Raw genomic sequence first — 110,201 nt, 5'->3', positions numbered from 1 at the left:
AAGGCGGCGGTCCATTTCAGTTGCCCCCAGTTGCCCAGGTTCTGGTCGAAATTGCCCACCAGGTCCAGGCCCTTGGTGCGGGTATTGGCGCCGTTGGTGAAATAGCGCCCGCCAGAGGTGGAATCGATACCGTTGTCCAGCAGCGTCTGGGTCACTTCGTCGCCCAGCAGGGTACCGGTGAGGGTGATGCGGTCGCGCACGTTGATCACGTAAGCATCTGCGGTGAACGACAGCTGCGGTGCAGGCTGGTAGGTCAGGCCCAGGCTGTAGTTGGTCGAGCGCTCGGGCTTGAGTGCGGTGGCGCCCAATGCCTTGGCTGCCGCCGAGTCCACAGGCAGTACGCCGTAGTTGATCGATTGGTACACGCCATTGACCACACCGTAGGTGGTCGAGCGGGCGCTGAACAGGCTGTTGGCCAGCGACGGTGCGCGAAAGCCGTTGCTGACCGTGGCGCGCACGGCCAGCGCGGAGGTGAAGTCATAGCGGGTGGTCAGTTTGCCGCTGCGGGTGGCGCCCACCCCGCGGTTGTAGTGTTCGTAGCGCAGCGCGCTGCCCAGGTACCACTGCGGCAGCGGGTTGAAGCCGACGTCGATGTAGCTGGCCACGCTGTTGCGGCTGGTGCTGGTGGCTTCTTCCGGTGAGATACCGTTGGTGACCTGTGCACCGGAGGCGGCGCAGTCCCCGGGCGCACGGCAGTAGCCGCCGTTGGCCCACGAGGCCCAGTCGCCATCGCGCACCTGGTAGGTGTCACGGCGGTGCTCCAGGCCCCAGGACAGGTCAAGCGGCTTGCCCAGGCCAATGTCGAAGCTGCGCTGCAGGTCCAGGTTGCTGGTCAGCTGTGTGGCGACCCAGGTGCCCGATTCGAAATGGTTGGGCGTGGCCTCGCCCAGCGAGGCGTTCTGGTTGTGCGTGGTGCCTTGCAGCGCCTCGTTGCGCCCGTAGGTGCTGGACAGGTCCCAGGCCCATTCCCCGACATTGCCCTTGGCGCCGAAGGCGCCCTGCACATCCTCTTCCTCGATGTACCAGGTGGGTGTGTAACCGCTGGGGTAACCGTTAGGCCCGGTGGTGATGGTGTTGGTGATGGTCGGCAGGCGGAAGTTCTGCCCCTGCTCGGCCTTGCGGTGTGAATAGGTGGTGAACGAATACAGGGCCAGGTCGTCGCTTAGCGGCAGCTCGGCGTTGTAGCCCAGGGTCAGCAGGTTGATCTTCGGTGTGCCGTAGCCGCCGTAGGTTGACTTGCCAGCCTTGTCGAAGGCTTCGGCATAGCTGTAGCCGTTAGCACTGGCCTTGTTGTCGTCGTTCTGGCTGCGCGCATCCAGGGCCAGCTGCACGATGCCGCTGTCGCCGATCTCGAAGCCCTTGTTCAAGCCTTGCTGCACGGTCTGCTTTTTGCCGTCGTAACCCTGGCCTGCGTTGGTCACCGAGGTGCCGGAAGCGTCGGCCTTGAGGATCACGTTGATCACCCCGGCGATGGCGTCGGAGCCGTACTGGGCAGCCGCGCCATCGCGCAGCACCTCGACGTGGTCGATGAGGCTGATGGGGATCAGGTCAAGGTCGGTGGGCGCAGCGCCCGCATGGATGCCGCTGATGTTCAGGGTGGCGCTGGTATGGCGGCGTTTGCCGTTCACCAGCACCAGCACCTGGGCCGCATTTAACCCGCGCAAGCTGGGCGCACGGGCCATGCCGCTGGCGTCCCAGCCGGTTTTCTCCGGCAGGGTGAAAGACGGCACGCTGGCACTGAGGGCTTCCATCAGGCCGGGTTTACCGGTTTGCTGCAGCTGCTTGGCGCTGATCACATCGATCGGCACCGGGCTTGTGGTGACCGTGCGTTTTTCCGAGCCGCGGTTACCTGTGACGATCACGGTGCCCAGCTGTGCCGGGTCGTTGGCCTGGGCAGTGGTTTCGGCAAATGCAGCAGGCGTGGCCAGGCCGGTGGTGCCAAGGGCCATGGTCAGCAGTGCGGGTTGCAGGCGCGGGCTGGGCAGTTTCAGGGCGTGAAGCATGTTCGCTCTCCATGAGCGCTGTTGAACAGCGGGTGCACAGGGGCCGCCCGCCGGGTGGTCCCGGCAGGCAAGCAATAGGGGTGGGTTAGCGGCGTTTCAGGGCGCTTTTGCAGCGACCGCTTCGATTTCGACCAGGGCGCCCGGCAGGGGCAGGGCCACCACTTGCAAGGCGGTGCGGGTTGGCTTTCTCGGTTGCTCGGCAGTGGCGAAAAACTCGGTGTAGGCGGCTTGCAGCCCGGCAAAATCCAGCTTGCCCTCAGTGGCCGGGTCGCCTACCAGAAACACCCTCAGCTGTACTACGTCACCCAGGCCCAGACCCTGGCTTTGCAGCGCAGCCTGGATCTTGTTCAGCACTGAGCGGGTCTGGGTTTCGGTGTTGCCATAGGCGGCAATGGTCTGTGGTGGTGCCTTGGGGTCGGCAACGTCGGGCAAGGTGCCGCTGACGAAGGTCAGCGAGGTGCCGGCGGGTACGGTGACCAGTTGCGAAATGGGGAACTTCGAGCCTGGCGGGTCGACACGCTTGATGGTGTCGGCCTGGGCGGTCAGTGCGGACAGTGACATGAAGGCTCCAAGCAGCAGGGCAGTTGTGTTCATCAAAGGGCTTCCTTGTTCAGGCGGCGACGCCGCGTTGCTGTTGCAGGGCGTGCCGGGCGATCTGCCCGACCACATGGCGGGCCGAGTCCGCAGCACTGTTCTGCCAGATACCCACCCCGCCATGGGCCAGTGCATCGCTGGCCAGCCAGGTGCGGCCTTGGGGCTGGTTGAGGTGCGAGTAACCGGGCTCGGCAAGCACGTCATGGACAATCCACGGGCTTTCGCTGAACGGTACCTTGGACCAGTTGACCGCCACCCCACGCTGCAACTTGCCGGCGTGGCCCGGGTGCAGCGACTCCACGGCCTGGCGCGACGCTGCCAGTTGCTGCTCTGTCGAGCGCGTGGCAAATGTGCGCGCCACTTCGCCGGTGTTGTAGGTGCCCACCAGGATGCCCTGGGCACTGTTCAGGTGATCGCTGGGGTACCACAGCAGCCGCGCTTCGTGGTTGATATAGGAGAGCCCGCCATAGATCTGGAACTCGCTTTCCCAAAACCGGGGTGCCTGCCAGGCCACCTTGTTGGCCAGGTCCGGCTTGGCCTGGGCGATGGCCGCCTGGGTGGTTTTGCCAAAGTTGTGGTCAACCCGGGCCAGCAGTGGCAGGGGGATGGTGACGATGGCGTAGTCGGCGGTTTCCACTTGGGACTTGCCGCTGCGCCGGTCACGCCAAGTAACCTGGCTACCGTTGTCTCCGGTGCGGATCGCCTGCACTTCGGCATGCAGTTGCACCTTGTCCTGCACCTTGGCGTACAGGGCCTTGGCAATCTGGTCCATGCCGCCGACCGGCTGGAACATGGTGGCGGAAAACTCCGGGATCTCGTCGAACACCAGCGGCAGCATCAGGTTAGGGTTGAGCAGTTGCTTGAGTGCCACTGGCTGGCGCTGGATCGGTGTCTGGTCGCCCGCCCCGGCGAAGCGGGTGTAGCCGGCGCGAACCGAGCCCTTGTAATGACGCTGCTCGTCGAGGTCACCGTATACCTTGAGAAAATCCAGCAAGGCCTTCTGATCGCCCGTGTCCAGCTCCTTGTCCAGCGCTTTGCCGCTGATGCTGCGCGACAGCAGTTCGCTGAGGTGTCCACGGGTGTCATTCACCGCCTGGCGCAGCAGTAACGGTGGCTGCGCAAGGTCCGGTTGGGCGAGGGCGTTGCGGCTGCTGTTGACCAGCACTTCCAGCGGCACGCCCAGCTCGCGGCAGTAGCCGAGGATGGTCAGGTGATGGCTGGGCAGGCGTGCGGGCCCTGCATTGAAATAGTGGCCGTTGTCGAACCGCACCTGCTGGCGGCTACCGTCATTGTGCAGGACCTCGTCACCGTTGCGCAGCGTCCAGGCGCGGCCGCCGATTCGCTCGCGGGCTTCCAGCACGCGCACGTCAAAACCGGCTTTGCCAAGTTCATAGGCTGCCACCAGGCCGCTGATGCCAGCCCCCACCACCAGCACGCGCTTGCCGTTGCCGGACGTGGTCGGCAGGCCCAGCGGCTGGAAGGTGCTGGCCGTGGCTGCTGCGGGCAACAGGCCCAGCGCGGACAGGCTGCCAAGCGCGGCGCCGTAGCTGCCAGCGGCCATCAGGTGGGCAATAAGGTCTCTACGGGTCAAGCCCATGGTGTGTTCTCCTTGCAAGTGGAAAGTGAGTCCGTTCAGCGCGGCGCTACAGCTCGTAGCGCACACTCAGCAGCACGGTGCGTGGGTCGTTGACCGAGTAGTAGGCGGTGCGGCTGGCGGCCGAGTAGGCGATGCTTTGCGGGTAGGCGCGGTCGAGCAGGTTCTTGACCGACAGGGTGGTGGTCCAGTGGCCGTCCGCGCTGGCATAGCTGGTGCTGGCATTCCAGAAGCCCTGGGCAGGTACTTCGTAGATGTCGGCGTTCAGCGGGTTGGCGTAGGAGCGGGTCTGGTACTGGTAGTCGGTGTTGGCCACCAGCTCACCCGGCAGGTTGACGGGCAGCGTCCAGTTCAGGCCAAGGCTGGCGTTCCATTGCGGTGCAAAGATCATTTCCTTGCCGTCGGCACTCACGCCTGGGCCACTGGCGTTCTGGAAGTCGTCGTACTGGCTTTTCAGGTAGCCCAGGTTGGCGGTCAGGCGCAGGTCGCGCGCCAGCAGCACGGTGTTTTCCAGTTCCACGCCGTAGGTGTGGGCACTGCCTACGTTGGTGCGCAGGTTGGCGCTGATGGCTGGGTCCCAGGCATTGGTCTGCAGGTCGTCGTAGTCGTTATAGAAGAAGGCGATGTTGCTGCGCAGGCGGCCATCGGCAAAGTCGCCCTTGAAGCCCACCTCATAGGTGGTGACGTTTTCCGGCTCAAAGCCCTGCTCGGCAGCGGCGCGGGTTGGCGCGCGGTTGTCGAAGCCGCCGGCCTTGAAGCCCCGGGCCACATAGCCGTACTGCACCAGGTTGTCGCTCCAGGCGTACTCCAGGCCGATCTTGGGGCTGAGTGATGCCCAGGAGTCGCTGGTTTCGGCAGCGAAGTTGGTGCCAGTAATTGCTCTGTCGGTGGTGATGGCGTAGTTGGTGTAATCGAAGTGCTTGTGCTCGTGGGTAAAGCGCAGGCCGGTGGTCAGCGACAGGCGTGGGGTGAGCTTGTAATTGCTCTGCCCGTACAGCGCGTAGCTTTCGGTATCGGTGGTGCTGTATTGGCCGCTGGCGTTGACCCGGTTCTGCGCCACCGAAAAGGTCAGGCTGTCGCGCTCGGCGCGGAAGCGCTCCTTGTACAGGTACACGCCGAGGGTGTAGCTGAACCTGTCGTATTCGCCGTTGAGCTGGAATTCCTGGGTGGCGTAGCGCTGCTTGTAGGTGATCAGGTTGTTCTGGATCGGTGACGCGGTGCCGCTGTTGGCCTGGCCGGAGTTGTCGTAGTCCACCGGCTGGTCGAATTCCGACCAGGCCGTGACCGACTTGAAATTCAGGTGGTCATCGATGCTGTAGATCGCGCGCAGCACCGCGCTGCCCTGATCCAGCTGGTTCTTGGGGTCGAGGCTGCTGTAGGTCTTGAATTTGTCGAAATGGCCGTTGGCCGGGTTGAAGGGCGTATAGCTGGTGGTATCGCCACGGTCGAAGGTGCCGGCCAGGGTCAGTTGCACGTCCCAGGGCGAATCCTGCGGGGCCAGGCGCAGCTTGCCGCGGTAGGACTGGATGTCGATGTTGTTGACATCCTTGTCACGGGTGCGGTTGTACACGGTGCCGTCGCGGGTCAGGCGGATCGCTGAAAAGCTGCCGAACAGGGTGTTGTCCACCAATGGCCCGCTGACCAGCAGGCGCCCGTTCTGTGCATTGAAGTTGCCGGCACCCAGCTCGACGAAGGCGCGGGCCTGCTGGGTCGGGTCGCGGGTGATTACCCGTATCGCGCCGGCTGCACTGTTGCGCCCGTACAGGGTGCCTTGTGGGCCGCGCAGCACCTCAACGCGCTCCACGTCGTTGAAGTCCAGCATCGAAGAAATCGCCCGCGGGATGTACAGGTCGTCGGCGTAGACCGCAACAGCCGCTTCCTGGATCGGGTCGGTCTCGCCAATGCCGCGTATGCCGTAGGTTTGTGCGCTGTAGGAAATGGATTGGCGGTTAAGCGTCAGGTTGGGCACCCAGCCAGACAGGTCGCGGATGTTGTTGATCTGCGCGTCCTGCAGGGTGCGCTCGTCGAAGGCGCTGATCGCCAGCGGGGTTTTCTGCAGGTTTTCTTCCCGGTGCTCCGCCGTGACGGTGACGGTTGGCAGCTTGTCGCCAGGCTTTTCGACAGGCTCGGCGAAGGCTGTGGGCGTGAACAGGGCGAACGCAACGGCGGCGGACAGGTGATGGCGAACAGGGTAGGGCAAGGGCTTCATGCTGCAGCTTCCAGATAACCAGCATCGAATGGGATTTCGGATACCTGGATACCGGAGCCGGGTGAGGTGACCTGAGGCTGAAGGAGGTATTAGGTTCCTTTGCCTCCGCCAGTCAGGGGTCGGTCTGGTGAGAACATATCTCTATGAAAAACGCTTTTGAAATACTTTTTCAACCTAAGCTAATATTCTCAAAAATGATTAAATCAAATTTGTAAAATCGAAAAAATGCATTTTTTGTGATGCCCAGGCGGGTGTTCTCCTTACGCCTGGTAGATCTTCGTCAGCAACCGCAACAACTGCCCGCGTTCCTCATCATCCAGCGCCGAGGTCGCCTCGCGGTCGCTGTCATGGGCAATTTGCTTCAGTTCCTTCAACAGCGCTTCACCCGCTTTGCTCAGAAAAATCCCGTAAGAGCGCTTGTCGGGCTTGCACCGCACGCGCACGGCCAGGGCTCGTTCCTCCAGCTTGTTCAGCAGGGGCACCACCTGCGGTGGCTCGATCGCCAGCGACCGCGCCAGGTCCGCCTGCATCAACCCAGGGTTCTGCTCGATCACCGCCAGCGCCGAGAACTGCGCCGGGCGCAGGTCGTGTGCCGAGAGCCGGCCAATAAGGTTCTGAAACAGCTTCAATTGGGCGCGGCGCAGGGCGTAACCGATCAAGTCTTCAAGCACTCCATCCGCAGCTGCAGCGGGCATGGAAGCGGTTTCGGTAGTGCGGGCAGACCTTGCCATGGGGGTACAGGCTCCTGGCTCATGGATAAGAAAGTTACCCAGTCTGCCTGCCTTGGCGTAATCCGGCTAGAGGAGTGTCTGGGAAATAACCGTCCAACAGGCAGTGCAGGAAAGATAATTTTCATAATAGTTAATTGACATAACTAATTAGCTCGCTTAGCTTGGTGTTCACCACCTCGAACAACAAGAGTGCAGAACCATGAGCAAATACGAAGGCCGCTGGGCTACCGTGAAGGTCGAACTGGAGTCGGGCATTGCCTGGGTCACCCTCAACCGCCCGGAAAAGCGCAATGCCATGAGCCCCACGCTGAACCGGGAAATGGTCGACGTGCTGGAAACCCTGGAGCAGGACAGCGACGCCGGGGTGCTGGTGCTGACTGGGGCAGGTGAGTCGTGGACCGCAGGCATGGACCTGAAGGAATACTTCCGTGAAGTGGACGCCGGCCCGGAAATCCTCCAGGAAAAAATCCGCCGCGAAGCCTCGCAATGGCAATGGAAGCTGTTGCGCATGTACGCCAAGCCGACTATCGCCATGGTCAACGGCTGGTGCTTTGGCGGCGGCTTCAGCCCGCTGGTGGCCTGCGACCTGGCCATCTGTGCCGACGAGGCCACCTTTGGCCTGTCGGAAATCAACTGGGGCATCCCGCCGGGCAACCTGGTCAGCAAAGCCATGGCCGATACCGTTGGCCACCGTCAGTCGCTGTACTACATCATGACCGGCAAGACGTTCGGCGGGCCTAAAGCCGCCGAGATGGGGCTGGTTAACGAAAGCGTGCCGCTGGCGCAATTGCGCGACGTCACCCGCGAACTGGCGCTCAACCTGCTGGAAAAGAACCCGGTGGTGCTGCGTGCGGCCAAGCACGGCTTCAAGCGCTGCCGCGAACTGACCTGGGAGCAGAACGAAGACTACCTGTACGCCAAGCTCGACCAGTCCCGCCTGCTGGACACCGAAGGCGGGCGCGAGCAGGGCATGAAGCAGTTCCTGGACGACAAGAGCATCAAGCCAGGCCTGCAGGCCTACAAGCGCTGAGTTCAATCGGGCTGGGCCATTACCGGTCACAGCCTGCAGATATTCCCGACAAGTACAAAAAGAGGAATAAGCATGTTGCAGGTGCCTTTGCTGATCGGCGGGCGGGCGTGCCCCGCCAGTGACGGACGTACTTTCGAACGCTGCAATCCGGTCACCGGCGAAGGGGTGTCGCAAGCCGCCGCCGCCACGCTGGCCGATGCTGATGCCGCGGTAGCCGCTGCCAGTGCTGCGTTCCCGGCCTGGGCCGCCTTGGCGCCCGGCGAGCGCCGCAGCCGGTTGTTGGCCGGTGCAGACTTGCTGCAGGCGCGGGCAAACGAGTTCATCGCGCTGGCGGGTGAAACCGGGGCCATGGCCAACTGGTATGGCTTCAACGTGAAACTGGCCGCCAACATGCTGCGCGAAGCTGCAGCCATGACCACGCAGATAACCGGCGAAGTCATCCCATCGGATGTACCCGGCAGTTTCGCCATGGCCTTGCGCGCACCCTGTGGCGTGGTGCTGGGCATCGCGCCCTGGAACGCGCCGGTCATCCTTGCCACCCGGGCCATCGCCATGCCGCTGGCGTGCGGCAACACGGTGGTGCTCAAGGCATCGGAGCTGAGCCCGGCAGTGCATCGGCTGATCGGCCAGGTGTTGCACGATGCAGGCCTGGGTGACGGCGTTGTCAACGTGATCAGCAATGCCCCGCAAGACGCCCCGGCCATCGTCGAACGGCTGATCGCCAACCCGGCCGTGCGCCGCGTGAATTTTACCGGTTCTACCCACGTCGGGCGCATTGTCGGTGAGCTGGCCGCTCGGCACCTCAAGCCAGCCTTGCTGGAGCTGGGCGGCAAAGCCCCGTTGCTGGTACTGGACGACGCCGACCTGGACGCCACAGTCGAAGCCGCGGCGTTTGGTGCCTACTTCAACCAAGGGCAGATCTGCATGTCCACGGAGCGGCTGGTGGTGGACAGTCGCATCGCCGATGCCTTCGTCGAGAAGCTGGCGGCGAAGGTGACCGGGCTGCGCGCCGGCGACCCGCAGGCCAGTACGTCAGTGCTCGGCTCACTGGTCAGCGGTGCGGCTGGTGAGCGCATCAAGGCCTTGATCGACGATGCCGTGGCCAAGGGCGCACGCCTGGTATGCGGCGGCCAGCTGCAGGGCAGCATCCTGCAGCCGACCCTGCTCGATCACGTCGACAACAGCATGCGCCTGTACCGCGAGGAGTCCTTCGGGCCGGTGGCGGTGGTGTTGCGCGGTGAGGGTGACGAGGCCCTGCTGAAGCTGGCCAACGACTCCGAGTTCGGCCTGTCGTCAGCCATCTTCAGCCGCGACACCAGCCGTGCGCTGGCCTTGGCCCAGCGGGTGGAGTCGGGCATTTGCCACATCAATGGCCCGACCGTGCACGACGAGGCGCAGATGCCGTTTGGCGGGGTCAAGTCGAGTGGCTACGGCAGTTTCGGCAGCCGCACGGCCATCGACCAGTTCACCCAGCTGCGCTGGGTCACCCTGCAGCATGGCCCGCGGCATTATCCCATCTGAGCAACACGCGATTGGCCGCCACCGGCAGCGCCGGGCGGCGGCAGGATGTACAACAAGAACAAGGAGCAACCTGCGTGAATACCGAAGCCCGCTTACGGTCGTCCGACCCTGGCCAATGCACGCCCTACCGGCAGGTGTCCATCGGGCACCCTCAGGTGCAGGTCAGTGAAGCCGACGGCATCCTGCGCATGCAGCCGGTCGAGCCGCTGGCGCCGCTGCCTGCGCGCTTGCTCGACCGGCTGCTGCACTGGGCGCAGATGCGCCCCGATACAGTTTTTATTGCCGCGCGTGAGCCTGACGGCGCCTGGCGCGAGATCACCTATGCGCAAATGCTCAGCCAGGTGCGCACCATCGCCACCCACCTGCTGGGCTTTGGCCTGAGCGCCGAGCGGCCGTTGGCGCTGTTTTCCGGCAATGACATCGAGCATCTGCAGATTGCGCTGGGCGCCATGTATGCCGGCATCCCGTATTGCCCGGTGTCGCCGGCCTATGCGCTGCTGTCGCAGGACTTTGCCAAGCTGCGGCATGTGTGCCAGGTGTTGACCCCCGGCCTGGTGTTCACCACCGATACTCAGCCGTTTTTGCGCGCCTTCGATGCCGTGCTTGATGCGTCGGTACCCGTGGTCAGCATGCGCGGCGAAGCGCCGGGGCGTGGGCACTTGAGCTTCGACAGCCTGCTGCAACCGTGCGACACCGCTGCTGGCGATGCAGCGTTTGCCGCCACCGGGCCCGACACCATCGCCAAGTTCCTCTTCACGTCGGGCTCCACCAAACTGCCCAAGGCAGTGATCACCACCCAGCGCATGCTCTGCGCCAATCAGCAGATGTTGCTGCAGACCTTTCCGGTGTTTGCTGAAGAGCCGCCGGTGCTGGTGGACTGGCTACCCTGGAACCACACCTTTGGCGGCAGCCACAACCTTGGCATCGTGCTGTACAACGGTGGCAGTTTTTACCTGGACGCGGGCAAACCCACCCCGCAAGGCTTCGGCGAAACCTTGCGCAACCTGCGCGAAATCTCGCCAACAGCCTACCTGACCGTACCCAAGGGCTGGGAAGAGCTGGCCAAGGCACTGGAACAGGACGCCCAGTTGCGTGACGTGTTCTTCGCGCGCATCAAGCTGTTCTTCTTCGCCGCCGCGGGCCTGTCGCAAAGCGTATGGGACCGCCTGGACCGCATCGCCGAGCAGCACTGTGGCGAGCGCATCCGCATGATGGCTGGCCTGGGCATGACCGAAGCGGCGCCGTCCTGCACCTTCACCACCGGGCCGTTATCGATGGCCGGTTATGTGGGGCTGCCGGCGCCGGGTTGCGAAGTGAAGCTGGTACCCCAGGCCGACAAGCTGGAGGCGCGCTTCCGTGGCCCGCACATCATGCCGGGGTACTGGCGTTCGCCGCAGCAAACCGCCGAGGCCTTTGACGAGGAGGGCTTCTACTGCTCTGGCGATGCGCTGAAACTGGCCGACCTGCAGCAGCCCGAGCAGGGGCTGATGTTCGATGGCCGTATCGCCGAGGACTTCAAGTTGTCGTCCGGGGTATTCGTCAGTGTCGGCCCGCTGCGTAACCGAGCGGTACTGGAAGGCTCGCCCTATGTGCAGGACATCGTGGTAACCGCGCCGGACCGCGAGTGCCTGGGGTTGCTGGTGTTCCCGCGTTTGCCCGAGTGCCGGGCACTTGCTGGCCTGGCGGCCGATGCCAGTGATGCCGAGGTGCTGGGCTGCGAAACGGTACGCCACTGGTTTGCCGCCTGGCTGGCGCGCCTGAACCGTGACGCCCAGGGCAACGCCAGCCGCATCGAGTGGCTGGCGCTGCTCGAAGAGCCGCCGTCGATCGACGCGGGCGAAATCACCGACAAGGGTTCGATCAACCAGCGTGCGGTGCTGCAGCGGCGGGCCGTGCAGGTAGATGCGTTGTACCGTGGTGAAGGCCCGACCCAGCTGCACGCACAGGGTCGGTCATGAGCAGTGCCGGCCTGTGTACAGCGTTCGATGACGCAGCCATTGTGGGCATGGTGCGTACCCCCTGGGTAGACCTGGGCGGCGCACTGTCCGCTGTGTCGCCCATCGACCTGGGGATCAAGGCCGGGCGTGCGGTGCTGGCTCGGGCAGGTATTGCCCCGCAGGCGGTGGACAGCGTGCTCGCCGGCAGCATGGCCCAGGCCAGTTTCGATGCCTACTTCCTGCCGCGCCATGTGGGCTTGTACTGCGGCGTGCCTCAGGCCGTCCCGGCGCTGGCGGTGCAACGTATCTGCGGCACCGGCCTTGAACTGTTGCGCCAGGCTGGCGAGCAGCTGCGCAGTGGCGCGCAGCAGGTGCTGTGCGTGGGCGCCGAGTCGATGTCGCGCAACCCGGTGGCGGCCTACGAACATCGAAACGGTTTTCGGCTGGGTGCGCCGGTCGGCTTCAAGGACTTCCTCTGGGAAGCGCTGTACGACCCCGCTGCCGGGGTGGATATGATCGGTACTGCTGACAACCTGGCGCGTGAGTACGGCTTGCACCGTGAATGCGTGGATGCCTGGGCCTTGCGCAGCCACCAGCGCGCCTTGCGCGCCCAGCAGCAGGGCTGGTTCGATGAGGAGATCGTCGGTGTTACGGCTGAGGCATTCGATATTGAAGGCTGCTTGCCACGCGGGATCGAGCTGCCCCGTGGGGTAAGCGAAATCAGCCGGGACAGCCACCCACGCACGACGGATGCTGCAGCGTTGGCCCGGCTGCGTGCGGTGCACCGTGACGGCGTACAAACGGCGGGCAACAGTTGTGCAGTAGTCGATGGCGCTGCCGCAGCTGTGGTGGCGCGCTACTCAGCCTGTACCCGGCTGCCGTTGGCGCGCTTGCTGATGGCCACGGCGGTCGGTGTGTCGCCGCACACCATGGGCATCGGGCCTGCCCCAGCCATCGCGCTGCTGCTGGAACGCAGCGGCCTGCGCCTGGCGCAGATCGACCGTTTCGAAATCAACGAGGCCCAGGCTGCCCAGGTGCTGGCCGTGGCCCGGGCGCTGCAACTCGATGTGGAAAAGCTCAACGTTCATGGTGGTGCCATCGCCCTGGGCCACCCTTTGGCCGCCACCGGCCTGCGGCTGGTGCACACCCTGGCTCGGCAACTGCGCCGGGACGGCCTGCGCTACGGGATCGCAGCCGCCTGCATCGGTGGCGGCCAAGGCATGGCGCTGCTGATCGAAAACCCCCAATTCACGGCTTGAACGCGAGGTAGCCCATGCCCTGGAAGGCGCCATTGGCGGACATGCAATTCGTGCTGCAACACTGGCTGCGGGCCGAGCTGGCCTGGCAGGCAATGCCTCCCTATGCAGATATCGATCTCGACCTGGCCACTCAGGTGCTGGAAGAGGCCGCCCGCTTCAGTGAACAGGTGCTGGCCCCGCTGAATGCACCGGGCGATCGCCAAGGCTGCCGCCTGGACGACGGTGATGTACGCACGCCGGAGGGTTTTGCGGCGGCCTATCGAGCCTATGTCGAGGGTGGTTGGCCGGCGCTGGCCTGTGCCCCGGAACTCGGCGGGCAAGGGCTGCCCCAGGTGCTGGATGCTGCCTTGCAGGAGATGCTGTTCGCCAGCAATCACGCCTGGGCCATGTACACCGGCATCGCCCATGGCGCCTACCTGTGCCTGAAAACCCATGCGTCTGACGAACTGCAGGCGCGCTATCTGCCGGGCATCGTCAGCGGCGAGACCCTGCCGACCATGTGCCTGACCGAGCCTCAGGCCGGCAGTGACCTCGGCTTGCTACGTTGTCGCGCTGAACCCATGGGCGACGGCCGCTACGCCGTCACCGGCAACAAGTTGTTCATTTCTGGCGGCGACCACGACCTGACACACGACATCGTGCATCTGGTGCTGGCGCGGCTAACGGATGCGCCAGCGGGCAGCCGTGGTTTGTCGCTGCTGCTGGTGCCGAAATGGCTGGACGATGGCCAGCGCAATGCCGTGTACTGCGATGGCCTTGAGCACAAGCTGGGCATTCGCGGCAGCGCCACCTGCGCGCTGCGTTTCGAAGGGGCCAGCGGCTGGCTGGTGGGGCAGGCGCACGGTGGCCTGGCCGCCATGTTCGTGATGATGAACTCGGCCAGGCTGCATGTCGGCCTGCAGGGGCTGGCGCATGCCCAGGCGGCTTGGCAGTACGCCAGCGCGTACGCCTGGGAGCGCCGGCAGATGAATGCACCGGGGCAGGCCAAGGGCGCTGCCGACCCCATTCACCTGCACCCTGCCATGCGCCGCATCTTGCTGGAGCTGCGTGTGCGCACCGAAGGCATGCGGGCCCTGGGCTACTGGGCCGCGCACTGGCTGGATATTGCCGATGCATCAGCTGACCTCGCACAACGGGCGAAGGCCTCGAAGCTGGCAGCGCTGTTGACGCCCATCATCAAGGCCGTGTTCACCGACCTCGGTTTCAACCTGGCCAGCAAGGCGCTGCAGGTGTTCGGCGGCTATGGCTACACCTGCGAGTTCGCCATCGAGCAAACGCTGCGCGACAGCCGCATTGCGATGATCTACGAAGGCACCAATGAAGTGCAGGCCAACGACTTGCTGCTGCGAAAGGTGCTGGGGGATGGGGGCGAAGGCTTTGCGCTGCTGCTGGTCGAGCTGCGGCAGGAAACGGGTGCGGGCGAGGAGGGCGATGCGTTGCGCAGGGTTTGCGACACGCTGGAGATGGTGCTTGCCAAGGTGCAGCTCAGCGCAGCAAACGACCCCGAGTACCCGTACCGGGCCGCGGGCGACTTTCTGCAACTTTGCGGTACAGCCTTGCAGGCCTATGCCTGGGCCCGCACGTGCCGCTGCATCCAGGCGCTGCCTGTCGACGCGCCGCAGCGCCTGGAAAAGCAGGAAAGTGCCCGTTACTTCTTCGACTACCTGTTGCCCGATTTCGACCGGCAGGTGGCGGCCATCGACGCGGCCGCAGCACCTTTGCCGTTTATTCACCAACCGTTCTGAACCCCACGTGCGAGGTCGCCATGAACACCGGCTGCGGTTGCCGCGCCGAGGGCCGGTAGCGCATGCACCGGTCTGCCGAGCACAGGTGCGAACCGCCCTTGATCACGGCCACTTTCACCCCAGGTTCGGCGGGGTCGAAGCTTTGGTCCAGGGTGGGGCCTGGCGGGTCGAGGGCGGCGTCACGCTGTGGGTCGTGGCCAGGACGATAGCCCGTTCGGGTCAGTTCCCACACATTGCCCCCGGCATCGAACAGGCCAAAGCGGTTGGCCGGAAAGCAGCCCACCGGTGAAGTACCGGTGAAGCCGTCGGCTGCCGCGTTGTGATATGGAAACTGGCCCTGCCAGGTATTGGCCATGATCCGGCCTCTGGGCAGTTCCGTTTTGCCCCAGCTGAAGTCGGCATCCTGCAAGCCTCCGCGCATGGCGTATTCCAGCTGGGCCTCGGTGGGTAGCGTGCGCCCGGCCCAGTGGGCATACGCCTGGGCATCTTCAAGCGCCACCTGCACCACCGGGTGGTTTTCCAGCCCCGCCAAGCTGCTGCCCGGGCCTTGCGGGTGACGCCAGCTCGCCCCAGGCATGAATTGCCAGCCAGGGCTGAGCACGTCCGGCCCTTGCTGGAATACCATCGCGCCAGGCACCCGCAGGTGCTCGGGCAGGGTGGGGTCGTCCTTGAAGCTGATGCCCCGCTCGGCATGGGTGAGGTAACCGGTAGCGGCTACGAAGCGTTCAAACTGGGCGTTGGTGACCGGATGCACATCGATCCAGAAATCCGCCACGCTAGCCGTATGGGGCGGGCCTTCTTCGTCGTAGAAGCGGTCCGAGCCAAAGCTGAACGTGCCGCCTGGCACGCGCACCAGGCCGTCACGCCAGGCGCCCTGGCGTGCTGCGGGCAGGCCACTGTAGCCGTTGCACAGCAGCACCGGCGCCGGGGCTTCTGGCCAGGCGCTGTAGCCCACGGCGAGCAGGCCGGCGGCGACCAGTGCGCAGCCGGCTACTCGGGCAATCATGGCTTGCTGGCCACGGTCGGGGTGGCCGGTTTGGCAGGGCTTGCGGGGTGGCCATCGGCGTCGATAGCGATATTGCTGCGCTGCGCATACGCTTTCCAGTCGCGCAGCATGCTGGCGACCTGCTCGGGGTGATCGGCAGCGATGTCGTGGTGCTCACCGGGGTCTTTGCCCAGGTCGTACAGGTGCCAGGCCGGCTTGCCATCGGTGGCGTCCCACAGCAGTTTCATCGGGCCTTTGCGCAACGAGGCGCTGCCGTTGATTTCCCAGCCCAGGGCTTCGTCCTCGGCATGAATTCGCGCGTCCTGGCCCTGCAGGTAGGCCAACGCCGAGGTGCCTTGCGGCGGCACGATATCGCGTTCCCGGTATTTGATGCCGGGCATGGGCGCACCCGCCAGTTGCAGCAGGGTGGGCATGATGTCCCTGACGCTGGCCAGTTCTTCGCTGCGCCCGGGCTTGATCGTTGCCGGGTAATAGACAAAGGCGGGCACGCGGATGCCGCCTTGGTAGGTCGTCATCTTGTAGCGACGGCTGGGCAGGGCGCTGACCTGGGCCCAGGCCGGGCCGATCATCAGGAACGAGTCAGGTTTGCCGTAGTTGTCCAGGTTGTTGTCAAAATGCTGCTTGATCCAGTTCGGGTCGACGCGGGTAGCGTTTTCCGGCCCGTTGTCGGACATGAACAGGATCAGCGTGTTATCCAGCTCGCCGGCCTTGCGCAGGTGATCTACCAGCCGACCGACTTCGGCATCCAGTGCGGCGACCATGGCCGCGTACACCTCCATGGTGCGCGCTGACTGGCGTTGCTGCTCAACGGTCAGTGATGCCCAGCTCGGCACGCCCTCCAGTTGCGCTTGGCGCGGGAAGTCCGCCGGCACCAGCCCGGCTTTGCGCTGGCGCTCCAGGCGTTCGTGGGCAATGGCCTCGTAACCCTGATCGTAGCGGCCGCGGTACTGCGCCAGGTATTTGTCTGGCGCCTGCAAGGGCCAGTGTGGCGCGGTGTAGGCGGCGAAGGCGAAGAAGGGTTTTTGGCTGGCCTTGCCTGCGTCGATGGCGGAAATCAGGCGGTCAGTGAACCAGGTGCTTGAGTAGAAGTCGTCGGGCAGTTCGATGGGTTTGCCGTTGTGCTGGAACGTTGCGCTGTAGTTCGACTGCAAGTCCATGTTGGCTTGCTTGAAGTGCGCAGCGCCCCCTTCCAGCAGCACGTAGGCCTGGTCGAAACCACGATTTTGCGGCTGCTGAGCGGGCTGCATGCCCAGGTGCCATTTGCCAGATATGTAGGTGCGGTACCCGGCATCGTGCAGCAGTTCGGCCAAGGTGGCGACGTTGGCCCCGAGCACGCCTTCGTAGCCTGCGCGCACTTCGGAACCTGGGGGCAGCCGTTTGCGTGCTTCGGCCATCATGCCCAGCCCGGCAATGTGCGGGTCGTTGCCCGACATCAGCATTGCGCGGGTGGGGGAGCAACTGGGCGCGGCATGAAAGTCCAGCATCAGGCGGCCGTCGGCCAGTAGCTGGTCCAGATGCGGGGTCTGGATTTCGCTTCCAAGCGCAGACAAGTCGGAAAAGCCGAGGTCATCGGCAACAATAAGCAGAATGTTTGGTTGCTTAACGGTTGGCGCAGCCAGGCTTTGGCTTGCGCCAAGCATCAGCAGGCCGAGGGCAGCAAGGGGTTTGAGGCAGTTCATGTAGGTGCTCTTGTTGTTTTAATGAGTGTTTAGACGCGTATGACCGCGTAGCAGACAGCGCGCAAGGCCAATAGTAGCCATCAATGGCGCCATATCGCAGCACCTGCGTGCATAAGCGTTCGATCAGCGAACGCTCAATGCCGCCTGCCTCTTGCGGGCAGTCGATTGGCTATTGACGGCAAGATGATTAACAAAAATAATCGTTAACAGAGTTATCCAATTTTATAAAAACAAGTAAAGGGAAATTCTGATGACGAGGCCGTTGAACCGGGCGTTGGTGCCCGTTGTGCTGCTTTCGCTGTGCCAGTGCGTGCAAGCGGCCAGTCCGCTTGAAGACAGCCGGCCAGGCAGGCCTGGCGCCCCGCGCTGGGTCGAGGACTACCGTTTTCTGGATGACCCCGCCAAGGCCGGCGACCCGTTCGATGGGCTGCGCTACCATCGTTTGTCCGAGTCGGCCTGGCTGCAACTGGGGGCTGAGGCGCGTTATCGCGCCGACGTACTGAACAAGCCCTTCTTCGGCTTGCGTGGTCTGAACGACGATTCCTATTTGTTGCAGCGCTTGCAAGCGCATGCTGACCTGCACCTGTTTGATGACGCCCTGCGCACCTTCGTGCAGGTCGAGAACACCCGTGCATTCGGCAAAGACCTGTACTCACCTAATGACGAAGGTCGAAATGAAATCCGCCAGGCATTCATCGACTTCAATCACGATTTTGCTGCGGGGCGCTATACGACGCGGGTCGGGCGCCAGGAGATGGCCTTCGGCGACCAGGTGTTCGTCACCTACCGTGATGTGCCCAACCTGCGCTTGAGCTTCGATGGCGTGCGTGCCAGCCTCAACCTCAAGGACGGGCGCAAGCTCGATGCCTTTGCCGTCAGGCCGTTGAAAACAGGTGAAGACAGCTGGGACGATGGCAGTAACAACGCGGTGAAGTTTTACGGTCTGTACGGCACCCTGCCGCTGACGGCCGTATGGAACATGGATTTGTTCGCGTTCGGCCTGCAAACCGATGACCGCAGCCTGGCCGGCGAGGCTGGGGACGAACAGCGCTACACCTACGGCACGCGCCTGTTTGGCCGCTATCAGGCCTTGGACTGGAGCTGGAACCTGGCCGGGCAGGGCGGCCACCTGGGCGGCGCCTCGATCCGTGCCTGGGCAGTGTCGAGCGACAGTGGTTACACCTTCGACCACCCCTGGCAGCCGCGCCTGGGCATGCGTGCCGACGCCGCCAGCGGTGATAGCGACCCAGGCGACGGCAAGGTCGGCACCTTCGACCCGCTGTTCCCGCGAAACGGCGTTTACGGTGAGGCCAGCCTGACCACCTTGAGCAACGTGATCGTGGTCGGGCCTACGTTCGGCTTCTCGCCCTGGCGCACGGTGCGCTTCGAACAAGGCGTGCTCGAAGTCTGGAAGCAGCGCGAAGAGGATGGCGTGTACATGCCTGGCATGAGCATGCTGGCCAACACCCGCGGCACCGGCCGGCATGTGGGCACCATCTACCGCGCCAACACCCGATGGCTGGCGACGCCCAACCTCACGCTGGATCTCGACATGAAGTACTACGACGTAGGTTCCGCCATCAAGGAAGCCGGTGGCGAAGACTCGTCGTTCGTTTCCTTGCGTGCCACGTTCAGGCTTTGACTTCCCGACCCATAACAACAAAAGGGGCCATACATGAGTGATTCATCCTCATCTTCAAGCAAGCCGGTGCTTACCATCGGCCTGTGTTTTCTGGTGGCGCTGCTGGAAGGGCTGGACCTTCAGGCCACCGGGGTTGCTGCACCGCACATGGCCAAGGCATTTGCGCTGACGCCCGCCATGCTTGGCTGGGTATTCAGTGCCGGGCTGCTGGGGCTGTTGCCGGGGGCGTTCATTGGCGGCTGGCTGGCCGACCGCCTGGGCCGCAAGGCAATCCTGATCGTGGCGGTGCTGCTGTTCGGCGGCTTCTCGCTGGGTACCGCCCACGCTGATACATACACCTCGTTGCTGATCGCGCGCCTGATGACCGGGTTGGGATTGGGGGCAGCCTTGCCGATCCTGATTGCCCTGGCCAGCGAGGCCGCGCCGCAGCGCCTGCGCAGCACGGCGGTGAGCGTCACCTATTGCGGCGTGCCCTTGGGAGGGGCGATCGCGTCGGTCATCGGCATGGCCGGCCTGGGCGAGGACTGGAGGGCGGTGTTCTACGTGGGCGGTATCGCCCCCATTGCGATTGCCTTTGTGCTGATGGTGTGGCTGAAGGAGTCCCAGGCGTTCCGTGCCCAGCCTGCTGCCAGCACCGGCGGCAACGGCATGCTGGCCCAGCTGTTCGGCCCGGGGCAGGTAAGCCGTACCCTGTTGCTGTGGGTGGCGTGCTTTTTCACGCTAACCGTGCTGTACATGCTGCTCAACTGGTTGCCGTCGCTACTGATCGGGCAGGGCTACAGCCGTCCTCAGGCAGGTGCGGTGCAGATACTGTTCAACCTGGGGGGCGCAGCAGGCTCGTTCCTCACCGGGCGAATGATGGACCGAGGCTTGGCGGGGCGGGCCGTTTTCATTGCGTATGCTGGCATGCTCGCTTCGTTGGCAGGCCTTGGGTTGTCGACCAGCTTCGGCCTGATGCTGCTGGCAGGATTTACCGCAGGCTATTGCGCCATCGGTGGCCAGCTGGTGCTGTATGCACTTGCGCCGACGTTGTATTCGACCCACGTGCGTGCGACCGGCGTGGGGGCTTCGGTGGCTGTAGGGCGCCTGGGTTCGATGGCTGGGCCATTGGCTGCAGGGCAGATTTTGGCGGCCGGGGCCGGTGTAGGTGGTCTGCTGCTGGCAGCGTCACCTGGCCTTGTAGTAGCGGCATTGGCGGCGCGTGCGTTGCTGGGGCAGCGTAGCCGCCCGGCCGTCAATACCCCGGTCGAGGAAGTTGCTCGCTAGACAGGCTGGATGGCACCGGCAACGCCGGTGTCGTCCTGCTCCTGCACAGGCGTGTCGAGCGGGGAGCGCGTCGTTGAACGCTCCCTGTTCGCCACCCCGAACGGCACATGCACCATCGGCAAATCACCTGCCGGCGACTGCAGGTGACTGCGCTGGTCGTCAAAGAAGACATGCGGCTTGAGAATCGACAGCACCCTGGGTTTCTCCATCCCGCCGAGAAAGAAGCACTCATCCGGCGACACCCCCCAATCCTTCAACGTCGTCACCACCCGCTCATGTGAGGGCGCATTGCGCGCCGTCACAATGGCAATCCGCAAGATCCGCTTGTACGCCGGGTCCTCGGCCAGCTTGCGGTCCTCCAGCATGCGTATCAGCGACAGCTTGCGGTACAGGTCCGCCAACGGCCCGGGCGAATGTGGAATGCCCTTGTGCACGCGCTCGTGCTCTTGAAAATCGTCCAGGTTGTCGTTGCGCTTGTACACGCTTTCCGCCTCGTCGTCGGCAATCACACCATCGAAGTCGAAGGCCACCCGCAATTCAGTGTCGATCTCGTCATCGTAGATGCGCGTCGGCAGCACCCGCCCGGCCGGGTAGTTGGCATCGATGGCTTTCTGCACGTCTTCCTCGTTGGCACTGAGAAACAGCGAGGCATTGAATGCCGGGATGTACTCGTAGGGCGAGCGACCCGACATGAACGCTGCGCGAGTGATGTCCAGCTGATAGTGGTTGATCGATCGAAACACCCGCAGGCCGGTTTCCGGGGAATTGCGCGAAAGCAGCACCACTTCTACCGGCAGTTGAGCGGGAAAGGCCTGGTTGATGCTCAGGAAGCGGCGGATGAACGGGAACGCCACACCTTTGGGGAATGGCTCGTCCAGGTTCTTCTGCTGGTGATGGCGGTACGCCTCAACCCCCTGGGTCTTGTAGATGTCGTCCGAGACGGTGAGGTCGAACAGCGCACTCGAGGCAACGCCAATGACCAGTTTCTGTTCGATGGGGTAGGGCATTGAGCAACTCCTGAACCTGTGCTGAAGGGAAGTGTACGCCTGCGCAGCGACGAAAGCCCCCAGGCCTGCGGTGCCCTCGTTACCTGATCAACTGCTCAATTCTCTCGTTGGCCGGTGGATTCAGTGATGCCAATTTGATAGCTTTCCGCCCTTTACCGCTGTATCCGGACAGAAATTGATGAACCAGCCATACGAACCCAAGCAACAGCTCGACGACCTGCCGGCGCCGGCCGAGGGCCATGCCTTCTGCAGGCAAGAGGTGGAGCGCCTTGAAAGTGTGCAGGCCCAGCATGCACTCGAACTGGCTGCGCTGCAGGCCAGTGGCGAGGCGCAGAACCGGAAACTGGTGGCAAGTACCCTGGCCCGCGTGCAGAAGGAAGGGGCGATTCGCAAGAGCCTTGAGCAGTACCAGGAGCAACTGGCCGCGAGCAACCTGGCACGGGACGCGTTGTCCACCACTGTGACTACGGCGTTGAAGCGGCTAGCGCTGGCCACCAGCACCCAGGCTCAGCGCGTTGACAGCGTCGAGGCGCGTCTGGCCAGCCTGGCTGAGCGCCAGCGTGAATGCGAGCTGCAATTGCAGCAGCTGGCCGGCCCTGGCTGGGCGGCGTACCTGGAGCGCAATGCTGTGCCATTGGTAGCGCTGGCGGTGGCCGTTTTTGCGCTGGGGCTGAACCTGTTCGGTTGAACGCAACTTGAAGGCACATGCCCAATGGGCGCGTGCAGTCCATACGTAATGACTGGGGCTGCTATGCGGCCCATCGCGGGCATGCCCGCGCCCACAGGGCTCAGCGCCGAGCCGCCAGCACCTCGGGGTTGGCAACGTTCTTTGGCGTTCCTTCGAAAAACGCCAGCACATTGTCGAAGGCGTCGCCAAAGTACAGCTCGTAACCGTTCTTCTCCACATACCCCAGGTGCGGTGTACTGAGTACACGAGGGTGGCGCAGCAGCGGATGGGCGGGGTCGAGCACCGGCTCCTCTTCGAAAACATCCACTGCCGCGTAACCCGGCCGCCCGGCATCCAGTGCCTGCAGCAATGCCCCTGGGGCAATCAGTTCTGCGCGGCTGACGTTTACCAGCAGGGCATCGGGCTTCATGCTGGACAAGTCGCGGAAGGTGACCCCGTGGCGCGACTGTGCCGACAGGCGCAGGTTCAGGCTGACAATGTCCGCTTCAGCAAAAAATGCCTCACGCGAGGCGGCTGCGCGGTGGCCATCAGCCTGGGCTGCGGCGCGGCTGCTGTCGCTGCCCCACACCAGCACGTGCATGTCGAATGCCTGTGCGTAACGCGCCAGGCGCTGGCCGATCTTGCCGTAACCCCAAATGCCCAGCAGCTGGCCGGCCAGCGCCTGCCCCAGGTTGACCTGCCAATGGCCTTGGCGCAAGGCATCGATGGCCGGTACCAGCTGCCGACGGGCATTCAGGATAAGCGCCCAGGCAAGTTCCGCAGGCGCCACCGGCGAGCCACGCCCCTCGGTTACGGCTATGCCCCGCGCCGTGCACGCTGCCAGGTCCAGGTGGCTGGACACCTTGCCGGTCTGGCTGATCAGCTTGAGGTCAGGCAGGTGGTCGAGCAAGGCGGCGTCGATGCGGGTACGTTCGCGGGTGAGTACCAGTGCGTCGGCGTCGGCAAAGCGTGCTGCAAGTTGCTCTGGCGTGGCGGGTTGGCATTCATGAAGCACGCTGACAGCGTGCCCGCTCAGTTTGGCGAAGCAGTCGAGCGTGCGGATCACATCCTGGTAGTCGTCGGGAATGACAATGCGCATGGTGGTCTGGCCCTGGCCGTACAGTGAAGCGTCGAAGATAACCCAACTGTAGATATCAACGTCAGGTCAGACTGTGGTCGCAGCGCACCACGACCGGCTCATGCACCCTGTCGTGACACCAGGCCGCTCCCAACGCGTAGCCCGGAAGACGTTCTACAAGGGGGTGCGCAGGCCGCCCGGCAAGTGCTCTATCAGAAAATCCACGAACACCCGGACCCGCGCCGGCATGGCCGGCCCGCCAACGAACACCGCATGGATCGGCTCGCGGTCGTCAGGGTTGTACGCCTCCAGCAATGGCACCAGCCGCCCGCTGGCCAAGTCATCGACCACCGTGAAGGTACCGATGCGTGCCACGCCGGCACCAAGCCTGGCCAGTTGCGCCAAGGCTTCGCCGCTGCTGCATTCGATATTCCCCGTCACCTTCAACGAGAACGCCTGCCCGTCGCGGCGGAACGGCCAGTCGGGCTCCGCGCGGCGGAAATTGAAGCGCAGGCAGTTGTGCCGGGCCAAGTCTTCAGGCTCAAGCGGGGTACCGCAGCGTTGCAGGTATTCGGGTGAGGCGACCACCACCTGGCCGGTTTCGCCAATGGCGCGGGCGCTCAACGAGCTGTCCGGCAGGTGCCCGAAGCGTAATGCCACGTCGGCCTGGCCACCGAGAATGTCGGCCACTTCGTCACTGAGGGTAAGGTCAACCAGCACTTGCGGATAGCGGGCGCTGAAGGCCGCCAGCAGCGGCACTACGGTCAACCGGGCGTGGCCCAGTGCGGCGCTCACCCGCAAGCGCCCGCGCGGCACCCCCTGGTCGGTGATGGCTTCTTCCACTTCGAGCATGTCGGCCAGCACCCGCCGTGCACCGCGCAGGTACGCCTCACCCTCGGGAGTGAGGGTGATTGCCCGTGTGGTGCGCAGCAGCAGGCGGGTGCCCAGGCGCTGTTCGGTGCGGGCGAGGATACGGCTGACCGCAGAAGGCGTCAGGTTCAGTGCCCGCGCGGCAGCCGACAAGCTGCCTTCTTGCGCCACCCTGGCAAATATCTCCATCTCGCCGGATCTTCCACTGAAGTCCATTTGTGCCTCGCGCGCAAAGGTGGTTAGCAAAAAAGCAGTCTAGTGCGCTTTTGAAACAGATCGTAGCATTTGCGGCATAGATAAGGAGCTTGCCATGCGTATCAATCCACCTCTTGTCGCACTCGCCATCGGTGCCTTTGGCATCGGTGTCACCGAGTTCGCCCCCATGGGCATGTTGCCCAGTATCGCCACTGACCTTGGCGTTTCCATCCCTGCTGCCGGGCTGCTGGTCAGCGCCTATGCCATCGGCGTGCTGATCGGCGCACCGCTGATGACCCTGGCCACGGTGAAGATCCCGCGGCGTTATCTGCTGATCGGGCTGATGGCCATTTTCACACTGGGCAACCTGATGTCGGCCCTGGCCAGCGACTACGCCAGCCTGTTGGTGGCCCGCGTTGTCACCTCACTGAACCACGGTGCTTTCTTCGGCATCGGCTCGATTGTCGCAGCCAGCGTAGTACCACCCGAGAAGCGTGCCGGGGCGGTGGCGGCGATGTTCATGGGCTTGACCCTGGCCACCATCGGCGGCGTGCCGCTGGCGACCTGGTTCGGTGAAATGCTGGGCTGGCGCACAGCCTTCTGGGGTATCGCCGGGCTTGGCCTGGTGGCGATGACCACCCTCTGGTACGCGCTGCCCAATGTGCCGTCGCCCAAAGGCGACGGGGCCATGGCTGAAATCCGTGTGCTGGGCCGCGGCCCGGTGCTGGCAGCTTTGCTGCTGACGGTGGTGGGTTCCAGTGCGATGTTTACGGTGTTCACCTACATTGCGCCGATCCTGCAGAGTGAGGCGGCCGCATCCACCACGTTCGTGACAGCCATGCTGGTGTTGTTCGGTGTTGGCCTGACCTTGGGCAATGTGTGGGGGGGCAAGGCGGCAGACCGCTCGATCGACCGTACCCTGATCCTGTCGTTGGCGCTGTTGATTGCCGTGCTGCTGGTGTTCCCGCTGGTGCTCGACTGGCCGCTGCCGACAGCCGTGGCGATTCTGCTCTGGGGCGCGGCCAGTTTTGCCTTGGTGCCGCCGTTGCAGATGCGGGTGATGGAGGCAGCCAAGGATGCGCCCAACCTGGCCTCGGCGGTGAACATCGGTGCGTTCAACCTGGGCAATGCGATTGGCGCCGCGCTGGGTGGCGCAGTGATCAACGCAGGGCTGGGCTACCCGGCGATTTCCCTGGCGGGCGCCGCGATGGCGGCACTGGGGTTGGTGATGGTGTTGCTGTTTGCCTGGCGTGGGCGGGTGGTGGCAGCGGGGGGGCAGGTTGCGGTGTAACAAACTGAGATCGCCGGGGGCGCTGTGCGCCCCTTTCGCGACACAAGGCCGCGCCTACAGGGAAAATGGGATCTCTTGTAGGCGCGGCCTTGTGTCGCGATGGGCTGCAAAGCAGCCCCAGAATCCAGCAGTGCCGTTGCCGCCACCACGGTGATGCCGTTTTCGGTCTGCTCGCCGAGGCTGGCAGTGCCGGTCACGTTGGTCGGGTCCAGTGCCACAGCACCCAATGGCAGCGGTTGGCCGGGATCAGGCGGTAACCGCCGTCCTGCGGCATGGCTCGCAGGCCGCAGGACCAGTAACTGCTGCAGGGCTTGCTGGCTGAAGCTGCCACGCAGCCCGGCGCTGTATTTGCCGGCCAGGTCACCCGGGGGTAAAGGACTAGTGGTAATGACTCGCAGTATTACCCAATGCCCGGCAGTGAAACCCGTGTTGTACGTTTACGGTGTACCGTTACGGCCGTGCAGGTGATAGGCCGGGCGTTCGCTGAGGCGTTCGTAATAATCGCGCACCGCTGGCAGTTGCGGGTGTTCGAACGGCGTTTCGAACCAGCGGTTGACCGACAGGCCGATAGGGATATCGGCCAGGGTGAACTGGCTGCCGGCCACATACGCACCGGTGCTGGCCAGTTGGTGGTCGAGGATGTGCATGTAGCGAGACCAGTCCGCGCAACCGGCGGCAAGTGCTTGCGGGTCCTGGTGCGCGGGGGAGTGCCTGACCAGTGACATGAATGCGTAGCTCCACGAGCGGTTCAGGTCTGAGGCCTGCCAGTCGATCCACTGGTCGATCCTGGCCCGCGCCTGGGCATCGTCGGGGTAGAACGCGGTGGCACCATAGCGGTTGGCCAGGTAGCGGATGATGCTGTTGGATTCCCACAAGGTGAAGTCGCCATCCTGGATCACCGGGATCATGGCATTGGGGTTCAACGCCAGGAACTCGGCGCTGTCAGTGGCCTTGAAGCCAGAGCCCCAGTCTTCGCGCTCGAATGCAACCTCGAATTCAGCGCAGGCCCACAGCACTTTTCGCACATTGATGGAGGAGGCTCTGCCGAGTATCCGTAGCATGGTGTTCGTCCTGGGGTGGGGGAGGTTGATCGTCCGACACTGCCAGGTGGCGGTCAAGGGCTGATCGGTGGCGGAGGGCACACTTCATGGAGTGCTTGTAGTCCATTTCCGAAAGTGATTGTTACCACCCTGCTGGTCATTGTGGGGGGCAAAGCAGCGTCCTAGTCTGGGCATGCCCGCAACCGCCCGAGGAATGGACATGGACAACGACAACCCGAAAAGCAGCAAGCTCAATGTTGTGCGTGCAGCGAGCCGGTTTGGCAACGCCGATGCCGAACTGGTGCAGATGAAACCGCAGCTGCCGATGAGGACCGCACTGATGGAGGCATCTAGCATCATGGGCTGCATGACTGAAATCACTCGCAAGGCCATCGACAGGCCTGGTGACCGCAAGGTGATGATGCAGGCCACGGTTTACCTGGCGGGCATGGCCAAAGCACTGATCGATGGCCAGCTGCTGCAGATGCGTCAGGCGCGGGAAGGTGAACGCGAACGCTAGTCAAGCTTGCCTGGGGGGCCTTAACTTGGCACCCTTGGGCGGTTTGAATCGTCTGTATCACCACAAAAGGAAGTTCGCATTGAGCTGGGACAAGGTGGGGAAATTCCTCGTAGCCGTGCTTGCGGGCCTGATGGTCCTTTTGGCCGCCTACGTGTTGCTCAGGGGCAACCCGCGTCTGGAGGCGTCACTGACTTATGCCTACCTCACCTATCCCACCCAGTTCAGCGAGCGCATAAGCAAAGCCAGCGAGCAACTCAAGTATGAGCAGTTGCAGGGGCGCATCAACAGCATTGGCCAAGGCGAGCTAAGCCACGATCAGGTCGAGCGGTTGATAGAAATGGCCCAGGCACCCTATGCCCAGCTGTTCGCCAAGCCTTTCGAGGCCGGGCTGGTCGATCACCGTACTGGCTTGCTCATCGAACTACGCAACAGGGGGGATGCGCCAGTACGGGAGGTCAAGGTCCGTCTGCCAGCCAAGGGCCTGGTGCAGGTGCGTGATGCTGCCGGCAACGACACCCTGCTGGAAACCGCCACCGCGCAGGTGGACATCCCGGCCATCGAGCCGGGTGGCACGTGCAAGGTCTGGGTCTATTTCGATGCAGACTATTTGCAGATCCGCCAAGGCGGGGTCAGCATCAGCCACGCCGACGGCGTGGCCAATGTGCAGGTGTACCACGAAGTCATCGGTTTTCCGGCCATGGTGGCGCGCTACAGCCGCGAGTTGATGGTGTTGCTGAGCGTACTGGCGATCAGTGTGCTGGGCCTGGGTTACGCCTGCCTGGCACGGCGTAGACCGCGGTAAGCGCGTTACTCGAACATAAATACCTGATTGGGCGGGGCCCCTGTGGGAGCGGGCAAGCCCGCGAACACCGGCGCAGCCGGTGCCATGCAGCGCGTCGCACTCTTCGCGGGCGCGCCCGCTCCCACAGGATAAAGCGGCGTTTGCCGAAGCCTTGTTCCACGGGCGACAGCGCAGCATAACGGGCTGGTATGCGTGTTCTGCGATCAAGGGTCATTTGCTTGAAACTCAATACTCCCCCGTTGACGACCCTCTATAGTGCTCGGTATTACAAGACCCATGTCGAGCCTGCCTGATGATCCCTTCCCTGGATTCCATTTTTTCTCGCCTGCGCCTGCGCCAGTTGCGTCTGCTGATTGAGCTGGATCGCTGTGGTTCGCTGCACAAGGCGGCCGAAGCCATGGGCATTTCCCAGCCCGGGGCCACCAAGGCGTTGCGCGAGGTGGAGGAGGTGTTGGGTGTACCCTTGTTCCAGCGCCTGCCCAGCGGCCTGGTAGCCAACGACGTGGGCCGTTGCGTGGTGCGCTACGCGCGGCTGATCCACAGCGACCTGGGGCACTTGCGCGAAGAGGTGCTGGGCATCGTCCAAGGCCAGGGTGGGCGGCTGGCGGTGGGCAGCATCATGGGGGCCATGCCGACCCTAATCAGCGCCCTGGGGCGCTTGCGCCGCAAGCAGCCGCAGCTGGCAGTGGAAATTGCCGAGAATACCAGCGCCAACCTGCTCGCCCAGCTGGACGAGGGGCGCTTGGACCTGGCGATCTGCCGGCCGGGGCTGGGCCGCAACGCCACAGACTATGCCTTTGTCGAACTGGCCCAGGAGCCATTGGTAGTGGTCGCGCACCCGCAACACCCGCTTGCCGGGGCAGCGTCACTGCATATCAGCGACTTGAGCCATTACCGCTGGGTGGTCTACCCGGCGAACATGCCCATGCGCCAGGCGCTGGAGCGCGAGTTGAGCGAGGCAGGGGTGGAGGTGCCCCGTTATCCGCTGGAAACCTTTTCAACCTTCGCTACTTTCATGCTGCTGGAAGATGACCCGACGCTGGTGGCGGTCATTCCCAGTGCTGTGGCGACTTTTGCCGAGCAGCGCGGGTTACTGGTGTCGCTGGCGGTGCAGCTACGGGCCTTGAGCGAGCCGTTCGGCATCGTGCACCGTGTGGCGACGCCGCTAGCGCCAGCGGCGCGGTTGCTGGTAGAGGAATTGACGGCCTATTGAAACTTGTTGACGCCAGCCCTTCAGCCTGTTGCTGGCGGGGATAAATGCCGGTTATTGGTGGATCAGCTCTTTTCATTATCGGCGGCCCTGTCCTGTGCTCTAGATTACCCCCCTGAAACCCTACTGCATCAAGGACCAACACAATGGATCTAGGCATTACCGGCCGCTGGGCCATCGTCTGCGCGGCCAGCCAAGGCCTGGGCAAAGGCTGCGCCGAGGCGCTTGGCAAAGAAGGCGTGAACCTGGTCATCAATGCCCGCACCCAAGCCACCCTGATGCAGACCGCCAGCGAGTTGCGTGCGGCCTGCCCGGGCATCGAGGTGCTTACCGTGGCCGGCGATGTTGCTGATGCCCAGGTGCGCCAGGCGCTGTTGGCGGCCTGCCCGCAGGTCGACATCCTGGTCAACAACGCCGGTGGCCCGCCACCGGGGGACTTCCGTGACTGGGGGCGTGACGACTGGCTGAAGGCGCTGGACGCCAACATGCTCACCCCCATCGAGCTGATCAAGGCAGTTGTCGACGGCATGGCCGAGCGGGGCTTCGGGCGGGTGGTGAATATCACCTCAGGCGCGGTGAAGGCGCCGATCGACATGCTTGGTCTGTCCAACGGCGCCCGCAGTGGCCTGACCGGTTTCATTGCCGGCCTGGCCCGGCAGCAGCGCCTGGCGGGCAGCAATGTGACACTGAACAACCTGCTGCCTGGGGCGTTCGACACCGCGCGCTTGCAAAAAACGTTGCAGGCGGCGGGTGGCGATGTGCAAGCCACTGCCCAGGCCAGGCGCAAGGCCATCCCGGCGGCGCGCTTTGGCGATGCCGGGGAGTTTGGCGCGTACTGTGCGTTCCTGTGCAGTGCGCATGCCGGCTATATCACCGGGCAAAACCTGCTGATCGATGGCGGGGCTTATCCGGGTACCTTCTGAAAGGAGCGGGGGCGCAGTGCCCCCACAACCAAGGGGGCCAGTCAAACTGGCAATGATCCGGTGAATACCGCATACTTGTCGGCAAACGCCGAAACAGGAGTATGCCATGCTTGCCGAAGTGCTTCGTGACAACGGTTACCACGAGTACCGGGCGCGCCTGCAGGCGCTGCTGGAAATACCCGAACTTGCCAGTGACTTCGAAATCCACACCCGGATCACCCACGGTTTTGCCGCTACCTGGCTGGTGAAGCTGACCGAGCGCGGTGTGTTCACGCCGGTGGAGCGGGACCAGATCATTCCCCTGCGCACCCTGAAAACCCGTATCGAGCGTGACCAGCCGCTGACCGTGGAAGAGAGTGATCGGCTGTTCCGTTCGGCCCACATCACCGCCATGGCCGAAGCCGTGTTTGGCGAGGCGGACAAGGCCAAGCGCTGGCTGTCCAAGCCCAAGGAACGTTTTTCGGGGCTGACGCCGATGCAGATGCTCACAACCCAGCAAGGCACCACTCAGGTCGAAGAGATGCTGCTGCAGATTGCCGAGGGTTTTGGCCTGTGATTTTGTGGCGTATCAGCGCCTATGCAGATTTGAGCGGCACTGGGGGGCTGCGTGTTAGCGGACGCTGGCACCAGGCGGGCCGGCCCGTGGTGTATGCCGCCACCAGCCCTTCCGGGGCGATGCTCGAGGTGCTTGTGCACCTGGAGATCGACCCAGAGGATTTTCCTACCACCATGCGCCTGATCCGTATCGAATTGCCTGATACGGTTTCACAGGCGCAGTTGCCCGCCTTGCAGCCCGGCTGGTCCGCTCAGCCTGAGTTGACCCGGGCGCTGGGCAATCGCTTTCTGGATGACTGCTCGGCTTTACTGCTGCCCGTGCCGAGCGCGATCATGCCCAGCACCATCAACTACCTGTTCAACCCACGGCACGCGCAGGCACAGCGTGCGAAAATCCAGGTCGAGGATTTTACCCCGGACAGCCGCTTGTTCTAGCGTGTGTTCACCACAGTGCAGCCGATGCCGTCGTCAGCACCCGGCCAAACACTGCGAGCGCCTGGTCCACTTGCGCCTCGGTCGTGAATCGGCCGATGCTCAAGCGCACACTGTTGCGCGCCTGACGCTCGTCCAGCCCCAGTGCCAGCAGCACATGGGAGGCGGCGTTACTCGCCGAGTTGCAGGCCGAAGTGGTCGACAAGGCCAGCTCGCTGGCCAGGGCCGCGCTGTTGAAGCCCTTGCTGTCGATGCACAGGTTCAGGGTGTGGGGGATGCGTTGGCTGGCGCTGCCGTTGAGGGTGACGCCGGGTAAAGCCAGCAGGCCCTCGCGCAGGCGCGTGGCCAGTTGCTCAAGGCGCTGGTGCTCGCTGTCACCTGGTTCGCCGGCCAAGGCAAAGGCGCTGCCCATGCCCGCGATCTGATGGGTTGCCAGGGTGCCGGAACGCAGGCCCTGCTCATGGCCGCCGCCATGCATCTGCGCGCGCATCAGCGTACGGGCGCGTGGGCCGACATAGAGCGCGCCGATCCCTTTTGGCCCGTAAACCTTGTGCGCCGAAAATGACATCATGTCCACGGCCACCGCCTTCAGGTCGATGGCCAGCTTGCCTACGGCCTGTGCGGCGTCCACGTGCAGGAGGGCACCGTGGTCACGCACCTGTTGGCCGATGGCGGCAAAATCGGTAACCGTGCCCAGCTCGTTGTTGACCGCCATCAGCGACACCAGGCGGGTATCGGCGCGCAACGCTGCCTGCACGCTTGCAGGCTGGATCAGGCCGGCAGCATCCGGCGCCAGGCGGGTGACGGCCCAGCCTTGGCGTTCAAGTTCGGCCGCGGTGTCGAGCACGGCTTTGTGCTCTAGCTGACTGGTGATCAGGTGCCCGGGCTGGTCGATGCCTTGGGCAATGCCTTTGAGTGCCAGGTTGTTGGACTCGGTCGCGCCCGAGGTCCAGACCAGGTTGTCGGCTTGCGCGCCGACGCGCTCGGCCACCTGCTGGCGAGCGTGCTCCACGGCCTGTCGCGCGGCCTGGCCGTAGGCATGGCCACTGGACGCCGGGTTGCCGAAGTTGGCCTCGCTGCCAAGGCAGGCAAGCATGGTTTCGATGACCCGGTCGTCGACGGGGGTGGTGGCGGCGTAATCGAAATAAAGAGGGGCGCTAGGCATTCGGGCGGGTCCATATCTGTCGCCGTGAAATCGGCGATTGTTGGGATAAGCGTACCCGCGATGAAGAAGATAGTTTTCGCTTCCCGCCAATTTTTTTCTGAATCTCTGTAATAAAAATTTCTCCCCTGCGAACTTTTTGGAGAATATTTTTCTACAGTCGAGCAGAGCTGAGGCGCCGCCGCTCGCAGGCGTCTTCAGGCAGGCTGTGGGGTCTTCTCTTCCTCGGCTACCACGCGTTCGCACAATTCGGTGATCTGCTCGCGCATCCAGCGGTTGGCCGGGTCCTGGTCGGTGCTTTCATGCCAGTACAGGTGCGTTTCCAGTGCCGGCACCTCCACTGGCAGTGGCTGGTAACGCAACTGATGGCGACGGGCGAAGCGCTCGGGGACGGTCATCGCCATGTCGGTCTGCTGCAACACCTGCGAGGCCATCAGGTAGTGCTGCGAACGCAGGGCGACCTTGCGTTGTACACCCATCTTGCCCAGCGCCAGGTCGACGTAACCCAGGCCGTTGCGGCGGCTGGAAATATGGATGTGGGTCATGCTCAGGTAGCTGTCGAGGGTCAGCTTGCTGTCAGCCAGCGGGTGGCCTTGGCGCAGGGCGCACACATAGCGGTCTTGCATCAGTTTGATGTGGCGCACCTGCGGGTCGGTGTTCAGGGGCGCGTCAATGGCGAAGTCCAGGCGGCCGGCGGCGAGCTCCTTGGTGGTCTCGCGGCGCTTGCACAGGAAGCTTTCGATCAGCACCGCAGGCGCCAGACGGCGCAGGCGCTGGAACAGCGGCGGCAGGATGACCGCTTCGGTCAGGTCGGTCATGCTGATGCGGAAGGTCTTGTTGGCCTGCTGCGGGTTGAAGATGCGGCTTTCCTGCACCGAGGTACGCAGCAGTGCCAAAGCGTTGCGCACCGGGCCGATGATGTTCTGCGCCATCGGCGTGGGCACCATGCCTTGTGCAGTGCGCACAAACAGCGGGTCGTTGAAGGTTTCGCGCAGCCGCGAAAGGGCATTGGACACCGCTGGCTGGGTAATGCCGACAATCTGCCCGGCGCGGGTCAGGTTGGCTTCGGTGTAGATCGCATCGAACACGATGAACAGGTTGAGGTCGACCTTGCTGAGGTTCATGGGCGCCGCTCTTTGTTGGAATTATTGGCCGATCATATATCGGTTATGAATGTTTATACACGCGGAAAATAGACTAGGTGGATGGGGCTGCGCTGCTCTAGGCTCTGCCCATGTACTCCGAACCGTGAAGGTAGCCCCGATGGATTTCGCCTATTCGCCCAAGGTCCAGGCACTGCGCGAGCGCGTTACTGCGTTCATGGACGCCTACGTGTACCCCGCCGAAGCCGTGTTCGAGCGCCAGGTTGCCGAGGGCGACCGCTGGCAGCCCACGGCAATCATGGAAGAACTCAAGGCCAAGGCCCGCGCCGAAGGGCTGTGGAACCTGTTCTTGCCCGAATCGGAATACGGCGCCGGCCTGAGCAACCTGGAATACGCCCCACTGGCGGAAATCATGGGCCGCTCGCTGCTCGGGCCAGAACCGTTCAACTGCTCGGCGCCGGACACCGGCAACATGGAAGTGCTGGTGCGTTATGGCAGCGAAGCGCAGAAACGCCAGTGGCTGGAGCCGCTGTTACGCGGCGAGATCCGCTCGGCGTTTGCCATGACTGAGCCGGACGTGGCCTCCTCGGACGCGACCAACATGGCCGCCACTGCCGTGCGTGACGGTGACGAATGGGTCATCAATGGCCGCAAGTGGTGGACCTCCGGCGCCTGCGACCCGCGCTGCAAGGTCATGATTTTCATGGGCCTGTCCGACCCTGAAGGGCCACGCCACCAGCAGCATTCGATGGTGCTGGTGCCCACCGATGCGCCGGGCGTGAAGATCGTCCGCCCGTTACCGGTGTTCGGCTATGACGATGCCCCTCACGGCCATGCCGAAGTGCTTTTCGAGAACGTGCGGGTGCCTTATGAAAACGTGCTGCTCGGTGAGGGGCGCGGCTTTGAGATTGCCCAAGGGCGCCTTGGCCCTGGCCGTATCCACCACTGCATGCGCTCGATCGGCATGGCCGAGCGTGCGCTGGAGCTGATGTGTAAACGTTCGGTGGAACGTACTGCATTTGGTCGGCCACTGGCACGGCTGGGCGGCAACGTCGACAAGATCGCCGACTCACGCATGGAAATCGACATGGCCCGGCTGCTGACGCTGAAAGCGGCATACATGATGGACACCGTGGGCAACAAGGTGGCCCGCAGCGAGATCGCGCAGATCAAGGTGGTGGCGCCGAACGTGGCGTTGAAGGTGATCGACCGGGCGATTCAGATTCACGGTGGGGCAGGGGTGAGTGGCGATTTCCCGCTGGCCTACATGTACGCCATGCAGCGCACCCTGCGCCTGGCCGACGGGCCGGATGAAGTGCACCGGGCGGCGATTGGCAAATATGAAATTGGCAAGTATGTGCCGGTGGAGCTGTTGCGTAGCGGGCGCTGAGTCAGCGGCCTGCACCGGCCTCTTCGCGGGTGAACCCGCTCCCACAGTGATCGCGCAAACTCCCGCAATGTGTAGGAAGTATCTGACCATGGGCGTCGGCAAGGACATGCTCGATCAAGGTTTGAAACAGGTCAGTCATACATTGACCAGTATCGAGCAGTTGCACCAGCGAGAGTTCATGCGCCATGGCCACTTGAACAGCCCAGCGTTTTTCGCAGCTTGTAAAAAGGTCAGACTGACCGAGACAGGAGGTTTTGCTGTTGGAACCGCCGGAGCTATGCTTGGCTCCTCAGGAGCAGTCCTCGTATCCGGAACAGTATGTGCCGTTGTTACTATGGGCTCTGCAGGTCTGGCCGGGCCAGTGTGCGGCATAGTGCTGGTGGGTGCCAGCGGTATGGCTGGGGGAGTGCTGGGCGGCAAGCTCGGTGAGTCGGTAGGCGAGGTTATCTACGAGGCGACCAGTGATTGATATTACTGGCTGGCAACCACTTGCCAAATTGGTAATTCTACTAAGTCCTTTTGTTATCGGTATACCTGGGCTAGCCCTTAGTGTTGTCGCGACGTTGACGAAAGATTATGGCGTCGCCTGCTCGGCCATCACGAGCAATCCCTACTTCGAAAGCATTAAGCGTGTATGGGGTTCTGGATCATTTGAGTGGCGCTGGCTGACCCTTTGTACGGTAAGTGGACTAGTTGCATTTCCGTGGTTAGCGCTGCGTATGGGGCAACTGGATGCTGGCGAGTTGAATGCCTTTCCGCAGAAGCTGAAGCGTAAGTTGAAGGTTGCTGCGTGGCTAAGCATGACTGGATTCATCTGGATGGTAGTTGTATGGGCATTATTTAAAATCAAGTAGCCGTATCAGATCCGCATCTGCGGGTCTTCGTCTTTTGGGCTGACTGGACAATCGGCATTTGAAGACTGCTCAGGCGAATGATCCGCGATCGCCGGGTTCTCCCCCCGCGTCTTGACCAACGAAACCACCACCCCACCCAGCAACAACCCGAACGTCACCCCCAACGACAGCAGTGCCGGCACCTTGCCCACCATGCCGTGATAGAAAATCTTGCAACCAATAAAGATAAGCACCAGCGCCAACGCATACTTGAGGTATACAAACCGGTGCATCAACGCCGACAGCGCGAAGTACAACGATCGCAGCCCAAGAATGGCGAAGATGTTCGAGGTGTAGACAATGAATGGATCCTGGGTGATGGCGAAAATCGCGGGCACGCTGTCGACTGCAAACACCAGGTCGGCCAGTTCGATCAGCACCAGCGCCAGAAACAACGGGGTGGCGTAGCGCAGCGCCTTGCTGTGCCCGGGCGGGGTCTGGCGCACGAAGAAGTGCGAGCCGTGGATCTGGTCGGTGACCCGCATGTGCCTGCGCACGAACTTGAGTATCGGGTTGTTGGCCAGGTCAGGGTGGCTGTCTTCTTTCGAAAGCGCCATCTTCACCCCGGTAAACAACAGGAAAGCACCGAAGAGATACAGCACCCAGGCAAAGTTCTGCACCAGCGCGGCGCCTACACCAATCATGATCGCCCGCAGGAATACCACCCCCAGGATGCCCCAGAACAGCACGCGATGCTGGTAACGGCGGGGAATGGCGAAGTAGCTGAAAATCATCGCCATGACAAAGACATTGTCCATCGACAGCGATTGCTCGACCAGGAAACCGGTGTAGAACTCCAGCGCCGATTGCGCGCCCAGCTGGTACCAGACCCCGACGCCGAACAAGACGCCAACGCTGAAGTAGCCCGAGTACAGCAGCAGGCTTTCGCGCATTTCGATTTCCCGGTCGTGGCGGTGCAGCACGCCCAGGTCGAGCACCAGCAAACCGATGACGATGGCAATGAACACCAGCCACAACCAGGTGCTGGTACCGAGTACGGGGGTGGTGAGGAATGCTTGCAGAGCTGTCATGAGCCCCTCCTTGAATGTCGACGTTGCATGGCAACAGTGATCCGACATGGCGGCTTGGCAGCCGTCAGAGGGGCCCGGTATCACATGACTTTGAGCCTAGACCCGATTGCAGGAGATACCGAATGGGGAGCTGTTACATTTCTTTGCCAGGGCCCCTGCATCAATTCAGTACACCCACACCTCAACCCGCCGATTGCGCAGTCGCCCTTGCTCCAGCTCATTGCCGGCCACCGGCAGTTCATCGCCCATGCCCGTCACCTCCAGCAACTCCACGCCATCGCGCGCCAGCTCCCGGCGCACTGCCTGGGCCCGAAGGCGCGAGAGCAGGGCGGCGCGGCCAGGCGTTTCCTTGGGGTCGCCAAACCCTACCAGCACCGCTTTGCTCTGCAGCTTGCCAGCCTGGCGCAGGTACTCGGCCACCCGCTGCACATCACGCAGGGCCTTGTTATCGAGGCTGGCGCTGCCTTCCTGAAAGCGGAAGTTCACACTCAGCCGCTGCGCCTGTTGGGCCAAGGTACGGTAGCGCGGCGGCATGTCTGCCTGGGGCACGACTGGCTGGGCCTTGATCTGCTGCGAAACAAAGCCCTGCTGGGCGACGATGGCCTGGCCGGCCGGGCTCTGGGCAAAGTCGGCCAGGGCTCTGGCCTGTGGCTTGGGGTTGGCCGGCAGGTAGAAGTACAGGCGCCGTGACAGCGGGTAATCTTCGCTGGCCACCAGGGCGCGCTCCGGCAGCATGGCCGGTGCGTCGCCTTCGGCTACCGCCAGCACCTTGGCCCCGTGCACCGCAGCCAGGCTGCTGAAGCCGATGGCCTGGCGGTCGGTGGCCACCTGCGCGGCCAGTTCGTCACTGGACTCGTAACGCAGAGCCTTGGCTGACAGCTCGTTGTGATGGGGCTCCAGCACCAGCGCCTTGAACGTCTCGAAGGTGCCGGAGCGGTCGTCGCGGGCGTACAGGTGAATAGCGCCGCCAGGAATGCCCAATTGCTCCCAGCGTTGGATCTGCCCAGAGAAAATCTGCGCCAGCTGCTGCGTGTTCAATTGTGGTAGCGGGTTGTCGGGGTGGACGATGACCGCGACACCGTCCAGGCCGATCACTTGTTCGGCGCTGGCAGTGCGCAGGTCGCCAAGGGCCCGTAGTAGGCGCACTTCACTGTCGTTGATCGGCCGCGAGGCAGCTGCCAGGTCGGCATCGCCACGGCCGAGGGCGGCGAAGCCGGTGCTGGACCCATGAGCGGCGATGTCGATGCGCACGGTTTGCCCCTGTGCGTCGCGCGCGGTTATCACCAACTCGTTGGCGACCTTGCCCGGCTGCTGCTCGACGACTGTGGCCTGCTGCGCGCGCAGTTGCCCTTTTACCAGGGCAGGGAGCAGCGCTGCGCCGATGGTGTTGGAGCCTTGAACGCGCAGGTGCACAGGCTCGGCCAGGGTGGCCAGCGGTAGCAAAGTGAGCAGCAAGACAAACAGGCGGGGCATGCCGGGTGGCCTATGGCATAGAGATGGCCGGCAGATTACGACAGTGGCGTGATGATAATGTGACAGCCGCTCGGGGAGGGCCTTGCCCTCCCTGTGCGGCGAGTGATGAACTCAATGCGCCCCGGCGGATTTGCTCAGGTCACTCTCGGCCCACTCGGTATAGATGCACGCATCGGCTACCGCCCAACGCACCTTCACGCTGTCACCCGGCTGCATCGGCATGCCCGCAGCCGACAGTGCTTTCACCGTCAGCTCGGTGCCCCCTGCAGTCACCACATGGCAGGTCTGGCTTTCACCCAGGAACAGCACTTCGCCAACCTTGGCACTCACCTCGTTCCAGCCCGCCGGCAGTGGTTCGCGGGCGGCCTGTTCGACGGTCAGGGCCAGGGCTTTTTCCGGGCGCACCATGATCAGCGCATCCTGCGCAGCGGCCAGGCCCGGGGTCAGGCGGATGGCCACCGGCTGGCCTTCGAAGCTGCCTGCGCCGTTGCTGCTGGCTTTGATGCGCAAGAAGTTGGAGTTGCCCAGGAACGAGGCGACAAAGGCATTCGGCGGGTTTTGGTACAGGTCGTAACCGGTGCCCAGGCCGACGATCTTGCCATGGCTGAAGATGGCGATGCGCTGGGACAGGCGCATGGCTTCCTCTTGGTCATGGGTGACGTAGACGATGGTGATACCCAGCCGACGGTGCAACTGGCGCAGCTCGTCCTGCAGGTCTTCGCGCAGCTTCTTGTCCAGTGCGCCGAGCGGTTCGTCCATCAGCAGAATGCGTGGCTCGTACACCAGTGCCCGGGCAATCGCCACGCGCTGCTGTTGCCCGCCGGACATCTGCGACGGCTTGCGGTGGGCGAACTGCTCCAGCTGTACCAGCTTGAGCATGGCGTCGACCTGTTTTTGGGTCTCGCTGGTGCTGAGCTTGCGGATGGCCAGGGGGAACGCGATGTTGTCGCGCACGTTGAGGTGCGGGAACAGCGAGTAACGCTGGAACACCATGCCGATGTCACGTTTGTGCGGCGGTACATTCACCAGCGACTGGCCATCCACCAGGATCTCGCCACTGCTGGGTGTTTCGAAGCCGGCCAGCATCGACAGGGTCGTGGATTTGCCCGAGCCGCTGGACCCGAGGAAGGTCAGGAACTCGCCGTCCTGGATTTCCAGGTCAAGGTTGTCCACGGCGGTGAAGTCACCGTAGTGCTTGTTCAGGCCGCGCAGGCTGACCAGGGTCTTGCCTGGCGCGTTGTCTTTGATCACTGCACTCATTGTTGTTTTCTCCGCGCGCTCAGGCGTTTGTTTCGGTGCGCCGGCGCAAGGCGGCGGCAATGAACATGACAAGCAGCGACAGGCCGATCAGCAGGGTCGAGGCCACGGCGATGACCGGGCTGAGGTCCTGGCGCAGGGTGGTCCACATTTTCACCGGCAGGGTCTGCAGGTCGGGGCTGGCCATCATCACGCTCAGCACCACCTCATCCCACGACACCAGGAAGGCGAACAGGCCACCGGCGATCATCCCCGGGCGAATGGCCGGGAAGGTGACCTTGAAAATAGCCTGCAGGCGCGAGGCACCGCAGATCACCGCGGCATCTTCGATCGACTGGTCGAACAGCTTCAGCGAGTTGATGATCGAGATGATGGTGAAGGGCAGGGCGACGATCACGTGGCTGACCACGAAGGCGAACAGCGTGCCGGTGTAGCCGAGCTTGAGAAACAGTGCGTACACCGCCACGGCGATGATCACCAGCGGCACGATCATCGGCATGGTGAACAGGCCGTACAGCAGCTCACGGCCCGGGAAGCGGCCACGCACCAGGGCGAATGCGCTGGGCAGGCCCAGCAGCACGGCGGCGACGGTGGTCAGCACGGCCACCTTGAGGCTGGCCAGCGCGGCGTCCATCCACTCCGGGTTGGAGAAGAACTGGCCGTACCACTTGAAGGTCCAGCCCGGGGGCGGAAATACCAGCCACTGGGACGAGCCGAACGACAGCAACACGATGAACACCACCGGTAGCAGCAGGAAGGCCGCGATGACCCCGGTGGTCAGGTACAGGCCCGTACGCAGCGGGCGGCCCATGGCATTGGGAGACAGGAGCATGGCGGTTTACCTCGCGTTGCCGACCGGGGATTCCGGCTGCAGCTTCAGGTACAGGTAGAAGAGCACCAGGGTGATCGCCACCAGCAATGCCGCAGCGGCGCTGGCCAAGCCCCAGTTGAGGAACGACTGCACCTGCTGGATGATGAATTCGGGCAGCATCATGTTCTGCGCCCCGCCCAGCAGCGCAGGAGTAACGTAGTAGCCCAGCGACATCACGAACACCATCAGCGCCCCGGAGAACAGCCCCGAACGGCACAGCGGCAGGAACACCTTCCAGAAGTTGGTCCACGGGCTGGCGCCGCAGATGGAACCGGCCTGCAGCACCATCGGGTCGATGGCGTGCATGGTGGCCTGCAGCGGCAGCACGATGAACGGGATCATGATGTAGCTCATGCCGATTACCACGCCCGTGAGGTTATGCACCATTTCCAGCGGGGTATCGATGATACCCATGGCCATCAACGCCTTGTTGATCACCCCCGAGCTTTGCAGCAACACCAGCCACGAGTAGGTGCGCGCCAGCAGGCTGGTCCACATCGACAGCAGCACGATGTTCAGCAGCCAGCGGCCCCAGCCCTTGGGCACCAGGGTGATCGCCCAAGCCAGTGGGAAGCCCAGCAGCACGCTGATCAGGGTGACTACGCCAGCTACCGAGAAGGTGTTGAACAGCACCCGTGCGTAGGCTGAGTTGGCAAACAGCTGCTCGTAGTTGCCCAGCCCCGGCGTTGGCTCCAGCACGCCACGCAGCAACAGGCCGACCAGCGGTGCGAAGAAGAACAAGCCAAGAAACAGCAGGGCCGGCAGTAGGTTGCGGCTGCCTTTCCAGCGTTGGCTCAGGCTGGTGCGGCGAGGGGCCGTCCCAGGGGCGCCGGTGCCCGTGGGGGCACCTTGCGCGTTATGCAGGGCGTTGATGGCGACTTTCATTTGACCAACCACTCATTCCAGCGGGCCGCGATGGCCTGACCGTTTTTAGCCCAGTAGGCGAAGTCGAGTGTGACCTGGTCCTGGGCGTAGGCAGTGGGCAGGTTTGGCGCAAGGTCTTTGTCCAGCTTGGCCACGCTGTCGACGTTCACCGGGGCGTAGGCGGTCTTGTTGGCGAACTCGGCCTGGCCTTCGGCGCTGCTGGCGTTGGCCAGGAACTTCATGGCCGCCTCCTTGTTCTTGGCACCTTTGGGGATGACCAGGAAATCGGCCATGACCAGATTCTGCTTCCAGCTCACGCCCACGGGAGCGCCGTCTTGCTGCAGGGCGTAGACACGGCCGTTCCAGAACTGCCCGAGGGAAGCTTCACCCGAAGCCAGCAGCTGCTGCGACTGGGCCCCACCGCCCCACCAGACGATGTCTTTCTTGATGGTGTCGAGCTTCTTGAAGGCGCGGTCCAGGTCCAACGGGTACAGCTTGTCCGGCGCTACGCCGTCGGCCAGCAGGGCCAGTTCAAGCACGCCGGGGCTGGGCCATTTGTACAGGGCGCGTTTGCCAGGGTAGGTCTTGGTGTCGAACAGTGCGGTCCAGTCCACCGGCTTGTTGGCACCGAGCTTGCCTTCGTTGTAGCCCAGTACGAAGGAGAAGAAGAACGAGCCGACGCCGTGGTCGGACACGAAGCGCGGGTCGATCTTGTCGCGCTTGATCTGGTTGAAGTCGAGGGGTTCGAGCAGGCCTTCGCTGGCGGCGCGCAGGGCAAAGTCGGCTTCGACATCCACCACGTCCCATTGCACGTTGCCGCTTTCGACCATGGCCTTGAGCTTGCCGTAGTCGGTGGGGCCGTCCTGCACGACCTTGATGTCGGTGGCTTTGGTGAAGGGTACGGCCCACGCTTCTTTCTGGGCGTCCTGGGTGGTCCCGCCCCAGCTGACGAAGTTGAGGCTGTCAGCGGCTTGGGCGGCTTGACATGCCAGGGTCAGCAGGCTGGCGGACAGCACTGCGGTTACACGTTTGCTCAACAGCATGGTTACGCCCTCGTTGCTTTTGTTATTCGAGGCGGGGCTTGTGGTGCGCCCGCCAACAGTGTTCGGGGAGCAGCTAAAACAAAGTGTCTGGGTGGCCGTTTTTAATTGTAGGTGCCGGCCTGCAGATTTAAGGTCTACGGGATATCATATTATGGTATTCCAAACTTTTGGCAAGGGGTATGAGGCGACCGGCCATCACCCTGCCCTCAGGTTTGGTTGCCGGGGGCGTTGTGGGAGCGGCCTTGTGTCGCGAATGGGCCGCAAAGCGGCCCCAGGATTTCAGAGCTGACCGAAAGATTGCAGGGGCCGCTCTGCGGCCCATTCGCGACACAAGGCCGCTCCCACAAGGCCGGTGTCGCAGGGAGGGCGGAGGTCAGCCCGGCATTACGGGCTCGAACGCAATGCTCTGCACCACCTCCAGCTCATATCCCGCCAGGCCGGCGTACTTCAGCGGTGGCCCCAGGTGACGCAGCTTGCCCACGCCCAGGTCCTGCAGAATCTGCGCCCCGGTGCCCACTTCGGAGTACACCTTCGACTGCCCACGCTGATAAGGCCTTACCGGCTGGGTCAGCTGCGGTACACGCTCCAGCAGCGCCTGGGAGGATTCATGGTTGGCCAGGATCACCACCACGCCAGTACCTTCATCGGCCACCTTCTGCAGCGCTGCCCACAGCGTCCAATTGGGCGGGCCTGCGTATTCGGCACCGACCAGGTCGCGCAGCGGGTCGATCACGTGCACCCGCACCAGGGTCGGTTGCTCGCGACGGATGTCGCCCATGACCATGGCCATGTGCACACCGCCTTCAATGCGGTCCTCATAGGTGACCAGGCGGAAGGTGCCGTGCACGGTCGGCAGCTCGCGCTCGCCGATGCGCTTGATGGTCTGCTCGGTGCTCAGGCGGTAGTGAATGAGGTCGGCGATGGTGCCGATCTTGATGCCATGCCGGGCGGCGAACACTTCAAGGTCAGGGCGGCGGGCCATGGTGCCGTCGTCATTCAGCACTTCAACAATGACCGACGCCGGGCTGAAGCCAGCCAGGCGCGCCAGGTCGCAGCCGGCCTCGGTGTGGCCGGCGCGGGTCAGCACGCCGCCTTCGCGGGCACGCAGGGGGAAGATGTGGCCGGGTTGTACCAGGTCTTCGGGGCGGGCGGTGGGGGCCATGGCCGCTGCCACGGTGCGCGCCCGGTCGGCGGCGGAAATGCCGGTGGTGACGCCGGTGGCCGCCTCGATCGACACGGTGAACGCCGTGCTGAAAGCGCTGCCGTTGGCCGGTACCATCTGCTCCAGGCCCAGGCGCTGGCAGTGTTCGTCGGTCAGGGTCAGGCAGATCAGGCCACGCGCTTCGCGGGCCATGAAGTTGATGGCCTGGGCGTCGCAACGCTCGGCAGCGATCAGCAGGTCGCCTTCGTTCTCTCGGTCCTCGTCATCCACCAGCAGGACCATCTTGCCTTGCCGGTAGTCCTCTAGAAGTTCCTCGATGGTGTTGAATGCCATGTTGCACGCTCACTGTGGTGGGGTGATTATTATGGTATACCATCATACACAAATATCGTCGTTTCAGGAGAGCAGCGCATGAAGGCCTATTGGATCGCCCACGTGGACGTAACCGACCCCGAGCAATACCAGCAGTACACCCAACGCGCTCCGGCAGCCTTCAAGGCATTCGGCGGCCGCTTCCTGGCACGTGGCGGGCGCAGTGAGGCGATGGAAGGGCGGCCAACCCCGCAGCGTAGCGTGGTGATCGAGTTTGATTCGTACGAGCAGGCCGTGGCGTGTTACCGGTCCGCGCTGTACCAGGAGGCGTGCAGCCATCGCCAGGGGGTGGCGAAGGCTGAAGTGATCATTGTCGAAGGGTTTGAACCCTGATGTTGGGCTGATGGCCCTTTCGCGGGTAAACCCGCTTGTGTCTTGGAGAAGGAATAGAATCTGAAGTGAGAGCGGTGAATGGCAAGCTGATAGCCCGAGGTGCCCAGAGCACGTGTGGGAGCAAAAGCTGCCATTCACCGTTCCACTTTGGCGAGAGCCCGAACAGTTGGATGAGGGCCGTAATCTCGAATCACAAGCGTGGGCCAAACGCCGAAAATCGTGCGGCGAACACGCTGCAGGCCTCACCGCGTATCAACCCACCAACGCACCCAGCTCAATCAAACCGCCATCGAATTCATCCATGGCATCCAGCATCGCTGCCCGCATGTACACCCGTGACGCCCGATCAAACAGCAACTGTAATGTTGGACGCTCATCGCTGCCCACATTCACCACAATCACATTGATGCGTGCCACCGAAGTCTGCGCCACCGCCCCGGCCGGAAACGCCTCGGCACGCAAGTCCACTGCGCACAACTTGGCCATCACCGCACTGCCAAGGGCTCCAGACAGCTGCAGCCAGGCATGGCTGTCCTGGCGCGGCAGCAAGTAGTTACGCTGGGCATCCTGCACCCACTCGGCCTCTGCGCCAGCCACCCGTGCGCCTTTTTCGGCCAGGCTGCCCAGCAGCAGGTACTCGGTCTGCGACAACCGCGCTACCCAGCCGCCGTCGTCCTGGCGCACGGCCTGGTTCGGCTGCGGCGGCAAACGGTAGCCGCGCTGCTGCAGGTAGGCGGCGGTGTCACCCCCGCGAAACCCGACCCGTGCCACATCGGTCAGGTCGGTCAACGCGCAGGTGTGCCGCCACTCGGCCCGCGGGCTGTGAGGGAGAAACGCTTCGGCTTGCAAACGGGTCATGGCTCAGAGCTCCTGGCGCTGGTTGTCGGGATCGTGGAACGGCAGTTGCACCACCTTGGCCTGCACCATCGCGCCGCCCTGCACGCGGATCGGGATGTGCATGCCTGGGGTGGCCTGGTGGGCACCGGCATAGGCCAGGCCGATGATCTGCCCTACGGTTTGCGAGTATTCGCAGGAAGTGACGTTGCCGCTGATGTCCGGCCCGTCCAGCACCAGGTGCCCCTCCAGTGGTTGCGGGCTGCCCTTCGGCAGGGTGAAACCGACCAGCTTGCGCTTGAGCGGCTGCGCCTCAAGGATTTCGATGGAGCGCTTGCCGACGAAGAACGGCTTCTTGCGGCCGATGGCCCATTGCATGTCGATCTCTGCCGGGTGGGTCATGCCGTCGGTATCCTGGCTGATGATCACATGGCCTTTTTCCAGGCGTAGCAGGCGCTGGGTCTCGACGCCGAAAGGGCGAATACCCAGGCCTGCACCGGCTTGCATCAGTTCGTCCCACAGGCGCTCGGCATGGCGCGCCGGCACATGCACTTCGTAGCCCAGCTCACCGACGAAGCCGACCCGCAGGATGCGTGCGGGGATGCCCGCTACATTGCCCAGGCGTACGCCGAGGTAGGGGAAGGCTTCGGCCGACAGGTCCACGTCAGCGCACACCTTGGCCAGCACCTGGCGTGACAGTGGCCCGGCCAGGTTTACCGCGGCCAGGGCGGCGGTGACGTTGGTGATGTCCACGTCCAGGCGCCACTGCGCGTTCCACTTCAGCATCTGTTGATAGATGCGGTCCACGCCGCTGGTGGTGGCGGTGACATAGAAGTGTTGCTCGCCCAGGCGTGCGCAGACGCCGTCGTCGATCACCACGCCCTGTTCGTTGGTCATCAGCGCGTAGCGGGTGCGGCCGACAGGCAGCTTGGCAAAGCCGAAGGTGTAGACGCGCTCCAGCAGTTCTGCGGCGTCTGGGCCGCGCACGTCCAGGCCGCCCAAGGTAGACACGTCGATCAGGCCGACTTTTTCGCGCACATGGCGGGCTTCTTCCTGCATGCAGCGCTCACGTTCCTCGGGCTTGCCGTAGTAGGCCGGGCGTTGCCAGGTGCCGGCAGGCATCATTTTCGCCCCGGCTTGCAAGTGGCGGCGGTGCATTGGCGTTTGCCGGTAAGGGTCGAAGGCACGGCCGGCGACATGCGCCAGCTTTTCTGCCTGGAACGGTGGGCGGGCAGTAGTCACCCCGGTCTCGCTGATGCTGCGGCCGGTCGCCTGCGCTACCAGGCGTGCGGTGGGCAGCGCCGAGTGGCGGCCTTGGGACGGGCCCATGCCGACCGTGGAAAAGCGCTTGACCAACTGCACGTCGCGATAGCCGCTGCGGGTGGCGTTGACGATGTCGCGCACCTGCAGGTCTTCGTCGAAGTCGACGAAATCCTTGCCCTTGGGGTGCGCAAAGATTGGCCAGGGGAAATTGACCTTGGCTTCGGCGCTGAACACCGATTGTGGTGGCGCTTGCAGGCCCAGCGCTGCCACTGCATCGGCAGCCTCGCGCGTGGCATCGGCCAGCACGTTGGTCAGCGCGTGACGGCCGTTCACCGAGCCGGCGATGCCCAACCCGGCTGGCAGGTCGCTGATGGTGAACTCGTCGCGGTTGACGTCATAGGCCAACTTGCCACCGGCCTGGCACAGCAGCTGGTATACCGGCATGTAGCCCGCCGACATGCACAGCAGGTCGCAAGCCAGGCGCAGGCCATGAGGGCCGACCTTGCCCTGGCCGGTGATCGGGCGAATGTCCACGCCGTTCACATGACGCATACCCGCTTCGTGCAGTGCTTCGTACACCGTGCTGCCCAGGTACACGGGGATATCGCGGCGCTTCAGTTCGGCGGCCAGTGCGGCATCGGCCGGCGCAGCGCGCATATCGACCACTGCGGCCACGGCCACGCCTTGCTCCTGCAAGTCGAGGGCGGCCAGATAGCCGTCATCGTGGCCGGTGAGGATCACCGCGCGCTGGCCGGGCTTGACCGCATACAGCTTCATCAGCCGCTGGGCAGCGCTGGTCAGCATCACGCCCGGCAGGTCGTTATTGCGAAACACCACCGGCTGGTCGAACGAACCGGCTGCCACCAGGCAACGGCTGGCACGCACCTTGTACAAGCGTGTGTGCTGGATCACTGGCAAGTAGTTGTCGGTGAACCAGCCGTTGCAGGTGGCATCCAGCAGTACCTGGATGTTCGGGTGGACCTCGATGGCGGCCAACAGCTCCTGGCGCAGGCTGGCGGCGCGGGTGCCGGCGATGTCGAAGCGGGCGTAGGTGAGCGAGCCTCCCAGTACCGGCTGTTGTTCGATGAGCAGCACCTTGGCCCCGGCATTGGCCGCGTCCAGCGCGGCGCGCAGGCCGGCGGGGCCGCCGCCGATGACCGCCACATCGACGAACAGATAGGCTTTGTCGTAGTACTGCGGCTTGAAGCCAAGGTCGAGCACGCCCAGGTCGGCCTTTTTGCGAATCAGCGGTTCCCACACTTTCCACATGCCCTTGGGCTTGTAGAACGAGCGGTAGTAGAAGCCCACCGGCATGAAGCGTGAAAACTTGCCCAGACAGGCGTCGCGGTCATGCTCCAGGCTGCCGTTGAAGTTCTGCCCTGTGACCACCTGGCCCTCGCATGCGGCCTCCAGGTCGGCCAGCACGTTGGGTTCGTCAGGCAACTGCACCAGGGTGTTGGCATCCTGCCCGGCCATGCTCAGCGGGCCGCGTGGGCGATGGTATTTGAACGAACGCGACAGCAGCCAGCGGCCGTTACCGAGCAGGGCGCTGGCAATGGTGTCACCGGCAAAGCCCTGGCAGGCCTGGCCATCGAACTGGAAGCGCAGGGGCCGCTCGCGGTCGATCAGCAGGCCCATGGGCGCAGGGAGGCGGGTGTGGCTGTTCATCTGGCGATCTCCGGTGTGGCAACGGGGGTGAAGTCGACACGGCGGTCGAACAGTGCTTTCGGGTCGAAGGTGCGCAGCACCTGGTCACTCACCGTGTGGCGCTCGGCCAGAAACCAGTAGCTGGAGGCGTTGTGCAGCCACCACTCGGTCACCACCCCGGCCAGGTTGTCGCTGTTGAACACGTAGTCTGCCCACTCGGCATCGCTGCAGCGGGCCGGGTCGGGCATGTGCTTGAATTCGCCGCCGTAGGTGAACTCGCTGATGTTGCGCGGGCCGTTCAAGGGGCAGGTCAGGATCTTCATTGTCGTTGCTCCTAGTGGCTGGCCGCAGTGGCGCCCATTTCGTTGACTTGCTGGAAGCGGCTGAAGCGCTCCAGAGCGAAGGGGGCGATCATTTCGGGCACTTTGCCGCCGCTGGCCACCAGCTCGGCCATGGTCTTGCCGCAAATTGGCGTGGCCTTGAAGCCCCAGGTGCCCCAGCCGGCGTCCAGGTAGTAGTTGTGCACCGGCGACAGGCCCATGATCGGGCTGTAGTCCGGGGTCATGTCGGTCATCCCGGCCCACTGGCGCATCAGCTTGGCGTTGGCCATGAACGGGAACATCTCGATGGCGTGGGCCAGCAGGCTTTCCTTGAGATCCAGTGTGGAGCGCGTGTTGTACAGCGGGTAGGGGTCGGAGCCGCCGCCAAAGACGATCTCGCCACGGCTGGTCTGCTGCACATAACAGTGCAGTGCCGACGAACTGACCAGCGGATCGAGGAACGGCTTGAACGGCTGCGTGACCATGGCCTGGAGCGGGTAGGTGTGAATCGGCGCACGTATGCCAGCCTTGGCCATCAGCAGCGAACTGGCGCCGGCCACGGCCTGGACCACGCAGCCGCACTGTACGGTGCCACGGTTGGTCTTGACCGCTTCGATGCGGCCATTGCGAATCAGCAGGTCCTGCACTTCGGTCAGCGGGTGGATTTCCACGCCACGCTTGGCTGCCTGCTTGGCGTAGCCCCAGGCGACTGCGTCATGGCGCGCGGTGGCGCCGTCGATGTGCCAAAGGCCCGCCAGCACCGGCAGGTGGCCGGGGTCGAGGTTAAGGCTGGGCACCAGTTCACGAATCTGCTGGCGGTCGATCATTTCGGTGCGCCCGCCGAAGTGCTTGTTGACTTCGGCCCGCTGGCGGAAGGCGCGCACGGTGGCATCGGTGTGCGCCAGGGTGAGCTGGCCGCGCTCGGAATACATGATGTTGAAGTCGAACTCGTTCGACAGGTTCTGGAACATGCGCACCGATTCTGCGTAAAAGCGCACACCTTCGCTGGTGAGGTAGTTGGAGCGGATAACCGCGGTGTTGCGTGCGGTATTGCCACCGCCCAGGTAGGCCTTTTCCAGCACAGCGACGTTGGTCACGCCATGGTACCTGGCGAGGTAGTAGGCGATGGCCAGGCCATGGCCGCCGGCGCCAATGATCACCACGTCATAGCGTGGCTTGAGTTCGCACGGTGGCGGCAGGTCGACCTCCACCGGGTAGTCGGCACTCAGGCCGTATTTCAGCAGGGCGAAAGGCATCAGGTGCGCTCCTGGTGGGCGGCCTGTTGTTGCAGGTCGAGGGCGAGCAGGGTGTTTTTCATCAGGTAGGCGATGGTCATCGGGCCGACGCCGCCGGGCACCGGAGTAATGCCGGCGACCTGGGGCAGGGCAGCGGCGAAGTCGACATCACCGACCAGGCGGCTGTGGCCGCCGTCATCGACGCGGTTGATGCCGACGTCGATCACCATCGCGCCGGGCTTGAGCCAGTCGGCACCGATCAGCCGTGGCTGGCCCACTGCCGCCACCAGGATGTCGGCCTGGCGGCAAAGCGCTGGCAGGTCGCGGCTGTGCGAGTGCACCACGGTCACCGTACAGTCGGCCTGCAGCAGCAGGGCAGCCATGGGTTTGCCGACAATGTTCGAGCGGCCGACCACCACCGCATGCTTGCCGCGCAGCTCGCCACAGGCGTCGCGCAGCAGGCGCATGCAAGCGCTGGGGGTGCACGGGGTGAGCACATCGCGGCCTTGGGCCAGGCCACCAACGTTCTCGCTGTGGAAGCCGTCCACGTCCTTGAACGGGCTGATGGCTTGCAATACACGGTGCTCGTCGATGTGCCCGGGCAACGGCAGTTGCACGAGGATGCCGTTTACCTCCGGGTCGCGGTTCAGGCGGTCGATCAAGGTCAGCAGGTGGGCCTGGGTGGTGTCGGCGTGCAGGCGATGTTCCAGCGAGCGGATGCCCACCTCTTCGGCGCGCAGCACTTTGTTGCGTACGTACACGTGGCTGGCGGCATCGGCGCCCACCAGCACCACGGCCAGGCCGGGTTGCACGCCGCCCTGGCGCAGTTCCAGCACCTGCTCGCGCACTTCGGCCAGCACCCGCGCGGCGGTGGCCTTGCCGTCGATCAGCTTGACGCTGAGAAGGGCGCTCATTTGAAGATCACCGTGCGGTCGTGGTTAAGGAACACCCGGTGTTCCAGGTGGTATTTCACGGCGCGGGACAGGGCGATGGTCTCGGTGTCGCGGCCGATGGCCACCAGATCGTCCGGTGCGTAGGCGTGGTCCACGCGCTGCACTTCCTGCTCGATGATCGGGCCCTCGTCCAGGTCGCTGGTCACGTAGTGGGCGGTGGCGCCGATCAGTTTGACCCCGCGCTGATAGGCCTGGTGGTAGGGCTTGGCACCTTTGAAACCGGGCAGGAACGAGTGATGGATGTTGATCGCCCGCCCCGACAGCTGCCGGCACAGGTCATCGGAGAGGATTTGCATGTAGCGCGCCAGCACCACTAGTTCGGTGCCAGTGTCCTCGACGATGCGCAGCAGCGCGGCTTCCTGTTCGGCCTTGGTGTCTTTGGTCACCGGCAGGTAGACGAAGCGGATACCCTGGCGCTCGGCCATCGGGCGCAGGTCCAGGTGGTTGGAGACCACAGCGGTAATGTGCATGTCCAGCTCGCCCTTGGCGTGGCGGTACAGCAGGTCGGACAGGCAGTGGTCGAACTTGCTCACCATCAGCAGCACGCGCATCGGCCGGGCGCTACTGTGCAGGCTCCACTGCATGCCGAAGCGCTGGGCCACGTCGGTAAAGCCTGCCTCCAGTTGCGGCGTATCACCACGGATACCGGTGTTGAAGCGAAACACCGCGCGCATGAAGAAGCGCCCATTGTCCTCGTCGTCGAACTGCGCCATCTCGCTGATGTAGCAACCGTGCTCGGCCAGGTAGGTGGTCACTGCGGCGACGATGCCGGACACGGCCGGGCAACTGACGCGCAGGATGAAGTGATCGGGAGCGGGGTGCATGTCGGGTAGGCCTCGTGATGGAGTGGGGCAGGTCGGGCACAAGGGCAAAAAAAGCTTCGCAAGGGGCAAAGTGGTGTTTCTTCGCGGGAATATAAATTTCCTTTTGGCGATTTATAGGCGAAATGAGGGCTAGGGGTCTAGCGGTTTGTGAAATTTTTTATCCTGACAGGAAAGTTTTTTTCGAGGCCTTTGCCGGGCTATGCTTGCTCCATGACACCACCCCCTCTGCGCCAACCTTGCCCTCCTGGTGCCTGCGACTGCGGCCGTGAACACTTGGTCGATCACCCGCAGGCGGCCCAGCGCATCCTCCTGCTGACCCGACAGGAAGAAAAGCGCCTGCTTGAACGCCTGGAAAACCTCAAGGACTTCGAGGACCTGCAACGCCTGCAGCAACGCCTGTACGAAAACCTCGGCATCCGCGTGCACATTGCCCCCGGCTACAACGAAGTGCGGACCATGCGCGGTATCGTCATTGAACTGGATGACCAGCCGGGTCTGTGCCGCAAGACCCGGCAGTCGATCCCGGCGGCAATTCGCCGCGGGCTGGAGCGCAACCCGCAGGTAGCCTTCCGTCTGCTCGATACCCACGACCTGCTGCGTGATGCCTGACCTTTGATTTCTGCACCGCTCCCACATGGGGCGCGCCAGTTGCTCTAATTTTTTCACCGCGTGCTACGTCTACTTGAAAGCCCTCTGCACCAGGCGTGCAGCGGTACTCATCATTCAAGGAGACAGGCAATGACTTCCGTTTTCGACCGCGACGATATTCAGTTCCAGGTAGTGGTCAACCACGAAGAGCAATACTCGATCTGGCCAGATTACAAAGCCATCCCCAACGGCTGGCGTGCCGTCGGCAAGAGCGGCTTGAAGAAGGAATGCCTGGCCTACATCGACGAGGTGTGGACCGACATGCGCCCGCTGAGCCTGCGTCAGAAAATGGCCGAAGCCGCCCAGTGACCGCGCTGAACCTGCTGTGCCTGCCGTACTCCGGGGCCAGCGCCATGGTCTACAACCGCTGGCGGCGCAAACTGCCCGCCTGGTTGCAAGTGCGCCCGGTGGAGCTGCCCGGGCGCGGCGCACGCATGGCCGAGCCGCTGCACACCGACATGCAAGTGCTGGCCCGGCAACTGGCCAGCGAGCAGCGCCTGGCGACGAGCGCCCCTTATGCGTTGCTCGGCCACAGCCTGGGTGCATTGCTGGCCTTCGAGCTGGCGCATGAGCTGCAGGCGCTGGGCTGCCCCGCGCCGCTGGCCCTGTTTGCCTGCGGTACGGCGGCACCCTCCCGGCGCGAAGACTACGACGGCAAGAACTGGCGCGAGCCCAAGAGCGACGCCGAGCTGATCCGCGAGTTGCGTGAACTCCAGGGTACCCCTGAGGAAGTGCTGGCCAACGCCGAGCTGATGAGCCTGACCTTGCCTACCCTGCGCGCCGATTTTCTGCTTTGCGGCACATACGCCTACCGCCAGCGGGCGGCGTTGCAGTGCCCGCTGCACGTGCTGGGCGGGGCGGATGACCGGGCCAGCGACGAGCAATTGCAGGCCTGGCGCCAGGAAACCCAAGCCGAGTTCTCGCTGCAGATGTTTCCCGGTGGCCACTTCTTCATCCATGAGCAGGAGGACAACGTGCTTGGCGCGCTCACGGCTTCACTGGAACCGCTTCGGCTTTCTGCCTGATTGACGTCACCGCTTGCCTGGGGGAGGCTAGGCCTTTTCCCAGGCAAGGGGCGGACAATGCTGATCGATCCACACAAGGCCACGCTGCTGGTCGTCGACATCCAGGAAAAACTCATCGACGCCATGAGCGACCCTGAGGGTACTCGGGCACGGGCACGCTGGTTGTTGGCGGCGACCGCCGAGCTGGAGCTTCCGACGGTGATTTCCGAACAGTATCCCAAGGGCCTGGGGCATACCTTGGCGCCACTGCTGGCCGCAGCACCGGCAGCCGAAGTGGTGGAGAAAAGCCATTTTTCCTGTGTGGCTGCCGGTTGCCTGCCGGCGAGCCTGATGGCGCGTGAGCAGGTGATCGTGTGTGGTATGGAAACCCATGTCTGCGTGCTGCAGACGGTGCTTGGCCTGCTGGCCTTGGGCAAGCAAGTGTTCGTGGTCGAGGATGCCTGCGACAGCCGTACCGCTGCCAGCAAGGCGGCGGGCCTGGCGCGCATGCGTGAGGCCGGGGCGCAGGTGGTGACCCGCGAGATGGTGTTGTTCGAATTGATGGGCAGCGCCGGCCACCCGCTGTTTCGCCACATCAGCAAAACCTACCTGGTCGGTGAACAGCCCTGAACGGCCGGTTACTGGCTGCCGGGTTGATGGCGCTGGCGCTGCTGCAAGGCTGTGCCGGGCGCCGTGAAGAAGCGCCCGAGGCGGACCCGGCCAAAGTCCGCGCCCAGCTGTTGCGGTTGCTGCCTGCGCAGGCCAAGGACCGCGAAGGCTGGGCCAAGGACATCCAAGTGGCGTTCGAGGCCCAGCGTATTACGCCGAGCAAAAGCAATTTGTGCGCTGTATTGGCGGTGACCGAGCAGGAATCCACGTTCACTGCCGACCCGCAGGTGCCCAACCTGGGGCGTATCGCCCGCGAGGAAATCGACCGCCGTGCCGGGCGCTTGCATATCCCCAGGCTATTGGTTGACGGTGCGCTCAAGGCGCCCTCCGGTAACGGCCAGAGCTACCAGCAGCGTTTGCAGGCGGTGCGCAGCGAGAAGCAACTGAGCGAGCTTTACGACGAGGTCATCGCCCGTGTACCGCTGGGCAAGACCTTGCTGGACGGGCTGAACCCGGTGCGCACCGGCGGGCCGATGCAGGTCAGCATCGACTTCGCCGAAAAGCATGCGCAGGCGTATCCCTACAGCCATGACGGCACGATTCGCCAGGAGGTGTTCACGCGGCGCGGCGGCATGTACTTCGGCATCGCCCACCTGTTGGGCTACCCCGCCAGTTACGAACGCCAGCTCTACCGTTTTGCCGATTTCAACGCGGGCTGGTACGCCAGCCGCAACGCGGCGTTCCAGGCCGCATTGGGCAAGGCGACCGGCGTGCCGCTTGCCTTGGACGGCGACCTGATTGCACCGGGGGCGATCATGCCAGGTGCCACCGAGCAAGCCGCAAGAAAGCTGGGGGCGAAGCTGGGGCTGCGTAACCCGCAGATTCGCAGCCAGCTGGAAGAGGGCGACAGCCTGGCGTTCGAGGACAGCAAGTTGTACAGCGGGGTGTTTGCCCTGGCAGATGCCAAGGCCGGTAAACCTGTGCCGCGGGCGGTATTGCCGGGGATCGAACTGAAGAGCCCCAAGATCACCCGCAAGTTGACCACGGCGTGGTTTGCCGGGCGGGTGGACGAGCGCTATCAGCGGTGCATGAAGCGTTAACTTTTCAGCTGACGCGATCCATTGTGGGAGCGGCCTTGCGTCGCGAAAGGGCCGCATAGCGGCCCCAGGGTTTCTGCGTTGATACAAAAATTGCGGGGCTGCTGTGCAGCCCTTTCGCGACGCAAGGCCGCTCCCACATTGACCGCATCGGCCTGCTCGATCAGCTTTCGCCCAATGCCCCAACCACCTGGTCGACACTGGTCTTGAGCCCTGCAAACGCATCGTCAGGGTCACTCTCCACCACCACCAGCTTCGCCCCGGCGGCCTTGATCGCTTCGGCTACTGCGGCCTCCGGCTGGCGGTGGTCCAGCACCAGTGCTACATCCTGCGCTTTGAGGTTCTCCTCCAGCGCCTTGAGCGCGGCAGCATCCCATTCGGTCGGCAGCGGTTGCTCCACCACATCCAGGTTCAACCCGCTGGCCAGGTAACCCAACCGCTCGGACAGGCTCACCACCGTCAGGTTGTCGACCTTGGCCAGGCGTGTCTGGCTGCTGGCAGAAAGCTCCAGCAGCTGGCGCTTGAGCCCCGCCAGGTTGCCCTGGATCTTCGCTTTGTCACCCGGGGCCAGGCGCTCCAGGTCATTGGCCACCACATCGGCCATACGCCCGAGGTTGGTCGGGTTGAGCCAAGGGTAGGCGCCATAGGCATCATCACCGGAGACTGCAATCCCTGGCAGCGCACCATCCACCGGCCGTGCGGCATCGATTTCGACGATGCGGATGTTGCTGCGCCGGGCCATCGGGTACAGCGGGTCGTCACGCCAGATCGAACGCACACCGATTACCGCGTCGGCCTGTTGTGCGACTTTTTCCAGGCTGGCGCCACCGCGCCCGCTGAAGTACGACGGCTGCCGGCTGGCCGGCAGGTTGGCCGGCGCCGCACGTTTTAGCTGTACCGCAGTGCCGTCGAGCAGGGCGCTGGCCAGGCTGTGGGTGACGGGCAGGGTGGTCAGCACTTGTGTGGCAAAAGACAGCGACGGCAGGCCGGCCAGGGCCAGCGCCAGGGTCAGGCGTTTCAGGTTCATGCCGGGTTTCCTTGCAGGCGAGGGACAAGGGCGCGGGCCAGGGCGGCCAGGGCAAAGCAGATGCCCGCGACCAGGATGATGGCGGCGCCTGACGGTACTGGCAGGTCGAACACGATCGGAAGCAGGATGCCAAACAGGGTGCTGACAGTGGCAATCACCACCGACAGGAAGAAAAAGCCCTTGAGCGACTGGCTGACAAGGCGAGCGGCGGCAGCGGGAATGACCAGCAGCGCGCCGACCAGGATGGCCCCGATCACCTTCACGGCGGCCACGGTCACCAAAGTCACCAGCACCACGAACAGGTAGTCCAGGGTTTTCACCGCTACCCCGCGCACAGCTGCCAGCTGTGGGTTGAAGCTGGCCAGCATGATGCGGTTGTACAGCGGCAGCGCCAAAGCCAGCACCAGGACCGCGACGATGCCCAACACCACCAGGTCCTGGCCGCTGACGGTCAGCACCGAGCCGAACAGCACGTTCTCGAGGATGTGCACGTTGATCTTGCCCGCCAGCATCAACAGCAGGCTGGCGCCCAGCGCCAGCGACACCGACAGGAACACGCCAATCAGGGTGTCCGGCGACAGCCCGGTACGGTTGCGCAGGAAATTGAGCAGGATGCCGAACAGCAGGCAGTAGCCGAACAGGCTGCCGTAAGGGCCGGTGTAGGGCTCGCCCAGCAGGATACCGATGGCCACCCCGGTCAGCGCGGCATGGCCCACTGCCTCGGAGAAGAAAGCGAAGCGCTTGACCACCACCAGGGTGCCCAGGCCGCCCAGCACCGGGCCGATCATCAGGCCGGCCAACAGGGCGTTGACCACGAAACCGTAGGCCAGCGCCTCGGGCAGGTAACCAGCGGTGGCCCAGTCCTGGACCAGTTGGCGAAATGCTTCAAAACTCATGGGGCAAGGCTCTCGCTACGCGGGTGAACAGAGAACAGGCCGAGCAGGCGCTCCGGGGTCAGGGCCTGGGCGGGGGGGGCGTCGAACAGCACCTTGCGGCTCAGGCCGGTTACCCGGTCAGCAAGGCGCAGCACCGCTTCCAGGTCGTGCTCGATCCACAGCACGGTGGTGCCCGCCTGGCGCCAGCCCTTGAGCAACTGCTCGAACACCTGGATACCGGCTTCATCGAGTGCCGACATGGGTTCGTCCAGCACCAGCAACTGCGGCTCGGGGATCAAGCCCTGGGCCAGCAGCACGCGCTGGCGCTCGCCCCCGGACAGCGCACCCATGCGCCGCTTGCGTTTGTCTAGCATGCCGACCTGCGCCAAGGCGGCGTCTATGGCCGGTTGCACCCGCCGCGACAGGCCGAGAAAGGCGGGGCGGCGCTGGCACATGGCGGCCATGAAGTCGTCCACGGTCATCGGCAGGCCGCGGTCGAACTCCAGGGCCTGCGGCACATAACCGATCACCTCGCGTGCGCTTGGCCAATGCAGGGTCAACTGGCCCTGATGCGGCATCTGCCCGAGCAGGGTCTTGATCAGCGAGCTCTTGCCGCCGCCATTGGGGCCGACGATGGCATGCACGCTGCCGGCGGCCACAGTGAAAGCGACCTGTTCAAGGATGCGTGTGCGGCCTAGCGTCAGGTCGATGCCAGCGAACTCGATGCGTGGCCCGCAGGCCGTCAGCAGGTTGGCGGCGGCGGTCACGCGCGGTTCTCCTGAATGGCGCGGACCACGGTGTCGAGGTTGCGCTTCATTTCCACTTCGTACTTGTCCTTGGTGTATTCGCCATAGGAGATGTGCGTCAGCGGGTACAGGCGCACACCAGATTCACGCTGGATGGTTTCGACATAGGCCGACGGGAAGTCCATTTCCGAGAAGATCACCTTCACGTCCAGGGCTTTGAGCTGGTCGATGGTCTTTTTCAACTGGGCCGGGCTGGGTTCGATGCCGTGGGCCGGTTCGACCACGGCGGTCACCTCCAGGCCGAAGTCGCGGACCAGGTAATCGTAGGCGGCGTGGATGGTGGCCACCCGGAAGGTGGCGCTGGGGGCCTCGGTGACCTTGGCCAGGGCATCGGCACGCAGGGCGCGCAGGCGCTTGGCGTAGGCGCGGGCGTTTTGCGTGTAGAGCTTGGCGTTGTCCGGGTCGAGCTTGCCCAGTTCACGGGCGATGTTGTTGACCTGGGCGATGGTGGTGCTGATCGACAGGAAGGTGTGTGGGTTGACCACCTTGCCGGCGCCGCGGGCGGCAATACCGGTGGCCGCCAGCAACGGAACGTTCTGGTTGGCCTCGATGGTATTGATGCCGGGCTTTTCGCTGGCGGCGATCATGCGGTCGGCGAAGTCGTCGTGGCCCACGCCGTTGAGCACCACCACGTCCAGGGTGCCGATGCGCCTGATGTCCTCGGCCCGTGGCTCGTAGGCGTGGGGGTTGAAGCCCGCTGGAATCAGCGGCACCACTTCGGCCTTGTCGCCGACGATGTTGGTCACGTAGCTGTAGTAGGGGTGCAGGGTGATGCCGATGCGCAGCGGCTTGCCGTTATCGGCCAGGGCCGTTGCCGGCAGGGCAAGCGCCAGGAGCAGGGCGAGGGCGGAGCGGAACATGGGGAAGTCCTTGGGTTCAGTGACGGTGTTCGCGGGTAACCCCGGCGTCGTAGTGGCTGACCACCTGCTGCCAGCCAGCGGCAATCAGTGCCGCCTGGCCGAGGTCGTCCGGGGGCGTGGCGGCGCTGTCGCGGCGCAGCCAGACATCGGCCTGGCCAGTACTCTCGGCCGGCAGGATCAGCAGCAGGCTGCCGGCGACTTCAGGGGCCTGGCTGCGGCCCAGGTAGGCGCCGGGCTCCAGCCATGACCAGTGGTGGCCGCCACGGCTCTGGCTGCCTGCGTCGACCACGAAGGGCGGCAGGCCTTCTTCGGCCAGGGCCTGCACGCTAGGCACGGCAGCGTTTTCTTCACGCAGCAGCTGGATCTCGTCGAAGGCCACCCGCAGGTCGGTGTACAGGCCTTGCTCGGCGGCGGTGAGGTCGCGACGGGCGTCGATCTGGTGGCTGGCGATGGTCTGTTCGTCTTCGCGCTCGCCACGCAGCAGCACCACGCTGGCGGCGAGCAGCACGATCAGCAGGCTGATCAGCAGCACGTACAGGGTTTCGTGCCCGGCGCCGGCCGGGCGAATCACTTGGGCGCGGCTCATGGCTGGCCAATATCGGCGTAGTCGACTTCCACGACATGCCCTGGGCCGGCATCAAACAGCACGTAGAACTCGCCGTCCGGGCGCTTGAAGGTGAGTGTCGAGTCGTCGCCAAGCTTGCCGCCGACCAGCACCTGTTCGTCATAACCGATCACATCCAGGGTCACCCCGGGGGCACCGCTACCGTCCGAAAAACCGCCGGTGCACTTGACCTGGCCGCCGGCCGTTTCTTCGCATTCGCACATCGGGTTATGCGCCAGGGCGGGGCCGGCGGCCAGTACCAGCAAGGGCAGGGCGAGGGTTCGCATCAGCTGTTTCATTTCTTGCCTCCTTGTTTTTCGAGCCAGGCCACGGTGGCTGGCGATGCTTTGGCCAGGGGGACCGACGCCTGGTGCATGCTGCCGTCCCAGCCTTCCAGGGTGATCCAGATCTGTGCGTCAGGCTTGGTGCGGGGCGGGATGGGCAGGTTGGTGCCCATGCGATAAGGCGCACCAAAGAAGATCGTGCCGGCGGCACGCAGGCTGCGCGGTTTGCCAATGCGCAGGTAAACGGCCTTGACGTCATTGATGCAGGCCTTGCACAGCGCTGCGTTGAAGGATTTGAAATCGCCAGCGGGGCCGTCCGGGCGTGGTGCTTCGTCACGCAGTTCAGCCAAATCCAGGGTGTAGGGGCCTGCCTGGATACCGGTGATCACGTTGGCACCCAGCCCGGCGTCGCCACGGAACAGCTTTGCGTCGTTGAAATACTTGGGCATGAAGCCCAGCGGTACCAGGATCAGCAGGATGTTCAGGTGGAAACGCCACTTCAGCCACCACTGCTTCAGTGGGCTGGCGGGTACGGCCTGGGCGTGGCTCATGATTGGGTCTCCAGGGAGGTCTGGGCGCGTTCGGTACGGGGTGCGCGTTCGCTGCGCTTGAGGGCGGCGGCGGTGGCCTGCGCGGTGCGCTTGGTCCAGATCAGCAAACCGCTGAACACCATCAGGGTGAGTATCAGCCCGAAGAAGAACCAGATCAGCTTGATCGGCAGGCCGCCGAAGTCGCCGGTGTGCAAGGGGCGCATGGATTCGGTGACGAACTCCAGCGTGGAGCGGTCGCTGAGCAGGAACTGGCTGTCGACTTTGCGCGTGTAAGGATTGACTTCGGCGCTTTGGAACATCAGCGGATACCAGCCGCGCCCGCCCATTGAAACATGGCTGTAAGCGGTAGACGGCAACGAAACGAAGGTGATATCCAGGCCGGGAATGGCCAGGCCGGCGATGCGTGCCGCCTCATCGAGGTCAATGCGCGGGGCAGGGCTGCCATCTGGTGTTTGCGGCACTTCTTCGCGGGCGATCACCGGCACGATGGGCCGGCTGGAAATGGTGATGTGGTTGTCGAACAGGATTGCCTGGATCAGGAACCAGGTACCGGTGATGGAAATGACCGCGATGAACCAGATCGACCAGACGCCCGCCAGGCGATGCAGGTCGCCCCAGAAGATGCGCGAACCATGCCCCGTGCGTACCGGTTTGAAGAAGCCCTTCCAGAACTTCTTGTACACCACCAGCCCGGTTACCAGCGATGCCAGCATGGGCAAGCCAAGGATCGACACCAGGTACCAGCCCCAGCTGAAGCCGTTGGTGAACGGCACCAGCCACCAGCCGTGCAGGGCGCGGGTGAAGGCTTCGAAGTTGAAGTCGGGGGACTTGCCCTGGATGGCACCGGTGTACGGGTTGACGTACAGCGTCGGGCTGGTGCCGTCGGGGAAGGTGACATCGGCCGTGAGGGCAAAGTGCGAGCCGTCGGGCTGTATGAGCGAGTCCACGACCATGTCCGGTTCGGCTTTGTGCAGGGCGTCCAGCACTTGCTGGAAGCTAAGGCGCTCGGCGTCGGCATCGGGTTTGCTGGCGCGCACATCGGGGTTGGCGAGCCAGACGATTTCCTGGCTGACCACGGCGAGCATGCCGGTAAAGCAGACAATCAGCACAAAGAACCAGATCGGCAGGGCGAGCCAGCTATGGACCAGGAACCACAGCCTGGATTTGGATTTTTTCGGTGATTTGGCCATCAGACGGTCTTCTGCATTGGGTGGTCGAGCGTGTGCCCAACCAAAGAGGGCTGTACTGATAAGGACGAATGAGAATTGAAAACCTGCCGTTTTAAATGCAAGCAAATGTTTCTAAGCGCAAAGCCGGCCTGTGCGCGAGGCGTCAGGCCGGCTTTGAAGGCATGCAGCAGCGGGGTCAGGCGTGGGTCATGGCCACGGCCGGTTGCGGTTTGCCGTGCAACTGCGCCAGGTCCTGGTACAGCGCCCGGCCAATTTCCGCAGCGCGGGCCGGCAGCACCGAGAGCAGGGTGTCGCTCAGGCCGTGGCTGTTCTCGCAGAACCCTTGCAAGTAAACCGACGCCTGCAGGTCGGGGCTTGCCAGTACGCGGTAGTTGCGGTCAACGCTGAAATCGTCCAGGTAACCGGCAAGCGGTGCCAGCAGGTCACGGTGCGAGCGGCGCTCGTAGCCGGTGGCGAGGATCACGGCATCGTAGCGGTGGGTTTGCTGCTGGCCGGTGGCAAGGTCGCGCAGGGTCAGTTCCAGGCCGTCGCGGGTGGCCACCACGGCTTCGACCTGGCGGCGGCACAGCACGTTGTGACGGTGCTGGTGGGCGACCTTCTGCCGGTACAGGATGCCGTAGATGCGCTCGATCAGGTTAAGGTCGACCACCGAGTAGTTGGTGTTGTGGTATTCGCCCAGCAGTTTGCTGCGCTGGTCGGCCGGTTCGTTGTAGACCAGGTCGGTGTAGTCCGGTGAGAAGATTTCGTTGACGAACGGGCTGTCGTCGGCGGGTTTGAGGGCCGACCCACGCAGGATCATGTCGACCTTGACCGACGGGTAGCTGTCGTTCAGATCAATGAACGCCTCGGCGGCGCTTTGCCCCGACCCGATCACCGCGATGCGCATGGGTTTGCCGGCGGTGCACGGCAGCTTGTTGAGGCTGCTCAGGTATTGGGAGTGATGGAAAACCCGCGGGTCGTCCTTGAAGGCACCAAACTTTTCCGGGATTTTTGGTGTGCCGCCGCTGCCGACCACCACCGAGCGGGTGCGGCGGCTGTATTCGCGGCCTTGGGCGTCGCGTGAGACCAGGCGCAGGTGCTTGACCCGGCCGGCATTCACCTCTGGTTCGATGCGCAGCACTTCCTGGCCATATACCGCCTGGGTGGCGAAATGGTCGGCGGCCCAGCGCAGGTAGTCGTTGTACTCCAGGCGGCAGGGGTAGAAGGTGCCGAGGTTGATGAAGTCGGCCAGGCGCTGCTTCTGGTGCAGGTAGTTGACGAAGCTGTAGGGGCTGGTGGGGTTGCGCAACGACACCAGGTCCTTGAGGAACGAAATCTGCAGCTCGCTCTGGGTGGCAAGGGTTTCGCCGTGCCAGCGGTAGTCCTGCTGCTTGTCGATGAACAGCGCGTCGAGGGCATGGCCCTGGGACTCGGCGAGTTCTTCCAGGGCAATGGCCAACGCCAGGTTGGAAGGGCCGAAGCCCACGCCGATCAGATCTTTGATGGTTTCCTGCTGTGAGGACTGGCTCATGGCTGCGATTCCCTGAATGGTCGAAATTGGACGCCCGCCGGCGCTCCGGCTCCTGCGCAAGTACATGTGTTGGAACGAGCCAGTCGCGGGGGAATTTAAGCGGGCTAAAGAACTGCCAGGGATGGCCGATAGGGTGGTTACGGCAAGGACCTATCTTTCAGCCAGGGAATCGAGATGAGCGCAATTACGGCTAGCAACCTCATGATCAATGGCGTTTCAGCGCAGACGCTGAGCGCCAACGCAGCCAACGAACGCGAACAGGCAAAGCAGGCCGGTGAGGCGCTGGGCCCCTTGAGCATCAGTAGCGACAGCATGAAAGTTTCAGCGGGTAGCCAGGCGCAACCTGCGGACAGTGAAGACAGTGGTGAGTCAGAGGCCGTCTCCGAGCTGCGTCAGCTGATCAAGGATCTGCAGAAGCAACTGGTCGAGGAGCAGAAGCAGTTGGCTGCGCTGCAGAACAGCAAGATGGATGAAGCGGCCAAGGCCGCTGCGGTGGGCGCCAAGCAGGCAAGCATTGCCACTATCAACGGCCAGATCATGGCAGCCACGGCACAGCTGCTGGAGCTGTTGCAGCAAGAGGGTGGCAGCAGCTCGGGCGGGATGGTCAGCGCCACGGCCTGACTGCCTGGTGCAACGCCTGCAGAAGCGGCCTTGCGTCGCGATGGGCCGCTCCTGCACAGGTTCTGTGCAGCCCCAGGGGCATGCGGTTATTCGGCCGCTACACGCCCCTTGTTCTGCCGCTCGGTCTTGTACTGCATGGCCACTGCCGGTGCCGGCTTGGCGGCCCCGGTCTCCAGCCACTGACGCATGCGGCTGGCATCGGCAAAGTGGGTGTACTTGCCGAAGGCGTCGAGGATGACCATGGCCACCGGACGGTTATCCATGCGGGTCAGCAGCACCAGGCAGTGCCCTGCTTCGTTGGTGAAGCCGGTCTTGGTCAGCTTGATGTCCCAGTTGCTCTTGTTCACCAGGTGGTCGGTGTTACGGAAGCCCAGGGTGTAGTTGGGCTTGCGGAAGGCCACAGTCTTCTCGCGCGTGGTCGACAGCTCGCTCAGCATCGGGTATTTGCGCGAGGCCATCAGCAGTTTGGCCAGGTCGCGTGCGGTGGACACGTTCTGCGTCGACAAGCCGGTCGGCTCAACGTAGCGGGTATGCGCCATGCCCAGGCTGCGGGCCTTGGCATTCATCGCCTTGATGAACGCCGGGTAGCCGCCGGGGTAGGCGTTGGCCAGGCTGTTGGCCGCACGGTTTTCCGACGACATGAGGGTGATCAGCAGGGTCTCGCGGCGATCGAGTTGGCTGCCCAGGCGTACGCGGGAATACACGCCTTTCATTTCCGGGTTGTTGGCAATGGTCATGGTGAGCATTTCATCCATGGGCAGCTTGGCATCCAGTACCACCATCGCCGTCATCAGCTTGGTGACCGAGGCGATCGGCACCACGCGGTCGGCGTGGCTCGAATACAACTCCTGGTTGGTATTCAGGTCGATCAGCAAGGCGCTGCCTGAAGCCAGATGCAACTTGGACGGATCTCGTTGGGCTTGGGCCGGGGGTTGTGCAGCAGCAGTCGACGGAAGGGTCGCGGTACCTGTGAGCAACAGCAGCAGGCTGAGGATGGACAGGGATTTTTTCACGTTGAGGCTCACTAAAAGTTGGTATGTCGTTGGCTGTGCAAGGGTTTTCCCCCTAAAACCGATGCATTCTGGAGTATGGCTGAATTGCTGTCGAATGCCTTATGACTAAAGGGCGCAAGGTGAACGAAATTTAATCCTGCGCCGATGCTGTACCCATTACGTTCTTTTCCAGTTTCGCCAGTTCCGCCCAATCGTTGGCAGAATTCAACCACTTAGCGTAGGTCGAGAGAAGCACCTGCACCGAGTGCCCAAGCTGCCCAGCAATAAACGCTGGATTCATCCCCGACATGAGGCACATCGTGGCATATGTGTGCCGGCAATTGTACTGAGGCCTGTGCCTGAGCCCCTTTGCCTCTAGCGCCTGGTTGAAGTGCCTGCCGCCGGTTTCGGGCACGGTGATGTGTGGTGATGAGCCAGAAGGCTGGAAGATGAATGGCGACTTCGTCGAGACGCGAATATCGCCGCTGTCGCCCGAGGCGAGGTAGCCACCCGCGCCGCCATTGTGCTCTCCGAGCTGCTCTCACGGGCTGATGAACGAGCGGGAGAGTTGGCGCAGGCTTATGACCGGGCACGCATAGCCGGTCATCAGTGCGAAGCGTCCTATGACGCACTCGGGCGAAAATAACCATCTGAGACTTCAGCCTCTCAAGATATTGAGAAATGCGACGTACCTGGCGATAATGGCGAATTAATCTCATACACTTGCAATGGACTGCGCGCGTGGAAAAATTCTACGGAATACAATATTTGAGAGGTATTGCAGCTGGGCTGGTTATCATCTACCATTCCATGGTGATGATTGCTGTAGCACCATACTTCGATAACCCGGTGGGTGATTTTGGTGTAGATATATTCTTTGTTATATCCGGGTTCGTAATGTGGGTAACCACAGAGGGTAAGAATAAAGGTATAAGAGAGTTTTGGGTTTCGCGGATATTGAGAGTGGCGCCGTTATACTGGGTGTTCACCTGTGTGCTTGTCGCTGCCGCGCTATTAATGCCAAGCTTGTTTTTCAACTCCCGCGCAGTCGATCCAGTATTCCTGCTTAAGTCACTGTTTTTCATTCCCGCCCTAAACCCAGATGTGGGTGATGTCACGCCTGTATACACCATTGGGTGGACCCTCACATATGAGATGTTCTTTTACGCGATATTCGGTCTCTCCTTAGCATTGCAAAACCTAAGAATGAGACTTCTGTTCTTGGCTGCAGTTATAGTTGCACTTGCTATTGTTGGGTCTGCTTTGGCTCCAGAAGGGCCATTGGGCAAAACCTACACAAGCCCGATCATCATTGAATTTCTGCTTGGCGTCTTGCTAGGGGTCACCAGGCAGCGCTGGGTGGGTATCGGTTTTTTGCCGACAAGTCTATTGGTTGGGGCTAGTAGTGTGGCGCTGGTATTAGCTGATTTCACCCTATTCACTCGGCCTTTAGTATATGGCGTCCCGGCGTTTTTCTTAGTCGCAGGATTTATCTCGATTGAGAAGTACATTCGGTCAAATATCAATAGGGTCGCTCTGTTGTTTGGGGAGGCATCTTATTCACTGTATTTGTCGCATCCAATTTCTCAACGAATCTGGTATGTGCTATTTGTAACGACGTTTGGGCAGATAACCAGCCTTGCGATGGCAGTCTGGTACGCGGTAGGCGCTGTGACTGCTGGGCTGCTAGGCGGAATTGTATGCTACCTTCTTGTAGAGAAATATCTGCTGACGCTGGCAAAAATTATTTCACGCTCGTCCCTTAAGGCCGGCACGGCTATTGAAGTGCAGCGCTAGCGTGATCACACCATTAGGCTGCTTGCTGGTTTTTTCTTTGAAGCAGCCTAATCTTGGCTCTGGAGGTTTCACGCTTGAATGGGGCTTCAACGTTGGTTACTGACCAAACCTTTCCATATCATTCCTGCTTGGAGCTTAGGCATGGATGAGCGGACTTTCATCGGGATGGTTGAGGCCGGCGAGCCGCTGATTCAGAAGGCGATCGACGCCATGCGCTGTTACCACCAGACGCAGGATCATGGCGCGCCTGCAGAGGAGATCGAGCGCCTGCGCCTGCTGGCTGAGTCGCTCTTCCAGGCGGTCTCCGATTACAAGCTCCACGTCGTGGCCAAGGCCCGGGGCAAGGATCTGCCGCCGCTCCACTCAGCTGGCTTTATCAACTCAGCTCCCTGTTTGCGTACATTCCTCACGACTGAGCCCAACCGATACCACGCGAACACGTCGGATAGCCCCTCGTCCAAAGTTGAGGGTTATTTGCTCGGCATGTGTGTTCGATGTAGTCAGGTTAGGCACGCTCCAGCAAGACTGGGAAAAGTACGCCGGATGTCGACCATGCTGTTGGAAATATTGGCTGTAAAGACCCCACCCTACGGAGGGGTGGGGCTCTACCTTTACGATAAATACAGCTTTTTAGCTGAGGCGCGCAGTTCTGGTGAGGCGGATTTAAGATATTTCTCCAAATTGAGAGGTCGTTTTGCTTCACGCTCTTTCTGAACCTGTTCAATAATGGCGTTGCGATATTCTTGTGGGATTCCGATCAACTTAAGAGATTGATCGATTTGGAGATTGCTTGGGATGTTGCTGTAGTCAAGCAGGGACGTCTGTGCGTAATAGGCAATAGCATTTGTTGCTATATCTGAGATGCCTGAGCTTTCGAAATTGTAGGTCCACAGGCAATAGTCAATGCGTACGGGAACGTATGTTTCTTCGATGCCTTTATCTGGATCTGCTGCATGTCCATCGAGTGCGATTAAATAGAGCTTCTTGTTGCTTGATGCACCTGATGAGTTACCAATTAATGTGTCTAGTGCAGTACCTATCAAGCCGGTTAAGGTATCGCGCCATTTAGCTTCCGGACTATGTAATAGACTGTCGACAGCATTCTTGATGCCTGCCGACGGTCCAGAAGATGACATTACATGAGTCCCCTCGTCCTGCATAATGTAGAGGCCTGGAGGGATCTGGGTGGGCGATCCAGACTTAGCGTCAGACTTAGATTTGGCAATGTCGTCTTCAACGAGTCGTTTTATTTCTGAAAGTTTTGTTTGAGCGAGTACATCTAACATCTGCAAAGAAGCTTTCACTTCTTTAGCTTTTTCGTCAGCGTGATTCTCTAAAGCCCTAATAGCGTTTTGAACAATTCCCATTGTTAGCTCCTTGCTTACGTTATCCCTGGGGAGAGCTCTTGAAAAAAATCAAGAATCAAAATATCTAGCACAAAACTGGAAATCCGCCAGCTGCAGCCCGAAAGCGCTTTCGAAAAATGTGGGCTAAGGGTCCTAACCTTGTGCTTGGAACGTAGCCGCCTGGTGACGAGAGGGGCTGGAAGGCCCGTAAATACGGGCCTCCGTAACTTTCTAGAACCCGCCAAAATCCAAAAAACACCTCTGGAGAATGGCTGAATTGCTGTCGAATGCCTTATGACTAAAGGGCGCAAGTTGAACGAAATTTAATCCTGCGCCGCGTGAAAGGCGTATCAGGATGCGATCAGATAGGCCGCCAGGCCCTTGGCAATTCGCCACGGCTTCCAGATTGAAAGGTGATCGAACAGTCGGCTGTAGTTGCCCGCCAGCCCTGCAACCGCAAGGTAGACAAACCACTTTCGCAGCACCCTGGAGAACTTTCTTTTGATGAGTCGCAACAATCGGCACACCTTGAACCATGGCCCTGTCGCAAAAACGAAAAAGCCCAACATGGTGTTGGGCCTCAGCGCCACTCCTCAACGCAGGAATGACAGGAGGGGGAAATTTACGGCACGGCCATATGATACCGCAAGCCTTTTAGAGCCCCTGTTTCATGGGCGGGGCTGCTCTCTAGCCTTCGGGAAGCGTAATGCCGCACACGAACTCACTCGAGCCAAGGCGATGTGAACCGTACTCCACAACATAACCAGCGCCGAGGCGCGCTGCCTCCACCTGGGCTGTCTTCTGGTCGGCATAGACGTCGACAAAATGCCATGGATGCTTGTCCCGAAGCACACCCCAGCCGAGCACCCAGCCCTCCTTGTCGGGGTCTGGAGGCAGGTTTTTCGCCAGGCTGCGTATAACCATCAATCTGCTCGCAATATGGGGAACTGCTCTGCGGGATTGCGTGACTCGGCGTTCATCAACCCGCACGCAGTCGCAGCCTCGGATTTGTTGATATAGCCGCGCTTGAGTCGTTGTTTCTCCTGGTTGTCATAGATATCGAAGCCGCCCGAAGCGGTCGCGGCGTAGAACCGGTTGCCGATGCGGAAGGATTCACCTTCCACTGGCACAGCAGGAACGATAACGAATCTTGGTTGCATGTTTCGCGCCTCCCCAGGCAGAGAGGTAATTATTAGTCTGAGAGCGGGCAGGCAACAATATGACTCATCGAGACTAATCACTGGCGTGGCGTGTCACGCGCGTCAACCATGCGCTTTTGGTCAGTTGGCATCCCGATGCAATCTGTGATGGGGCGGGGCATCGGGATGCTTTGCCGGCTAATGTCGCTCAGCGATGAATCAGCGAGAGTTCGCTGATGATGCAGACCGAGCCGTCGTCGGCCGGTGTTGCGTCGGTATAGTCAACCTGGTTGTAGATGCCGCCGTGGAACTCGAACAGCTGCGAAGACCAGGTGCTGTCGAGCTGTAGATCGCCGGACGTGCCGGATACCCCGTTGCATTTGGCTGTTACATTGACCACGCCTGCAGACGTGGTGTGGAGGCTCACGTCGAACCTGCCCCCCAGCGGCACACCTTTGAGTACTGTCGAGTTTACCGGGTCGGTCTGGTTGTAGGTCCGCCGAAACCCCAGGGTAATGTTGCCTTTGTTCCAGAACACCTTCACCGGCGGGCTGTCATCCCCGCGCACGTGCATCTGGGCGATCACCACCTTTTGCGCCGCGTTGACCTTGGTCAGCGTCATGGTCTGGCGATTCCAGTGGTCCTGGGCGCTTCCCAGTGTCCAGTCTTCTGTTTCTGTCCATTCGCAGCGGGTCCTGTGGGTACTTTTGCTCGAAGCGCCCTTGGTGGGGGCTGAAAGCTGGATTGACCCATCGCTGAGGACCTTCACCACACTCGGGAACCGGGCGATCGCTTCAGCACCGCTGAGTTCGAGTGCTACAGGGTTGCTTGGGGAGACCGCCACCGGGGTGGCGATGGTGAGATCGTTGATGTCTACGGTCATGGTAACTCCTGACGAAAAGGGCCTGAATGACGAAGCGTTCCAGCAGCTTTGCGGTGGCTGGCGCAACGAAATTAGCCTTGGGCTAAATTCAAGTCAATAGCCATTGGCTAAATAAAATTCGCTATAGGCAAAATTGCCTGGAGGCGAAATTTTCCGGTGGCAGGGGTTTACGGTGGATTTGGCGGTGAGATAAGCTTTCCCTGAATACTGTACAAACATACAGATATCAGGATGAGAATATGTTCAAGCACGTGAACGCAGCCCCCCGGCAGTGCCAGGGAATGACCGGAGTAGAGCGGCTTAGCCTGCGGGTGTCGTCGATGATCAACCACCCGCTGGCGCAGACGCAGCGCTGGGTGGTTGTGCACCGGCTGGATACCGACGGTGATGCGGAATGGGACGAGGTGATGGGCCTGCTGCTGGAGACGCCCGAGTTGAACCTTACCTTCAACGATGACCAGAGCGTGACGGTGCGCTGGGCGCGCACCAGCGTGCAAGCACGTGACGACTTCAGCGTCGAGCAGTACAACGAGGAGGTGATGGAGGAGGCGCCGCCATTTTGAGCCTCAGCAAACGCCCGCCTTAAGAGGCGGGCTTCGTTTTACACAAGGTGGGCATTCCACACCAGTAGGACCCTGGCCTGGATGTAGGTCTCTTCTCGGCGGATCATGCGGTCCTTGTGCCGCGAATTGTCGGAGATCATCTCGAAATGGTCCTCATCAGCAATCTGCAGTCGCTTGATGTAAATATGGTCGCCCCAGGAGAAAAAGTAGATGCCATCGCCGACGAACTCGCGGATGCTGACATCGACGATCAGCGGGTCGCGGTGCTTGATGGTCGGCTCCATCGACTGGCCCCAGCCCGTTACCATCTTCAGGTGATGGTGCTCCGTGAACGTCACACCCAGTTCGCGCAGATGGCTGGGGCTGACGCGGACGTCTGTGAACATCTCGGGGTAGTCGTGAGGGATCTGGCCACCGCCCATGGCAGCCCGCACATCGTAGTGAGCAATCCACACTTCGTCGCCGACCAAGCCAGGGCGAACACGGTCAGGCTTTAGCAGCGTGGCATTCTGCGGTTCTTCTGCAGCGGCCAGCAACCTTTGGCGGGTTTCTTCAGGGATGCCTCTGCCGCTTCTGGCAAGCATCTGCTTGACCAGGTCGGCTGCCGAAAGTTTACCGTCGCCGGCTTCGACCGAAGGCTGTCCAGGGTCGCCTGCCGACAGTGCGTCGAACCAACCCCGAGGCAAACCTTCGATGCCCTCGATTCGGCGGGCCACGTCATCGCCCAGGTTTTTCACGGTCTTGTCGGAAAGGATCTGGCTGAGGTGCGCAGGCGCCATCCCCCAGCGTTCTGCGCAGGATCCCTTTCTCTGGCTGCCGATGAGCTTGACCAGGTTGTGCTTGCGAATGTCGTAGATGTCCATAGGGCGAAGCATGCCAGTGTTTAGCTTGCTGCTAAATGCGCGCATAGCTAAATTTCTCTTGTGGCAAAGTTAGCTGTAGGCTAAATTAAATTCACCAGCAAGGGAAGCCAGCGAGACATTTTTCTCCGGGGCTCATGGCATCATCATCTGTAATGAGGTTCACATGGATCCGACCGACTTCGGCCCGGGCACAGTCACTTGGCTGAGCGGCACGGGCACTGTGTTACTGGGTGCAGGTCTGTGGCTGCGCAAGTGGTTGTCCAGGGATGCAACCGAGCGTGCGATGGACAGTGCAGATATTGCAGTCATCCGCCGACTGACCGACCTGCTGGACATTGAGCGCGATGCCCGCAGAGAGGCAGAGGCCAAAGCCGACCAGTTCGCCAGGGAACGCAACGAGCTGGTGATAAGCGTCGGCCGGCTACAGGGTAAAGTCCTGGCCCTGACCAGCCAGTTGGCTATGGCTACAAAAAACACTGGCCCGAAAAAACTGTAGGAGCGAGCTTGCTCGCGATGCGCCCCCCACACAGTAACGGCCAGGCGTTTCGGCAAAAAAAAGCCCGCCAGATCGGCGGGCCATAAAGGGCGTAGGGAGCAACGCACAACAAATTCGGGTCAGGCGACCAGGGTGCCTGGTTGCAACTGTTCAACCAAGGCCTGCGCCGCAGCAAGGGTCGGCATCGGGCCGCTTACGGCTTCGCCGTTGCGCACCAGGTACCAGCATGCCAGCCGGCCCTGTTCACGCAGTGAAGTGGGAACGGCGCTGCCGACAACGGACATGATCTGGATAGTGGCCATGTGGACCTCCTGTGAAACATGGCCCTACCATACGCAGCAGCCTGGGCACTTTGAAATCAACTTCCTCGATAGTGGTCATTAGTTCTATCAACCATTACCAGCGTGGCGGTCCGTAATACACCGGTGGCGGGCCGTAGTAGGTGCGGTAGCCCGGGGGCGGTGGTGCCGGTGCGTAGTACGGCTGGTAGTACACCGGTTGCGGCGGCGGTTGCACGTACACCGGCGGCGGCCCGTAATAGACCGGCTGGCGTTCAACGTACACAGTACGGTCACGCCCGCCATAAACCGTTGCCCCGACCACGGCGCCGACCACTGCCGCACCCAGGACCGGGCCCGGTCCATACCAGCCACCGCCGCCATGGCCACCGTGAGCAGCAGCGGGCCCGCTGATGGCCAAGGCACCGACCAGCAGGGCGATTCCGGGAATGTGACGGATCATGGAGCACCTCGCAGAGAAAGCCCACGTTCGGGGGCCTTGATAATATGACTCCAGTCTCTGTCAGCTGAGCACAGGGGAACGGTAAAGGTTGTGTAAGGGACGACCAGTGGTCGCCTCTGTTACGCTGCACAAACGTTTCAGTTCTGACACAGGAGCAGGCTATGTCGACAACTCCCAGCAGGGATACCGTGCTGTGCATCTCCTTGGCCGGACGCCCCGGCACCTTTGGCGTGCGTTTTCACAACCACCTGTACCAGCAGCTGGGCCTGGACTTTTACTACAAGGCCATGCGCACCGATGACCTGCCGGCGGCGGTGGCGGGTATCCGCGCCTTGGGTATCCGCGGCTGCGGCGTGTCCATGCCGTACAAGGAGGCCTGTATGGCGCTGGTCGATGAAATCGACCCGTCGGCGGCGGCCATCGAGTCGGTCAATACCTTGGTCAATACCGGTGGCCACCTGAAGGCCTACAACACCGATTACCTGGCCGTGCGCCAGTTGTTGGCGCAGCATCAGGTCGATCCGGGCACCGCCTTTGCCCTGCGTGGCAGTGGTGGCATGGCCAAGGCCGTGGCCAGTGCCCTGCGTGATGCAGGCTTTGCCGAAGGCATCATCGTTGCGCGCAACGAGCAGGCCGGTCGGCAACTGGCAGATGTGTGTGGTTATCGCTGGCTGGCTGAGTTGGGCGACATCTGCCCGCCGATGCTGGTGAACGTGACGCCGATCGGTATGGCTGGCGGGCCGGAGGCAGAGGTGCTGGCGTTTTCTGAGCATGCCATAGCGGCGGCCGAGCGGGTGTTCGATGTGGTGGCGATGCCGGCGCAGACGTCGTTGATTCGCCGGGCGCAGGCGTTGGGCAAGCCGGTGATTACCGGGCTGGAGGTCATTGCGCTGCAAGCGCTGGAGCAGTTTGTGCTGTACACGGGTATCAGGCCGACGCGGGCGCAGGTGGATGCCGCAGTGGCTTACGCCCGGGAGGGCTAGTTACTCCTGTGCTGGCCCCTTCGCGGCTAAAGCCGCTCCCACAGGTACAGCAAAGCATCTGAAATCTGTGGATTACCTGTGGGAGCGGCTTTAGCCGCGAAGGGGCCAGTACAAACCTTGGAAGGGTCAGAACAGCTTGTGCCCGTCATCCAGCTGCTGGTCGACCAGTGCGCGGCCGTGGGCCAGCGACACATGCTGCGCGTTCTCCAGGTCGGAGAAAAACTTCATCGGCATCGACATGCGCTTGCTGGTGTGCCCGTCGGGCGCGGTAATCAGGCAGCCGGCGGCGTAGGGCAGGGGGGAGTCGGGGTGGGGCATCACGCTGGCGGTGATGGTGTGCTCGCGGTATTCACAGTGAAGAGATTGCATCGTCCTTACCTCGCTGTGGCATGTGAAGCCGTTACCTTCATATACCACAGCAAGGGGCCGGGAGTTCCCGGCCCGACGAGCGAACAGCGATGAATGCTTAGCCTTTGAGCTCGGTCGGCTGGATCACTTCTACCCAGTAACCGTCCGGGTCCTTGACGAAGGCCAGGTGGTTCATGCGCCCGTCCTGCAGGCGTTTCTGGAACGGCACATCCAGTGCTTCAAAGCGCGCACAGGCGGCGCGCACGTCCGGTACCGAAATGCAGATGTGGCCAAACCCGCGCGGGTCGGTATTGCCGTTGTGGTAGGCAAACTCAGCATCGTTTTCGGTGCCGTGGTTGTGGGTCAGCTCCAGTACGCCAGGGATCGACTTCATCCACTGGTGGCGTGCAGCGTCATCAGCGGGAATCTGCGCCGGGTCGACCAGGGCAAGGAAGTACAGGCTGAAGGCGGCTTCAGGGAAGTCACGCTTGTCCACCACGCGGAAACCCAGTACCCGGGTGTAGAAGTCCAGCGACTTCTCGATATCCTTGACGCGCAACATGGTGTGGTTGAAGACGAAGTGGGCGGTAGCGGCATCCGGTTGGGCGGTGACGCCAGGCAGGGTGTGCAGATCGTGCAGGCTCATGGGAACTCCTGAGACGGGGCCGGGCGCAGGGCACCGGCAAAACAGACAGGCTGGCCATGATACGGAAGTGCGCCGATTGCGCAAATGAAAGCGCCCTGCACGGGGCAGGGCGCTGGAATTAGAGGCCCGCATGTGCGGGCGCGTGGGGTCGCTAGTCCTTTAGCTGTCTCGATATTGAGCCAGCCCTTGTGAAAAAAGTGTGAAGTGTGCGTTGACGTTTCATCAGCGTACCCAACTTTCCACCGTGGCGCCCCCATACTGTTCTTTCCAGGCCTTGAGGCCGCGGTGGTTGCCGCCCTTGGTCTCGATCCGCTCGCCGGTGTGCGGGTTTTGATAAACCTTTACCACGCGTGGGCGGCGCTGTTGCTTGGGCGCTGGGCCGCTAGTCTTGGCTACCGCCTTGGGATCAAGGATGGCGATGATATCGCGCAGGCTCTTGTCATAGCTTTTCATCAGGCCGACTAGTTTCTGCTCGAATTCGATTTCGCGTTTGAGGCCGGCATCCTTTTTCAATGCCTCCAGTTGCGCCATCTGCTCCTGGAGCGCTTTTTCGGCAGCACGAAACTCTGCAAGTCTGGACACTGTAATCACTCCTGTACGTCGGTGGTGGCAGGGCGTGACGAACATTAAAACTACATAAAACGCCAGCCACGCAGGTGGGGTCTGCTGTTCGCTGATAGTGAGTGTAGACATTCATCGGGACTGGGTAAACAGCAAACTTTTGTAAGTAAGGCGGGAACTTTCCTAGTTTTGCGCGCGCTATTTCACGGTTTTTTTGCCGTTCCCCAGCGGTTCGTCTAGACCATGGTCCAATGGCGCGCGCCAGCGCCGTTGCGCGATCATTTCAGATGATGGCCGTTGATTGTTCGGCCTTGTCGCAGTGCCGTGGCCAGTTCGTGCCGCAGTGTGTATCCCGCCTTTGATTCTGGATGTGTCTTCGCATGTTTGCCCCTTTCCCCCTCGCCCCTGGGCGCCGTGTTGCCGGCCTGTTCCTCTTGTGTGCCGGCGTCAACGCCCAGGCCACCGGATTTCTTGAAGACAGCAGTGCCAAGGTCGAAGCACGCAATGTTTATTTCAACCGGGATTTTCGTGATGGCCAAAGCGGTTCCAGCCAAGGCGCTTCCAAGCGGGAAGAATGGGCGCAAGGTTTCATCCTTAATGTGCAGTCGGGTTATACCCAAGGGCCGGTCGGTTTTGGCGTAGATGCGCTGGGCATGTTCGGCTTCAAACTGGACTCGAGTCCGGCAGACAGTAACAGTGGCCTGCTGCCTTCTTCCGGTCATGACCCGCGGCACTCGGTTGACCAATATGCAAAGATGGGGCTGGCGGCCAAGGTCAAGGTGTCCAAGAGCGTGCTCAAATACGGCTCGATGATGCCTGATGTGCCATTGCTCAAATACAACGACGGCCGCTTGCTGCCCACCCTGTTCCATGGCGCCATGCTCACTTCTGAAGAAGTGCGCGACTTGAAGTTCACCCTGGCCCGCCTGGACAAATACACCGCGCGGGATTCCACTGACCGCCAGGACATCCGCGTGCACTGCAAGAACAAGCGCTATGCCTGCGATATCGAAGCTGACCACTTTGACCTGGCCGGTGTCGACTACCGCTTCAACGAGCGAATCAGCGCCCAGTACCAGGTGGCCAAGCTGGAAAATATTTACCGCCAGCACTTCCTCGGCCTGGTGGCCAGCCAGCCGTTGGCGTTGGGCAGCCTGTCGGCCGACCTGCGCCTGATCAAGAGTGATGACATTGGCAATGCCCGCGCCGGTGCAATCGACCATCGCGCCTTCAGCGGCATGCTCGGCTACAGCCTGGGTGGCCACAAGATCAGTGCCGGCTGGCAGCGGATGTATGGCGACAGCGCCATGCCGTACCTGGATGGCAGCAACCCGTATCTGGTCAACTATGCTCAGGTCAACGATTTCGCCGCCGCTCAGGAGCGTTCCTGGCAGGTGCGTTATGACTATGACTTCAAGGCGCTGGGTGTGCCCGGCCTGACCTTCTTCACCCGCTACATCAATGGCGACAATATCAAGGTGCCGGGCAGCAGGGCCGAAGGCAAGGAATGGGAACGCGACACCGAGTTCAAGTACCAGGTGCAAAGTGGCACTTTCAAGGATGTCAGCGTGCGCCTGCGTAATTCCACTTACCGTAGCAATTATGAAAAGTGGGCGCGTGACATGGATGAAACACGGGTGATTGTCAGCTACAACTTCTCGGTTTTCTAAGCGGGCGTTTTGCCAAATACCGGTAGCCGCCTGACAATGGCGGCTGGTTCCCGCAAAGGGCAAAGCAATGAAAGACCTGTTGTTGATCGGGATCGGTGCGGGTGACCCGCGCCAGGTCACTTATGAAGCAGTCGATGCACTGCGCCGCGCCTGCGTGTTTTTCGTGCTCGACAAGGGCAGCGACAAGGATGAGCTGGTACGCCTGCGCAAGGCCATTGTGCAGCGCTACCGCCCCGAGGGTGGCTATCGCCTGGTGCAGGTCGCCGACCCCCTGCGCGATGGCCAGGCAGATGACTACCTGGGTGCGGTGCAGGACTGGCACCGGCAGCGTGCTGCGCTGTATGCCCAACTGATCGAGCAGGAGATTGGCGACGGCGAAACCGGCGCCTTTCTGCTGTGGGGCGAGCCGACCCTTTACGACAGTACCCTGCGGATTCTCGATCTGGTCCGCGAGCGCGGCGTGGCGCTGCGCTTGCAGATCATTCCAGGCATCAGCAGTGTACAGGCGCTGGCGGCGCGTCATCAGGTGCCCCTCAATCGCATCGGCGAGCCGCTGACCGTGCTGCCAGGGCGGCGCCTGGCCGGGCATGGGCCTATCGACAACGTGGTGGTGATGCTCGACGGGCAGTGCGCGTTTGCTCAGCTCGATGATCCGGGGTTGGTGATCTACTGGGGCGCTTGCCTGGGTACCGAGGATGAAGTGCTGATTGCCGGGCCGTTGCAGGAGGTGAAGGCGCGGATACTGGAAGTGCGTGAACAGGAGAGGCGGCGTAAGGGGTGGATCATGGATACTTATTTGTTGCGCAGGGAGCTGTGAGTTGTGTGCCCTGTGCCGGCCTCTTCGCGGGTCAACCCGCTCCCACAAAACCGTCACAGCGTTCGAAACCCTGCGGTCTTTGTGCGAGTGGGCAAGCCCGCGAAGCAGGCGACACCGATTTCACGGGTGACCCAGAATGGCCACCACCTTGTCCCGCAACTGGTCGATGCTGAACGGCTTGCCGATCAGGTGCATGCCCTCGGGCACATTGATGCTGTCGGCATAACCACTGGCGAACAGCACGGGCAGCAGTGGCCGCAACTCGCGCGCTTTGCCTGCCAGCACATCGCCACGCATGTCCGGCAAACCCACATCGGTCATCATCAGTTCCAGCGGCTGGCTTGGGTTTGCGAGCACCTGCAGGGCGGCTTCGCCGTCTTCAGCCTCAATGACCGTGTAGCCCAACTCGTCGAGCACTTCGACCATCAGCATGCGTACGATGTCGTCGTCTTCGACTACAAGAAGATGCATGGTTCGGATCCTGTACAAATGAATGTCTTTTATCTGTGCGCCAAGTGACAACAGAAGTTCCCGAGGATACCGATCCCTGCAATCAGATGGAACGATTGGCGCACACCGCCTTCAAATACTGGCTAAATGCCCTGCCAGACCCGTCAAAGCTGGTTAGACTCGCTTATCAGGACGGCGCAGTGGCAGATAACAACAACGGTTGATCCGCCACTCTTTCCAATGGACTTTTTTTGCTCGGGCGTTTTCTCATGATTCAAGCAGCCTCGATAGACCAGCGAAGCTTTCGCAAGCTGTTGAGCCGCAACATCGGCCTCCCCCTGGGGGTGGGCCTGCTGGGGGCCGTAGCCTTCGTTGCGGTGATCAACTACCTGCTTTCGGCCATGCAGTGGGTCGAACACACCGATCGGGTCATCGGCAATGCCAACGAAGCGGTCAAGCTGTCGATCGACATGGAAACCGGCATGCGCGGTTTCCTGATCACCGGTGACGAGCGTTTCCTTGACCCCTACGAGGTGGCCAAGCCACGTATTCTCGGCAGCCTGCAAAGCCTGCGGGGCATGGTGGAGGACAACCCGCAGCAGGTCGACCGTATCGACCGGTTGATTGCTTTGCAGCAGGCCTGGAACGACTTCGGCAACGAGATGATTAACCTGCGCCGTAGCCAGGGCGATTACCAGGCCTCGATCGGCAACGGCCGGGGCAAGCGCATCACCGATGAAATCCGCAAGGAATTCGATGGCCTGATCAGCACCGAACAGCAACTGCGCATGGCCCGTAACGAAAAGGTCAGCTCTGTCACTGTGACGGCGATCTCGGCCTTCGTGCTGTTCATCGTTGGCCTCAGCGCCTTGCTGGCTTACCTGGGTCGTCGAGACCTGGTGGCGCTGTCGACCAGCTATGATGAGAACCTTCAGGCCCAGCAACGCTCGGCTCAGCGCCTGGAGCAGCAGGCTTGGTTGCGCAACGGCCAGACCCAGCTGGCTCAGCAGGTGCTCGGGCAACTGACCTTGCCCATGCTTGGTGACAACATCCTGCGCTTCTTTGCTTCTTATCTGGGCAGTGTAGTGGGCGCCGTGTATGTGCGCGATGAGCATGGCCGCCTGGTCCGGGTGGCCTGTTATGGCCTGGGCGCCGAAGAGCAGGCGCGCGAGCAGATCAGGCTGGACCACGACGGCCTGTTGGCTCAGGCCGTGCGTGAAGGCCGCCTGTTGCGCCTGGACAACCTGCCGGAAGACTTCTATCGCCTCAGTTCCGGCCTGGGCAACGGCTTGCCGCGCAGTGCGCTGCTGATGCCGGCCACCGAGGACGGTCAGATCAACGGGGTGATCGAGCTGGGCTTTCTGCGCCCCCTGCAGGAGCGCGATGAAGAGCTGCTGGAACGGGTCGGCGGCAACCTGGGCATGTCGATCGAGAGTGCCCGTTATCGTCAGCGGCTGCAGGAAGTGCTGGCCGAAACCCAGCAGCTGAATGAAGAGCTGCAGGTGCAGCAGGAAGAGCTCAAGACTGCCAACGAAGAGCTCGAAGAGCAGTCACGGGTGCTCAAGGAGTCCCAGGCCCACCTGGAGACCCAACAGGCTGAGCTTGAGCAGACCAACGAGCAGTTGTCGGAACGCACCGATGCGCTGGACCGCAAGAACGAAGAGCTGGGCCGGGCACAGCTGGAGCTGCAGGCCCGCGCCGACGACTTGCAGCGATCGAGCAAGTACAAGTCCGAATTCCTCGCCAACATGTCCCATGAGCTGCGCACGCCGCTCAACAGCTCGTTGATCCTGGCCAAACTGCTGGCAGAAAACGGTGAGGGCAACCTCAGCGAGGAGCAAGTCAAGTTCGCCGAATCCATCTACTCGGCAGGCAACGACCTGCTCAACCTGATCAACGACATTCTCGACATTGCCAAGGTTGAGGCCGGCAAGCTTGAAGTGCGCCCCGAGACCACCCAGGTCGAGCGCCTGGCCGAAGGCTTGCGCGGCATGTTCCAGCCGCTTGCCGGCCACAAAGGCCTGGCCTTCGACGTCAAGCTCGAGCCGCAGGTGCCGGCCACGCTGTTCACGGATCGTCAGCGCCTGGAGCAGATCCTCAAGAATCTGCTGTCCAACGCCATCAAGTTCACTGAGCGTGGCCAGGTCAGCATGAACGTCAGTTACCAGCCTGGCAGCGGTATTGTGTTCGCCGTGCGTGACAGCGGTATCGGTATTGCTGCCGATCAGCACCAGGCGATCTTTGGCGCCTTCCACCAGGTCGATGGCACCAGCAACCGCCGCTATGGTGGCACTGGCCTGGGTCTGTCGATCTCCCGGGACCTGGCGCATCTGCTCGGTGGCCAGATCAATGTCGAGAGCAGCCCAGGCCAAGGCAGTGTGTTCAGCCTGATTTTGCCGGAACGCTATGCCGCCGATGCTGAAGACATCGAGCCGCAAAGCCTGCGCCCCGCCGTCGACACGTTGCCGCCAGCACCTCAAGTGCCGGTGGCCGCTGCCGCCATGCGCCTGGTACCGACCTTTGCCGACGACCGCGAGCATGCCCCCTTCGATTCCCGTTGCATTCTGGTGATCGAAGACGAGCCAAACTTTGCCCGCATTCTGTTCGACCTTGCGCACGAACTGGGCTACAGCTGCCTGGTGGCCCATGGCGCCGACGAAGGCTTCGAGCTGGCGGCCCAATACATACCGGATGCGATCTTGCTGGACATGCGCCTGCCCGACCACTCGGGGTTGACCGTGCTGCAGCGGCTCAAGGAGCAGGCCGGCACCCGCCATATCCCGGTGCACATCATTTCGGTGGAAGACCGCGTCGAGGCAGCCATGCACATGGGGGCGGTGGGGTATGCGGTAAAACCCACCAGTCGTGAGGAGCTCAAGGAAGTCTTCGCGCGCCTGGAAGCCAAGCTGACGCAAAAGCTCAAGCATATCCTGCTGGTGGAGGACGACGACCTGCAGCGCGAGAGCATCGCCCGGCTGATTGGCGACGACGACGTCGAGATCACTGCCGTGGCCATGGCTCAGGATGCCTTGGCGCTGTTGCGCGAGAACATCTACGACTGCATGATCATCGACCTCAAGCTGCCGGACATGCTCGGCAACGAGCTGCTCAAGCGCATGACCGCCGAGGATATCCGTTCCTTCCCGCCGGTGATCGTGTACACCGGGCGCAACCTGACCCGCGAAGAAGAAGCCGATCTGCTCAAGTACTCGCGGTCGATCATCATCAAGGGCGCGCGTTCGCCGGAGCGCCTGCTCGATGAAGTGACGTTGTTCCTGCACAAGGTAGAATCGCAGCTGTCCAACGAACGCCAGCGCATGCTCAAGACCGCCCGCAGCCGCGACAAGGTGTTCGAGGGGCGCAAGGTGCTGCTGGTGGACGACGATGTGCGTAATATCTTTGCCCTGACCAGTGCCCTGGAGCACAAGGGCGCCATCGTCGAGATTGGCCGTAACGGCCGCGAGGCCATCGAGCGCCTGGAGCAGCATGATGACATCGACCTGGTGCTGATGGACGTGATGATGCCTGAAATGGACGGCTTCGAGGCCACCCGGTTGATCCGCCAGCAAGCGCGCTGGCGCAAACTCCCGATCATCGCCGTGACCGCCAAGGCCATGAAGGATGACCAGCAGCGTTGCCTGCAGGCCGGCGCCAATGATTACCTGGCCAAACCGATTGACCTGGACCGTTTGTTCTCGTTGATTCGTGTATGGCTGCCGCAACTGGAGCGAATTTGACTAGCGAACGTAACACCGACATCGAAATCCGCTTGCTGATCGAGGCCATCTATCTCAAGTACAGCTACGATTTCCGCAACTATTCCGGCGCCTCGATCAAGCGCCGGATCCTGCATGCGCTGCGCCAGTTTGATTGCCTCACGGTGTCGGCGCTGCAGGAGCGCGTGCTGCACGACCCCGGCATGTTCATGCAGTTGCTGCAGTACCTGACGATCCCCGTCAGCGAGATGTTCCGCGACCCTGACCACTTCCTTGCCGTGCGCAACGAAGTGGTGCCGCTGCTGCGTACCTGGCCTTCGATCAAGGTATGGATCGCGGGCTGCAGCACGGGGGAGGAGGTGTATTCCATGGCCATCCTGTTGCGTGAGGAAGGGCTGCTTGAGCGCACCATCATCTACGCCACCGACATCAACCCGCATTCGCTGGACAGGGCCAAGCAGGGGATCTACTCGATGCAGAGCATGCGCGAGTACGAAGAAAACTACCGGCTGGCCGGCGGCCGTCGTGACTTTAGCGAGTACTACACAGCGGCCTATGGCAACGCCATCATGGACAGCAGCCTGCGCGATAACGTGACCTTCGCCGACCACAGCCTGGCCACCGACAGCGTATTCTCCGAGACCCAACTGGTGTCGTGCCGCAATGTGCTGATCTACTTCAACAAAGAGCTGCAGGACCGCGCCCTCGGGCTGTTCCATGAGTCGCTCTGCCATCGGGGTTTCCTGGTGCTGGGCAGCAAGGAGTCGGTGGATTTTTCGGCCTACAGCGATCGTTTCGAGCCGCTGGTCAAGCCCGAACGGATCTTCCGTAAATCATGAACGGCGTACGCGCAGTGGTGATCGGCGCCTCGGCGGGCGGTGTGGCGGCATTGTTCGAGGTGCTTGGCGCGCTGCCGCCAGCGTTCGCCATACCTGTGCTTTGCGTGCTGCACCTGCCGGACGACCGCCACAGCCAACTGGCCGAAGTGCTGCAGCGTCGCTTGCATCGCCCGGTATTCGAGGCCGCTGACAAGGCGCAGATCAGCAGCGGGCGGATCTACGTGGCGGGGCCGGGTTACCACCTGTCGGTGGAGCACGACCTCACGCTGTCGCTGAGCCAGGAAGACCCCGTGCATTTCTCCCGTCCAGCGATCGATTTCCTGTTCATCTCGGCGGCCGATGCCTATGGCGAGGGCCTGCTTGGCGTGCTGCTCACCGGTGCCAACGAAGACGGCGCCAGAGGGCTTTCCTATATCAAGAACAACGGGGGCCGCACGATCGTCCAGGACCCTCGCGACGCACAGGTCTCCCTGATGCCGGAGGCCGCCCTGGCCCTGCATCAGCCCGACCATATCCTTACTCTGAGTGGTATCGGGCAGCTGCTCGCGACCTTGGAATACAGCGCATGCTAAGCCACACCATCGCCAAACTGCTGATCGTCGACGACCTGCCGGAAAACCTTCTGGCGCTCGATGCCCTTATCCAGGGCGAAGACCGCGAAGTGCACCAGGCCCAGTCTGCCGAAGCTGCGTTGTCGTTGCTGCTTGAGCACGAGTTCGCGCTGGCCATCCTCGATGTGCAGATGCCGGGCATGAACGGTTTCGAACTTGCCGAGCTGATGCGCGGCACCGACAAGACCAAGAATATCCCGATCGTTTTCGTCAGCGCGGCGGGCCGCGAGATGAATTATGCCTTCAAAGGCTACGAGAGCGGGGCCGTGGACTTTCTGCACAAACCGCTCGACACCCTGGCAGTGAAAAGCAAAGTCTCGGTGTTTGTTGACCTGTTCCGCCAGCGCAAGGTGCTTGGCCGGCAATTGGAAGCCCTGGAGCACAGCCGCCAGGAGCAGGAACTGCTGCTCAGCCAGTTACAGGTGGCGCGAGGTGAGCTTGAGCATGCAGTGCGCATGCGTGACGACTTCATGTCGATCGTCTCACATGAGGTGCGCACACCGCTCAATGGCCTGATCCTGGAAACCCAGTTGCGCAAGATGCACCTGGCACGGGGCAACCTGGAAGCCTTCAGCGCCGACAAGCTGCAAGCCATGGTCGAACGCGACGAGCGGCAGATCAACAGCCTGATCCGGTTGGTCGAGGACATGCTTGATGTGTCACGCATCCGCACCGGTAAATTGTCGCTACGCCCCAGGCTGTTCGATCTCGGTCAACTGGTGCGTGGGTTGGTGGAAAACTTCACCGCGCAAGCCATGGCGCTGGACACCCACATCGAACTGCAGCGCTGTGAAGCATTGAAGGGTGAGTGGGACGAATTCCGGATTGAACAAGTAGTGGCCAACCTGTTGTCCAATGCAATGCGTTACGGCGAGCGCAAGCCGGTGGAGGTACGGGTGTTCGAGCAAGCGGGGATGGCCTGGGTGCAGGTTCAGGATCACGGCATTGGGATAAGCGCGGCCAACCAGCAGCGCATTTTCCAGCAGTTCGAACGGGTCGCTGCCCTGCAAGCCAGCGGGGGCTTGGGGCTGGGGTTGTACATATCCGAGCAGATCGTGCAAGCGCATGGTGGACGGATTCACGTTGAAAGCGAGGAAGGCAAGGGCGCCACATTCACCCTGCAATTGCCGCTGGCAACATTCAAAGAACAAAACGACCAGGCGCGGGCAACCTCTGCGTAAGCTTGGGGTCTGATGGCCAACTGTAAGAATTTCAAGGCGTTAACATGAGTGAAGATGCACAAGATGTGGTGTTGGTCGTCGAGGACGAACCGGCGATTCGCATGATTTTGCGCGATTACCTGGCGGGTGAGGGGTACCACGTGCTGGTTGCCGAAGATGGCGAGCAGGCGTTTGCGATCCTGGCCAGCAAACCGCACCTGGACCTGATGGTGACGGACTTCCGTTTGCCGGGTGGTATCTCCGGCGTGGAGATTGCCGAGCCCGCGGTGAAATTGCGACCAGACCTGAAGGTGATCTTCATCAGTGGCTACCCGGCCGAGATCCTCGAGTCTGGCAGCCCGATCACCCGCAAGGCACCGATCCTGGCCAAGCCGTTTGACCTGGATACCCTGCACGAGCAGATCCAGAGACTTTTGCGTTAAAGCGGGTGGCCCAAATCGCCGGCAAGCCAGCGCCCACAGGTACGCTACAGATCTCAAGGCCTGTGCAGTCCTTGTGGGCGCTGGCTTGCCGGCGATAGGGCCAGTACAGGCTATCGCAGGGTCCGCTCTATACCGCCTGCCAACATGCTCTCCATCAGCCCCAGCCCCTGTTCCTCGGGCAATGCCTTCAACATCCCCGGCAACTGGTTCAGCAGCGTCGCCACCACATGCGCCGTCGCCACCAAGGCTTGCCCCTGCAACGTTGCCTGTGGCGCGATCAACCTCAGCAACCCCGCCTCGTAACGTTTGCGCAACAAGGCCAGGCGCGCCTGCTGGTCATCGCTCAAACAGCACAAGTCGCGCTCCGCCAGCCGAAACTGCATCGGCCGCTCGGCATGCAATTGCCAGTGCGCTGCAATCAGGCAGCCCAGTGCCGAGGCCCCGCGCGCCATGGCTCGACGCCCCTGATCCAGGGTGGCCTGCAGTTCTTCGTACAACTCCTCGATCAAGTCGTACAACAGGTCCTGCTTGCTGGGAAAGTGATGGTACAGCGAGCCCGCAGTCAGCCCCACATGGGCCGCCAGTTCGCGCATGCTGACCTGGCCAAAGCCCTTTTCGGCAAACAGCGCCATGGCCCGGTCACGTCGCTCTTCAAAATTGGCACAGCGCATTGCGGCATTGACCGGAGGCATGGCGACTCGTCCTCAGTAGGTGAAGAAACCGCGACCGCTCTTGCGCCCCAGCCAGCCGGCCGCGACCATTTCCTTCAGCAGCGGGGCAGGGCGGTATTTGCTGTCGTTGAAGCCCTCATGGAAGGCTTCCATGATCGCCAGCAGGGTATCCAGGCCGATCAGGTCGGCCAGTGCCAGCGGGCCGATTGGCTGGTTGCAGCCCAGGCGCATGCCGGTGTCGATGTCCTCGGCACTGGCCAGGCCTTCCTGGCGCACGAAGATGGCCTCGTTGATCATTGGCACCAGAATGCGGTTGACCACAAAGCCTGGGCGGTTGCCCGCGGTGATCGGGGTCTTGCCGACCTTTTCGGTCACCACCAGCGCCTGGGCGTAGGTGCTGTCGCTGGTCTGCAGGCCGCGAATGATCTCCACCAGCGCCATCATTGGTACCGGGTTGAAGAAGTGCACACCAATGAAGCGCTCGGGGTGCTCGATGCTGGCGGCCAGCTGAGTCACCGACAGCGACGAAGTGTTGGTGGCGATGAGGCAGTCGGCAGCGACGTTGGCGGCCACTTGCTGCAGGATGCGCTGCTTGAGCTGCAGGCTTTCGGTGGCGGCCTCGATCACCAGCTGCGCGCCGCTGAGCTGGGCGTAGTCGGTGCTGGTGCGGATGCGCGTTTTCGCCGCCGCGGCCTTGTCCGCATCCAGGGTGCCTTTGCTGACCTGGCGTTCGAGGTTTTTGCTCAAGGTGGCCACGCCGCGCTCCAGCGCCGCGTCGGAAACATCCACCAGCAGCACCTGGTAGCCGGCGACGGCGCACACCTGGGCAATGCCGTTGCCCATGGTGCCGGCGCCGATCACGGCGATCTGTTCAATGCTCATGTGTCAGGCTCCCTCAGACGCGCTCGAAGACTACGGCGATGCCTTGGCCGCCACCGATGCACATGGTCGCCAGGGCGTAGCGGCCCTGGATGCGCTGCAGCTCATGGATGGCCTTGGTGGCGATGATCGCGCCAGTGGCACCCACCGGGTGGCCCAGGGAAATGCCCGAACCATTGGGGTTGACCTTCTCCGGGTCGAAGCCCAGTTCGCGGGCCACGGCGCAGGCTTGGGCGGCGAAGGCTTCGTTGGACTCGATCACGTCCAGGTCCTGTAGCTTCAGGCCGGTCTTTTCCAGCACCTTGCGGGTGGCCGGGATCGGGCCCAGGCCCATCAGTTCCGGCTCGACACCGGCGTGGGCATAGCCCACCAGACGCGCCAGCGGCTTCAGGCCCAGGCGACGCACGGCGTCACCGCTGGCCAGCACCAGGCCGGCCGCGCCATCGTTGATGCCGCTGGCGTTGCCGGCAGTCACGGTGCCGTCCTTCTTGAACACGGTCTTCATGCCGGCCAGTTGCTCGGCGGTGACGTCGCCCCGTACGTGCTCGTCCACGGCGAACTGTACGGTGCCTTTGCGGGTTTTGAGCTCCACCGGGACGATCTGGCTGTCGAAACGGCCTTCGGCGATGGCGCGGGCGGCGCGGCGCTGGCTGGTCAGGGCCAGCTCATCCTGCATCTCGCGGGTAATGCCGTGTTTGGCGGCGACGTTTTCTGCGGTGATGCCCATGTGGAAGTGTTCGAAGGGGTCCTGCAGCACGCCTACGGTGTAGTCGATGCCTTGCAGGTCGCCCATGCGCGCGCCCCAGCGTGCCTGCGGCAGCAGGTACGGGCCACGGCTCATGGATTCGGCACCGGCGGCCACGGCTACATCGGCATCGCCGAGCAGCAGGCACTGGGTGGCAGAGACGATGGCCTGCAGGCCCGAGCCGCACAGGCGGTTGACGTTGAAGGCAGGGGTTTCCTTGGGAATGCCGGCGTTCATTGCGGCAACCCGCGACAGGTAGGCATCGCGCGGTTCGGTGGGGATCACGGTGCCCATGACCACATGGCCAACCTGCTCGGCGGCCACGCCCGAGCGCTCGATGGCGGCGCGGGTAATGGTAGTGGCCAGGTCGGCCAGGGGCAGGTCCTTGAGCGAGCCTCCAAAACCACCGATGGCGGAACGCACGGCACTGACGACATAGATTTCTGGGCTGCTCATAGAGGCTCCGTAAGCTTAGGCATGGCGGGAGCGGGCCAGGCTCTGCGAGAATGGCCGGCGGTCCCGGAGTGGGATCGAGTCTAGGCAAAGGCTCTGTTGCAGCCTATGCCGGATCTGTTCAAACAACCTGGCACTTTTTGCCACTCAGCATAGACAGCGAAAACCACCATGCGCGATAGCGATTCGGTCGCCGTGTACTTTCTCAATGCCATGCTCCACGCCCTGCGCAATAGCCCGGCCGAGCGCGATGCACAGCTGCGCGCGGTGGGCATCGACCCCCAGCTGCTTGAGCAGTCACAGGCCCGCGTACCGGCCAAGGCCTTCGCCGAGCTGTGGCTGACACAGATACAGCGCCTGGACGACGAGTTCTTCCGCCTCGACAGCCATGGCATGCCGCTGGGCAGCTTCGCCCTGATTTGCCGGGGCCTGATCCTTGAGCCGAACCTGGAAAAGGCCTTGCGCCAGTGCATGGCTGGCTTCGGCCTGTTCCTGCGCGACCTGCGCGGCAGCCTGACCGTACGCGGTGGGCGCGCGCTGATCAGCGTGCAGTCGAGCATTGCCGACCCGTTGACCCAGGTGTACGCCGAGGAAACCTACCTGGTGCTGATGATCGGCATGTTGTGCTGGCTGGCCGGGCGGCGGATCGCCATCGACCGCACCGAGCTGGCCGTCTCGCGCCCGGCCCAGGAAGACGACCTGCTGTTGTGGGGGCCGGACCTGCGCCTGGGCAGCGGCCGTACCGAAGTGGAGTTCGACAGCGCCTACCTGCGTCTGCCAGTGGTGCAGGACCTGGCGACCCTGAAAACCTTTCTGCGCAGTGCACCGCAGGGGTTGGTGATCCGCTTTCGCAACCAGAACGGGCTGGTGGCGGAGGTGTACCGCCATTTGCGCGCCCGGCACTATGGGCAGTGGCCGACCTTGGCGGCGCTGGCGCAGCTGCAGGGGATCAGTGCCAGTACGTTCCGCCGGCAGCTGGAGCGGGAAGGGCGGTCGTACCAGCAGATCAAGGATGAGGTGCGCCGGGCGATGGCCTTCGAGCGGTTGCGCGAGGGGGTGTTGAGCATTGCCGAGATAGCCGAGCAGGCCGGGTTCCAGGAGCCGAGTGCGTTTCACCGGGCGTTCAAGAAGTGGACCGGGCAGAGCCCCGGCAGCTATAGGGCGCGGTTGGCCGGGCGTTAGTTGTTCCCTGTACCGGCGATAGGGCCGGTACGGCGATCATTGAATGATCAGGCCGGCACCATGGCAAACCCGACCCCGAAGCGGTTCCAGGCGTTGATGGTGGCAACCGCCAGGGTCAGGTTGACCACCTCGGCCGGCTCGAAGTGTTCCTGCAGGGCTTCATATTGCCCCTGTGGCGCGCCCTGCCCAGGCAGGCGGGTAAGGCTTTCGACCCAGGCCAGCGCCGCACGTTCGCGCGGGGTGAAGTAGGCGGTTTCGCGCCACACGCTCAAGGTCTGCAAGCGTGCTTCGGTCTCACCTGCCTTGCGTGCATCGTTGGCGTGCAGGTTGACGCAGTAGGCGCAGCCGTTGACCTGCGAAGCCCGCAGACGTACCAGCTCCAACAGGGAACTCTCCAGGCCGCTCTTGGCCAGGGCCTGCTCCAGGCCGACCATGGCTTTGTAGGCTTCCGGGGCGTGCTTGGCCCATTCGATACGGTTGTGCATGGCTGTCTCCAAAGGGTGCTGGATGGGAATGGCACTACTGTAGCGCTGCCGATTGGCCTCCCCGATAGCCAATTGCGCACATAAGCGGGAGGCCAATCGCCCATTCAGGTGGCCACTGACAAGCATCCAATCTCTTCATTTCTGCCAGCCCTGCCAAGCCGGGATAATGCCTGGGTCCTGTTACCCGAGAACCGATGCGCAATGAGAGCTGCTTTGAACCTGTTGCTGGTGATCCTGCTGGCGCTGAACCTGCGGCCGATCCTGACCAGTATCGGCCCGTTACTCGAACCCATGCGCGCCAGCACCGGGCTGGGCTACCAGCAGGCTGCCTTGCTGACGGCGTTGCCGGTACTGTGCATGGGCCTGGTGCCGTTGCTGCAGCCATGGTTGCGACGCTGGATCAGCGAGCATGGCGGCATGCTCGGTGGCCTGGCTGCAATCGCCCTGGCTTGCCTGTGGCGCCTGCAACTGGACAGCGCCTGGGCGCTGATTGCCAGTGCCGTGGTCGCCGGTCTGGGGGTGGCGGTGGTGCAGGGCATGATGCCTGGCCTGGTCAACCGCTGGTTCCCCAGCCGCCTGGCGGGGGCGATGGGGCTGTACTCGGCAGCGTTGATGAGCGGTGGCGGCATGGCTGCCGTGCTTGGCCCCCATATCAGCGACCATTTCGGCCACTGGCAGGTCGGCCTGGGCCTTTGGGCGATCCCGGCGCTGTTGGCGCTGGTGGCATGGGCGGTATGGCGGCCACGGCAGGGGGCGCCAACGCTGGCCGGCGCTGCTGGCGGGCACTGGTTCGGCACGCGCCGGGCCTGGTTGCTGGCCCTGTATTTCGGCCTGATCAACGGCGGCTACACCAGCATGGTGGCGTGGCTGCCGGCGTACCATCTCGAGCACGGCGGCAGTGCTCAGGGCGGTGCAGACCTGGTGGGCCTGATGACGGTCTTCCAGGTGGCCGGTGCACTGGGGTTGCCGCTGTTGCTGCGGCGTTGGACTGACCGCCGTCCAGGCTTGTGGTTGGCTCTGGCGATCCAGCTGGCCGGTTTTCTCGGCCTGCTGCTGGCACCCACGCAGGCGGCGGGGCTGTGGGTCGCGATGATCGGTTTTGGCCTGGGCGCCTGCTTCAGCCAATGCCTGACCCTGACCCTGGAGCACTTGAAGACGCCCGCCGAGGCCGGCAGCCTGGCCGCTTTCGTGCAGGGCATCGGTTTCATCATCACCGGTACAGTGCCGTATATCACCGGCTGGCTGCGTGACGTGAGTGGTGACTTCCAGGCGTCGTGGACGCTGCTCACTGTGACCGTGATGGCCATGTTGCTGGTAACCCGCTGGTTCAGTCCGCGTGGCTATGCCGCAGCCATCGCGCGCCCCGCCGCGCCAGGCAAGGCTGCGCCGGTCAGCTGAGGCGTTGCAGGGTATCGCGCACCCGGTCCAGCGCCGGGTCAATGTCCAGCAGCTCGATGGCGCCGAAGCCCAGCAATAACCCCGGGCGTACCGGCGCTTCGCTGAAGAATGGCGCCAGCGAGTACAGGCCGACCTCTACCTTGCGCGCGAGGTTGGCCAGCAGTTCGACATCGACCCCGGGATTGGCCAGTGCACTGAGGTGGAAGCCGGCGCTGGCAGGGATGGCGCTGAGCCACGGCGACAGGTCGCCCCCCAGGCGCGCCAGGATGCGCTCGCGACGGGCGCTGTAGACCTCGTGGCAGCGGCGGATATGCTTGTTCAGGTGGCCTTCGCCCAAAAAACGCGCCAGCGCCCACTGCAGCAAAGTCGGGCTGTGCCAGTCGCTGAGGTGCTTGGCCACGCAAGCGGCCTGCAGTACGGCAGGCGGCAGTACGGCATAGCCCAGCCGCAGTTCTTGCAGCAAGGTCTTGGAAAAGGTCCCGACATAGGCCACCAGCCCATGCCGGTCCAGGCGCTGGAGTGCGTCCGAGGCTGGCCCGTGGTAGCGGAACTCGCAGTCGTAGTCGTCTTCGATGATCAGTGCACCCAGTTCCGCGGCCCTTGCCAGCAGGGCGTGTCGGCGTGGCTCGCTCATCGGCATACCCAGCGGGAACTGGTGCGAGGGCGTTACGTAGATCAGCCGGGTGCCATCGGCGATCTGCTCCACGCACAGGCCTTCATCATCCACCGGCACGGACTGCAGGCGTGCGCCAAGGGCCAGGAACAGTTGCCGTGCCGGCGGGTAGCCGGGGTCTTCCATGGCCACCTGACAGCCTGGCTCGACCAGTACCCGGGCGATCAGGTCCAGCGCTTGCTGGGCACCGTTGCACACCAGCAGATCGGCTGCGCTGCAGTGCACGCCGCGGGCGTAGGCGATGTGGTGGGCAATGGCCTCGCGCAGCTCTGGCAGGCCCTGGGCCTGGAACTGCCGCTCGGGGTGGCGCTGGCTGCGGCGCAGCGCGTAATTCAGGCAGCTGCGCCATTGGTCGAACGGGAACTGCGACTTGCTCGATGCACCGCCGACAAAGTCATAGCGCGAGGGCGTTTGCAGCTGGCGTTGAGCGAGCACGGTGGCGCGCTGCTGCCAGCGTTCAAGGGATGCAGCGCCGGCCAGGGGAATGCTGGCTGATTCATTGCTGCGCAGTGGTTGGCGCGGGGTGATGAACGTGCCGCGGCCGACCACGCCGCTGAGCAGGTTGTCGTAGGTCAGCCGTGAGTAAGCCTCGGCCACGGTCTTGCGCGATACGCCCAGTTGTGCTGCCAGCAGGCGGGTGGGTGGCAGTTGGGTGCCGGCGGCCAGGTGGCCGCTGTCGATACCGGCGCGCAATTGCTGGTAAAGCTGCTCGGCCAGGCCTTTGCGGCCCTCCAGGCGAATGTGCAGTTCCATGGGCGGGTCCGGAGCGGGGGAGTGCTCAGGATAGCGGATTGGACAGGAAGGCTCCCACAGGTATCGCGTGCCCCACAGGCTTGACGCGACCCCTATGAGAGCTGGCTTGCCGGCGATGGGCTGCAAAGCAGCCCCAAAAAGCTCAGAACCGGGCGGCGCTGACAGTGATGTAGCCTTTTTCCGCCAGCGCGATGCGTATTACTGTCTCATCCTCTGCCGCGTTGCGGTTGCGCCTGATGCGCACGCCTTCTACCGTCGAAGCCTTCATATACTCTGAAATGGCCCGCCCGTTCGCGTCGAAGAACACCTCGCTGGCCAGCAACTCGATGCGTTCGATCAATTGCCGGGAATGCTCATCGGTGGCGCAGAAGAACATGACCCCCGACAGGTGTGGGTCTTCATCGGGGTTACTCATGTCATGGGCCAGCATTTCGCGCAGGCTGCTGCGCAGTTCGGCGATGGGGCGGGCGTACAGGTGCATGCGGAGCCTCCTCTGGAGCGCAGCGTTGCTTGATCCAGCCCCGATCTTGTTTTCTGCGGGCGGCGGTAGCAAGTAAGACACTTCCGAGAACCCTGTGGGAAATGTCTGAAGCTGCCGGAATACCACCCTTGACTGGCAGCAGGCGGGTGTCTGCGGCACAATTCGTCCCCACCCGATCGCGCCACAAGGCCGCTCCTGGAGTGACCGCGCAGCCTGGGCTAGCGTTGAACTTCCTGCTTGAAGCGCAACCGCCAGCCATGTAGCAACGGCTCGGTATAGCCGCTGGGCTGCTCGCGCCCTTTGAACACCAGGTCCCGCGCAGCTCGGAAGGCATACGATGTTTCGAAACCGGTGGCCATCGGCCGGTATGCCGGGTCCCCGGCATTCTGCTGGTCGACCACCTGGGCCATGCGTTGCAACGTCGCCTCGACCTGCTCGGCCCCGACTACCCCATGGTGCAGCCAGTTGGCAATGTGCTGCGCTGAAATGCGCAAGGTGGCGCGGTCCTCCATCAGGCCCACATCGTGAATGTCCGGCACCTTGGAGCAGCCGACCCCTTGCTCGACCCAGCGCGCCACGTAACCGAGGATGCCTTGGCAGTTGTTGTCCAGCTCAGCCTGGATATCAGCGGCGCTCCACGGCCGTTCGGGGCTGACCGGAATGCTCAGCAGGTCATGCAGCAATGCGCCACGCAGGGCCCCCAGGTCTACCTGTTCCAGCGTCTGCTGCACGGCAGCTACGTCTACCTGGTGGTAGTGCAGCGCATGCAGGGTGGCGGCAGTGGGCGACGGCACCCAGGCGGTGTTGGCACCGGCCTTTGGCTGGGCAACTTTCTGTTCCAGCATGGCCGCCATCAGGTCGGGCATGGCCCACATGCCCTTGCCGATCTGTGCCTTGCCGCGCAGGCCACAAGCCAGCCCGACCAGCACGTTGCTGCGTTCGTAGGCCTGGATCCAGGCGCTGCCTTTCATGTCGCCCTTGCGCAGCATGGCGCCGGCTTCCATGGCGCTGTGCATCTCGTCACCGGTGCGGTCGAGGAAGCCGGTATTGATGAACACCACCCGGGATGCCGCGCTGGCGATACAGGCCTTGAGGTTGACGCTGGTGCGCCGCTCCTCGTCCATGATGCCCATCTTCAGGGTCTGTGCCGGCAGGCCCAGCAGGGCTTCGACGCGGCCGAACAACTGGTCGGCGAAGGCCACTTCGGCCGGCCCGTGCATCTTCGGTTTGACGATGTACAGGCTGCCTTCGCGGGAATTGCCGCGGCGCTTGAGGTCGTGCAGACCGATCAGGCTGGTAATCACGCCATCGAGGATACCTTCGGGAATTTCACGGCCATCACGGTCGTGGATGGCCGGGTTGGTCATCAGGTGGCCGACGTTGCGGATGAACAGCAGCGAGCGGCCCGGTAGTGTCAGGGGGAGGCCGTCTATACCGTGGTAATGGCGGTCTGCAGCCAGGGTGCGGTTGAAGGTTTTGCTGCCTTTGCTCACCTGTTCGCTCAGGTCACCCTTCATCAGGCCGAGCCAGTTGCGGTAGACGTGGACTTTGTCGTCGGCATCCACGGCCGCTACCGAGTCTTCGCAGTCGATGATGGTGGTCAGTGCGGCTTCCAGGGCGATGTCCTTGACCCCGGCCAGGTCCTGCTGGCCGATCGCACTGGTCGGGTCGATCTGGATTTCGAAATGCAGCTGGTGGTGCTGCAACAGGATCGCCGTGGGTGTGTTCGGCTCTCCCTGGTAACCCCGCAGTTGTGCGCGATTGTGCAATACGGCCTGGCGGCCGTCGGCCAGGGTGACCCGTAGCGTGCCCTGGTCGATCACGTAGGCAGTGGCGTCGCTGTGTGAAGCGCCGTCGAGTGGGGCGCTAGCGTCGAGGAACTGCCGGCCATAGGCAATTACCTTGGCGCCGCGCACCGGGTTGTAGCCTTGGCCGCGTTCGGCGCCAGCGGTTTCGGCGATGGCATCGGTGCCGTACAGCGCATCGTACAGCGAACCCCAGCGGGCGTTGGCGGCGTTGAGGGCGTAGCGGGCATTGCTCAGCGGCACGACCAGCTGCGGGCCGGCTTGCAAGGCGATTTCACGGTCAACGTTGGCGGTGCTGATCTGCACGTTTTCGGGAGCGTCGACCAGGTAGCCGATGCCTTGCAGAAAGTGCTGGTAGGCGGCCATGTCGCGGATCGGGCCAGGGTGTTGGCGGTGCCAGTTGTCCAGCTCGGTTTGCAGGCGCTGGCGTTCGGCGAGCAGGGCGCGGTTTTGCGGGGCGAGGTCGTGGACCAAGGTGCTGAAGCCTTGCCAGAAAGCGTTGGCTTCGATGCCGGTGCCGGGGAGGACTTCGTCTTCGATGAAGTGCTGGAGGGTGGGGGCGATCTGGAGTTCGTTTGGCATTGTCTGTTCGCTCGATGTTCTGTCTTCGGGAATTCAGTCACCTGTGCTGGCTTCTTCGCGGGCAAGCCCGCGAAGAAGCCAGCACAGGATCTACAGGGCTGCCGCTCCAGCCTTGGCCACCTGGGCATCCTGTTCGGACTTGACCCCGGACACACCAATGGCACCCACCACCTGGCCATCCACCCGCAGTGGCACGCCACCTTCCAGGCTGGTCAGCAGCGGTGCGGTGACGAATGCAGTGCGGCCCCCATTGACCATTTCCTCGTAATCCCGGGTTTCCTTGCGCCCCAGCGCGGAGGTGCGGGCTTTCTCCACGGCTATGTAGGCACTGGCCGGCGCACAGCCATCCAGGCGCTCCAGGACCAAGGGGTGGCCACCGTCGTCGACCACGGCGATGGTCACGTTCCAATGCTGGGCCAGGGCTTCCTGGCGGGCGGCGGCCAGCACACGGGCGACGTCGGCCTGGCCGATCACGAACTTGCTATGCATGGGGGTTCTCCGGGTTCAAGGCGGCTTCGACGATTTCGATCCAGTGCCGTACCGGCGTGCGCCCGGCCCCGTCGAGGTGGGCCTGGCAGCCGATGTTGGCGGTAGCGATGACTTGCGGTTTGCCGCTTTCCAGTGCGTTGAGGCGGTTGTCACGCAGTTGCAGTGACAGCGCAGGCTGGGTCAGCGAATAGGTGCCAGCCGAGCCGCAACACAGGTGGCCGTCCGGTACCGAGGTCAGGGTAAAGCCCAGGCGCGTCAGCAGCGCCTCTACCGCACCCCCCAGTTTCAGGGCGTGTTGCAGCGTGCAGGGGCAGTGGAAGGCCAGGCGTTGCTCGGCGCACAGGCCCAGTTGCTCGACCGGCTCATCGCGCAGTACTTCTACCAGGTCGCGGGACAGGGCGCTGACCCTGGCCGCTTTGGCTGCGTAGCGGGTGTCGTGTTCCAGCAGGTGGCCATAGTCGCGCACGAACGCGCCGCAGCCGCTGGCGGTTTGCACGATGGCTTCGGCACCTGCTTCGATGGCCGGCCACCAGGCGTCGATATTGCGCCGCGCACGTTGCAGGCCTTGCTCCTGGGCATTGAGGTGGTAGTCCACCGCGCCACAGCAGCCGGCCTGGTGGATGGGTTGCACGCTAATCCCCAGGCGATCGAGCAGGCGCGTCGCAGCGGCATTGGTATTGGGTGACAAGGTCGGCTGCACGCAGCCTTCCAGCATCAGCACCTGGCGTGCGTGGCGTGGCGCGGGGCGCTCGCCGGGTGCCGTGATGTGCGCCGGCAGTTTGCGCTTGAGCGTGCCCGGCAACAGTGGGCGCAGGGCCTGGCCGCTGCGGGTCAGGGCCTTGAACAGCGCCGGGCGTGGCACTACCGCACGCAGGCCCTGGCGCAGCAGGCGCTGACCGAGCGAGCGTGGTACTTGTTGGTCGACGACGGCGCGACCGATGTCCAGCAGGTCGTGGTATCTGACCCCGGATGGGCAGGTGGTTTCGCAGTTGCGGCAACTCAGGCAGCGGTCCAGGTGCTGTTGGGTGCTGGCGGTGACCGGCTCGCCTTCGAGTACCTGCTTGATCAGGTAGATGCGCCCGCGCGGGCCGTCCAGTTCATCGCCCAGCAACTGGTAGGTAGGGCAGGTGGCGGTGCAAAACCCACAATGCACGCAGGAACGCAGGATGCTTTCGGCCTCGTCGGCGCGGGCCAGCCGGCGGCTTGTTTCGCTCAGGTTGGTTTGCATGGTCTGGCCTCACAGGTCCGGGTACAGGCGGCCAGGGTTGAACACCCCCTGGGGGTCGAGTTGCTGCTTGAGGGCACGGTGGTAACGCATCAGTGCGGCGGGCAGGGGTGGGCTGCTGGCTGCCCCGGGGGCGTAGCAGGTGGCGTGGCCGCCCACCTTGGCGACGTGGTCGCGAATCGCCTGCGCCGGTGCACTGGACTTCAGCCAGCGCTGGGCACCCCCCCAGTCGATCAACTGCTGGCCGGGCAGTTGCAGCTCGCCGGTGGCGTTGGGCAGCGACAAACGCCATAGCGGCGCAGGGTCACTGAAGAACGCCAGGCGCTGTTCGCGCAGGTCGCTCCAGAAACCGCTGTCGAGCATTTCGCCGCCCAGCCGCTGGCGGGCCGACTGCACCGAGCCTTCACCGCCTTCCAGGCGCAGGAACAGGGCGTCACCGTCATGGCAGGCCGCGCTGATCGGCAGCGGCTGCTGGCCCCATTCGGCCAGCTCGGCCAGTGCCTGGTGGCAGCCCATCGGCAGGCGCAGGCTCAGGCATTCGCGCGGCCGAGGCAGCACTTTCAAGGAAATTTCAGTCAACAGCCCCAGGCAACCGAAGCTACCCGCCATCAGCCGTGATACATCGTAACCGGCCACATTCTTCATCACCTCGCCACCAAAGCGCAGCAGCTTGCCGTGGCCGGTGATTACCCGCGTGCCGAGCACGTAGTCACGTACCGACCCGGCCCACGGCCGCCTGGGGCCGGACAGGCCCGCCGCGACCATGCCGCCCAGGGTGGCCTCGGGGCCCAGGTGCGGCGGTTCGCAGGGCAGCATCTGGCCGGCCTCGTGCAGGGCCGCTTCGATCTCGCGCAGCGGTGTGCCCGCACGGGCGGTGAGCACCAGTTCGGTGGGGTCGTAGCTGACGATGCCACGGTGGCTGCGGGTGTCGACAACTTCGCCGGCCACCGGGCTGCCGAGCATGGCCTTGCTGTTGCTGCCCTGGATACGTAGTGGCGTGCCGTGGTTCAAGGCCTGGGTGACCTGCTGTAGCAGGGCCTGGCTGATGTCGCGGTCCATGCTCATCAGAAACGCTCCAGGTCAGGGAAGGGCAGTTGCCCGTGGTGCACATGCATGGCGCCGAACTCTGCGCAGCGGTGCAGGGTGGGGATGTTCTTGCCGGGGTTCAGCAGGCCCTGCGGGTCGAAGGCGGCCTTGACCGCGTGGAACAGGGTGATTTCGTCGCTGTTGAACTGGGCGCACATCTGGTTGATTTTTTCGCGGCCTACGCCGTGCTCGCCGGTAATGCTGCCGCCCACCGCCACGCACAGTTCGAGGATCTTGCCGCCGATGGCTTCGGCCCGTTCCAGCTCCCCGGGCAGGTTGGCATCGAACAGGATCAGCGGGTGCATGTTGCCGTCGCCGGCGTGGAACACGTTGGCCACGCGCAGGCCGTATTCGCGGGACAGGTCACTGATGCCCTTGAGTACCCGCGGCAGTTCGCGGCGCGGGATGGTGCCGTCCATGCAGTAGTAGTCCGGGGAAATGCGCCCCACCGCCGGGAAGGCGTTCTTGCGCCCGGCCCAGAAGCGCACGCGTTCGGCCTCATCGCAGGCCAGCCGCACCTCGCGGGCGCCGGCTTGCGTCAGCACCGCGGCCACCCGTTCGCAGTCGTCGTGCACATCGGCCTCCACGCCGTCCAGTTCGCATAACAGGATGGCCGCCGCGTCCACCGGGTAGCCGGCGTGGATGAAGTCTTCGGCGGCGCGGATTGCCAGGTTGTCCATCATCTCCAGGCCGCCTGGAATGATGCCAGCGGCGATGATGTCAGCCACTGCCCGGCCAGCGTCCTCGACGCTGTCGAAACTGGCCAGCAGCACCCGTGCCACCTGAGGCTTGGGCAGCAGTTTCACGGTCACTTCGGTGACAATGCCGAGCATGCCTTCAGAGCCGGTGAACAGTGCCAGCAGGTCGAAGCCGGGGCTGTCCAGGGCATCGCTACCCAAGGTCAGGTGTTCACCTTCGACCGTGAGAATGTCCACCTTCAGCAGGTTATGCACGGTCAGGCCGTATTTGAGGCAGTGCACGCCACCTGCGTTCTCGGCGACGTTGCCACCAATGGAGCAGGCGATTTGCGAGGACGGGTCTGGCGCGTAGTACATACCATGAGGTGCGGCGGCCTGGGAGATGGCCAGGTTGCGTACGCCGGGTTGCACACGGGCGTAGCGGCCCTGTGGGTTGACCTCAAGGATGCGGTTGAAACGTGCCATTACCAGCAGGATCCCCTTGGTCAGCGGCAGGGCACCCCCCGACAGGCCGGTACCGGCGCCACGCGCTACCACCGGTACGCCGCGTTGGTGGCAGAGCTTGAGCAGCGTCTGCACCTGCTCCAGGCGCTCGGGCAGCACCACCAGCAGCGGCACCGTGCGATAGGCCGACAGCCCATCGCATTCGTAGGGTTTCAGGTCTTCTTCGCGGTGCAGGATATCGAGGTCCGGCAGGGCGCTGTGCAGTGCCTGCAGCAGGGCTGCCTGGTCCACGGCGGGTAGCGCGCCATCGACGCGTTCGTCGTACAGGATATTCATCGGCTCACTCGGCAACGGTTTTTGTTGTTGTTGGCAAAGCGGTCACGGTTGCAGCCTGCGCGTGCCAGCGCCTGGGGTCGAGCATGGCGGGCACTGGTCCTACCAGTTTTTCGCCGTGGTACTGGTTATTGGTGGGTTTACCCGGCTAGATTTGGATAGATGGGCTAACTGGTCCTACCAGGAGGAGGGGGCACAATGGTTACTGACGGCAAAGCCAAGGTCGCCGACCAGGTGGCCGAGCGGGTCGAGCGGCTGATCGTCGACGGCGTGTTGAAGGTGGGCCAGGCCCTGCCATCGGAGCGGCGGCTGGTAGAGAAGCTGGGTTGTTCACGCTCGGCCCTGCGTGAAGGGCTACGCATTTTGCGCGGGCGCGGCATCATCGACACCGAGCAGGGACGAGGCTCGTTCGTTGCGGACCTGACGGGGCAGGTGGGTGCCACCCCATTGATGCACCTGTTTAGTTCGCAGCCACGCACGCTGTTCGACTTGCTGGAGGTACGGGCTTTGCTGGAGGCCGAGTCGGCGCGGCTGGCAGCGTTGCGTGCCACCGAGGTCGACCGCTTGCTGATTCGCCGGCGTTATGAAGAAATGCTGGCTGCCCACGAGTCGGCCCAGGCGCTGGACGCCCGTGAGCATGCCCGCCGTGACCATGCCTTCCATCGGGCGATCAGCGAGGCGTCACATAACCCGGTGCTGGTGCATACCCTGCAATCGCTCAGTGATCTGACCTTGAGCACCGTGTTCGCTTCGGTCAACAACCTGTACTGCCGGCCGGCGCAGAAACGCCAGATTGATCGGCAGCATGCGCGGTTGTATCAGGCGGTGATGGAGCAATTGCCGGAGCAGGCGCAGCGGGCTGCGCGTGAGCATATCAACGGCATACGCGACAGTTTGCGGGAGATCGAGCAGGAAGAGCAGCGCCTGGTCAGGGCGACCATGCGCATGGATGGTTGGGGGTGATGCTGCCCGTGCCGGCCCTTTCGCGGGCTTGCCCGCTCCCACAGATACTGCACTGGCTCTAGGCCAGGAGTGGTACCTGTGGAAGCGGGCAAGCCCGCGAAAGGGCCAGCACAGGATTGCCTCAATGATCGGCTATGCGGTCATCTTGGGAAAGAATAGCCCTGGCCAGTTCTTCATCATTGGCCTGTAGCCCTGGGTGGTCCTTGCGCGCCTGTTCCAGCGCCGACTCTACATAGGCGCCACGGATTGCACCGCCGCTGGCGACGAAGGCAGAAAGCTCGTCACGGGCCGGGATGATCCGTTTGTCGTCCTTGAAGGTCGAATACAGCGAAGCGGAAACACCGGCTGAGGTGGCGACGTCGCCCGCATCGACGCGGGCCAGGGCAGCACCGGCAGGCAGCAGGAGCAGCAGCGCAGGGGCGAGGAGTAGGTGGCGCATGTCGAGTTCTCCAATACGTGAAGCACAGGGAAATAAACCACTCAGTGTTTAAGAGGGCCGGGGGGGCGGGTAGTTCCCTTTGCAGGCTGGAGATTGTCGGGGCCGCCGCGCGGCCCCCGAGGCAGGGGCAGGCCAACTGGTTGGTGGTCTTCCCCCGGGCAAAGCACACGAAAACGGCTGGTCCGTTTACCGGGGCTGATACGTTCGATCATCCCTTAGTGCCCGGCCCGCCCTGACCGCGTCAACAGCCCGTCTAGCACCACCTCGCATGCCGCGCCCCAGGTGGCGCTTACCGGCTGATGCATCAGCACCGCGAGGCCATCGGCAGTAAAGGTGCCCGGCGTGGCAATGGCCTCGCCCAAGGCCTTGAGCGTACACGCTGGCTGCTGCCCGGCACTGGCCACGCAGTCTTGCAGGTTGCCCAGCACCAGCGCACGCGCTTCGGTTGCGGGCAGGCCTTTGTCCATCAGCCACTGCTGCAGGTCGTGTAGCAAGAAGTAGAACCAGCCATTCATGCACGCCGCCACGGTGGCCAGCTCGAATTCCGGCTCGCCCTGCAGCACCACCAGTTTGCCCAGTGGCTCCAGGTACTGCGTAGTGAGCGCATCGGGTGGGCACACCACTACCGTGGACTGGTTGTACTGCGCCGCATACGACAGCATCGCACGCACACAGAGGGCACCAGGGAACGCGGTGGACAGTTGCGCAAGGTTGACCCCGGCGGCGAGCGAGACCAGGCGCTGGCCTGAGCGCAGCTGTACGTCATTTGCCAGTTCGGCGAGCGATTGCGGGCGCACGCCAAGGATCACAAGTTCTGCCTGGTCGACCACTGCCTGGTTGCTTGCCAGCACCTGGCAACCATGCTCCTGGGCCAGCACGGCTGCCCGTTGCGCATTGCGCGGTGACAACAGGATGGGGCCTTCGAAACCGCTGCGACGCAGGCCGATGACTGTTTTTTCGGTGAGCTCGCCCACCCCGAGAATGCCAAGGCTATGCATGGTGCCTCCTGATCAGCTTTGCAGGCCGGCGCGGCGCTGGCCCCGGTGCAGGTTGAGGTTGACGCCGGCGCTCAGCAGCGGCTCCGGCGGGTTGCGGTTGGGGCCTGCGGAGCCCAGAAGGACGTCGATCAGCGCGTCGCGTTCGCCGCTCACCCAGTCGGCCAGCAGGGTAACGGTAGCTGTGCCACGGGTGATGGCAAGGCCGTTGCAGCACAGCGCCGCATGCACGTTGGGAGCGAGGGTACCGAAGTGCGACAGGTGGTTGCGCGACAGGCCCATCGAGGCACCCACGTCTATTCAAACGCCATGCCAGACAGCATCGGGAAGCGCCGCTCGAACGAATCGCGATGCTGGCGTCCGGCACGGGCGATGTGGCGTGGGTTGGCGCCGAAACCGCCGCAACCGTTGTCGTGCGCGGGGGTAGAGGTGTTTCTGTACATGGTTTTTATCCGTGTTTTTTTGTCCACTATATGGCATTGGCGGTTGGGCGGGGACTATGACGGGAGGGACGGGGAACGGGATGTTATGGCTGCAGGATTGCCTGCGGACGGATTGACCGCGCCGGGCCGAGCGTGATTTGCTCGGCGCTACGGCTTCTTCGCGGGTGAACCCGTGAATGACTCGACACGATCATTCAAAGGAAACTGAAGGTCCCACCATGCCCGACTACAAGCTGCATTGCTTCGCCGAATCCGGCAACGCCTACAAGGCTGCGCTGATGCTCGAACTCACGGGCCAGGACTGGCAGCCGGTGTTCGTCGACTTCTTCCATGGCCAGACCCGTGAGCAAACCTGGCGCGATGAGGTGAACGAGCAGGGCGAGGTGCCGGTGATGGAGCACGCTGGCAAGCGTTTCACCCAGTCTGCGCTGATTCTGGACTACCTCGCCGAACAGACCGGCCAGTTCGGGCCCCGTGACGATGACGAAAAGCGCGAGATCTGGCGCTGGATGCTGTTCGACAACCACAAGTTCACCAGCTATTACGCCGCGCTGCGCTTTCTGTTCTGCCTGAAGAATACCGGCGAAACGGACGTGACCCGGTTCCTGCGTGAGCGTGCCACGGCGGCTTACCGCATTGTCGACGCGCACCTGGCGAAGACGCCGTTCATGGTTGGCGGCCGGCTGACCATCGCCGACCTGTCGTTGGCGGGGTATGTATTCATGCCGGAAGACACCGGTATTCCATTGGCGGAGTTCACCCATATCGAGGCGTGGAAGGCGCGGATCCAGGCGCTGCCAGGCTGGAAGCACCCGTATGAACTGATGCCGCGCACGGCATCCTGACCCATTCGCGGGCACGCCCGCTCCCACAGGTACTGCATAAGCTTCAAGCTTGCGCTGTCCCTGTGGGAGCGGCTTTAGCCGCGAAAGGGCCGGCTCAGGCATTACAAAACTCAGATCGACAACCGCACCACCCGGTTATCCAGCGCCTGCTGTTCCTGCCCGCGCCGCTTGTTCACCACCAGCTCGCCAATCGCAATCAGTCGCGTGCGGGTGATGTTGCGCGATAACCCCAGCAATTGCGCGGTATGCACCTGATTGTAATGGCAGAACCGATAGGCCGAGCGCAGCAGGGCGTTTTCCACTTTCTCGTACAGGTCGCCCGACTGCTCCTCGTACAGCCGGCTGAACGCCCGCTGTAGCAGGTCCTCCACATCATTGCCTGCCGGCTCCTCTTCTTGTCGCTCGATGCGCAGGTTGGACAAACGCAGGTCCTGTGCCTGTATCGTACCGTCGCCACAGGTCAGCAAGCTGTGGTGAATCACGTTTTCCAGCTCGCGGATATTGCCCGGCCAACTGTATTCCACCAGCTTGGCCTGTGCCTTGGGGCTCAGTTCCACCGGTCCGTAGCCAAGCCGGTCGCTGTAAGTGCGGATGAAGTGCCGGGCCAGCGGCAGGATGTCACCCGGGCGGTCGCGCAACGGGTGCAACTGCAAGGTCACCACGTTCAGCCGGTAGTACAGGTCCTCACGGAAATGCCCGGCGTTGATGGCCTTTTCCAGCTGCACGTTGGTCGCAGCCAGTACCCGCACGTTGATCGGGATGCTCTTGCGCGACCCAAGCCGTACCACCTCGCGCTCCTGCAACACGCGCAGCAGCTTGACCTGGATCGGCAGCGGCAAGTCGCCGATCTCGTCGAGGAACAGCGTGCCGCCGTTGGCCTCCTCGAACCAGCCGGCCTTGGCCGACAGGGCGCCGGTGAAGGCGCCTTTTTCATGGCCGAACAGTTCGGCTTCCACCAGCGATTCGGAGAATGCGCCGCAGTTGACCGCAACGAACGGCCCGTTGCGCCGGCCGCTGAGGTTGTGGATGTGGCGCGCGACCAGCTCCTTGCCCGTGCCGGTTTCGCCAATGATCAGGACGCTGGCCTCGCTGGGGGCGACCTGTTGCAAGTGAGCGAGCAGCGCCTGCGATCTGGGGTCTTCGAAGACCTGTGCGGTCGCCCTGATCGAGGTGGCCAGTGTCGGTGACGGGGGGAGGGTCAGCAGTTGCATGGGCAGTCCTCAGGAGTAGAAGGATGGGGCAGGACGTTTGTCGTTGAGGGCCCACTCGCCGAGTTCGTGGATGCGGTAGTCCACCGGGTCGTGCAGGGTTTGTGTGCGCAGGTTGCGCCAGTGCCGGTCGAAGCGCAGCGAGGCATGGGTGGCACGGGCACCGGTGACTTCGAACAGGCGGTTGCAGATGTCCAGGCCGTGGCGGCTGGCGGCGACCTTGGCGGTGCCGATGGCCAGCGCCAGGTCGCCGCGCTCCTCGGCGGTGAGGGCATGTTCCTTGGCCCAGGCGGCGTCCAGTTGGCGCGCGGCCCGTTCGATCAGCAGGCGCACGCTTTCCAGGCCGACCCAGAACTCGCCGTAATGACGCAGCACGTAAGGGTCTTCGGCACTGCTGGCGGCGCTGGAGCGGAACCACGGCCGGCTTTCCTTCAGCGTGTACTGACGGGCTTCGTCGAAGGCGCCCTCGGCAATGCCGAGGAACAGGTTGGCGAAGTGCAACTGGGCAATCAGCGGCCGTAGGGCGGCAAACGGCGTGCTCAGGGGGCCTGGGTCGAGCAGCAGTTCATTGTGCTCGACCCGCACACGTTCGAATGTGGCGCTGCCACTGTCGGTCTGGCGCTGGCCGATGTTGTTCCAGTCGCGGTGCAGGCTGATGCCGGTGCGGCCGCTGGGAATGGCGGCGATCAGCAGTTTGCCGCCGGCACGCTCGTCCACCGCCGAGGCGATGAGCATTTCTGAGTCGCTGGCGCCGGAGCAGAAGCTTTTCTTGCCAGAGAACTCGCACCAGCCGTCGAAGTGCTTGACCACCGTGCGCGTGTCCAGCGGGTTCAGGGCATTACCCCAGAACCACTGTTTGCGGGCGGTCTGTTCAAACCACGGCTGCCACTGGTCCGGGCGTGAGAACAGGCGAACGGTGGCCAGCATCAGGTGGTGAAAGCCGAATACATGGGCGATGGAGCTGTCGACCCGGGCGAATTCGCGCACCACCGCGAAGGTGTCGTGCCAGTTGGCGCCCTGGCCGCCGAAGGCCTGCGGGATCGCCAGCGACAGCAGGCCGCTGCCACGCAGCGCATCGCGCTCGGCTTTTGGCGTGCCGCCGCGCTCGTCGCGCTCGACGGCGGTCTGGGCAAACTGCCCGGCCAGTTCTCGGGCGATGGCCAACGCCGGGCGCAGGGGGGCATTTACAGGTGCATTCATGGCCGCTCCTCAGGCGCTTTTACGCAATGCGTGGTGGGCGCCGAACAGCGGCACGGCACGCTCGGCGGCCAGGCGGATGCGGGCGGCGAGGGCATCGCTGGACACCCGATAGTCGGCCAGTTCCGCCTGGCTGGCGAAAACGCCGATGGGTAGGGTCAGGGCCTGCAGGAAGCTGAACAGCGGGCGCAGCTGGTGGTCGAGCACCAGTGCATGGCGTTCGCTGCCACCGGTGGCAGCGAGCAGTACCGGGGTGTCGACCAGGGCGTCCTGGCCGATCAGGTCGAACAGGTGCTTGAAGTGGCCGGTGAAACTGCCACGGTACACGGGTGTGGTCACCACCAGCAGGTCGGCCTTTTCCACCAGGCGCAGCTGCTGCTCGACGGTTTCGGGCAGTTCGCTGCGCCACAGGGCACTGCCCAGCGGGCGGGCGATGTCGCCCAGTTCGATCAGGTGCGGCTTGATGTGCAGGTGTTCGGCCAGTTCGGCGAGGATTGCCTCGGTCAGGGCCAGGGTACGCGAAGGGCGGGAAGTACCGCCGGACAGGGCTACGACGTTCAGTGGGGTGCTCATGGGCAGGTCTCCGGTTCTGGTTGAGCGGGACTTTGCTTGAGCAATCGTCGTGCCGAATTAAAAAATCCCTATAAATCAACAAGTCAGCAACTTTTCAAAGGCGAGCTGCTGTTGCCGGACGGGCGTTTCGTGTTGATCGGGTGTTGCGCTGCCAACAGTTGGCCAAGTGTTGGCGGCTGTGCAGTGGCGAGAGTTATAGAGGATTATTTTTCATTAAAAAAAGAATAAGAATTTATATTGTTATTCTATTTTATCGATGTACGGCTGTTTTGCCGGTACCGACGATGCCCTGCACGAAGGTCACCAGTTGCTCCTTGGCGGTCATTACAGTCCCCCATTGCGCCTGCCCGCACAGCAAGCCCAGCACTGCATGGGCAATCGACCGCGCGCGCGGAGTCGTCAGGCCGCACTCGGCGGCGACGATGTCGCTGAGTAGCCCGCTGTATTCAGCTTTCAACTGTTCAACTTGCAACAGTTGCTCCTCGTTCAGATTCATGGCCTCCCGCGTCAGCAACACCAGCTTGTCCGGGTTGGCTTGGCTGTAGGTCACAAAGGCCTGTACAAAACAGGGCAAGCGTTCACTGGTGGCTCGGGCGCCTTTGAGGCATTGTCGGGTTTCATACAGCAGGTCGGTCAGGCTCGACTCGATCAGCTCGAACAGCAGGCCCTGTTTGGTATCGATATGGTGATACAGCGAGCCGGCGCGCAGGCCCAGGTGACTGGCCAGGTCACGCAGGCCGATGGCCTGGTAGCCATGGCTGGCAAACAGCGCGGTGGCCGCATCCAGCAAGCGGTCCCGGGCGTGTGGGGTAGGTACGGGCGAGAGGCTGGAAGCGGGCATGGCAGCACCTGTCGGCGAATTGATGTTTGACCAAATGTAAGACAACAGGCATCTTACGTAAAGACTCAATCGCGGAGGTGTCTTGTGGATAATCAAACGGTGGTGATCGTAGGTGGTGCCTCGGGTCTGGGCCTGGAAACAGCCCGGCTGATGGTCAAGCGTGGCGCTGGCAAAATCGGCCTGATCGACCGCAACGAGCAATTGTTGGTACAAGCTGCAGAAGAGCTGCGCGGGCAGGGTGTGGAGGTGGCAATCGCAGTCGGTGACATTGCCCGCAAGGACACCGCCCACGCAGCCTTCGCACAGATCGTTGAAGGCCTGGGACGGGTGCATTGCCTGGTCAACAGCGCGGCCATCTACCCGCGCCAGGACATCTTCGAGATCACCGACGAAGAGTGGGACCTGGAAAACGCCGTGAACATCAAGGGCACCTACCACATGATGGTCGCGGCGGTGCGCCACATGCAGCAGTACGTGGCAGCCCCGGCGGTGACCGGGCGCATCGTCAACGTCACCTCGGTGGATGCCTTCAAGGCCCACCCGCAAAACGCCCACTATGCGGCGACCAAGGCTGCGGTGGTAAGCCTGACCAAGTCGTTCGCCCAGGCCTGTGCCAAGGACCAGATCCTGGTCAACTCGGTGGCGCCGGCCGGTTTTGCCACCGAGCGCGCCAAGCAGTTGGGCTTCCTTGGCGAACTGGCCGCCGCCAACCCGCTGGGTCGCGCGGCGGAGCCGGCAGAAATCGCCGAGTGGATCGTGATGATGGGCAGTAGCCGCAACAGCTATGCCACGGGTGAAAACGTGATTGTCAGCGGGGGTTACATCTATGCCTGAAGTCGCATTCCCCGAGGGCTACCAGCGCGCGCTGGTGACCGGGGCTACCAGCGGTATCGGCAAGGCCATCGTGCTGGCGCTGCGTGACGCCGGCCTGCAGGTGATTGCCGTGGGGCGCAGCCCGCAGGCGCTGGCGGAGCTTGCTGGCGAGCCAGGTGTGACCACCTTGCAGGCGGATGTGCGCGACTACCGGTCGCTGGCTGCCGCGCTGGAAGGGCAGGCGGTGGATGTGCTGGTCAACAACGCGGGCATTCTGTCTACCCGTGCGGCGTTCCAGGACATCGACGAAGCCGAAATCGACAATATGCTCGACATCAACCTCAAGGCGCCGCTGCACCTGGCGCGCCAGGTGTTGCCGGGCATGGTCGGGCGGGGCAGGGGGCATCTGTTTTTCATCGGCTCCAGTGCCGGCCGCGCGCCGCACCCTGGTGCGGCGGTGTACGGGGCGTCCAAGGCCGGCGTCAGCCTGTTCTGCGATGCCTTGCGCTGTGATCTGCTGGGCAGCGGGGTGCGGGTGACCGAAATTGCCCCGGGCAGGGTGCAGACCCAGCTGTACAAGGCAGCGATGGGCATGCAGGCAGCGGGTAGCGAGCTGTATGACGGCTACGAGTCGATCCAGCCGGAAGACATCGCACAGCTGCTGCTGGCGGCGCTGAAGATGCCCCGGCAGGTGGATGTGTCGCGGCTGGAAGTGTTCCCCACGGCGCAGGCGGTGGGTGGCGGGCGGATGGTCAAGACTGCGGGTTGATCTAGCAGTTGTGTTGCCTGTGCCAGCCTCTTCGCGGCGGTTTGGCGCCTCGCTGAACCGCTCCGGCAGAAGCCGGCATAGGAAGGCGAGATTTGGGAAAATAGGTGCTTGACCACCTGTAAGACAACATATAACTTACATGAAGACCGTTTCAGCCGGTCGAGACAACTACAAAGCACTGCAGGGGATATGACGATGACTGCGACATCATGCCGGGTCGGCGTGGACATAGGCGGGACCTTCACCGATATCGCGCTGGACGTGAACGGCGTGCTGCATTCGACCAAGATCCTGACCGACTATGAGCTGCCCGAACGGGCCATCCTCACTGGCGTGCGCCAGGTGGTGGAGCAGGCAGGCCTGGCGCTGTCGGACATTGATCAGTTGATCCACGGTACCACCCTGGCCACCAACGCCCTGATCGAGCGCCGTGGCGCACGCACAGCCTTCATCACCACCGAAGGCTTCCGCGACACCTTGGAAATGCGCACCGAGAACCGCTTCGAGCAGTACGACATCAACATCGTCCTGCCGCCGCCGCTGATCGACCGCGAACACCGCTACACCCTGCGTGAACGCCTGAATGTCAAAGGCCAAGTGCTGATTGCCCCTGCGCAGGCCGAAATCGATGCCCTGGTCGAGCGCATCGCCGAAGGCAACTACCAGAGCGTCGCCATCGGCTTCATTCACAGCTACGTCAACGGCGCCCACGAGCGCCAGCTGCGCGATGCCCTGCAGGCGCGCCTGCCGCAGCTGTCGATTTCCATCTCCAGTGAAGTCTCGCCGCAGATGCGCGAGTTCGAGCGCTTCAATACCGTGTGCGCCAATGCCTACGTCAAGCCGCTGATCAAATCCTACCTGGACCGCCTGGTGGTTACCCTCAAGCAAGAGGGCGCCGATTGCCCGGTGTTCATGATTCACTCCGGCGGCGGCATCATCTCGGTGCAGAGCGCAGCAGAGTTTCCGGTGCGCCTGGTGGAGTCCGGCCCGGCCGGTGGTGCCATCTTTGCTGCCGACATCGCCCGCCGTTACCAGCTGGAGAACGTGCTGTCGTTCGACATGGGCGGCACCACGGCAAAAATCTGCCTGATCGAAGACCAGGTGCCGAAAACCGCGAAAACCTTCGAAGTTGCACGTACCTACCGCTTCAAGAAGGGCAGCGGCATGCCGATTTCCATCCCGGTGGTGGAAATGGTCGAGATCGGCGCGGGTGGTGGTTCCATCGCCAGCATCGACAGCATGCGCCAAATTCGCGTGGGCCCGCACAGCGCGGCGTCCGAGCCTGGCCCGGCCTGCTATGGCCGTGGCGGCCTGGAGCCGACCATCACCGACGCCAACCTGCTGCTTGGTCGCCTGGATGCCGACAACTTCGCCGGTGGCGCGCTACGCCTGTCCCGAGACAACGCCGCCAACGCCATGGCCCGGGAGATCGGCCAGCCGCTGGGCATGCAGGCCGACACAGCAGCGTTCGGCGTGTGCGAAGTGGTCGACGAGAATATGGCCAACGCCGGCCGTGTGCACGCGGTGGAAAGCGGCAAAGACATCGCCGACTACACCATGATCACCTTTGGTGGTGGAGGCCCGCTACACGCTGCGCGGCTGTGCGAAAAAATGGGCGTGGCGCGTTTCATCGTCCCGGCCGGTGCCGGGGTGGGCTCGGCCATTGGCTTCCTGCGTGCGCCGTTCGGCTATGAGGCCGTACGCAGCGCCTTCGTGCGCCTGTCCGAGTTCGAGGCCGCGCAAGTCAACGGCCTGATCGACGAGATGAAAGCCGAGTCGCTGGGCTTCCTGCGCCAGGGCATGCCGCAAGGCGAGCCGGAAATGGACTGCACCGCATTCATGCGCTATGTCGGCCAGGGCTGGGAAATCCCCGTCGCGCTGCCTTTCAAAGCCTTCAGCGTTGCCGACACGGTAGAGTTCAAGGCGCGCTTCGAAGAAGCCTACACCCGCTTCTTCGGCCGCCCCATCGAAGGACCGGACATCGAGATCGTCAGCTGGTCGGTCCGGGCCAGTTCGCCGCTGCCGCCGGTGGCACGCATCGAAGAAGTGGGCGCTGCCTACCGCGCCCACGAAGTCACGCGGCGCCAGGTGTTCGACGTGGCCGCTGGCGGTTTCGTCGAAGCCGGCATCTACCCACGCGAAGAGCTGCAGGTCGGTGCCCGTGTGGACGGCCCGGCGATCATCGTCGAGCGCGAAACTTCGACCTTCGTCACCTCCAACTTCACCGCCACGGTCCAGCCAGACGGCTGCCTGCTGGTCGTGCGCCGCTAACGCCTGATTCGGAAGCCAGAACCATGAGCGATACTTTGATCGACATTCAAATGCAGGTGATGTGGAACCGCCTGGTCTCGGTGGTCGAAGAGCAGGCGCTGACCCTGATCCGCACCGCGTTTTCCACCAGCGTACGTGAAGCCGGCGACCTGTCTGCGGGGGTGTTCGACCGTGCCGGCAACATGCTGGCCCAGGCAGTCACCGGTACCCCGGGCCACGTCAATACCATGGCCGAGGCGGTGGTGCACTTCATCAACGACATCGGCGAAGACAACATCTTCGAAGGCGATGTGTACGTGACCAACGACCCGTGGAAGGGTACCGGCCACCTGCACGACATCACCATCGTTTCGCCGTCGTTCTACAAAGGCAGGCTGATCGGCTACTTCGCCAGTACCGCCCACGTGGTGGACATCGGTGGCCGCGGTTTTGGCCCCGATGCCCGCGAGGTGTACGAGGAAGGGCTGTTCATCCCGATCATGAAGCTGTTCGAGCGCGGCAAGGTCAACCGCGACCTGATCAACATCCTGCGCAACAACGTGCGCGAGAACGACCGCGTAGTGGGCGACTTCTATGCGCTGTCGGCGTGCAACGAGACCGGTCACAAACGCCTGCTGGACATGCTCGAAGAGTTCAAGCTGGACGACCTGGAACACATCGGTGGCTTCATCCTGGAGCACAGCCGCCGCGCTACCCTTGAATGCTTCAAGTCGTTGCCCCACGGTACCTACACCAACAGCATGACCCTGGATGGCTACGACGTGCCGGTGACCCTGGTGGTGACCCTCACTGTTGGCTCCGACGGCATCAAGAGCGATTTCACCGGCACTTCGGGCATGAGCCAGTTCGGCATCAACGTGCCGCTGGGCTACGCCA

110 protein-coding genes and 3 pseudogenes (2 of these 113 cut by a window edge) are annotated in these 110,201 nt (G+C 63.0%); 47 read left to right on the top strand and 66 right to left on the bottom strand.

Going from position 1 to position 110,201, the window contains the following annotated elements; genetic code table 11:
• The 5 genes from OZ911_RS17760 to OZ911_RS17740 form a co-directional block, all read right to left on the bottom strand.
• A protein-coding gene (locus tag OZ911_RS17760; protein WP_375341489.1) for a TonB-dependent receptor plug domain-containing protein crosses the window boundary here: on the bottom strand, positions 1-2,003 show its 5' portion. 442 nt of this gene lie to the left of the window's left edge; the window shows 2,003 of its 2,445 coding nt (coding positions 1-2,003); its start codon is at positions 2,001-2,003; the stop codon falls past the left edge of the window.
• 96 nt (positions 2,004-2,099) lie between these two features.
• The gene (locus OZ911_RS17755) at positions 2,100-2,597 is read right to left on the bottom strand and encodes a RidA family protein (RefSeq protein WP_016487706.1); all 498 of its coding nucleotides are present in this window, start codon (positions 2,595-2,597) and stop codon (positions 2,100-2,102) included.
• A 16-nt stretch (positions 2,598-2,613) separates the two neighbouring features.
• The gene (locus OZ911_RS17750; protein WP_016487705.1) at positions 2,614-4,194 is read right to left on the bottom strand and encodes a flavin monoamine oxidase family protein; all 1,581 of its coding nucleotides are present in this window, start codon (positions 4,192-4,194) and stop codon (positions 2,614-2,616) included.
• 46 nt (positions 4,195-4,240) lie between these two features.
• Positions 4,241-6,400, bottom strand: coding sequence for a TonB-dependent receptor (locus OZ911_RS17745; protein WP_023049343.1), 2,160 nt, complete (start codon positions 6,398-6,400; stop codon positions 4,241-4,243).
• Positions 6,401-6,660: 260 nt separating this feature from the next.
• A complete protein-coding gene (locus OZ911_RS17740; protein WP_023049344.1) occupies positions 6,661-7,131 on the bottom strand; it encodes a MarR family winged helix-turn-helix transcriptional regulator in 471 nt (156 codons plus the stop codon).
• Positions 7,132-7,330: 199 nt separating this feature from the next.
• Between OZ911_RS17740 and OZ911_RS17735 the strand changes: the two genes are divergently transcribed.
• From OZ911_RS17735 to OZ911_RS17715, 5 genes are all read left to right on the top strand, one after another.
• The gene (locus OZ911_RS17735) at positions 7,331-8,161 is read left to right on the top strand and encodes a p-hydroxycinnamoyl CoA hydratase/lyase (protein WP_016487703.1); all 831 of its coding nucleotides are present in this window, start codon (positions 7,331-7,333) and stop codon (positions 8,159-8,161) included.
• Positions 8,162-8,233: 72 nt separating this feature from the next.
• The gene (locus tag OZ911_RS17730; protein WP_016487702.1) at positions 8,234-9,682 is read left to right on the top strand and encodes an aldehyde dehydrogenase; all 1,449 of its coding nucleotides are present in this window, start codon (positions 8,234-8,236) and stop codon (positions 9,680-9,682) included.
• A gap of 74 nt (positions 9,683-9,756) precedes the next feature.
• Complete coding sequence (locus OZ911_RS17725; RefSeq protein ID WP_016487701.1) at positions 9,757-11,640, top strand: feruloyl-CoA synthase; 1,884 nt, start codon at positions 9,757-9,759, stop codon at positions 11,638-11,640.
• Positions 11,637-12,878 carry a thiolase family protein gene (locus OZ911_RS17720; RefSeq protein WP_070086379.1) on the top strand — a complete coding sequence of 414 codons (1,242 nt, stop codon included), beginning with the start codon at positions 11,637-11,639 and terminating at the stop codon, positions 12,876-12,878. The genes OZ911_RS17725 and OZ911_RS17720 overlap by 4 nt, the downstream gene beginning before the upstream one ends.
• A 14-nt stretch (positions 12,879-12,892) precedes the next feature.
• Complete coding sequence (locus OZ911_RS17715; protein WP_070086378.1) at positions 12,893-14,623, top strand: acyl-CoA dehydrogenase; 1,731 nt, start codon at positions 12,893-12,895, stop codon at positions 14,621-14,623.
• Here the strand turns inward: OZ911_RS17715 and OZ911_RS17710 are convergent.
• Positions 14,604-15,629 carry a formylglycine-generating enzyme family protein gene (locus OZ911_RS17710; protein ID WP_070086377.1) on the bottom strand — a complete coding sequence of 342 codons (1,026 nt, stop codon included), beginning with the start codon at positions 15,627-15,629 and terminating at the stop codon, positions 14,604-14,606. The two genes, OZ911_RS17715 and OZ911_RS17710, sit on opposite strands and share 20 nt — an antisense overlap.
• Positions 15,626-17,308 carry an arylsulfatase gene (locus OZ911_RS17705; protein WP_070086376.1) on the bottom strand — a complete coding sequence of 561 codons (1,683 nt, stop codon included), beginning with the start codon at positions 17,306-17,308 and terminating at the stop codon, positions 15,626-15,628. The genes OZ911_RS17710 and OZ911_RS17705 overlap by 4 nt, the downstream gene beginning before the upstream one ends.
• A gap of 250 nt (positions 17,309-17,558) precedes the next feature.
• Between OZ911_RS17705 and OZ911_RS17700 the strand changes: the two genes are divergently transcribed.
• Together OZ911_RS17700 and mhpT are read left to right on the top strand one after the other, a co-directional pair.
• Positions 17,559-18,950, top strand: a complete 1,392-nt coding sequence (locus tag OZ911_RS17700; RefSeq protein ID WP_016487696.1) for an alginate export family protein — start codon at positions 17,559-17,561, stop codon at positions 18,948-18,950.
• Positions 18,951-18,983: 33 nt separating this feature from the next.
• Complete coding sequence (mhpT, locus tag OZ911_RS17695; protein ID WP_024717911.1) at positions 18,984-20,216, top strand: 3-(3-hydroxy-phenyl)propionate transporter MhpT; 1,233 nt, start codon at positions 18,984-18,986, stop codon at positions 20,214-20,216.
• Here mhpT and OZ911_RS17690 read toward each other — a convergent pair.
• A complete protein-coding gene (locus OZ911_RS17690; protein ID WP_023047350.1) occupies positions 20,213-21,223 on the bottom strand; it encodes a 5'-nucleotidase in 1,011 nt (336 codons plus the stop codon). The genes mhpT and OZ911_RS17690 overlap by 4 nt on opposite strands.
• 178 nt (positions 21,224-21,401) lie before the next feature.
• Here OZ911_RS17690 and OZ911_RS17685 point away from each other — a divergent pair, with 178 nt between their 5' ends.
• A complete protein-coding gene (locus OZ911_RS17685) occupies positions 21,402-21,911 on the top strand; it encodes a hypothetical protein (protein WP_016487693.1) in 510 nt (169 codons plus the stop codon).
• 100 nt (positions 21,912-22,011) lie between these two features.
• On the opposite strand, the gene OZ911_RS17680 is transcribed toward OZ911_RS17685, so the two are convergent.
• Positions 22,012-22,989 (bottom strand): D-2-hydroxyacid dehydrogenase family protein, encoded by a 978-nt coding sequence (locus OZ911_RS17680; protein ID WP_016487692.1) that lies wholly within the window; start codon positions 22,987-22,989, stop codon positions 22,012-22,014.
• A 153-nt stretch (positions 22,990-23,142) separates the two neighbouring features.
• Positions 23,143-24,054, bottom strand: coding sequence for a LysR family transcriptional regulator (locus OZ911_RS17675; RefSeq protein ID WP_023047353.1), 912 nt, complete (start codon positions 24,052-24,054; stop codon positions 23,143-23,145).
• Between the two features lie 94 nt (positions 24,055-24,148).
• Here OZ911_RS17675 and OZ911_RS17670 point away from each other — a divergent pair, with 94 nt between their 5' ends.
• The gene (locus OZ911_RS17670; RefSeq protein ID WP_023047354.1) at positions 24,149-25,324 is read left to right on the top strand and encodes an MFS transporter; all 1,176 of its coding nucleotides are present in this window, start codon (positions 24,149-24,151) and stop codon (positions 25,322-25,324) included.
• 437 nt (positions 25,325-25,761) lie between these two features.
• Here the strand turns inward: OZ911_RS17670 and OZ911_RS17665 are convergent, their stop codons facing one another.
• Positions 25,762-26,385 carry a glutathione S-transferase family protein gene (locus OZ911_RS17665; RefSeq protein WP_023047355.1) on the bottom strand — a complete coding sequence of 208 codons (624 nt, stop codon included), beginning with the start codon at positions 26,383-26,385 and terminating at the stop codon, positions 25,762-25,764.
• A 199-nt stretch (positions 26,386-26,584) separates the two neighbouring features.
• Here OZ911_RS17665 and OZ911_RS17660 point away from each other — a divergent pair, with 199 nt between their 5' ends.
• From OZ911_RS17660 to OZ911_RS17635, 6 genes are all read left to right on the top strand, one after another.
• Complete coding sequence (locus OZ911_RS17660; RefSeq protein WP_016487688.1) at positions 26,585-26,884, top strand: DUF3077 domain-containing protein; 300 nt, start codon at positions 26,585-26,587, stop codon at positions 26,882-26,884.
• 79 nt (positions 26,885-26,963) lie between these two features.
• On the top strand, positions 26,964-27,686 hold the full coding sequence (locus tag OZ911_RS17655; RefSeq protein ID WP_023047356.1) for a hypothetical protein: 723 nt from the start codon (positions 26,964-26,966) through the stop codon (positions 27,684-27,686).
• A gap of 292 nt (positions 27,687-27,978) precedes the next feature.
• Positions 27,979-28,899, top strand: a complete 921-nt coding sequence (locus tag OZ911_RS17650) for a LysR family transcriptional regulator (protein ID WP_016487686.1) — start codon at positions 27,979-27,981, stop codon at positions 28,897-28,899.
• A gap of 143 nt (positions 28,900-29,042) precedes the next feature.
• Positions 29,043-29,819 carry an SDR family oxidoreductase gene (locus tag OZ911_RS17645; protein WP_016487685.1) on the top strand — a complete coding sequence of 259 codons (777 nt, stop codon included), beginning with the start codon at positions 29,043-29,045 and terminating at the stop codon, positions 29,817-29,819.
• A 106-nt stretch (positions 29,820-29,925) separates the two neighbouring features.
• Positions 29,926-30,375 (top strand): Xre family toxin-antitoxin system antitoxin, encoded by a 450-nt coding sequence (locus OZ911_RS17640; RefSeq protein ID WP_016487684.1) that lies wholly within the window; start codon positions 29,926-29,928, stop codon positions 30,373-30,375.
• Positions 30,372-30,809: an RES family NAD+ phosphorylase gene (locus OZ911_RS17635; RefSeq protein ID WP_016487683.1), complete on the top strand. Its 438-nt coding sequence runs from the start codon at positions 30,372-30,374 to the stop codon at positions 30,807-30,809. Before OZ911_RS17640 ends, OZ911_RS17635 begins: the two co-directional genes overlap by 4 nt.
• A 7-nt stretch (positions 30,810-30,816) precedes the next feature.
• On the opposite strand, the gene OZ911_RS17630 is transcribed toward OZ911_RS17635, so the two are convergent.
• Both OZ911_RS17630 and OZ911_RS17625 read right to left on the bottom strand, forming a co-directional pair.
• Positions 30,817-31,971: a cysteine desulfurase family protein gene (locus OZ911_RS17630; RefSeq protein WP_016487682.1), complete on the bottom strand. Its 1,155-nt coding sequence runs from the start codon at positions 31,969-31,971 to the stop codon at positions 30,817-30,819.
• A 194-nt stretch (positions 31,972-32,165) separates the two neighbouring features.
• The gene (locus OZ911_RS17625) at positions 32,166-33,092 is read right to left on the bottom strand and encodes a LysR family transcriptional regulator (protein WP_016487681.1); all 927 of its coding nucleotides are present in this window, start codon (positions 33,090-33,092) and stop codon (positions 32,166-32,168) included.
• A gap of 139 nt (positions 33,093-33,231) precedes the next feature.
• Between OZ911_RS17625 and OZ911_RS17620 the strand changes: the two genes are divergently transcribed.
• The 3 genes from OZ911_RS17620 to OZ911_RS17610 all read left to right on the top strand — a co-directional run bounded on the left by OZ911_RS17620 (position 33,232) and on the right by OZ911_RS17610 (position 35,315).
• On the top strand, positions 33,232-34,461 hold the full coding sequence (locus OZ911_RS17620; RefSeq protein ID WP_016487680.1) for an acyl-CoA dehydrogenase: 1,230 nt from the start codon (positions 33,232-33,234) through the stop codon (positions 34,459-34,461).
• Between the two features lie 88 nt (positions 34,462-34,549).
• Positions 34,550-34,930: a hypothetical protein gene (locus OZ911_RS17615; RefSeq protein ID WP_023047359.1), complete on the top strand. Its 381-nt coding sequence runs from the start codon at positions 34,550-34,552 to the stop codon at positions 34,928-34,930.
• Entirely contained in the window at positions 34,923-35,315 is a 393-nt protein-coding gene (locus OZ911_RS17610; protein WP_031311787.1) for a hypothetical protein, read from the top strand. The genes OZ911_RS17615 and OZ911_RS17610 overlap by 8 nt, the downstream gene beginning before the upstream one ends.
• A 5-nt stretch (positions 35,316-35,320) precedes the next feature.
• Here the strand turns inward: OZ911_RS17610 and OZ911_RS17605 are convergent, their stop codons facing one another.
• From OZ911_RS17605 to ribBA, 7 genes are all read right to left on the bottom strand, one after another.
• Positions 35,321-36,385 carry a TerC family protein gene (locus OZ911_RS17605; protein WP_070086374.1) on the bottom strand — a complete coding sequence of 355 codons (1,065 nt, stop codon included), beginning with the start codon at positions 36,383-36,385 and terminating at the stop codon, positions 35,321-35,323.
• A 165-nt stretch (positions 36,386-36,550) separates the two neighbouring features.
• Positions 36,551-37,858, bottom strand: a complete 1,308-nt coding sequence (locus OZ911_RS17600; protein ID WP_060517285.1) for a substrate-binding domain-containing protein — start codon at positions 37,856-37,858, stop codon at positions 36,551-36,553.
• Between the two features lie 111 nt (positions 37,859-37,969).
• Complete coding sequence (locus OZ911_RS17595) at positions 37,970-39,118, bottom strand: ABC transporter ATP-binding protein (RefSeq protein WP_023047360.1); 1,149 nt, start codon at positions 39,116-39,118, stop codon at positions 37,970-37,972.
• Positions 39,119-39,137: 19 nt separating this feature from the next.
• A complete protein-coding gene (locus OZ911_RS17590; RefSeq protein ID WP_016499074.1) occupies positions 39,138-39,947 on the bottom strand; it encodes an ABC transporter permease in 810 nt (269 codons plus the stop codon).
• 6 nt (positions 39,948-39,953) lie between these two features.
• Positions 39,954-40,871 carry an ABC transporter permease gene (locus OZ911_RS17585; protein WP_016487673.1) on the bottom strand — a complete coding sequence of 306 codons (918 nt, stop codon included), beginning with the start codon at positions 40,869-40,871 and terminating at the stop codon, positions 39,954-39,956.
• Positions 40,868-41,893 (bottom strand): ABC transporter substrate-binding protein, encoded by a 1,026-nt coding sequence (locus OZ911_RS17580; RefSeq protein ID WP_016487672.1) that lies wholly within the window; start codon positions 41,891-41,893, stop codon positions 40,868-40,870. The genes OZ911_RS17585 and OZ911_RS17580 overlap by 4 nt, the downstream gene beginning before the upstream one ends.
• A gap of 373 nt (positions 41,894-42,266) precedes the next feature.
• A complete protein-coding gene (gene ribBA / locus OZ911_RS17575) occupies positions 42,267-43,388 on the bottom strand; it encodes a bifunctional 3,4-dihydroxy-2-butanone-4-phosphate synthase/GTP cyclohydrolase II (protein ID WP_016487671.1) in 1,122 nt (373 codons plus the stop codon).
• A gap of 78 nt (positions 43,389-43,466) precedes the next feature.
• Between ribBA and OZ911_RS17570 the strand changes: the two genes are divergently transcribed.
• Positions 43,467-43,760, top strand: coding sequence for a DUF1330 domain-containing protein (locus tag OZ911_RS17570; protein ID WP_023049469.1), 294 nt, complete (start codon positions 43,467-43,469; stop codon positions 43,758-43,760).
• A gap of 252 nt (positions 43,761-44,012) precedes the next feature.
• On the opposite strand, the gene OZ911_RS17565 is transcribed toward OZ911_RS17570, so the two are convergent.
• From OZ911_RS17565 to purU, 6 genes are read right to left on the bottom strand one after another with little or no spacing between them, the layout of a single operon-like run.
• Complete coding sequence (locus OZ911_RS17565) at positions 44,013-44,618, bottom strand: aminomethyltransferase family protein (RefSeq protein WP_070086373.1); 606 nt, start codon at positions 44,616-44,618, stop codon at positions 44,013-44,015.
• A 3-nt stretch (positions 44,619-44,621) separates the two neighbouring features.
• Positions 44,622-47,525 (bottom strand): FAD-dependent oxidoreductase, encoded by a 2,904-nt coding sequence (locus OZ911_RS17560; RefSeq protein ID WP_268968394.1) that lies wholly within the window; start codon positions 47,523-47,525, stop codon positions 44,622-44,624.
• Complete coding sequence (locus tag OZ911_RS17555) at positions 47,522-47,827, bottom strand: sarcosine oxidase subunit delta (protein ID WP_023049265.1); 306 nt, start codon at positions 47,825-47,827, stop codon at positions 47,522-47,524. Before OZ911_RS17555 ends, OZ911_RS17560 begins: the two co-directional genes overlap by 4 nt.
• An 11-nt stretch (positions 47,828-47,838) precedes the next feature.
• On the bottom strand, positions 47,839-49,080 hold the full coding sequence (locus OZ911_RS17550) for an FAD-dependent oxidoreductase (RefSeq protein ID WP_016487666.1): 1,242 nt from the start codon (positions 49,078-49,080) through the stop codon (positions 47,839-47,841).
• Positions 49,080-49,973 carry a bifunctional methylenetetrahydrofolate dehydrogenase/methenyltetrahydrofolate cyclohydrolase FolD gene (gene folD / locus OZ911_RS17545; RefSeq protein WP_023049264.1) on the bottom strand — a complete coding sequence of 298 codons (894 nt, stop codon included), beginning with the start codon at positions 49,971-49,973 and terminating at the stop codon, positions 49,080-49,082. Before folD ends, OZ911_RS17550 begins: the two co-directional genes overlap by 1 nt.
• Positions 49,970-50,836 (bottom strand): formyltetrahydrofolate deformylase, encoded by an 867-nt coding sequence (purU, locus tag OZ911_RS17540; protein ID WP_016487664.1) that lies wholly within the window; start codon positions 50,834-50,836, stop codon positions 49,970-49,972. The genes folD and purU overlap by 4 nt, the downstream gene beginning before the upstream one ends.
• Before the next feature lie 210 nt (positions 50,837-51,046).
• Here purU and OZ911_RS17535 point away from each other — a divergent pair, with 210 nt between their 5' ends.
• The 5 genes from OZ911_RS17535 to OZ911_RS17515 all read left to right on the top strand — a co-directional run bounded on the left by OZ911_RS17535 (position 51,047) and on the right by OZ911_RS17515 (position 54,197).
• Positions 51,047-51,445, top strand: coding sequence for a hypothetical protein (locus OZ911_RS17535; protein WP_016487663.1), 399 nt, complete (start codon positions 51,047-51,049; stop codon positions 51,443-51,445).
• 129 nt (positions 51,446-51,574) lie between these two features.
• Positions 51,575-51,793 (top strand): MbtH family protein, encoded by a 219-nt coding sequence (locus OZ911_RS17530; protein WP_016487662.1) that lies wholly within the window; start codon positions 51,575-51,577, stop codon positions 51,791-51,793.
• On the top strand, positions 51,790-52,509 hold the full coding sequence (locus tag OZ911_RS17525; protein WP_070086370.1) for a thioesterase II family protein: 720 nt from the start codon (positions 51,790-51,792) through the stop codon (positions 52,507-52,509). Before OZ911_RS17530 ends, OZ911_RS17525 begins: the two co-directional genes overlap by 4 nt.
• A gap of 57 nt (positions 52,510-52,566) precedes the next feature.
• Positions 52,567-53,118, top strand: coding sequence for a hydrolase (locus tag OZ911_RS17520; RefSeq protein WP_016487660.1), 552 nt, complete (start codon positions 52,567-52,569; stop codon positions 53,116-53,118).
• Positions 53,119-53,144: 26 nt separating this feature from the next.
• On the top strand, positions 53,145-54,197 hold the full coding sequence (locus tag OZ911_RS17515; protein ID WP_023048682.1) for a DUF1615 domain-containing protein: 1,053 nt from the start codon (positions 53,145-53,147) through the stop codon (positions 54,195-54,197).
• Between the two features lie 160 nt (positions 54,198-54,357).
• On the opposite strand, the gene OZ911_RS17510 is transcribed toward OZ911_RS17515, so the two are convergent.
• The 9 genes from OZ911_RS17510 to OZ911_RS17470 form a co-directional block, all read right to left on the bottom strand.
• Positions 54,358-55,221, bottom strand: coding sequence for a metal ABC transporter solute-binding protein, Zn/Mn family (locus tag OZ911_RS17510; RefSeq protein WP_023048683.1), 864 nt, complete (start codon positions 55,219-55,221; stop codon positions 54,358-54,360).
• Positions 55,218-56,117, bottom strand: coding sequence for a metal ABC transporter permease (locus OZ911_RS17505; RefSeq protein WP_016487657.1), 900 nt, complete (start codon positions 56,115-56,117; stop codon positions 55,218-55,220). The genes OZ911_RS17510 and OZ911_RS17505 overlap by 4 nt, the downstream gene beginning before the upstream one ends.
• A complete protein-coding gene (locus tag OZ911_RS17500; RefSeq protein WP_023048684.1) occupies positions 56,114-56,863 on the bottom strand; it encodes a metal ABC transporter ATP-binding protein in 750 nt (249 codons plus the stop codon). The genes OZ911_RS17505 and OZ911_RS17500 overlap by 4 nt, the downstream gene beginning before the upstream one ends.
• Positions 56,860-57,762, bottom strand: a complete 903-nt coding sequence (locus OZ911_RS17495; protein ID WP_016487655.1) for a metal ABC transporter substrate-binding protein — start codon at positions 57,760-57,762, stop codon at positions 56,860-56,862. The genes OZ911_RS17500 and OZ911_RS17495 overlap by 4 nt, the downstream gene beginning before the upstream one ends.
• Before the next feature lie 16 nt (positions 57,763-57,778).
• Positions 57,779-58,348: a DUF6162 family protein gene (locus OZ911_RS17490; RefSeq protein WP_060517297.1), complete on the bottom strand. Its 570-nt coding sequence runs from the start codon at positions 58,346-58,348 to the stop codon at positions 57,779-57,781.
• Positions 58,345-58,665, bottom strand: a complete 321-nt coding sequence (locus OZ911_RS17485; protein WP_016487653.1) for a hypothetical protein — start codon at positions 58,663-58,665, stop codon at positions 58,345-58,347. Before OZ911_RS17485 ends, OZ911_RS17490 begins: the two co-directional genes overlap by 4 nt.
• Positions 58,662-59,201, bottom strand: coding sequence for a PA2404 family protein (locus OZ911_RS17480; protein WP_016487652.1), 540 nt, complete (start codon positions 59,199-59,201; stop codon positions 58,662-58,664). Before OZ911_RS17480 ends, OZ911_RS17485 begins: the two co-directional genes overlap by 4 nt.
• Positions 59,198-60,391, bottom strand: a complete 1,194-nt coding sequence (locus tag OZ911_RS17475; protein ID WP_016487651.1) for a PepSY-associated TM helix domain-containing protein — start codon at positions 60,389-60,391, stop codon at positions 59,198-59,200. Before OZ911_RS17475 ends, OZ911_RS17480 begins: the two co-directional genes overlap by 4 nt.
• A 175-nt stretch (positions 60,392-60,566) precedes the next feature.
• Complete coding sequence (locus OZ911_RS17470) at positions 60,567-61,901, bottom strand: lysine N(6)-hydroxylase/L-ornithine N(5)-oxygenase family protein (protein ID WP_023048811.1); 1,335 nt, start codon at positions 61,899-61,901, stop codon at positions 60,567-60,569.
• Positions 61,902-62,075: 174 nt separating this feature from the next.
• On the opposite strand from OZ911_RS17470, the gene OZ911_RS17465 reads away from it, so the two are divergent.
• Positions 62,076-62,522 (top strand): hypothetical protein, encoded by a 447-nt coding sequence (locus tag OZ911_RS17465; protein ID WP_016487649.1) that lies wholly within the window; start codon positions 62,076-62,078, stop codon positions 62,520-62,522.
• An 86-nt stretch (positions 62,523-62,608) separates the two neighbouring features.
• Here the strand turns inward: OZ911_RS17465 and pbpG are convergent, their stop codons facing one another.
• On the bottom strand, positions 62,609-63,535 hold the full coding sequence (pbpG, locus tag OZ911_RS17460; protein ID WP_016487648.1) for a D-alanyl-D-alanine endopeptidase: 927 nt from the start codon (positions 63,533-63,535) through the stop codon (positions 62,609-62,611).
• Between the two features lie 460 nt (positions 63,536-63,995).
• On the opposite strand from pbpG, the pseudogene OZ911_RS17450 reads away from it, so the two are divergent.
• The 3 genes and pseudogenes from OZ911_RS17450 to OZ911_RS17440 form a co-directional block, all read left to right on the top strand.
• Positions 63,996-64,160, top strand: a pseudogene (locus OZ911_RS17450) (DUF2514 family protein); the annotation flags it as partial.
• A gap of 95 nt (positions 64,161-64,255) precedes the next feature.
• Positions 64,256-65,311: an acyltransferase family protein gene (locus OZ911_RS17445; RefSeq protein ID WP_023048810.1), complete on the top strand. Its 1,056-nt coding sequence runs from the start codon at positions 64,256-64,258 to the stop codon at positions 65,309-65,311.
• Between the two features lie 141 nt (positions 65,312-65,452).
• Positions 65,453-65,674 (top strand): annotated as a pseudogene (locus tag OZ911_RS17440) (hypothetical protein); the annotation flags it as partial.
• Positions 65,675-65,922: 248 nt separating this feature from the next.
• On the opposite strand, the gene OZ911_RS17435 reads toward OZ911_RS17440, so the two are convergent.
• The 5 genes from OZ911_RS17435 to OZ911_RS17415 all read right to left on the bottom strand — a co-directional run bounded on the left by OZ911_RS17435 (position 65,923) and on the right by OZ911_RS17415 (position 68,679).
• The gene (locus tag OZ911_RS17435) at positions 65,923-66,678 is read right to left on the bottom strand and encodes a hypothetical protein (protein ID WP_134792818.1); all 756 of its coding nucleotides are present in this window, start codon (positions 66,676-66,678) and stop codon (positions 65,923-65,925) included.
• Between the two features lie 329 nt (positions 66,679-67,007).
• Positions 67,008-67,175, bottom strand: coding sequence for a hypothetical protein (locus OZ911_RS17430; RefSeq protein ID WP_156343155.1), 168 nt, complete (start codon positions 67,173-67,175; stop codon positions 67,008-67,010).
• Positions 67,176-67,344: 169 nt separating this feature from the next.
• Complete coding sequence (locus tag OZ911_RS17425) at positions 67,345-67,581, bottom strand: hypothetical protein (protein ID WP_016487643.1); 237 nt, start codon at positions 67,579-67,581, stop codon at positions 67,345-67,347.
• Positions 67,581-67,817 carry a hypothetical protein gene (locus OZ911_RS17420; protein WP_016487642.1) on the bottom strand — a complete coding sequence of 79 codons (237 nt, stop codon included), beginning with the start codon at positions 67,815-67,817 and terminating at the stop codon, positions 67,581-67,583. Before OZ911_RS17420 ends, OZ911_RS17425 begins: the two co-directional genes overlap by 1 nt.
• Before the next feature lie 187 nt (positions 67,818-68,004).
• Positions 68,005-68,679, bottom strand: coding sequence for a polysaccharide lyase family 7 protein (locus OZ911_RS17415; protein WP_023048808.1), 675 nt, complete (start codon positions 68,677-68,679; stop codon positions 68,005-68,007).
• A 239-nt stretch (positions 68,680-68,918) separates the two neighbouring features.
• On the opposite strand from OZ911_RS17415, the gene OZ911_RS17410 reads away from it, so the two are divergent.
• Positions 68,919-69,242: a DUF1654 domain-containing protein gene (locus tag OZ911_RS17410; protein ID WP_016487640.1), complete on the top strand. Its 324-nt coding sequence runs from the start codon at positions 68,919-68,921 to the stop codon at positions 69,240-69,242.
• A gap of 38 nt (positions 69,243-69,280) precedes the next feature.
• On the opposite strand, the gene OZ911_RS17405 is transcribed toward OZ911_RS17410, so the two are convergent.
• On the bottom strand, positions 69,281-70,105 hold the full coding sequence (locus OZ911_RS17405; RefSeq protein WP_023048807.1) for a S24 family peptidase: 825 nt from the start codon (positions 70,103-70,105) through the stop codon (positions 69,281-69,283).
• A gap of 163 nt (positions 70,106-70,268) precedes the next feature.
• On the opposite strand from OZ911_RS17405, the gene OZ911_RS17400 reads away from it, so the two are divergent.
• Entirely contained in the window at positions 70,269-70,601 is a 333-nt protein-coding gene (locus tag OZ911_RS17400; RefSeq protein WP_023048806.1) for a chemotaxis protein, read from the top strand.
• A 119-nt stretch (positions 70,602-70,720) separates the two neighbouring features.
• Here OZ911_RS17400 and OZ911_RS17395 read toward each other — a convergent pair whose 3' ends face one another.
• Positions 70,721-70,903 carry a hypothetical protein gene (locus OZ911_RS17395; protein ID WP_016487637.1) on the bottom strand — a complete coding sequence of 61 codons (183 nt, stop codon included), beginning with the start codon at positions 70,901-70,903 and terminating at the stop codon, positions 70,721-70,723.
• A gap of 94 nt (positions 70,904-70,997) precedes the next feature.
• Positions 70,998-71,342: a hypothetical protein gene (locus tag OZ911_RS17390; protein WP_016487636.1), complete on the bottom strand. Its 345-nt coding sequence runs from the start codon at positions 71,340-71,342 to the stop codon at positions 70,998-71,000.
• A 161-nt stretch (positions 71,343-71,503) separates the two neighbouring features.
• Between OZ911_RS17390 and OZ911_RS17385 the strand changes: the two genes are divergently transcribed.
• Positions 71,504-72,325 (top strand): shikimate 5-dehydrogenase, encoded by an 822-nt coding sequence (locus OZ911_RS17385; RefSeq protein WP_070086369.1) that lies wholly within the window; start codon positions 71,504-71,506, stop codon positions 72,323-72,325.
• A gap of 126 nt (positions 72,326-72,451) precedes the next feature.
• Here the strand turns inward: OZ911_RS17385 and OZ911_RS17380 are convergent, their stop codons facing one another.
• From OZ911_RS17380 to OZ911_RS17370, 3 genes are all read right to left on the bottom strand, one after another.
• Positions 72,452-72,694 (bottom strand): hypothetical protein, encoded by a 243-nt coding sequence (locus OZ911_RS17380; protein WP_023048590.1) that lies wholly within the window; start codon positions 72,692-72,694, stop codon positions 72,452-72,454.
• Between the two features lie 97 nt (positions 72,695-72,791).
• Complete coding sequence (gene gloA / locus OZ911_RS17375; RefSeq protein WP_023048589.1) at positions 72,792-73,319, bottom strand: lactoylglutathione lyase; 528 nt, start codon at positions 73,317-73,319, stop codon at positions 72,792-72,794.
• Positions 73,320-73,541: 222 nt separating this feature from the next.
• Positions 73,542-73,901: a histone-like nucleoid-structuring protein, MvaT/MvaU family gene (locus OZ911_RS17370; protein ID WP_016487632.1), complete on the bottom strand. Its 360-nt coding sequence runs from the start codon at positions 73,899-73,901 to the stop codon at positions 73,542-73,544.
• 359 nt (positions 73,902-74,260) lie between these two features.
• On the opposite strand from OZ911_RS17370, the gene OZ911_RS17365 reads away from it, so the two are divergent.
• Entirely contained in the window at positions 74,261-75,550 is a 1,290-nt protein-coding gene (locus tag OZ911_RS17365; protein ID WP_016487631.1) for an OprD family porin, read from the top strand.
• A 67-nt stretch (positions 75,551-75,617) separates the two neighbouring features.
• Positions 75,618-76,367: a precorrin-6A synthase (deacetylating) gene (gene cobF, locus OZ911_RS17360; protein ID WP_016487630.1), complete on the top strand. Its 750-nt coding sequence runs from the start codon at positions 75,618-75,620 to the stop codon at positions 76,365-76,367.
• Between the two features lie 120 nt (positions 76,368-76,487).
• On the opposite strand, the gene OZ911_RS17355 is transcribed toward cobF, so the two are convergent.
• The gene (locus OZ911_RS17355; RefSeq protein ID WP_016487629.1) at positions 76,488-76,838 is read right to left on the bottom strand and encodes a response regulator; all 351 of its coding nucleotides are present in this window, start codon (positions 76,836-76,838) and stop codon (positions 76,488-76,490) included.
• A gap of 248 nt (positions 76,839-77,086) precedes the next feature.
• Here OZ911_RS17355 and OZ911_RS17350 point away from each other — a divergent pair, with 248 nt between their 5' ends.
• Genes OZ911_RS17350 through OZ911_RS17330 form a run of 5 tightly spaced genes read left to right on the top strand, consistent with a single transcriptional unit; the run spans position 77,087 to position 83,586 of the window.
• On the top strand, positions 77,087-80,554 hold the full coding sequence (locus OZ911_RS17350; RefSeq protein WP_023048588.1) for a response regulator: 3,468 nt from the start codon (positions 77,087-77,089) through the stop codon (positions 80,552-80,554).
• Positions 80,551-81,372 carry a CheR family methyltransferase gene (locus OZ911_RS17345; protein ID WP_016487627.1) on the top strand — a complete coding sequence of 274 codons (822 nt, stop codon included), beginning with the start codon at positions 80,551-80,553 and terminating at the stop codon, positions 81,370-81,372. Before OZ911_RS17350 ends, OZ911_RS17345 begins: the two co-directional genes overlap by 4 nt.
• Positions 81,369-81,944, top strand: a complete 576-nt coding sequence (locus OZ911_RS17340; protein ID WP_023048587.1) for a chemotaxis protein CheB — start codon at positions 81,369-81,371, stop codon at positions 81,942-81,944. The genes OZ911_RS17345 and OZ911_RS17340 overlap by 4 nt, the downstream gene beginning before the upstream one ends.
• Positions 81,938-83,164: a hybrid sensor histidine kinase/response regulator gene (locus OZ911_RS17335; RefSeq protein WP_016487625.1), complete on the top strand. Its 1,227-nt coding sequence runs from the start codon at positions 81,938-81,940 to the stop codon at positions 83,162-83,164. Before OZ911_RS17340 ends, OZ911_RS17335 begins: the two co-directional genes overlap by 7 nt.
• Before the next feature lie 44 nt (positions 83,165-83,208).
• The gene (locus OZ911_RS17330; RefSeq protein WP_016487624.1) at positions 83,209-83,586 is read left to right on the top strand and encodes a response regulator; all 378 of its coding nucleotides are present in this window, start codon (positions 83,209-83,211) and stop codon (positions 83,584-83,586) included.
• Positions 83,587-83,696: 110 nt separating this feature from the next.
• Here OZ911_RS17330 and OZ911_RS17325 read toward each other — a convergent pair whose 3' ends face one another.
• From OZ911_RS17325 to OZ911_RS17315, 3 genes are read right to left on the bottom strand one after another with little or no spacing between them, the layout of a single operon-like run.
• Positions 83,697-84,278, bottom strand: coding sequence for a TetR/AcrR family transcriptional regulator (locus OZ911_RS17325; protein ID WP_016487623.1), 582 nt, complete (start codon positions 84,276-84,278; stop codon positions 83,697-83,699).
• Between the two features lie 12 nt (positions 84,279-84,290).
• Positions 84,291-85,139 (bottom strand): 3-hydroxybutyryl-CoA dehydrogenase, encoded by an 849-nt coding sequence (locus OZ911_RS17320; RefSeq protein ID WP_060517319.1) that lies wholly within the window; start codon positions 85,137-85,139, stop codon positions 84,291-84,293.
• A 13-nt stretch (positions 85,140-85,152) separates the two neighbouring features.
• Complete coding sequence (locus OZ911_RS17315; RefSeq protein WP_016487621.1) at positions 85,153-86,337, bottom strand: acetyl-CoA C-acyltransferase family protein; 1,185 nt, start codon at positions 86,335-86,337, stop codon at positions 85,153-85,155.
• Positions 86,338-86,505: 168 nt separating this feature from the next.
• On the opposite strand from OZ911_RS17315, the gene OZ911_RS17310 reads away from it, so the two are divergent.
• Positions 86,506-87,516, top strand: a complete 1,011-nt coding sequence (locus OZ911_RS17310) for an AraC family transcriptional regulator (RefSeq protein WP_060517320.1) — start codon at positions 86,506-86,508, stop codon at positions 87,514-87,516.
• 47 nt (positions 87,517-87,563) lie between these two features.
• Here OZ911_RS17310 and OZ911_RS17305 read toward each other — a convergent pair whose 3' ends face one another.
• Complete coding sequence (locus OZ911_RS17305; protein ID WP_070086368.1) at positions 87,564-88,001, bottom strand: carboxymuconolactone decarboxylase family protein; 438 nt, start codon at positions 87,999-88,001, stop codon at positions 87,564-87,566.
• A gap of 201 nt (positions 88,002-88,202) precedes the next feature.
• Between OZ911_RS17305 and OZ911_RS17300 the strand changes: the two genes are divergently transcribed.
• Complete coding sequence (locus tag OZ911_RS17300) at positions 88,203-89,399, top strand: cyanate transporter (RefSeq protein ID WP_070086367.1); 1,197 nt, start codon at positions 88,203-88,205, stop codon at positions 89,397-89,399.
• On the opposite strand, the gene pdxR is transcribed toward OZ911_RS17300, so the two are convergent.
• The 7 genes from pdxR to glcD form a co-directional block, all read right to left on the bottom strand.
• Positions 89,392-90,825, bottom strand: coding sequence for a MocR-like pyridoxine biosynthesis transcription factor PdxR (pdxR, locus tag OZ911_RS17295; RefSeq protein WP_023048416.1), 1,434 nt, complete (start codon positions 90,823-90,825; stop codon positions 89,392-89,394). The genes OZ911_RS17300 and pdxR overlap by 8 nt on opposite strands.
• A 142-nt stretch (positions 90,826-90,967) precedes the next feature.
• Entirely contained in the window at positions 90,968-91,306 is a 339-nt protein-coding gene (locus OZ911_RS17290) for a hypothetical protein (protein WP_016487616.1), read from the bottom strand.
• Between the two features lie 218 nt (positions 91,307-91,524).
• Positions 91,525-93,693: a malate synthase G gene (locus OZ911_RS17285; protein WP_070086366.1), complete on the bottom strand. Its 2,169-nt coding sequence runs from the start codon at positions 93,691-93,693 to the stop codon at positions 91,525-91,527.
• Between the two features lie 90 nt (positions 93,694-93,783).
• Positions 93,784-94,182, bottom strand: coding sequence for a heme-binding protein (locus OZ911_RS17280; RefSeq protein ID WP_023048415.1), 399 nt, complete (start codon positions 94,180-94,182; stop codon positions 93,784-93,786).
• Complete coding sequence (glcF, locus tag OZ911_RS17275) at positions 94,175-95,410, bottom strand: glycolate oxidase subunit GlcF (protein WP_070086365.1); 1,236 nt, start codon at positions 95,408-95,410, stop codon at positions 94,175-94,177. The genes OZ911_RS17280 and glcF overlap by 8 nt, the downstream gene beginning before the upstream one ends.
• Positions 95,411-95,419: 9 nt before the next feature.
• Positions 95,420-96,472, bottom strand: a complete 1,053-nt coding sequence (glcE, locus tag OZ911_RS17270) for a glycolate oxidase subunit GlcE (RefSeq protein WP_016487612.1) — start codon at positions 96,470-96,472, stop codon at positions 95,420-95,422.
• A complete protein-coding gene (glcD, locus tag OZ911_RS17265; protein ID WP_016487611.1) occupies positions 96,472-97,971 on the bottom strand; it encodes a glycolate oxidase subunit GlcD in 1,500 nt (499 codons plus the stop codon). Before glcD ends, glcE begins: the two co-directional genes overlap by 1 nt.
• A gap of 195 nt (positions 97,972-98,166) precedes the next feature.
• Here glcD and glcC point away from each other — a divergent pair, with 195 nt between their 5' ends.
• Positions 98,167-98,931, top strand: a complete 765-nt coding sequence (glcC, locus tag OZ911_RS17260) for a transcriptional regulator GlcC (protein ID WP_016487610.1) — start codon at positions 98,167-98,169, stop codon at positions 98,929-98,931.
• A 121-nt stretch (positions 98,932-99,052) separates the two neighbouring features.
• Here the strand turns inward: glcC and OZ911_RS17255 are convergent, their stop codons facing one another.
• From OZ911_RS17255 to OZ911_RS17245, 3 genes and pseudogenes are all read right to left on the bottom strand, one after another.
• On the bottom strand, positions 99,053-99,370 hold the full coding sequence (locus OZ911_RS17255; protein WP_016487609.1) for a DUF2388 domain-containing protein: 318 nt from the start codon (positions 99,368-99,370) through the stop codon (positions 99,053-99,055).
• A gap of 215 nt (positions 99,371-99,585) precedes the next feature.
• Complete coding sequence (locus tag OZ911_RS17250) at positions 99,586-100,368, bottom strand: NAD(P)-binding domain-containing protein (RefSeq protein ID WP_016487608.1); 783 nt, start codon at positions 100,366-100,368, stop codon at positions 99,586-99,588.
• A 12-nt stretch (positions 100,369-100,380) separates the two neighbouring features.
• Positions 100,381-100,718, bottom strand: a pseudogene (locus tag OZ911_RS17245) (FAD-dependent oxidoreductase); the annotation flags it as partial.
• A 308-nt stretch (positions 100,719-101,026) separates the two neighbouring features.
• Here OZ911_RS17245 and OZ911_RS17240 point away from each other — a divergent pair.
• Complete coding sequence (locus tag OZ911_RS17240; protein ID WP_023048997.1) at positions 101,027-101,653, top strand: glutathione S-transferase family protein; 627 nt, start codon at positions 101,027-101,029, stop codon at positions 101,651-101,653.
• 110 nt (positions 101,654-101,763) lie between these two features.
• Here OZ911_RS17240 and sfnR read toward each other — a convergent pair whose 3' ends face one another.
• The 3 genes from sfnR to msuE are packed head-to-tail and all read right to left on the bottom strand — an operon-like array spanning position 101,764 to position 104,631.
• Positions 101,764-102,864, bottom strand: coding sequence for a sigma54-dependent transcriptional activator SfnR (gene sfnR / locus OZ911_RS17235; protein ID WP_023048998.1), 1,101 nt, complete (start codon positions 102,862-102,864; stop codon positions 101,764-101,766).
• A gap of 9 nt (positions 102,865-102,873) precedes the next feature.
• Positions 102,874-104,061: an acyl-CoA dehydrogenase family protein gene (locus OZ911_RS17230; RefSeq protein ID WP_016487603.1), complete on the bottom strand. Its 1,188-nt coding sequence runs from the start codon at positions 104,059-104,061 to the stop codon at positions 102,874-102,876.
• A gap of 9 nt (positions 104,062-104,070) precedes the next feature.
• Positions 104,071-104,631 (bottom strand): FMN reductase, encoded by a 561-nt coding sequence (msuE, locus tag OZ911_RS17225; protein WP_016487602.1) that lies wholly within the window; start codon positions 104,629-104,631, stop codon positions 104,071-104,073.
• A 36-nt stretch (positions 104,632-104,667) separates the two neighbouring features.
• Between msuE and OZ911_RS17220 the strand changes: the two genes are divergently transcribed.
• Positions 104,668-104,859: a hypothetical protein gene (locus OZ911_RS17220; RefSeq protein ID WP_139138779.1), complete on the top strand. Its 192-nt coding sequence runs from the start codon at positions 104,668-104,670 to the stop codon at positions 104,857-104,859.
• Positions 104,860-104,881: 22 nt separating this feature from the next.
• On the opposite strand, the gene OZ911_RS17215 is transcribed toward OZ911_RS17220, so the two are convergent.
• Positions 104,882-105,472: a TetR/AcrR family transcriptional regulator gene (locus OZ911_RS17215; protein ID WP_016487601.1), complete on the bottom strand. Its 591-nt coding sequence runs from the start codon at positions 105,470-105,472 to the stop codon at positions 104,882-104,884.
• A gap of 84 nt (positions 105,473-105,556) precedes the next feature.
• Between OZ911_RS17215 and OZ911_RS17210 the strand changes: the two genes are divergently transcribed.
• From OZ911_RS17210 to OZ911_RS17195, 4 genes are all read left to right on the top strand, one after another.
• Positions 105,557-106,306, top strand: coding sequence for an SDR family NAD(P)-dependent oxidoreductase (locus tag OZ911_RS17210; RefSeq protein WP_016487600.1), 750 nt, complete (start codon positions 105,557-105,559; stop codon positions 106,304-106,306).
• Positions 106,299-107,054: an SDR family oxidoreductase gene (locus tag OZ911_RS17205; protein ID WP_016487599.1), complete on the top strand. Its 756-nt coding sequence runs from the start codon at positions 106,299-106,301 to the stop codon at positions 107,052-107,054. Before OZ911_RS17210 ends, OZ911_RS17205 begins: the two co-directional genes overlap by 8 nt.
• Positions 107,055-107,249: 195 nt before the next feature.
• Positions 107,250-109,325, top strand: a complete 2,076-nt coding sequence (locus OZ911_RS17200) for a hydantoinase/oxoprolinase family protein (protein WP_268968383.1) — start codon at positions 107,250-107,252, stop codon at positions 109,323-109,325.
• A gap of 23 nt (positions 109,326-109,348) precedes the next feature.
• Positions 109,349-110,201, top strand: partial view of a hydantoinase B/oxoprolinase family protein gene (locus OZ911_RS17195; protein WP_016487598.1) — the 5' portion only. It continues 812 nt past the right edge of the window; the window shows 853 of its 1,665 coding nt (coding positions 1-853); its start codon is at positions 109,349-109,351; its stop codon lies off the right edge, out of view.

This window comes from Pseudomonas fortuita, from assembly GCF_026898135.2.
Taxonomy (GTDB): domain Bacteria; phylum Pseudomonadota; class Gammaproteobacteria; order Pseudomonadales; family Pseudomonadaceae; genus Aquipseudomonas; species Aquipseudomonas fortuita.
Note: the sequence above shows the minus strand (reverse complement) of the source record. Positions and strands in the feature narration are given on the sequence as shown.

Coding starts and splice junctions, on each gene's coding strand:
- OZ911_RS17495 (WP_016487655.1), bottom strand. CDS start 57,762: ATGTTCCGCTCCGCCCTCGCCCTGCTCCTGGCGCTTGCCCTGCCGGCA.
- gloA (WP_023048589.1), bottom strand. CDS start 73,319: ATGAGCCTGCACGATCTGCACACCCTGCCTGGCGTCACCGCCCAACCG.
- OZ911_RS17715 (WP_070086378.1), top strand. CDS start 12,893: ATGCCCTGGAAGGCGCCATTGGCGGACATGCAATTCGTGCTGCAACAC.
- OZ911_RS17475 (WP_016487651.1), bottom strand. CDS start 60,391: ATGGCCAAATCACCGAAAAAATCCAAATCCAGGCTGTGGTTCCTGGTC.
- OZ911_RS17670 (WP_023047354.1), top strand. CDS start 24,149: ATGCGTATCAATCCACCTCTTGTCGCACTCGCCATCGGTGCCTTTGGC.
- glcF (WP_070086365.1), bottom strand. CDS start 95,410: ATGCAAACCAACCTGAGCGAAACAAGCCGCCGGCTGGCCCGCGCCGAC.
- OZ911_RS17680 (WP_016487692.1), bottom strand. CDS start 22,989: ATGCGCATTGTCATTCCCGACGACTACCAGGATGTGATCCGCACGCTC.
- OZ911_RS17735 (WP_016487703.1), top strand. CDS start 7,331: ATGAGCAAATACGAAGGCCGCTGGGCTACCGTGAAGGTCGAACTGGAG.
- OZ911_RS17615 (WP_023047359.1), top strand. CDS start 34,550: ATGGGCGTCGGCAAGGACATGCTCGATCAAGGTTTGAAACAGGTCAGT.
- OZ911_RS17750 (WP_016487705.1), bottom strand. CDS start 4,194: ATGGGCTTGACCCGTAGAGACCTTATTGCCCACCTGATGGCCGCTGGC.
- OZ911_RS17285 (WP_070086366.1), bottom strand. CDS start 93,693: ATGCCAAACGAACTCCAGATCGCCCCCACCCTCCAGCACTTCATCGAA.
- OZ911_RS17710 (WP_070086377.1), bottom strand. CDS start 15,629: ATGATTGCCCGAGTAGCCGGCTGCGCACTGGTCGCCGCCGGCCTGCTC.
- OZ911_RS17255 (WP_016487609.1), bottom strand. CDS start 99,370: ATGCGCCACCTACTCCTCGCCCCTGCGCTGCTGCTCCTGCTGCCTGCC.
- OZ911_RS17435 (WP_134792818.1), bottom strand. CDS start 66,678: ATGGGAATTGTTCAAAACGCTATTAGGGCTTTAGAGAATCACGCTGAC.
- OZ911_RS17675 (WP_023047353.1), bottom strand. CDS start 24,054: ATGGACTTCAGTGGAAGATCCGGCGAGATGGAGATATTTGCCAGGGTG.
- OZ911_RS17355 (WP_016487629.1), bottom strand. CDS start 76,838: ATGCATCTTCTTGTAGTCGAAGACGACGACATCGTACGCATGCTGATG.
- OZ911_RS17730 (WP_016487702.1), top strand. CDS start 8,234: ATGTTGCAGGTGCCTTTGCTGATCGGCGGGCGGGCGTGCCCCGCCAGT.
- OZ911_RS17385 (WP_070086369.1), top strand. CDS start 71,504: ATGTCGACAACTCCCAGCAGGGATACCGTGCTGTGCATCTCCTTGGCC.
- OZ911_RS17515 (WP_023048682.1), top strand. CDS start 53,145: ATGGCGCTGGCGCTGCTGCAAGGCTGTGCCGGGCGCCGTGAAGAAGCG.
- OZ911_RS17620 (WP_016487680.1), top strand. CDS start 33,232: ATGGATTTCGCCTATTCGCCCAAGGTCCAGGCACTGCGCGAGCGCGTT.
- OZ911_RS17625 (WP_016487681.1), bottom strand. CDS start 33,092: ATGAACCTCAGCAAGGTCGACCTCAACCTGTTCATCGTGTTCGATGCG.
- OZ911_RS17395 (WP_016487637.1), bottom strand. CDS start 70,903: ATGGCCACTATCCAGATCATGTCCGTTGTCGGCAGCGCCGTTCCCACT.
- OZ911_RS17420 (WP_016487642.1), bottom strand. CDS start 67,817: ATGCAACCAAGATTCGTTATCGTTCCTGCTGTGCCAGTGGAAGGTGAA.
- OZ911_RS17570 (WP_023049469.1), top strand. CDS start 43,467: ATGAAGGCCTATTGGATCGCCCACGTGGACGTAACCGACCCCGAGCAA.
- OZ911_RS17280 (WP_023048415.1), bottom strand. CDS start 94,182: ATGCATAGCAAGTTCGTGATCGGCCAGGCCGACGTCGCCCGTGTGCTG.
- OZ911_RS17490 (WP_060517297.1), bottom strand. CDS start 58,348: ATGAGCCGCGCCCAAGTGATTCGCCCGGCCGGCGCCGGGCACGAAACC.
- folD (WP_023049264.1), bottom strand. CDS start 49,973: ATGAGCGCCCTTCTCAGCGTCAAGCTGATCGACGGCAAGGCCACCGCC.
- glcE (WP_016487612.1), bottom strand. CDS start 96,472: ATGAGCATGGACCGCGACATCAGCCAGGCCCTGCTACAGCAGGTCACC.
- OZ911_RS17685 (WP_016487693.1), top strand. CDS start 21,402: ATGAACCAGCCATACGAACCCAAGCAACAGCTCGACGACCTGCCGGCG.
- ribBA (WP_016487671.1), bottom strand. CDS start 43,388: ATGGCATTCAACACCATCGAGGAACTTCTAGAGGACTACCGGCAAGGC.
- OZ911_RS17505 (WP_016487657.1), bottom strand. CDS start 56,117: ATGAGTTTTGAAGCATTTCGCCAACTGGTCCAGGACTGGGCCACCGCT.
- OZ911_RS17740 (WP_023049344.1), bottom strand. CDS start 7,131: ATGGCAAGGTCTGCCCGCACTACCGAAACCGCTTCCATGCCCGCTGCA.
- OZ911_RS17550 (WP_016487666.1), bottom strand. CDS start 49,080: ATGCCTTTCGCCCTGCTGAAATACGGCCTGAGTGCCGACTACCCGGTG.
- OZ911_RS17330 (WP_016487624.1), top strand. CDS start 83,209: ATGAGTGAAGATGCACAAGATGTGGTGTTGGTCGTCGAGGACGAACCG.
- OZ911_RS17650 (WP_016487686.1), top strand. CDS start 27,979: ATGATCCCTTCCCTGGATTCCATTTTTTCTCGCCTGCGCCTGCGCCAG.
- OZ911_RS17535 (WP_016487663.1), top strand. CDS start 51,047: ATGACACCACCCCCTCTGCGCCAACCTTGCCCTCCTGGTGCCTGCGAC.
- OZ911_RS17315 (WP_016487621.1), bottom strand. CDS start 86,337: ATGAGCAGCCCAGAAATCTATGTCGTCAGTGCCGTGCGTTCCGCCATC.
- OZ911_RS17555 (WP_023049265.1), bottom strand. CDS start 47,827: ATGAAGATCCTGACCTGCCCCTTGAACGGCCCGCGCAACATCAGCGAG.
- OZ911_RS17470 (WP_023048811.1), bottom strand. CDS start 61,901: ATGAGCCAGTCCTCACAGCAGGAAACCATCAAAGATCTGATCGGCGTG.
- OZ911_RS17340 (WP_023048587.1), top strand. CDS start 81,369: ATGAACGGCGTACGCGCAGTGGTGATCGGCGCCTCGGCGGGCGGTGTG.
- OZ911_RS17200 (WP_268968383.1), top strand. CDS start 107,250: ATGACTGCGACATCATGCCGGGTCGGCGTGGACATAGGCGGGACCTTC.
- OZ911_RS17230 (WP_016487603.1), bottom strand. CDS start 104,061: ATGAATGCACCTGTAAATGCCCCCCTGCGCCCGGCGTTGGCCATCGCC.
- OZ911_RS17745 (WP_023049343.1), bottom strand. CDS start 6,400: ATGAAGCCCTTGCCCTACCCTGTTCGCCATCACCTGTCCGCCGCCGTT.
- OZ911_RS17335 (WP_016487625.1), top strand. CDS start 81,938: ATGCTAAGCCACACCATCGCCAAACTGCTGATCGTCGACGACCTGCCG.
- OZ911_RS17415 (WP_023048808.1), bottom strand. CDS start 68,679: ATGACCGTAGACATCAACGATCTCACCATCGCCACCCCGGTGGCGGTC.
- sfnR (WP_023048998.1), bottom strand. CDS start 102,864: ATGCAACTGCTGACCCTCCCCCCGTCACCGACACTGGCCACCTCGATC.
- OZ911_RS17410 (WP_016487640.1), top strand. CDS start 68,919: ATGTTCAAGCACGTGAACGCAGCCCCCCGGCAGTGCCAGGGAATGACC.
- OZ911_RS17300 (WP_070086367.1), top strand. CDS start 88,203: ATGAGAGCTGCTTTGAACCTGTTGCTGGTGATCCTGCTGGCGCTGAAC.
- OZ911_RS17595 (WP_023047360.1), bottom strand. CDS start 39,118: ATGAGTGCAGTGATCAAAGACAACGCGCCAGGCAAGACCCTGGTCAGC.
- OZ911_RS17480 (WP_016487652.1), bottom strand. CDS start 59,201: ATGAGCCACGCCCAGGCCGTACCCGCCAGCCCACTGAAGCAGTGGTGG.
- OZ911_RS17660 (WP_016487688.1), top strand. CDS start 26,585: ATGGACAACGACAACCCGAAAAGCAGCAAGCTCAATGTTGTGCGTGCA.
- pdxR (WP_023048416.1), bottom strand. CDS start 90,825: ATGGAACTGCACATTCGCCTGGAGGGCCGCAAAGGCCTGGCCGAGCAG.
- OZ911_RS17580 (WP_016487672.1), bottom strand. CDS start 41,893: ATGCTGTTGAGCAAACGTGTAACCGCAGTGCTGTCCGCCAGCCTGCTG.
- OZ911_RS17665 (WP_023047355.1), bottom strand. CDS start 26,385: ATGCTACGGATACTCGGCAGAGCCTCCTCCATCAATGTGCGAAAAGTG.
- glcD (WP_016487611.1), bottom strand. CDS start 97,971: ATGAATATCCTGTACGACGAACGCGTCGATGGCGCGCTACCCGCCGTG.
- OZ911_RS17250 (WP_016487608.1), bottom strand. CDS start 100,368: ATGCATAGCCTTGGCATTCTCGGGGTGGGCGAGCTCACCGAAAAAACA.
- OZ911_RS17605 (WP_070086374.1), bottom strand. CDS start 36,385: ATGACAGCTCTGCAAGCATTCCTCACCACCCCCGTACTCGGTACCAGC.
- OZ911_RS17290 (WP_016487616.1), bottom strand. CDS start 91,306: ATGCACCTGTACGCCCGCCCCATCGCCGAACTGCGCAGCAGCCTGCGC.
- OZ911_RS17365 (WP_016487631.1), top strand. CDS start 74,261: ATGTTTGCCCCTTTCCCCCTCGCCCCTGGGCGCCGTGTTGCCGGCCTG.
- OZ911_RS17645 (WP_016487685.1), top strand. CDS start 29,043: ATGGATCTAGGCATTACCGGCCGCTGGGCCATCGTCTGCGCGGCCAGC.
- msuE (WP_016487602.1), bottom strand. CDS start 104,631: ATGAGCACCCCACTGAACGTCGTAGCCCTGTCCGGCGGTACTTCCCGC.
- OZ911_RS17380 (WP_023048590.1), bottom strand. CDS start 72,694: ATGCAATCTCTTCACTGTGAATACCGCGAGCACACCATCACCGCCAGC.
- OZ911_RS17325 (WP_016487623.1), bottom strand. CDS start 84,278: ATGCCTCCGGTCAATGCCGCAATGCGCTGTGCCAATTTTGAAGAGCGA.
- OZ911_RS17520 (WP_016487660.1), top strand. CDS start 52,567: ATGCTGATCGATCCACACAAGGCCACGCTGCTGGTCGTCGACATCCAG.
- OZ911_RS17485 (WP_016487653.1), bottom strand. CDS start 58,665: ATGAAACAGCTGATGCGAACCCTCGCCCTGCCCTTGCTGGTACTGGCC.
- OZ911_RS17600 (WP_060517285.1), bottom strand. CDS start 37,858: ATGCCCCGCCTGTTTGTCTTGCTGCTCACTTTGCTACCGCTGGCCACC.
- OZ911_RS17400 (WP_023048806.1), top strand. CDS start 70,269: ATGGATCCGACCGACTTCGGCCCGGGCACAGTCACTTGGCTGAGCGGC.
- OZ911_RS17720 (WP_070086379.1), top strand. CDS start 11,637: ATGAGCAGTGCCGGCCTGTGTACAGCGTTCGATGACGCAGCCATTGTG.
- OZ911_RS17510 (WP_023048683.1), bottom strand. CDS start 55,221: ATGAACCTGAAACGCCTGACCCTGGCGCTGGCCCTGGCCGGCCTGCCG.
- OZ911_RS17690 (WP_023047350.1), bottom strand. CDS start 21,223: ATGCCCTACCCCATCGAACAGAAACTGGTCATTGGCGTTGCCTCGAGT.
- mhpT (WP_024717911.1), top strand. CDS start 18,984: ATGAGTGATTCATCCTCATCTTCAAGCAAGCCGGTGCTTACCATCGGC.
- OZ911_RS17310 (WP_060517320.1), top strand. CDS start 86,506: ATGCGCGATAGCGATTCGGTCGCCGTGTACTTTCTCAATGCCATGCTC.
- OZ911_RS17215 (WP_016487601.1), bottom strand. CDS start 105,472: ATGCCCGCTTCCAGCCTCTCGCCCGTACCTACCCCACACGCCCGGGAC.
- OZ911_RS17590 (WP_016499074.1), bottom strand. CDS start 39,947: ATGCTCCTGTCTCCCAATGCCATGGGCCGCCCGCTGCGTACGGGCCTG.
- OZ911_RS17350 (WP_023048588.1), top strand. CDS start 77,087: ATGATTCAAGCAGCCTCGATAGACCAGCGAAGCTTTCGCAAGCTGTTG.
- OZ911_RS17425 (WP_016487643.1), bottom strand. CDS start 67,581: ATGGTTATACGCAGCCTGGCGAAAAACCTGCCTCCAGACCCCGACAAG.
- OZ911_RS17240 (WP_023048997.1), top strand. CDS start 101,027: ATGCCCGACTACAAGCTGCATTGCTTCGCCGAATCCGGCAACGCCTAC.
- OZ911_RS17305 (WP_070086368.1), bottom strand. CDS start 88,001: ATGCACAACCGTATCGAATGGGCCAAGCACGCCCCGGAAGCCTACAAA.
- OZ911_RS17755 (WP_016487706.1), bottom strand. CDS start 2,597: ATGAACACAACTGCCCTGCTGCTTGGAGCCTTCATGTCACTGTCCGCA.
- OZ911_RS17640 (WP_016487684.1), top strand. CDS start 29,926: ATGCTTGCCGAAGTGCTTCGTGACAACGGTTACCACGAGTACCGGGCG.
- OZ911_RS17705 (WP_070086376.1), bottom strand. CDS start 17,308: ATGAACTGCCTCAAACCCCTTGCTGCCCTCGGCCTGCTGATGCTTGGC.
- cobF (WP_016487630.1), top strand. CDS start 75,618: ATGAAAGACCTGTTGTTGATCGGGATCGGTGCGGGTGACCCGCGCCAG.
- OZ911_RS17565 (WP_070086373.1), bottom strand. CDS start 44,618: ATGACCCGTTTGCAAGCCGAAGCGTTTCTCCCTCACAGCCCGCGGGCC.
- OZ911_RS17320 (WP_060517319.1), bottom strand. CDS start 85,139: ATGAGCATTGAACAGATCGCCGTGATCGGCGCCGGCACCATGGGCAAC.
- OZ911_RS17530 (WP_016487662.1), top strand. CDS start 51,575: ATGACTTCCGTTTTCGACCGCGACGATATTCAGTTCCAGGTAGTGGTC.
- purU (WP_016487664.1), bottom strand. CDS start 50,836: ATGCACCCCGCTCCCGATCACTTCATCCTGCGCGTCAGTTGCCCGGCC.
- OZ911_RS17205 (WP_016487599.1), top strand. CDS start 106,299: ATGCCTGAAGTCGCATTCCCCGAGGGCTACCAGCGCGCGCTGGTGACC.
- OZ911_RS17390 (WP_016487636.1), bottom strand. CDS start 71,342: ATGATCCGTCACATTCCCGGAATCGCCCTGCTGGTCGGTGCCTTGGCC.
- OZ911_RS17700 (WP_016487696.1), top strand. CDS start 17,559: ATGACGAGGCCGTTGAACCGGGCGTTGGTGCCCGTTGTGCTGCTTTCG.
- OZ911_RS17630 (WP_016487682.1), bottom strand. CDS start 31,971: ATGCCTAGCGCCCCTCTTTATTTCGATTACGCCGCCACCACCCCCGTC.
- glcC (WP_016487610.1), top strand. CDS start 98,167: ATGGTTACTGACGGCAAAGCCAAGGTCGCCGACCAGGTGGCCGAGCGG.
- OZ911_RS17585 (WP_016487673.1), bottom strand. CDS start 40,871: ATGAAAGTCGCCATCAACGCCCTGCATAACGCGCAAGGTGCCCCCACG.
- OZ911_RS17405 (WP_023048807.1), bottom strand. CDS start 70,105: ATGGACATCTACGACATTCGCAAGCACAACCTGGTCAAGCTCATCGGC.
- OZ911_RS17465 (WP_016487649.1), top strand. CDS start 62,076: ATGAGCGCAATTACGGCTAGCAACCTCATGATCAATGGCGTTTCAGCG.
- OZ911_RS17560 (WP_268968394.1), bottom strand. CDS start 47,525: ATGAACAGCCACACCCGCCTCCCTGCGCCCATGGGCCTGCTGATCGAC.